At 65.7% G+C, this 112,282-nt stretch carries 107 protein-coding genes and 2 pseudogenes (2 of these 109 cut by a window edge); 36 read left to right on the top strand and 73 right to left on the bottom strand.

The window, feature by feature from the left end:
- Nucleotides 1–220, bottom strand: the start of a protein-coding gene (locus KHO22_RS06970) for a helix-turn-helix transcriptional regulator (RefSeq protein ID WP_211946381.1). Its footprint begins 410 nt before the window's first position; only the first 220 of its 630 coding nucleotides appear in the window; the start codon lies at nt 218–220; its stop codon lies off the left edge, out of view.
- Nucleotides 221–302: 82 nt separating this feature from the next.
- A complete protein-coding gene (locus tag KHO22_RS06965; protein WP_211946562.1) occupies nt 303–1,205 on the bottom strand; it encodes a LysR family transcriptional regulator in 903 nt (300 codons plus the stop codon).
- A 173-nt stretch (nt 1,206–1,378) separates the two neighbouring features.
- On the opposite strand from KHO22_RS06965, the gene KHO22_RS06960 reads away from it, so the two are divergent.
- Both KHO22_RS06960 and KHO22_RS06955 read left to right on the top strand, forming a co-directional pair.
- Nucleotides 1,379–2,341, top strand: a complete 963-nt coding sequence (locus KHO22_RS06960; protein WP_275950835.1) for an aldo/keto reductase — start codon at nt 1,379–1,381, stop codon at nt 2,339–2,341.
- A 104-nt stretch (nt 2,342–2,445) separates the two neighbouring features.
- Nucleotides 2,446–3,348: an NAD(P)-dependent oxidoreductase gene (locus KHO22_RS06955; protein WP_211946379.1), complete on the top strand. Its 903-nt coding sequence runs from the start codon at nt 2,446–2,448 to the stop codon at nt 3,346–3,348.
- A 406-nt stretch (nt 3,349–3,754) separates the two neighbouring features.
- Here the strand turns inward: KHO22_RS06955 and KHO22_RS06950 are convergent, their stop codons facing one another.
- Entirely contained in the window at nt 3,755–4,846 is a 1,092-nt protein-coding gene (locus KHO22_RS06950; protein WP_211946378.1) for an acyltransferase family protein, read from the bottom strand.
- A gap of 435 nt (nt 4,847–5,281) precedes the next feature.
- Here KHO22_RS06950 and KHO22_RS06945 point away from each other — a divergent pair, with 435 nt between their 5' ends.
- Nucleotides 5,282–6,538, top strand: a complete 1,257-nt coding sequence (locus KHO22_RS06945; protein WP_230426760.1) for a right-handed parallel beta-helix repeat-containing protein — start codon at nt 5,282–5,284, stop codon at nt 6,536–6,538.
- A 54-nt stretch (nt 6,539–6,592) separates the two neighbouring features.
- On the opposite strand, the gene rfbA is transcribed toward KHO22_RS06945, so the two are convergent.
- From rfbA to KHO22_RS06890, 11 genes and pseudogenes are all read right to left on the bottom strand, one after another.
- Entirely contained in the window at nt 6,593–7,480 is an 888-nt protein-coding gene (gene rfbA, locus KHO22_RS06940; protein ID WP_211946377.1) for a glucose-1-phosphate thymidylyltransferase RfbA, read from the bottom strand.
- On the bottom strand, nt 7,477–8,763 hold the full coding sequence (locus tag KHO22_RS06935; RefSeq protein WP_211946376.1) for an oligosaccharide flippase family protein: 1,287 nt from the start codon (nt 8,761–8,763) through the stop codon (nt 7,477–7,479). The genes rfbA and KHO22_RS06935 overlap by 4 nt, the downstream gene beginning before the upstream one ends.
- Nucleotides 8,764–8,779: 16 nt before the next feature.
- A complete protein-coding gene (locus KHO22_RS06930; protein ID WP_211946375.1) occupies nt 8,780–10,063 on the bottom strand; it encodes an oligosaccharide repeat unit polymerase in 1,284 nt (427 codons plus the stop codon).
- 13 nt (nt 10,064–10,076) lie between these two features.
- A complete protein-coding gene (locus KHO22_RS06925) occupies nt 10,077–11,351 on the bottom strand; it encodes a glycosyltransferase family 4 protein (protein WP_211946374.1) in 1,275 nt (424 codons plus the stop codon).
- Nucleotides 11,333–12,445 (bottom strand): glycosyltransferase family 4 protein, encoded by a 1,113-nt coding sequence (locus KHO22_RS06920; protein ID WP_230426759.1) that lies wholly within the window; start codon nt 12,443–12,445, stop codon nt 11,333–11,335. Before KHO22_RS06920 ends, KHO22_RS06925 begins: the two co-directional genes overlap by 19 nt.
- Before the next feature lie 12 nt (nt 12,446–12,457).
- Nucleotides 12,458–13,501 carry a glycosyltransferase family 2 protein gene (locus KHO22_RS06915; protein WP_211946372.1) on the bottom strand — a complete coding sequence of 348 codons (1,044 nt, stop codon included), beginning with the start codon at nt 13,499–13,501 and terminating at the stop codon, nt 12,458–12,460.
- 24 nt (nt 13,502–13,525) lie between these two features.
- Nucleotides 13,526–14,536, bottom strand: a complete 1,011-nt coding sequence (locus tag KHO22_RS06910) for a glycosyltransferase (protein ID WP_211946371.1) — start codon at nt 14,534–14,536, stop codon at nt 13,526–13,528.
- A gap of 40 nt (nt 14,537–14,576) precedes the next feature.
- On the bottom strand, nt 14,577–16,787 hold the full coding sequence (locus KHO22_RS06905) for a GNVR domain-containing protein (RefSeq protein ID WP_211946370.1): 2,211 nt from the start codon (nt 16,785–16,787) through the stop codon (nt 14,577–14,579).
- A 43-nt stretch (nt 16,788–16,830) separates the two neighbouring features.
- Nucleotides 16,831–18,033: a polysaccharide biosynthesis/export family protein gene (locus KHO22_RS06900; RefSeq protein ID WP_211946369.1), complete on the bottom strand. Its 1,203-nt coding sequence runs from the start codon at nt 18,031–18,033 to the stop codon at nt 16,831–16,833.
- A pseudogene (locus KHO22_RS06895) lies at nt 18,014–18,607 on the bottom strand (sugar transferase); the annotation flags it as partial. The pseudogene KHO22_RS06895 and the gene KHO22_RS06900, both read right to left, overlap by 20 nt.
- 258 nt (nt 18,608–18,865) lie before the next feature.
- Entirely contained in the window at nt 18,866–20,395 is a 1,530-nt protein-coding gene (locus KHO22_RS06890; RefSeq protein WP_420839582.1) for a mannose-1-phosphate guanylyltransferase/mannose-6-phosphate isomerase, read from the bottom strand.
- A gap of 544 nt (nt 20,396–20,939) precedes the next feature.
- Here KHO22_RS06890 and KHO22_RS06885 point away from each other — a divergent pair.
- The 9 genes and pseudogenes from KHO22_RS06885 (at nt 20,940) to KHO22_RS06845 (ending at nt 29,388) form a co-directional block, all read left to right on the top strand.
- A complete protein-coding gene (locus KHO22_RS06885; RefSeq protein WP_211946367.1) occupies nt 20,940–21,983 on the top strand; it encodes a GlxA family transcriptional regulator in 1,044 nt (347 codons plus the stop codon).
- 20 nt (nt 21,984–22,003) lie between these two features.
- Complete coding sequence (locus tag KHO22_RS06880; RefSeq protein ID WP_211946366.1) at nt 22,004–22,807, top strand: 2OG-Fe(II) oxygenase; 804 nt, start codon at nt 22,004–22,006, stop codon at nt 22,805–22,807.
- Between the two features lie 101 nt (nt 22,808–22,908).
- Nucleotides 22,909–23,964: a dTDP-glucose 4,6-dehydratase gene (rfbB, locus tag KHO22_RS06875; protein ID WP_230426776.1), complete on the top strand. Its 1,056-nt coding sequence runs from the start codon at nt 22,909–22,911 to the stop codon at nt 23,962–23,964.
- The gene (gene rfbD / locus KHO22_RS06870; RefSeq protein WP_211946365.1) at nt 23,954–24,871 is read left to right on the top strand and encodes a dTDP-4-dehydrorhamnose reductase; all 918 of its coding nucleotides are present in this window, start codon (nt 23,954–23,956) and stop codon (nt 24,869–24,871) included. Before rfbB ends, rfbD begins: the two co-directional genes overlap by 11 nt.
- A pseudogene (locus KHO22_RS06865) lies at nt 24,843–25,040 on the top strand (sugar phosphate nucleotidyltransferase); the annotation flags it as partial. The gene rfbD and the pseudogene KHO22_RS06865, both read left to right, overlap by 29 nt.
- Nucleotides 25,041–25,054: 14 nt before the next feature.
- Complete coding sequence (gene rfbC, locus KHO22_RS06860; RefSeq protein WP_211946364.1) at nt 25,055–25,606, top strand: dTDP-4-dehydrorhamnose 3,5-epimerase; 552 nt, start codon at nt 25,055–25,057, stop codon at nt 25,604–25,606.
- A gap of 82 nt (nt 25,607–25,688) precedes the next feature.
- On the top strand, nt 25,689–27,074 hold the full coding sequence (locus tag KHO22_RS06855; RefSeq protein WP_211946363.1) for a phosphomannomutase/phosphoglucomutase: 1,386 nt from the start codon (nt 25,689–25,691) through the stop codon (nt 27,072–27,074).
- Between the two features lie 103 nt (nt 27,075–27,177).
- Nucleotides 27,178–28,197, top strand: coding sequence for a UDP-glucose 4-epimerase GalE (gene galE, locus KHO22_RS06850; RefSeq protein ID WP_211946362.1), 1,020 nt, complete (start codon nt 27,178–27,180; stop codon nt 28,195–28,197).
- Nucleotides 28,198–28,467: 270 nt separating this feature from the next.
- Nucleotides 28,468–29,388, top strand: a complete 921-nt coding sequence (locus KHO22_RS06845) for a phosphatase PAP2 family protein (RefSeq protein ID WP_211946361.1) — start codon at nt 28,468–28,470, stop codon at nt 29,386–29,388.
- Here KHO22_RS06845 and KHO22_RS06840 read toward each other — a convergent pair.
- On the bottom strand, nt 29,385–29,765 hold the full coding sequence (locus tag KHO22_RS06840; RefSeq protein WP_211946360.1) for a type II toxin-antitoxin system VapC family toxin: 381 nt from the start codon (nt 29,763–29,765) through the stop codon (nt 29,385–29,387). The two genes, KHO22_RS06845 and KHO22_RS06840, sit on opposite strands and share 4 nt — an antisense overlap.
- Nucleotides 29,762–30,223 (bottom strand): FitA-like ribbon-helix-helix domain-containing protein, encoded by a 462-nt coding sequence (locus KHO22_RS32830; protein ID WP_420839581.1) that lies wholly within the window; start codon nt 30,221–30,223, stop codon nt 29,762–29,764. The genes KHO22_RS06840 and KHO22_RS32830 overlap by 4 nt, the downstream gene beginning before the upstream one ends.
- Before the next feature lie 82 nt (nt 30,224–30,305).
- Between KHO22_RS32830 and KHO22_RS06830 the strand changes: the two genes are divergently transcribed.
- From KHO22_RS06830 to KHO22_RS06815, 4 genes are all read left to right on the top strand, one after another.
- Nucleotides 30,306–32,351 carry a hypothetical protein gene (locus KHO22_RS06830; protein ID WP_211946359.1) on the top strand — a complete coding sequence of 682 codons (2,046 nt, stop codon included), beginning with the start codon at nt 30,306–30,308 and terminating at the stop codon, nt 32,349–32,351.
- A 3-nt stretch (nt 32,352–32,354) separates the two neighbouring features.
- Entirely contained in the window at nt 32,355–33,335 is a 981-nt protein-coding gene (locus KHO22_RS06825) for an ATP-binding protein (RefSeq protein ID WP_211946358.1), read from the top strand.
- Between the two features lies 1 nt (nt 33,336).
- On the top strand, nt 33,337–34,779 hold the full coding sequence (locus tag KHO22_RS06820; protein WP_211946357.1) for a hypothetical protein: 1,443 nt from the start codon (nt 33,337–33,339) through the stop codon (nt 34,777–34,779).
- A 407-nt stretch (nt 34,780–35,186) separates the two neighbouring features.
- Entirely contained in the window at nt 35,187–36,251 is a 1,065-nt protein-coding gene (locus KHO22_RS06815; RefSeq protein ID WP_211946356.1) for a VWA domain-containing protein, read from the top strand.
- Nucleotides 36,252–36,309: 58 nt separating this feature from the next.
- Here KHO22_RS06815 and KHO22_RS06810 read toward each other — a convergent pair whose 3' ends face one another.
- The 7 genes from KHO22_RS06810 to KHO22_RS06780 all read right to left on the bottom strand — a co-directional run bounded on the left by KHO22_RS06810 (nt 36,310) and on the right by KHO22_RS06780 (nt 41,957).
- On the bottom strand, nt 36,310–36,639 hold the full coding sequence (locus KHO22_RS06810; RefSeq protein WP_230426758.1) for a cupredoxin domain-containing protein: 330 nt from the start codon (nt 36,637–36,639) through the stop codon (nt 36,310–36,312).
- 12 nt (nt 36,640–36,651) lie between these two features.
- Nucleotides 36,652–37,179, bottom strand: a complete 528-nt coding sequence (locus tag KHO22_RS06805) for a DUF4142 domain-containing protein (RefSeq protein WP_211946355.1) — start codon at nt 37,177–37,179, stop codon at nt 36,652–36,654.
- 158 nt (nt 37,180–37,337) lie between these two features.
- Nucleotides 37,338–38,225, bottom strand: a complete 888-nt coding sequence (locus tag KHO22_RS06800) for an RNA polymerase sigma factor (protein ID WP_338031323.1) — start codon at nt 38,223–38,225, stop codon at nt 37,338–37,340.
- A 684-nt stretch (nt 38,226–38,909) separates the two neighbouring features.
- Complete coding sequence (locus KHO22_RS06795) at nt 38,910–39,149, bottom strand: hypothetical protein (RefSeq protein WP_211946354.1); 240 nt, start codon at nt 39,147–39,149, stop codon at nt 38,910–38,912.
- Nucleotides 39,150–39,333: 184 nt separating this feature from the next.
- Entirely contained in the window at nt 39,334–39,987 is a 654-nt protein-coding gene (locus KHO22_RS06790; RefSeq protein ID WP_211946353.1) for a DUF6988 family protein, read from the bottom strand.
- A 2-nt stretch (nt 39,988–39,989) separates the two neighbouring features.
- Nucleotides 39,990–40,364 (bottom strand): hypothetical protein, encoded by a 375-nt coding sequence (locus tag KHO22_RS06785; RefSeq protein WP_211946352.1) that lies wholly within the window; start codon nt 40,362–40,364, stop codon nt 39,990–39,992.
- A gap of 63 nt (nt 40,365–40,427) precedes the next feature.
- Complete coding sequence (locus KHO22_RS06780) at nt 40,428–41,957, bottom strand: argininosuccinate lyase (RefSeq protein ID WP_211946351.1); 1,530 nt, start codon at nt 41,955–41,957, stop codon at nt 40,428–40,430.
- A gap of 189 nt (nt 41,958–42,146) precedes the next feature.
- On the opposite strand from KHO22_RS06780, the gene KHO22_RS06775 reads away from it, so the two are divergent.
- A complete protein-coding gene (locus tag KHO22_RS06775; protein ID WP_211946350.1) occupies nt 42,147–42,623 on the top strand; it encodes a fumarate hydratase in 477 nt (158 codons plus the stop codon).
- A 206-nt stretch (nt 42,624–42,829) separates the two neighbouring features.
- Nucleotides 42,830–43,327 (top strand): hypothetical protein, encoded by a 498-nt coding sequence (locus tag KHO22_RS06770; RefSeq protein ID WP_211946349.1) that lies wholly within the window; start codon nt 42,830–42,832, stop codon nt 43,325–43,327.
- Between the two features lie 6 nt (nt 43,328–43,333).
- On the opposite strand, the gene KHO22_RS06765 is transcribed toward KHO22_RS06770, so the two are convergent.
- Together KHO22_RS06765 and KHO22_RS06760 are read right to left on the bottom strand one after the other, a co-directional pair.
- Entirely contained in the window at nt 43,334–44,674 is a 1,341-nt protein-coding gene (locus KHO22_RS06765; RefSeq protein ID WP_211946555.1) for a type II toxin-antitoxin system HipA family toxin, read from the bottom strand.
- 5 nt (nt 44,675–44,679) lie between these two features.
- Nucleotides 44,680–44,928 carry a helix-turn-helix domain-containing protein gene (locus KHO22_RS06760; RefSeq protein WP_211946348.1) on the bottom strand — a complete coding sequence of 83 codons (249 nt, stop codon included), beginning with the start codon at nt 44,926–44,928 and terminating at the stop codon, nt 44,680–44,682.
- Between the two features lie 282 nt (nt 44,929–45,210).
- Between KHO22_RS06760 and KHO22_RS06755 the strand changes: the two genes are divergently transcribed.
- A complete protein-coding gene (locus KHO22_RS06755; protein ID WP_211946347.1) occupies nt 45,211–46,224 on the top strand; it encodes a J domain-containing protein in 1,014 nt (337 codons plus the stop codon).
- Nucleotides 46,225–46,311: 87 nt separating this feature from the next.
- Nucleotides 46,312–47,460, top strand: coding sequence for a GGDEF domain-containing protein (locus KHO22_RS06750; RefSeq protein ID WP_211946346.1), 1,149 nt, complete (start codon nt 46,312–46,314; stop codon nt 47,458–47,460).
- A 105-nt stretch (nt 47,461–47,565) separates the two neighbouring features.
- Here KHO22_RS06750 and KHO22_RS06745 read toward each other — a convergent pair whose 3' ends face one another.
- From KHO22_RS06745 to KHO22_RS06735, 3 genes are all read right to left on the bottom strand, one after another.
- Nucleotides 47,566–48,621 (bottom strand): alkene reductase, encoded by a 1,056-nt coding sequence (locus KHO22_RS06745; protein ID WP_211946345.1) that lies wholly within the window; start codon nt 48,619–48,621, stop codon nt 47,566–47,568.
- 83 nt (nt 48,622–48,704) lie between these two features.
- Nucleotides 48,705–49,058: an ArsR/SmtB family transcription factor gene (locus KHO22_RS06740; protein WP_211946344.1), complete on the bottom strand. Its 354-nt coding sequence runs from the start codon at nt 49,056–49,058 to the stop codon at nt 48,705–48,707.
- Between the two features lie 154 nt (nt 49,059–49,212).
- Nucleotides 49,213–50,781 (bottom strand): fatty acid--CoA ligase, encoded by a 1,569-nt coding sequence (locus KHO22_RS06735; protein WP_211946343.1) that lies wholly within the window; start codon nt 50,779–50,781, stop codon nt 49,213–49,215.
- Between the two features lie 320 nt (nt 50,782–51,101).
- Here KHO22_RS06735 and KHO22_RS06730 point away from each other — a divergent pair, with 320 nt between their 5' ends.
- The 3 genes from KHO22_RS06730 (at nt 51,102) to KHO22_RS06720 (ending at nt 56,654) form a co-directional block, all read left to right on the top strand.
- Nucleotides 51,102–51,425: a thioredoxin family protein gene (locus KHO22_RS06730; protein ID WP_211946342.1), complete on the top strand. Its 324-nt coding sequence runs from the start codon at nt 51,102–51,104 to the stop codon at nt 51,423–51,425.
- A gap of 213 nt (nt 51,426–51,638) precedes the next feature.
- Nucleotides 51,639–52,778 (top strand): response regulator, encoded by a 1,140-nt coding sequence (locus KHO22_RS06725; RefSeq protein ID WP_211946341.1) that lies wholly within the window; start codon nt 51,639–51,641, stop codon nt 52,776–52,778.
- Between the two features lie 3 nt (nt 52,779–52,781).
- Nucleotides 52,782–56,654, top strand: coding sequence for a response regulator (locus tag KHO22_RS06720; RefSeq protein ID WP_211946340.1), 3,873 nt, complete (start codon nt 52,782–52,784; stop codon nt 56,652–56,654).
- A 40-nt stretch (nt 56,655–56,694) separates the two neighbouring features.
- Here the strand turns inward: KHO22_RS06720 and KHO22_RS06715 are convergent, their stop codons facing one another.
- From KHO22_RS06715 to KHO22_RS06705, 3 genes are all read right to left on the bottom strand, one after another.
- Nucleotides 56,695–57,072 (bottom strand): bleomycin resistance family protein, encoded by a 378-nt coding sequence (locus tag KHO22_RS06715; protein ID WP_211946339.1) that lies wholly within the window; start codon nt 57,070–57,072, stop codon nt 56,695–56,697.
- A gap of 95 nt (nt 57,073–57,167) precedes the next feature.
- On the bottom strand, nt 57,168–57,362 hold the full coding sequence (locus KHO22_RS06710) for a hypothetical protein (protein WP_211946579.1): 195 nt from the start codon (nt 57,360–57,362) through the stop codon (nt 57,168–57,170).
- A gap of 93 nt (nt 57,363–57,455) precedes the next feature.
- On the bottom strand, nt 57,456–57,800 hold the full coding sequence (locus tag KHO22_RS06705) for a hypothetical protein (protein ID WP_211946338.1): 345 nt from the start codon (nt 57,798–57,800) through the stop codon (nt 57,456–57,458).
- A gap of 350 nt (nt 57,801–58,150) precedes the next feature.
- Between KHO22_RS06705 and KHO22_RS06700 the strand changes: the two genes are divergently transcribed.
- Entirely contained in the window at nt 58,151–59,134 is a 984-nt protein-coding gene (locus tag KHO22_RS06700; protein ID WP_211946337.1) for a helix-turn-helix domain-containing protein, read from the top strand.
- A 15-nt stretch (nt 59,135–59,149) separates the two neighbouring features.
- Here KHO22_RS06700 and KHO22_RS06695 read toward each other — a convergent pair whose 3' ends face one another.
- The 12 genes from KHO22_RS06695 to KHO22_RS06640 form a co-directional block, all read right to left on the bottom strand.
- Nucleotides 59,150–60,592 carry an amidase gene (locus KHO22_RS06695; protein WP_230426775.1) on the bottom strand — a complete coding sequence of 481 codons (1,443 nt, stop codon included), beginning with the start codon at nt 60,590–60,592 and terminating at the stop codon, nt 59,150–59,152.
- A 244-nt stretch (nt 60,593–60,836) separates the two neighbouring features.
- The gene (locus KHO22_RS06690; protein WP_211946336.1) at nt 60,837–62,336 is read right to left on the bottom strand and encodes an aldehyde dehydrogenase family protein; all 1,500 of its coding nucleotides are present in this window, start codon (nt 62,334–62,336) and stop codon (nt 60,837–60,839) included.
- A 34-nt stretch (nt 62,337–62,370) separates the two neighbouring features.
- Entirely contained in the window at nt 62,371–62,790 is a 420-nt protein-coding gene (locus tag KHO22_RS06685) for a cytochrome C (RefSeq protein WP_211946335.1), read from the bottom strand.
- Nucleotide 62,791: 1 nt separating this feature from the next.
- Nucleotides 62,792–63,247: a c-type cytochrome gene (locus KHO22_RS06680; RefSeq protein WP_211946334.1), complete on the bottom strand. Its 456-nt coding sequence runs from the start codon at nt 63,245–63,247 to the stop codon at nt 62,792–62,794.
- Nucleotides 63,244–63,759 carry a methylamine dehydrogenase light chain gene (locus tag KHO22_RS06675; RefSeq protein ID WP_211946333.1) on the bottom strand — a complete coding sequence of 172 codons (516 nt, stop codon included), beginning with the start codon at nt 63,757–63,759 and terminating at the stop codon, nt 63,244–63,246. The genes KHO22_RS06680 and KHO22_RS06675 overlap by 4 nt, the downstream gene beginning before the upstream one ends.
- Before the next feature lie 19 nt (nt 63,760–63,778).
- A complete protein-coding gene (gene mauD, locus KHO22_RS06670; protein ID WP_211946332.1) occupies nt 63,779–64,366 on the bottom strand; it encodes a methylamine dehydrogenase accessory protein MauD in 588 nt (195 codons plus the stop codon).
- A 33-nt stretch (nt 64,367–64,399) separates the two neighbouring features.
- On the bottom strand, nt 64,400–64,963 hold the full coding sequence (locus tag KHO22_RS06665) for a MauE/DoxX family redox-associated membrane protein (protein ID WP_211946331.1): 564 nt from the start codon (nt 64,961–64,963) through the stop codon (nt 64,400–64,402).
- Nucleotides 64,960–66,159: an amine dehydrogenase large subunit gene (locus tag KHO22_RS06660; protein WP_211946330.1), complete on the bottom strand. Its 1,200-nt coding sequence runs from the start codon at nt 66,157–66,159 to the stop codon at nt 64,960–64,962. Before KHO22_RS06660 ends, KHO22_RS06665 begins: the two co-directional genes overlap by 4 nt.
- A gap of 164 nt (nt 66,160–66,323) precedes the next feature.
- Nucleotides 66,324–67,901: an efflux transporter outer membrane subunit gene (locus KHO22_RS06655; RefSeq protein ID WP_211946329.1), complete on the bottom strand. Its 1,578-nt coding sequence runs from the start codon at nt 67,899–67,901 to the stop codon at nt 66,324–66,326.
- A complete protein-coding gene (locus KHO22_RS06650) occupies nt 67,898–68,782 on the bottom strand; it encodes an efflux RND transporter periplasmic adaptor subunit (protein ID WP_211946328.1) in 885 nt (294 codons plus the stop codon). The genes KHO22_RS06655 and KHO22_RS06650 overlap by 4 nt, the downstream gene beginning before the upstream one ends.
- Nucleotides 68,779–68,988: a DUF1656 domain-containing protein gene (locus tag KHO22_RS06645; protein ID WP_211946327.1), complete on the bottom strand. Its 210-nt coding sequence runs from the start codon at nt 68,986–68,988 to the stop codon at nt 68,779–68,781. Before KHO22_RS06645 ends, KHO22_RS06650 begins: the two co-directional genes overlap by 4 nt.
- Entirely contained in the window at nt 68,978–70,990 is a 2,013-nt protein-coding gene (locus tag KHO22_RS06640) for an FUSC family protein (RefSeq protein WP_211946326.1), read from the bottom strand. Before KHO22_RS06640 ends, KHO22_RS06645 begins: the two co-directional genes overlap by 11 nt.
- 180 nt (nt 70,991–71,170) lie before the next feature.
- Between KHO22_RS06640 and KHO22_RS06635 the strand changes: the two genes are divergently transcribed.
- Nucleotides 71,171–72,079 (top strand): LysR family transcriptional regulator, encoded by a 909-nt coding sequence (locus KHO22_RS06635; RefSeq protein ID WP_211946325.1) that lies wholly within the window; start codon nt 71,171–71,173, stop codon nt 72,077–72,079.
- Nucleotides 72,080–72,148: 69 nt separating this feature from the next.
- Here the strand turns inward: KHO22_RS06635 and KHO22_RS06630 are convergent, their stop codons facing one another.
- Both KHO22_RS06630 and KHO22_RS06625 read right to left on the bottom strand, forming a co-directional pair.
- Nucleotides 72,149–72,790, bottom strand: a complete 642-nt coding sequence (locus tag KHO22_RS06630) for a DUF1109 domain-containing protein (RefSeq protein WP_211946324.1) — start codon at nt 72,788–72,790, stop codon at nt 72,149–72,151.
- Entirely contained in the window at nt 72,787–73,359 is a 573-nt protein-coding gene (locus tag KHO22_RS06625) for a sigma-70 family RNA polymerase sigma factor (protein WP_211946323.1), read from the bottom strand. Before KHO22_RS06625 ends, KHO22_RS06630 begins: the two co-directional genes overlap by 4 nt.
- A gap of 299 nt (nt 73,360–73,658) precedes the next feature.
- On the opposite strand from KHO22_RS06625, the gene KHO22_RS06620 reads away from it, so the two are divergent.
- The 3 genes from KHO22_RS06620 to KHO22_RS06610 all read left to right on the top strand — a co-directional run bounded on the left by KHO22_RS06620 (nt 73,659) and on the right by KHO22_RS06610 (nt 75,450).
- Nucleotides 73,659–73,949 carry a pentapeptide MXKDX repeat protein gene (locus KHO22_RS06620; RefSeq protein WP_211946322.1) on the top strand — a complete coding sequence of 97 codons (291 nt, stop codon included), beginning with the start codon at nt 73,659–73,661 and terminating at the stop codon, nt 73,947–73,949.
- Between the two features lie 77 nt (nt 73,950–74,026).
- Complete coding sequence (locus KHO22_RS06615; RefSeq protein WP_211946321.1) at nt 74,027–74,653, top strand: cytochrome b/b6 domain-containing protein; 627 nt, start codon at nt 74,027–74,029, stop codon at nt 74,651–74,653.
- A gap of 20 nt (nt 74,654–74,673) precedes the next feature.
- Nucleotides 74,674–75,450: a molybdopterin-dependent oxidoreductase gene (locus tag KHO22_RS06610; RefSeq protein ID WP_211946320.1), complete on the top strand. Its 777-nt coding sequence runs from the start codon at nt 74,674–74,676 to the stop codon at nt 75,448–75,450.
- 18 nt (nt 75,451–75,468) lie between these two features.
- Here KHO22_RS06610 and KHO22_RS06605 read toward each other — a convergent pair whose 3' ends face one another.
- The 6 genes from KHO22_RS06605 to KHO22_RS06580 form a co-directional block, all read right to left on the bottom strand.
- A complete protein-coding gene (locus KHO22_RS06605) occupies nt 75,469–75,990 on the bottom strand; it encodes a hypothetical protein (RefSeq protein ID WP_230426757.1) in 522 nt (173 codons plus the stop codon).
- 126 nt (nt 75,991–76,116) lie between these two features.
- On the bottom strand, nt 76,117–76,839 hold the full coding sequence (pgl, locus tag KHO22_RS06600) for a 6-phosphogluconolactonase (protein ID WP_338031322.1): 723 nt from the start codon (nt 76,837–76,839) through the stop codon (nt 76,117–76,119).
- A gap of 303 nt (nt 76,840–77,142) precedes the next feature.
- A complete protein-coding gene (locus tag KHO22_RS06595) occupies nt 77,143–77,484 on the bottom strand; it encodes a cupin domain-containing protein (RefSeq protein ID WP_211946318.1) in 342 nt (113 codons plus the stop codon).
- A 124-nt stretch (nt 77,485–77,608) separates the two neighbouring features.
- Nucleotides 77,609–79,090 (bottom strand): AdeC/AdeK/OprM family multidrug efflux complex outer membrane factor, encoded by a 1,482-nt coding sequence (gene adeC, locus KHO22_RS06590; RefSeq protein ID WP_211946317.1) that lies wholly within the window; start codon nt 79,088–79,090, stop codon nt 77,609–77,611.
- Nucleotides 79,087–82,239 carry an efflux RND transporter permease subunit gene (locus KHO22_RS06585; protein WP_211946316.1) on the bottom strand — a complete coding sequence of 1,051 codons (3,153 nt, stop codon included), beginning with the start codon at nt 82,237–82,239 and terminating at the stop codon, nt 79,087–79,089. Before KHO22_RS06585 ends, adeC begins: the two co-directional genes overlap by 4 nt.
- Nucleotides 82,240–82,266: 27 nt before the next feature.
- The gene (locus KHO22_RS06580) at nt 82,267–83,445 is read right to left on the bottom strand and encodes an efflux RND transporter periplasmic adaptor subunit (protein WP_211946315.1); all 1,179 of its coding nucleotides are present in this window, start codon (nt 83,443–83,445) and stop codon (nt 82,267–82,269) included.
- A gap of 442 nt (nt 83,446–83,887) precedes the next feature.
- Here KHO22_RS06580 and KHO22_RS06575 point away from each other — a divergent pair, with 442 nt between their 5' ends.
- Nucleotides 83,888–84,145: a hypothetical protein gene (locus tag KHO22_RS06575; protein ID WP_211946314.1), complete on the top strand. Its 258-nt coding sequence runs from the start codon at nt 83,888–83,890 to the stop codon at nt 84,143–84,145.
- A 291-nt stretch (nt 84,146–84,436) separates the two neighbouring features.
- Here the strand turns inward: KHO22_RS06575 and KHO22_RS06570 are convergent, their stop codons facing one another.
- Nucleotides 84,437–84,784 (bottom strand): DUF4148 domain-containing protein, encoded by a 348-nt coding sequence (locus tag KHO22_RS06570; protein WP_211946313.1) that lies wholly within the window; start codon nt 84,782–84,784, stop codon nt 84,437–84,439.
- A 350-nt stretch (nt 84,785–85,134) separates the two neighbouring features.
- On the opposite strand from KHO22_RS06570, the gene KHO22_RS06565 reads away from it, so the two are divergent.
- From KHO22_RS06565 to KHO22_RS06545, 5 genes are all read left to right on the top strand, one after another.
- Nucleotides 85,135–87,462 carry an FdhF/YdeP family oxidoreductase gene (locus KHO22_RS06565; protein ID WP_211946312.1) on the top strand — a complete coding sequence of 776 codons (2,328 nt, stop codon included), beginning with the start codon at nt 85,135–85,137 and terminating at the stop codon, nt 87,460–87,462.
- A gap of 17 nt (nt 87,463–87,479) precedes the next feature.
- Nucleotides 87,480–87,926, top strand: coding sequence for a phosphate-starvation-inducible protein PsiE (locus KHO22_RS06560; protein WP_211946311.1), 447 nt, complete (start codon nt 87,480–87,482; stop codon nt 87,924–87,926).
- A gap of 160 nt (nt 87,927–88,086) precedes the next feature.
- A complete protein-coding gene (gene fdhD / locus KHO22_RS06555; protein ID WP_211946310.1) occupies nt 88,087–88,947 on the top strand; it encodes a formate dehydrogenase accessory sulfurtransferase FdhD in 861 nt (286 codons plus the stop codon).
- Between the two features lie 172 nt (nt 88,948–89,119).
- Complete coding sequence (locus KHO22_RS06550) at nt 89,120–90,571, top strand: aminotransferase-like domain-containing protein (RefSeq protein ID WP_211946309.1); 1,452 nt, start codon at nt 89,120–89,122, stop codon at nt 90,569–90,571.
- Nucleotides 90,564–90,854: a helix-turn-helix domain-containing protein gene (locus KHO22_RS06545; protein WP_211946308.1), complete on the top strand. Its 291-nt coding sequence runs from the start codon at nt 90,564–90,566 to the stop codon at nt 90,852–90,854. The genes KHO22_RS06550 and KHO22_RS06545 overlap by 8 nt, the downstream gene beginning before the upstream one ends.
- 12 nt (nt 90,855–90,866) lie before the next feature.
- Here KHO22_RS06545 and moaA read toward each other — a convergent pair whose 3' ends face one another.
- The 14 genes from moaA to KHO22_RS06475 all read right to left on the bottom strand — a co-directional run bounded on the left by moaA (nt 90,867) and on the right by KHO22_RS06475 (nt 104,035).
- Nucleotides 90,867–91,973, bottom strand: a complete 1,107-nt coding sequence (gene moaA / locus KHO22_RS06540; RefSeq protein ID WP_211946307.1) for a GTP 3',8-cyclase MoaA — start codon at nt 91,971–91,973, stop codon at nt 90,867–90,869.
- Between the two features lie 117 nt (nt 91,974–92,090).
- Complete coding sequence (locus tag KHO22_RS06535) at nt 92,091–92,900, bottom strand: HlyD family secretion protein (RefSeq protein ID WP_211946306.1); 810 nt, start codon at nt 92,898–92,900, stop codon at nt 92,091–92,093.
- Nucleotides 92,879–93,109, bottom strand: a complete 231-nt coding sequence (locus KHO22_RS06530) for a DUF1656 domain-containing protein (protein ID WP_211946305.1) — start codon at nt 93,107–93,109, stop codon at nt 92,879–92,881. The genes KHO22_RS06535 and KHO22_RS06530 overlap by 22 nt, the downstream gene beginning before the upstream one ends.
- Complete coding sequence (locus KHO22_RS06525; protein WP_211946304.1) at nt 93,096–95,186, bottom strand: FUSC family protein; 2,091 nt, start codon at nt 95,184–95,186, stop codon at nt 93,096–93,098. The genes KHO22_RS06530 and KHO22_RS06525 overlap by 14 nt, the downstream gene beginning before the upstream one ends.
- Before the next feature lie 9 nt (nt 95,187–95,195).
- Nucleotides 95,196–95,333: a DUF2474 domain-containing protein gene (locus tag KHO22_RS06520; protein WP_211946303.1), complete on the bottom strand. Its 138-nt coding sequence runs from the start codon at nt 95,331–95,333 to the stop codon at nt 95,196–95,198.
- Nucleotides 95,333–96,340: a cytochrome d ubiquinol oxidase subunit II gene (gene cydB, locus KHO22_RS06515; RefSeq protein WP_211946302.1), complete on the bottom strand. Its 1,008-nt coding sequence runs from the start codon at nt 96,338–96,340 to the stop codon at nt 95,333–95,335. Before cydB ends, KHO22_RS06520 begins: the two co-directional genes overlap by 1 nt.
- 13 nt (nt 96,341–96,353) lie before the next feature.
- Entirely contained in the window at nt 96,354–97,802 is a 1,449-nt protein-coding gene (locus tag KHO22_RS06510; protein WP_211946301.1) for a cytochrome ubiquinol oxidase subunit I, read from the bottom strand.
- A 384-nt stretch (nt 97,803–98,186) separates the two neighbouring features.
- Nucleotides 98,187–98,447 (bottom strand): hypothetical protein, encoded by a 261-nt coding sequence (locus tag KHO22_RS06505; RefSeq protein WP_211946300.1) that lies wholly within the window; start codon nt 98,445–98,447, stop codon nt 98,187–98,189.
- Nucleotides 98,448–98,490: 43 nt separating this feature from the next.
- The gene (locus KHO22_RS06500; RefSeq protein WP_211946299.1) at nt 98,491–98,751 is read right to left on the bottom strand and encodes a hypothetical protein; all 261 of its coding nucleotides are present in this window, start codon (nt 98,749–98,751) and stop codon (nt 98,491–98,493) included.
- A gap of 48 nt (nt 98,752–98,799) precedes the next feature.
- Entirely contained in the window at nt 98,800–99,060 is a 261-nt protein-coding gene (locus tag KHO22_RS06495) for a hypothetical protein (protein ID WP_211946298.1), read from the bottom strand.
- Between the two features lie 330 nt (nt 99,061–99,390).
- Nucleotides 99,391–100,635, bottom strand: a complete 1,245-nt coding sequence (locus KHO22_RS06490) for a CaiB/BaiF CoA transferase family protein (protein WP_211946297.1) — start codon at nt 100,633–100,635, stop codon at nt 99,391–99,393.
- The gene (locus tag KHO22_RS06485) at nt 100,632–101,636 is read right to left on the bottom strand and encodes a Bug family tripartite tricarboxylate transporter substrate binding protein (RefSeq protein WP_211946296.1); all 1,005 of its coding nucleotides are present in this window, start codon (nt 101,634–101,636) and stop codon (nt 100,632–100,634) included. The genes KHO22_RS06490 and KHO22_RS06485 overlap by 4 nt, the downstream gene beginning before the upstream one ends.
- Before the next feature lie 48 nt (nt 101,637–101,684).
- Nucleotides 101,685–102,806, bottom strand: a complete 1,122-nt coding sequence (locus tag KHO22_RS06480; RefSeq protein ID WP_211946295.1) for an NAD(P)H-dependent flavin oxidoreductase — start codon at nt 102,804–102,806, stop codon at nt 101,685–101,687.
- Complete coding sequence (locus tag KHO22_RS06475; RefSeq protein WP_211946294.1) at nt 102,806–104,035, bottom strand: acyl-CoA dehydrogenase family protein; 1,230 nt, start codon at nt 104,033–104,035, stop codon at nt 102,806–102,808. The genes KHO22_RS06480 and KHO22_RS06475 overlap by 1 nt, the downstream gene beginning before the upstream one ends.
- 121 nt (nt 104,036–104,156) lie before the next feature.
- On the opposite strand from KHO22_RS06475, the gene KHO22_RS06470 reads away from it, so the two are divergent.
- A complete protein-coding gene (locus KHO22_RS06470) occupies nt 104,157–105,116 on the top strand; it encodes a LysR family transcriptional regulator (RefSeq protein ID WP_211946293.1) in 960 nt (319 codons plus the stop codon).
- A 162-nt stretch (nt 105,117–105,278) separates the two neighbouring features.
- Here KHO22_RS06470 and KHO22_RS06465 read toward each other — a convergent pair whose 3' ends face one another.
- Genes KHO22_RS06465 through KHO22_RS06455 form a run of 3 tightly spaced genes read right to left on the bottom strand, consistent with a single transcriptional unit; the run spans nt 105,279 to nt 106,160 of the window.
- The gene (locus tag KHO22_RS06465; protein WP_211946292.1) at nt 105,279–105,539 is read right to left on the bottom strand and encodes a hypothetical protein; all 261 of its coding nucleotides are present in this window, start codon (nt 105,537–105,539) and stop codon (nt 105,279–105,281) included.
- 43 nt (nt 105,540–105,582) lie between these two features.
- Nucleotides 105,583–105,843 (bottom strand): hypothetical protein, encoded by a 261-nt coding sequence (locus KHO22_RS06460; protein ID WP_211946291.1) that lies wholly within the window; start codon nt 105,841–105,843, stop codon nt 105,583–105,585.
- 56 nt (nt 105,844–105,899) lie between these two features.
- Nucleotides 105,900–106,160, bottom strand: coding sequence for a hypothetical protein (locus KHO22_RS06455; RefSeq protein ID WP_211946290.1), 261 nt, complete (start codon nt 106,158–106,160; stop codon nt 105,900–105,902).
- 313 nt (nt 106,161–106,473) lie between these two features.
- Between KHO22_RS06455 and KHO22_RS06450 the strand changes: the two genes are divergently transcribed.
- Nucleotides 106,474–106,872: a DUF1801 domain-containing protein gene (locus tag KHO22_RS06450; protein ID WP_211946289.1), complete on the top strand. Its 399-nt coding sequence runs from the start codon at nt 106,474–106,476 to the stop codon at nt 106,870–106,872.
- A gap of 35 nt (nt 106,873–106,907) precedes the next feature.
- Here the strand turns inward: KHO22_RS06450 and KHO22_RS06445 are convergent, their stop codons facing one another.
- From KHO22_RS06445 to KHO22_RS06430, 4 genes are all read right to left on the bottom strand, one after another.
- Complete coding sequence (locus KHO22_RS06445; RefSeq protein WP_211946552.1) at nt 106,908–108,851, bottom strand: PAS domain-containing hybrid sensor histidine kinase/response regulator; 1,944 nt, start codon at nt 108,849–108,851, stop codon at nt 106,908–106,910.
- 176 nt (nt 108,852–109,027) lie between these two features.
- Nucleotides 109,028–110,110 carry a porin gene (locus tag KHO22_RS06440; protein ID WP_211946288.1) on the bottom strand — a complete coding sequence of 361 codons (1,083 nt, stop codon included), beginning with the start codon at nt 110,108–110,110 and terminating at the stop codon, nt 109,028–109,030.
- Between the two features lie 125 nt (nt 110,111–110,235).
- Nucleotides 110,236–111,540 carry an MFS transporter gene (locus tag KHO22_RS06435; protein ID WP_211946287.1) on the bottom strand — a complete coding sequence of 435 codons (1,305 nt, stop codon included), beginning with the start codon at nt 111,538–111,540 and terminating at the stop codon, nt 110,236–110,238.
- A gap of 47 nt (nt 111,541–111,587) precedes the next feature.
- A protein-coding gene (locus tag KHO22_RS06430) for a M14 family metallopeptidase (protein WP_211946286.1) crosses the window boundary here: on the bottom strand, nt 111,588–112,282 show its 3' portion. Its footprint extends 403 nt past the window's final position; only the last 695 of its 1,098 coding nucleotides appear in the window; its start codon lies off the right edge, out of view; its stop codon occupies nt 111,588–111,590.

Genomic DNA, 112,282 nt, shown 5'->3' with positions numbered 1-112,282 from the left:
GGTATTGCGGATCGGCGATGCGGGCCAGGCCGAGTTCCGTGGCCGGGTCGCCAGGCTGGCGACTCGACAGGTTGTTATGGATCGCCAGGATGGCGTGCTTGGGATCCAGGAGGTCGTGAACAACGACCTCGCAGAACGGTGCCAGGGTCTCGCCGAGGCCCTGCGCCACTTGCTTGAGTTGATCGAGCAGCGCTTGCTGCTCCTTGGTTCGTTTCGTCATATGGACAGAGTATCCAGAATTGGATTATTAGTCAAGGATGGAAATCGAGCTTGTCGGGTCCCACGCATGCGCCCGCCGCCGGTCAGGTGTTGGCGGTGCGGATCATGTCGATCAGTTGCCGCAGGCCGGGAAGCGTCTGCCGCCGGCTTGGGTAGTACATCACCATCGGCGGACCGGCGACCGCCCATTTCGGCAGCACGACTTCAAGGCGGCCGGCGGCGATGTCGTCGGCCACGCGGCGTTCGAGGCAGTACGCGAGTCCGACACCGTTCAGCGCTGCATCGACCGCAGTGTCCGTTTCGTTGGCGCTGACCGGGCCGGGTACGTCGAGTTCGAGTGCGCGGCGTCCGTTGCCAAGCTCCCACCGATACAGCGAGTTGTCGCCGATGCGAATGCGGATGCACGCGTGGCGCATCAGGTCGGCTGGCTGCGCCGGCCGTCCGTTCCGCGCGAGGTATGCGGGAGCGCCCACGACTACCCATCGCAACGGCGGCGTCAGCGGCACTGCGATCATGTCGCCCGCGACCGTGTCGCCATAGCGAATGCCAGCGTCGTAACCGTCGGCAATGATGTCGATCAGCCGATCGTCGACGGTGATGTCGAGCTGGATTTCCGGATATGCGGCGATAAAGGCGGGCAGCACTGGGCCAATCAGCAGGCGTGACGCGTCGCGTGGCACGTTGATACGCAGGCGGCCGACCGGCGAGGTGCGGTAGCGATCGAGCTGGTCGATTGCCGCGCCGATAGTCTCGAAGCCCTGGTCGAGCTGTTCCGCCAGCGCGCTGCCGGCCGCTGTCGGCACCACCGAGCGGCTGGTGCGATTGAGCAGCTTCACGCCCAGCCGCGCCTCGAGATTGCGCATGGCGTGGCTCAGCGCTGACGTCGACACACCCAGTTCGACCGCCGCCTGGCGGAAGCTGCGGCGGCGGCAGATGGTGACGAACACATTGAGGTCGGCAAGCTCGGTGCGGGTGAAGGCGGGCATGGCAGACAAGGAGTGTGGCTTGTCTCAATGATTCGTTGAATTCAGCTCAACGATATATGAGCTAGATTGTACGCGCCTGCTGCGGTGGCTTTGCCCGCAGTCCGCGGCGTGGTGCAACGCGCGCAGGCAAACATCTACTGGAGTGGTGAAGTATGAATGTCGAGACGATGAGAATGGAAGGCATCCCGGTTGCCGTATCGCGCATTGCGCTGGGCACATGGGCGATAGGTGGCTGGATGTGGGGCGGAGCCGACGACAGTGCCTCCGTGGCGACGATCCAAAGCGCGCTCGACCACGGCATCAATCTGATCGACACCGCACCGGTGTATGGCTTCGGCCATTCCGAAGAAGTGGTCGGCAAGGCGCTGGCCGGCAGGCGCCACCAGGCGGTGATCGCGACCAAGGTGGCGCTCGAATGGGGCGAGGGCGGCGTGCGGCGCAACGCCACCCCGGCGCGCATCCGGCTGGAAATCGAGGATTCACTGCGCCGCTTGCGCACGGACTACATTGACCTGTACCAGGTGCACTGGCCCGACACGCTGGTGCCATTCGAAGACACCGCGGCCGAACTGGAGAAGTTGCGCATCGAAGGAAAGATCCTGGCTGTCGGCGTCAGCAACTTTTCCCCGCGGCAGATGGACGCGTTCTCCGTGGCGACACGGCTCGCCGCAGTCCAGCCCCCTTACAACCTGTTCGAGCGCGCGATCGAAGCTGACGTACTGCCATACGCGCGCGAGCAGGGACTTGCCGTGCTGGCCTATGGGGCGCTGTGCCGCGGGCTGTTGTCCGGGCGGATGCGCGCGGCTACCACGTTCGACGGCGATGACCTGCGCAATGCGGACCCGAAGTTCCGGCAGCCGCGTTTCGCGCAATACCTGGCGGCCGTGGAGGCACTTTCGGCATTTGCCCGCGAGCGCCATGGCAAATCGGTGCTGGCCTTGGCGATCCGCTGGATACTGGACCAGGGCCCGACGGTTGCGCTGTGGGGTGCGCGTCGCCCGGACCAGTTGAGCGGAATCGGCGACGCATTCGGATGGAAGCTGAGCGCGCAGGACATGGAAGACATCGACGCCTTGCTCGAACGGCATGTGACCGATCCGGTCGGGCCGGAATTTATGGCGCCCTCGCTGCGCTAGTACGGAGTTGGCAGTCACTGGCAACGCGATCGGACGACCTCGGCCGCCACTGCGTTGCCCGGGGCGCCGCCTTATCAACACAGTTGGTCATTCGGAGTTTCATCATGCAGATTGGATTTGTCGGGCTTGGCTCAATGGGCGCCGCGATCGCCATGAATCTGGTCGAGTCCGGGCACGAGGTGCAAGTGTTCAACCGCAGCCCCGGGCGTGCCGAACCCCTGGGCAAGGCAGGAGCCACGGTCGCCGCTAGCCCTGCCGAGGCTGCACATCTGGTTGACGTCGTCTTCTCGATGGTTGCCGACGATGCCGCGCTCACCGCTGTCACGCTCGGTGAGAATGGAATCCTCGCGGGGCTCAGGCCTGGTGCGCTGCACATCTCGCTCAGCACAATCGGCGTGGATACGGCTCAGGCGCTCGCAGCCCTGCACCTTGACGCCGGAGTGGGCTTTGTCTCGGCACCGGTGTTTGGCCGGCCCGACGCTGCGGCGGCGCGCAAGCTCTTCATCATGGCGGCCGGCGCGGACGAGCACCTGAAAGTTGCGGTGCCGTTGCTTGAGCAACTGGGGCAGTCCGTCGGTATCGTTGGGGCGGATCCGTCGCAGGCGAATCTCGTGAAGCTGATCGGCAATTTCATGTTGTCCGTGATCATCGAGACGCTGGGCGAGGCATGCGCGGTGGCCGGCAAGGCGGGAATCGACCCGACGCATTTCGTCGATCTCCTGACCAACGCGAACTTCAACGCGCCGCCCTACAAGATCTATGGTGCGATGATCGCGTCGCAGCAATTCCAGCCGGCGGGCTTTTCGCTGCCGCTCGGCCAGAAGGACAACCGCCTGATGCTGGCGGCCGCCGAAGCGCTCGGTGTGCCGCTGCCGCTTGCGAGCCTGTTACACGACCGCTTTCTTGCTGTGCGCTCGCAAGGCATTGGTGCCGAGCACGACTGGTCCGCCGTTGCCCTTTGCGCGCTGACCGAAGCCGGGATGCGCAAGGACGCCCGGCGTCCGTAAAAAGAGTCTCGTTGCAGGTGGTTGGGAGGGGATACGGGGGCGCTTTCCATCAGAGGTGGAAAGCGCTTCCCGATGCTGGCCGATGCCTCTGACGCGCGCCCGTCGCCTCAGGGATCCAGCACCGAGAGGTAAGCCGCAGCCTCTTCAATCTGACGCTCGCGAGCGGGAATCCGTTGCGAGGAAGAGCCAGGCGGAGCAGGAGGTTGCCGCCGCCCGGCGAGACGTGCGCCTGAAGGTGCAGGACGGATTCCTCTCAGTGAAAACGGGCGTGTCGCGCGTCGCCGCACCCGAGGAGTCGTTGACGTCGGCGTGTAGCGCGCTCGCGGCGACGACGCTTGGCCGGGACGTTGGCACTCGTATGGAACCCGACTGTAGCTTTCATGTGGCTTCCGGGCTCCGCGGCCCATCAAGACGTCTGCCCCAGCGCGCGCATAGTCGCCCCGACCAGAGGGGCCTTGAGCTTGAGCGCACGACTCTCAACCAGATGCCACGACAGCACTGCAAGCGCCAGCGTCACGACACCGGACGACAGGAGCAACCCCATGACTGGGATGCCTGGAAAGAGGGCGACGATCGACTGCTGGACCGGGAAGGCGTAGATATAGATGCCATACGAAAAGTCGCCAAGGCGGTTGTAGCGGAACAGGACAGGTGACGGTACAAACGCTGCAATAAGCACCAGGTATGGCATTGCCAACAGGTACATCAGCGCGAATACATGGTGATTCGGCACGAAGGCGCAGCCGATGACGGCGGCGAGCAGCAGCCCCGCGATGGGTGCGGACAGTTCCACGTGCGCGCTTAGGATGAACAGGCTGGCGCCCGCGAAGAACATCAGCGGCAAAGCTGTCTTCTGCATTGCGGAGCCGCCGAGGATTGCGAAGACGCAATACAGGAACGAGGCCGCCGTGACCACCAGCACCGCCGCACGGAACACGCGCTGGTGAGCGTGCCATGCCACCATCGAGATGACCCATAGCGCGGCCAGTGCGAAGTACATGCGGATCTCGTACATCATGGTCCACAACGAGCCATTCACCGTATCGGGATACGGATTGCTCGCGAATACACCGGGCAAGGGATAGACTGCGCCGGCGACCAGCGTGGTCGTCTTCAGCAAGAACTGGCGCGTTCCTGGATCGATGAGGTATGTGGAGGCCGGCCACGTCGTGAACGCCATGCCCAGACCGAATACCACCAGCGCAACCATGACAAGCAGCGCCGGATAGATCCGCAGGAAGCGCGCCCACAAGAACTCGAGCACGCTCCCGCGCGTCAGCAGGCTTTTGGTCACGAGGAAGCCGCTGGTGACGAAAAACACGTCGACGGCAATCGTTCCGGGGGTCATCCCGATCAGCCTGCGCAAGGGCTCGTCATTGACCTCGCCGGAGGCCAGGGAGTAACTGTGGGTGACAAGCACAGCGAGCGCGGCTGTGATTCGCATCAGGTTGAAATTGTTTTCGTCCTTTCTTCCCCCAGCGACGCGTGCGAGCCTCATATGCCCCCTCTTTCATCCAGCCGGCTTCGGTTGCCGGAACGACCCCGACAGCTTCCAGCAGCATAGACCGCAGTCAGGTCATAAATTGACGCTTGTCCGATAGCGCCGAGGGATTGGCGGAATAGGCAGGGCGGCCAGTGGCGCAGATGTATCGCACCGATACGGCAGCCGTTGCTGCGGACGCGACTTTCGGCAGACTTTTTCACCCCGCGCATGCGCGCGACGTCCGTCAATATCCGCCAAGCTCTGGAACTATCGGACAAGCGGCCGCTCCTGTCAGCGTTCGAAGCTATGATGCAAGCGGTAAATCGACCAGCAATGGATGGAGGCGGCAGCTATGAAACATACCGGCAACCCGTTGAAGGCAGTGATCGATGCTGAGCCAGGCAGGCCATCGTGATGCCATCCCTACGCAGAGCCTGCGTCGCAGGCACCATGCTGGCAGGTCTGGCCGCGGGTGCTGTCGCCGTATTGACCGGTAGTCCGCGAACTGCGGTCCGCGCGTTCGCCGCGGTAGGCGCGACGGCCGATGTATCGGTGCAGCCTGCACCCGGCGGCGCAGACCAGGCCGATAGCCTGCAGGCGGCGCTCGACAACCTGCAGGCGGGACAGCGCCTGGTGCTGGCGCCGGGCACCTATGTGGTGGGCCACGTGCTTGCAGTGCGCGGCGAGCAGGTTGTGGTATCGGGCTATGGCGCGACGCTGGTCGCCACGAACCCCGATGAGCAGGCCATCATGATGACTGGCGCGAACTCGACGCTGGTCGGCGTGACGCTGACGGGCATCGGCACGCAGCGGCTCGAGTCGGCCACGTCGACCAAGGTCGCGGTGGACGGACAGGGCATCCAGGTGCTCGATGTCAAGATCAACGGCGGTGCGAGTGTCGGCATCTTTGTCTCGCGCGGCAGCAGCATTGCGCTGGTCGGCAACAAGGTCCATGGCACGCTGGCCGATGGCATCCACATCACAGGCGGTTCACGCGACGTGCTCGTGCAGGACAACGCGGTCACCGCCACCGGCGACGACATGGTGGGGATCGTCAGCTACCAGCGGGACGGTGTACTCAGCCAGAACATCTACGTATCGGGAAACTATCTGGCAGGCAACGCATGGGGCAGGGGCGTTGCTATCGTTGGCGGTGCCGACGTGACGGTCGCCGGCAACCGGATTGAAGGTGTGCAGAAGGCTGCGGCGGTGCTGGTGGCGCAGGAGGATGGCTACCGTACGGCCAGCGTGGCCAATGTCCTGGTCGCGAACAATATCATCTCCGACGACCAGAACGCGACACAACCTGGGAACGACCGTCCCGCCGCAGGCCATGCGGCGATCGACATCAACACGGGCAGCGGAACAGTGGCGCAGGTACTGGTGACGGGAAACCAGGTGACGCGCGCGAGCTTCGACGGATTCCGGGCCATGAACAATGTCTGCGGCGTCCGCGTCTCAGGTAACCGCTTTGCTGCGATCGGTGGCCTCGCCCTGTCGCTGCAGTACCGAAACTGTACGGCGACGCAGTTTATCTGCGACGCCAATACACTCGATGGTGTGAGCCTCGTAGCCCCACCAGGATGTTCCAGCGGGGGCACCATCCCGGTTTCCGGCGCGGACGCGGGCCGCCTGCCGCCGGTGCGTACCTCCCTGCGCCAAGGCCTGCAGGCCTCGATGCCAGCGCGCCCGGCACGCTCGGGTTGAGGGGAGCCCACGCACAGCGCTTCGCCCCCGGCTGGCGCGATCTGCGCATGATGGTCACCTGACCCGCGGCGTTTCCGCCAACAGTCGCAGCAAGTATCTGCCATAGTGGCTTTTCACGAGCGGGGAGGCGAGCCGACTCAACTGCTCTGCATCGATCCAGCGATGACGGTACGCGATTTCTTCCGGGCATGCCACCATCAGCCCCTGGCGCTTCTGCAGCGTGGAGACCAGCAGCGCCGCCTCGATGAGCGAATCATGCGTGCCGGTGTCGAGCCAGGCATAGCCGCGGCCCATGATGTCGACCCTTAGCTTGCCGGCTGCGAGGTAGCGCGAATTGATGTCGGTAATCTCCAGTTCGCCGCGGGCAGATGGCCGGATATCTGCCGCAATGTCGCACACCTCATGGTCGTAAAAGTACAGACCGGTCACCGCATAGCTGGACCGTGGCGAAGCGGGCTTTTCCTCGATCGACAATGCGCGGAAGTCTTCGTCGAATTCGACCACGCCATACCGCTCGGGATCGTGGACGTGATAGGCAAATACCGTGGCGCCTTCCTCGCGTCGGCTCGTGCGGGTCAGTTGTCTGGCGAGATCGTGCCCATAGAAAATGTTGTCGCCGAGGATCAGCGCCGATGGATTACGGCCGACAAACTCACGCCCGATGATAAATGCCTGCGCCAGCCCATCGGGCGAAGGCTGTTCCGCGTACCGGATGTCGAGGCCCCACTGGCGGCCGTCACCGAGCATGCCGGCAAAGCGAGGGGTGTCCTGCGGGGTGGAAATGACCAGTACGTCGCGAATGCCGGCAGTCATCAACGTTGACAGCGGGTAGTAGATCATCGGCTTGTCGTAGACCGGCAGCAGTTGCTTGGAAACGCTCTGCGTGACCGGGTACAGTCGGGTGCCGGATCCACCGGCCAGAAGGATGCCTTTTCGGGTCATGCCTGGATCTCCGTCGTGGATGGTCTTTCATGTATCTTCAGGATCGACACGCTGGAAGCTGTTTCGCGGCGATAGCAGACCGCGAAGGCCGCGGCTCCGAACGCTTCAGTCAGGATGACGGAAATCACCGTCCCTTCGGCGCCCAGGTACAACACAAATGGGACCACATAAACGAGATGGAGCAACGTCACCGCCGCGTAGATGTTCTGCACCAGGCGGTGGCGCCCCAACGCGAGCAAGCCAAGGTTGCCGAACACAAAGGCAATGCTGGTAAGCGGCAGCAACACGCCCTCCAGCCGCAGCAAGAAGATCGCGGCGTGGAACGGTTCGCCCAGCCACATCCGGATGCCAAGATCCGCGAACACCTCGATCGCGATGAACATCGCCACCGAGCTGCCGAACACCGCCAGCATGGCCTTGCGCATCAGCGCCTGCGCTGCGGCAGCATCTGTGGCGTTGTACTGGCTGATACGCGGGAAGAACGCGGTACCGATGACGGTAAAGACGGTCTGGCCCGCAATGCGGATCTTGTCCGCCATGGAGAATTGCCCGACCGCGACCGGGCCGTGGAAATAATTGAGCAGGATTGCGTTGAAGTTCACGTAGAAGCTGACCAGCACAAGGGAAAGGAATACTGGATACCCCTCGCGCAAGGACGCCACGATCGCGCGCACTGGCACGGCGACCAGCGTGGCAAGACGCTGCCGGTGCACCCCCGATAGCGCTGCAGCGGCCAGGATGACAGTGCCGATGCTGATCCCCAGCGCCGCCAGCGCCGCGTCGCCGGGCCCCCGAACCCACGCGAGGACGCATGAAAGACTGACCGCCTTGGAGATGAAATTTGGCAGCACGAGCGACTTCATGCGCTCCTGCCCCTGATACAGCCAGAACGGAGTGATCGCGCTGGCGACGACGCCGACGAACGCTGCGGCCAGGATCCCCCAGTGCTCCCGCAAGCTTGGCACCATGCCCACCGCGCCCAGCATGAGCAGCGCCGACACAAGGATCAACAGCAGTTTGGCGCCCATGGTGGCTGAGTACACCTCGGCTACCGCTTGCGGATCGTCGCGTTGCAGGGACACCAGGCGGGTCGCCGTGAGATTGTGGCCATAGTCGGTCAGCAGAATCAGGTATTGCGCCAGCGCCTGACAGTAGGCCAGGACGCCAAACTCCCTGACGCCAAGCACTCGGCCCAGAAACGGTAAAAGCAGTAGCGGGAACAGGTAGTTGCCTGCCTGGATGAGGAGAAGGTATGCAGCGGTCGCGCGGATCGATGGGGGCATGGGTTTGTCGGAGACGTCATGGTTGGCGCGGTAGCGTGGCGGTGCGCCTGGCATGGTGCGGGGGCACCTTGGGCGAGATCCGGTGTCGGGCCGGCTGGCCAAAGCATTGGAAGACCAGCCACAGCAGCGCGAGCGGCACGAAGTTCCGCCCGCTGAACAGGTTCGGCACGCGCAGGATCTCCATCAGCGACACCAGCAGCACGGCATGGGCGCAACACCAGAAGCCATCGCCCGCTCTCCAGCCGGCGTAGCTGCGTGCCAGCATCCAGCCCATGAGCGCCGCCAGCAGTAGTGCGAACCATCCCCACTCGTAGAAGTGCACGAAGATGCCGGACGGATTGTTGAACTCGGGATCGCCAAAGTTATTCAGAAACCGCCCGTAGCCGTCGCCGCCACCCACTAGCGGCCGAAAGAACTCCCCGAGTACGGGGAATCTGATGAGCCAGTCGAATGTAAAGGTTGGCTCGCCAGTTCCCCAGCCCATAATCGTCAGCAGGCCAGCGCCGTTGTTCAGCGCTGTCGAGTAATACATCGCCAGCCGCTCAAGGGCGAAGTCGAAGATGTTGTCGTAGATATTGACGTAGTAGGTTTCCCAGGAACGGTTGTATTCGTTCGCGATGAAGAAGCCGATCATCGGCACGATCGCGGCGAAGGGTCCCAGCGTGAGCAACACCGAGTGCCTTGGGAGATTGCTGAAGCGGGCAGCCATCAGGGCCCAGGGAAGGAGTGCCTCTACCAGCGCGAGCCGCTCGGCGAAGATGAAGCTGCGCAACAGTGTCAGCACGCCCAGCACGACCATGTAGGCCTTGTAACGATTGAAGCCGCGCACGGGCCTGCGGAAGACATAGAAGTACAGCGGGACATATGCCACGGTGGCTTGCGTGAGCGTGCTGATGCCGGCAATGCGGCCCTTCAGCTCAAGGACGTCGTAGGTGTTTGCCCCGCCGTTCAGGAAGGAGAGGAGGATGGCAGGTTGGGCGATCACGCCACCCATCATGACCAGGTAACCGGCCAGTGCGAGCCCGAACATGGCGTCAAGGACTCGCACCGGAATTTCCGGAGGGGCGTGGCGGGCCTGCGGCACGAGGATACGTTCGGCGTATGCCGCGACGGTGAGTACACCGAGAAAGAGGGCCCCGGCCAGTGCATGGAAGCTGGTGAAGTAGACTCGCTCGATGGCCTTCTGTTCGCCAAGCAGGTCCAGTGCAATCAGCATGTATAGCGGCAGGATGAAGTACAGCAGTAGCCTGGCGGGGTCTTCCCACCAATAGCCTTCATGGTGATCGGGCGCGTTGGGCATCGTATCGGCTCCGTCAGCGCGGCAGCGATTCGAGCGTGTCGGCGATCACCGGCACCGGCAACGCTGCCACGTCGCACTGGATGTCAGCCGAATGGCCAATCCCTGCGAGCGGCGTGGTCGATGCCTGCGCCATCGCGCTGCGCACCATGGCGAGAAGCTCCCGCCGGAAACGCTCGGGTGAGAACCGGAGAGCATTGCGCCGGCATGCGGCAGGGTTGAATGGCCCGTTGTCCTCGAATCGGCACACGGCGCGCACGATGTCTTCCACGGTCTGGCGCGGAAAGAAGACGCCGGTACGGATATTACGGTCCAGGCTGTCGATGACCGTCTCGCGGGCGCCGCCCCGTCCCAGGGCGATCACCGGTGTCCCGCACGCCTGGGCTTCCAGGGCCACAATGCCGAAATCTTCTTCCGCTGCAAAGACAAAGGCACGCGCGCGTTGCATATAGTCGATCAGCACGTCCGTCGACTGATAGCCGAGCAGCTCGACGTTGGAGGGCGCCATGTCCCGGATGCGTGCGAGATCCGGACCGGCGCCGATGACAACCAGACGTTTGTCCGGCATGGCAGCAAAGGCTTCGACGATCAGCCCGACCTTCTTGTACGGCACCAGGCGCGATGCGGTGAGGAAGAAATCTTCGCGGCGATCGCCCAGGCTGAACCGTTCAATATCTACTGGCGGGTAGATCACCGAGGCATCGCAGCCGTAGACCTTGCGGATGCGACGCGCGACGTAGGCGGAGTTGGCCACGAACAGGTCGACACCGGGTGCGGTCCGGTGGTCCCAGATCCGCATGTAATGCAGGATGGCGCGGGCCAGCCAGCTCTTGAGGCCACGGGTCAGGCGGGATTCTTCCAGATATTGATGTTGCAGGTCCCATGCGTAGCGGATAGGTGAGTGCACATAGCTGACATGCAGCTGGCCGGGGCCGGTGATCACGCCCTTGGCCACGGCATGGCTGGACGAGACCACCAGGTCGTAGCCTGACAGGTCGAACTGCTCCACCGCCAGCGGCATCAAGGGCAGATAGGCGCGGAACGACTGCCGGGCGCGCGGCAGGTGCTGGATGAAGGATGTCCTGGCATGCTTGCCTTGCAGGACGGCTCGCTCTGCGTCCGGAAAAAAGTCAACCACGCTGAACAGGTCGGCATCAGGCCAGATCTTCAGAATCTGTTCGAGGACGCGTTCAGAGCCGGCGTAGGTAGTCAGCCACTCGTGTACCACCGCGACCCTGCCGAACTCGTCTGCGGTGCGCAAGGGGGGAGGATTCATCGCCGTGGGAGCCATGGAGTGATCTCGCTGATTAGCCTGGCGGCAGTGGTGCGCCAGGAATTCCGTTCCACGTGGGCATAACCTTGCGTGCGCAATCTGTCGCGCAAGGTGCTGTCACGCATGACGTGCGTCAGCAGCTCGCCAAGTTCGAGAGCGCTGGTCGGGCGGAAATAGAGCGCGGCGTTGCCGCAGGCCTCGCGTACCGAAGGCAGGTTGGACGCAAGGACCGGACAGCCAAGCGTCATGGCTTCCACGGGGGGCAAGCCATAGCCTTCATAGAGCGACGGGAACACAAAGCAGGCAGCATGGCGGAACAATGCCGTGAGGTCTTCGTCATCGACATAGCCCACGCGTTTGACGAAATCTGGCGCTACCTGCTGCACCGACTGGAACACGGGCAACGTGGCCCCCACGATGACCACTTCGTATTCCGCCGTCTTGAGCAGCTCGATGGCCTCTACGATGAGCCTGAAGTTCTTGTGGTGGCTGGTACTACTGACAGCCAGGACGTAGGGCCGGCCCGATAGCCGGAACTTTCTGCGAACGTCGGGGGCTTGCGGCAGGCGCAGCATGTGGTCACCGCTCATTGGCAGCACGCCGATCTTGCGGTCGGGAATGCGATAGGCCTGGGAGAGTTCGCGGCGTGAGAACTCCGACACAGTGAGCACGCGCCGCGCGATGCGTCCGACCCACGGCGCCATCATGCGGTACCAGGCGCGGAACGCGCGCGTATAGGCTTGCGGAATCCGTACTGGCGCGGCGTCATGCATGACTGTGACCTGGTTCGGAAACAGCAACGGCGCCGCGTTGCAGAGGTTCAGCAGCAGCGTGCCGCGGGCAGCGAGCGCCAGGCTGACCTGCTCCCAGTATTGGCCCGTGCCGCCATGGACCGTCCGGATCCGCAAGTGCGGGAACTGCTGTGGATCCACCTTGACGGATGCCGGAACCAGAATCTCGAATGACAGCCCGGCAGTGATGGGGTCGTGGTCCGCAACGAGCTGGTCGATGCCGCGCACGACTTCGTAGGCAAAGCGGTCGACGCCGGTCGCGCGCCTGCCCAGGAAGCGGCCGTTGATGGAGACGGTTGCGGGGGCGGACACGGTGGCCATTTCCGATACGGTTCAATACCCCGCACGGGCGAGGGGATTGGCGATATAGCGGACCGCCCGATTGCTGATGGATGCCACCGGCACCAGGCAAAGCGCGGTCAGGCACCATACGGCAAGCTTCTTGCGTGCGCTCCAGAAAGGATTGGCGGCAATCGTATGAAAGTAGCGGCTGGACTCATGACGGAACCAGTGCCATCGCCGAGTCAACGGCGCGCCATGGAGAAGGGTGGCAAAGTGGGCCTTCTCCGCGGAAAAATCCAGAAATTCGGCAGGCAGGACGATGCCAAGCCGTTCCCAGGCCAGCCCACGCAGGATGGCCCAGCGCCGGGCAGACTGCCTGGCTCCCGCCAGTGCATCTTCGGCATTGGCGAGCGACAGGCTGGCGCTGTCCGAACGGCCTGTTTGCGCGGTGGTATGCCGATGCACGCGATAGCGGCCGAGTGGACGATCGAGCGAGCCAACACCGCCGACCAGCGCAATGCCATAGATGGCGTAGAAGTCGGCACCGTGTATGTTGTCTGCGGTGACCGGGACAGGAAAGATGCGCCGGAGTGCATCCACGCGATAGGCGTTTCCCGACCCGGGCGGTGACGGGTACAGCCATCCGTCCCGCAGCCGCATGCCGCAGTCTGTCACGTCGCTGGATTGCGGAACCTGCACCCCGGTGAGGGTCCCGTCAGCGGTCATTACCTCCAGTCGGAACTGAATCTTGACATAGTCGCCGGCTGCGAAGGCGGCCAGCACCGCCTCGGCGGCGTCCGGCTGCAACTGGTCGTCGGCGTCAAGGAAGATCACGCAGGGCGTGCCGAGCCGACGCAGCGCGTGATTGTAGGCCGAGACCTGCCCGCCGTTTGGCTGGAACACGGCTTCTATCCTGTCGCCATAGCCCAGGATGATGTCGCGCGAACCATCGCTGGAGCCGTCGTCGATCACCATTACCCTGACCCCTGGCGCCGTCTGGCGTAGCGCGGAGTCAATGGCTCCCCCCAGGTACGGCGCGTAGTTGTAGTTGCAGATGACGATCGTCAGGAGGGCGGGGGCGGAGTGGGTCGGCATGACGGCCTCTGCGGTGGAGGTTGGCTACAGGGAATAGTCGGCGTGCAAGCCGAGGCGGCATGCCTCGCCGTCGGCGATCGCGCGTTCCAGCAGAGCGAGCCTGGCAGCAGCGCCATGACGCCTGCCGTAAATCCGCAGCAGGGCGAGGAAGACGAGGCGGTTCAAGCGGTATGTCAGGCCGGAGGTCGACCAGTAGTGCTTGTCGAACCATGCCTGGTTGCGGCTGCTGTAGTAGGCGCGGAAGTCCGACCGGCTCAACAGCAGGCACTCGAAGTGATTCTTCCAGTTTCGCTTGACGTTCCACGATCCCTCCAGGTCTTCCAGGCGGGCGCCGGTTACCAGCGCAATGCGGCCGCCGCGCGCGGTCAGGCGCCATGTGTATTCGATGTCGTCCGCATACAGCACGAGCTGCCGTTCCGGAAAGCCGAGATCGAGGTAGAGATCGCGGTGCCCGAGGAGGCCGCCATATGGCGCAAACGGCAACGGCAGGACTTCCGGCATGTCCGCCGGCTTCGGGCGGCCCCACGGCGTGCGGCGCCATAGCTTGTAGGGAATGCGGGCCACATGAAAGCCGAAGTAGCTGGAGCGCGGCGGCATCGCCAGCGCCACGGGCACACCCATCGCGATATCGGCCTGGTGATCCGGGCGGAAGCCAAGCACCGCCGCACGGTTGCGGCCAAATCCGCGCGTCAGCCGATCCAGCTGATGGCAGAGGACGTCGAGTGCGCCGGGGCACGGGGCATTGTCATCGTCCATCAGCCACAGGTAGTCTGTGTCGCGGCTGAGCGCTGCGTCGATGCCTACCGCATAGCCATTGGCCGACCCGGTGTTGGTCGGCAACCGGATCACGGTAACCCGCGCCCCCCAGTCGTCCTCGAGCCGGCTAAGGTCGGACGAGGAATTGTTGCTGACGACCACGGCGTGCGCCACGCCCTCGTGCTCGAACGCCCGCCGCAACAGTTCGGTGCAAAAGTGCAGGCGCGCGCCGTAGGTCACGGTGACCAACGTGATGCGCTTGTGATGGGTGTGTTTCATAGCTGCCTTTTTTCTGCTGATTTCCGCTCATTTCCGCTGATCATCCAGGCGTGCCAGGACGAGTCGCGTCGGCGCCGTAGGCATAGCTGTAGCGGTGCAACTGGCCGGTGAAGTCGTTAAAGATCACGCCCTGTACGGCGACGTCGGCCTGAGCCAGCCGGCGCGCGCTTTCGTCGATCTGTTCCACGGTGGTGACCCGGTGCCGCGCCACGATGAAGACAGTGCCCGCCATGCGTCCCAGCACAAGCGCATCTGCCACCGGCAGCAATGGCGGTCCGTCAAGCACCACCATGTCGTACTGGCCGGCAACGCGTTGAACAAGTGTGGCCAGTTCCGGCTGCAGCAACAGTTCGCTTGGCCCGGACATGTGCCATCCGGTGGCCAGGAAATCGAGGCCATGCGATACATCGCGGCGAAGCGCGTCCTCGTACCGGCTCGTACCTGCGATCACCTCGGCCAGTCCCGGGCCGCGGTCCACATGAAATCGCTTGTGCAGCACGCCATTGCGCAGGTCGGCGTCAATCAGCAGCACCCGTCGCTTCGAGGCGCCCGCCAGCGTGGCGAGATTGGCGGCTACGAAGGACTTGCCGACCCCGCCCGTAGGGCCGGTGATCAGCACCACACGGTTGGCCGCATCGTTCAAGGCGAAGTGCAGCGTGGTGCGGACTCCGCGCAGGCTTTCGATCGCTGCATCGGGCAACAACGTACGGTCTGCGCTGCCCGCGAGCCTGCGGGGCCAGGCAGGGCGGTAATCGGAAGTCAGTCGGCTGCGCGGTACCGTGGCATACACCGGCAGCCCCGTCCCTGCCTCGATCTCCTCGCGGTCCTGGACGGTACCCGCCACGCGGCGGCGGAGAACGGCCAGGACCACGCCTGCCAGCAAACCGGTTAGCAGGGAACCGCCCACTGCGACGCCGCGCCGAGGCATGATCGGCGTCTCGGGTGGCGTCGCGGGGTCGATCAGTCGCACATTGGCGACCTTGCCGGCGCGCACCAGGGTAAGCTGCTGGCGGGCGTTAAGGCGGTTCGTGTAGAGCTCGGTGTCCACCTGCATGTTGCGCTGCAATTGCAGGACCTTCTGCTCGATCAGGGGCAGTCTGCGCGTACGCGCCTCGATGACAGAGAGCTCTGCCATGGCCCCCTGCAACTGGCCGTCGATTGCCAGCAGGGCGGGATGCTTGTCCGTGTAACGGGTGGACAGTTCCTGGCGCTTCTGCCGCAGGTCGACGACGCGCGTTTCGGCTTCCACGGATTGCTGGAGCAGGGCGCGCGCCTCCTGGCTGGTGTCCACGGTGCCCTGTTGCGCACGAAACGCGTTGTAGCGGCTTTCCGATTCCTCCAGCTGCCGCTTGAGCTGTGGCAATTGCTCATCCAGGAAGCGAATGGATTTGTCGGCCTCTTCCGAGCGGCGTCGCACGTTCTGCTCGACGTACTCCTTGCCCACCTCATTCAGGATCTGGCTGGCGCGGACCGGGTCGACGCTGTCCAGCGCCACGCCGATGATGCTCGATTGCTTGCCACGTTCGCCGATGGCCATGGTCCGTTGCAGCCATTCGGTGGTGGCGATCTCGGAATAGCGCCTGATCGAAAAGCTCGCGCCCGGCTCGCCGTCGGCGGCGCGGACCTGCAGGTCGACCGGTCCATGCGGGGTTTCGGCATGTAGCGGCATACCGACCTTGCCGTGAAGCGTCAACAACGGCGTGTTCCACGAGCCTGGCAGGGTGAGCACATAGGCACCCTCATGGCCGAGCGTCAGCACGAAGGTCTTGCCCTGCTGGGAAACCGGCACGTCGAACATGGGCACGTCGATGCGTTCCGCACCGTACACGTAGCCGCCAAGCGGATGCGACAAGCCATCCGTGCGCGCGGCGAGCCACCATCCAATCACCGGCACATAGCGGGGACTGGCCTCGATATACAGCTTGAGCTTCTCGACCGCGCGTGATACCACCATGCGCGAGTTCAGCACCTGGATTTCCGAAGTCGTGTCCGGCTTGATCTCGGAGGTCAGCTTGGGGTCATCGGACGTGGACCGGGTCCCGATGGAACTGGGTTCGACCTGGATCAGGATGTCGGAGCGGTAGACGGGGCGCGTGAACAATGCATACGCGATTCCGGCGAGCAGGCACACGGAAGTGGCGACCGCGATCAGCCACCTCCCGGCGTACAGTGTCGTCAGATTGTTCAGGGCTCGGGCCGGTGCGCGACCGGGCAGTTCATAGACCGGGTTCGCGATGTAAGAGCTCTTCATGCCGCACTCCTGCGTGGGTATCGATCATGCATGGGCGCTGATTTCACGGGACAAGCGCCCGGCCGACGGTCGCAGTCTGGGCGGTGGGCAACAGCAGGTTGACAACGCGGCTCCAGCGAACCAGCGCCGACGCATCGACGAACACCACATCGTTGGCCTGCAGCGAAAAGCCGTCTGCCAACGCCATCGACGATGGCGTACTCGCGTCGAGGTGGTACACCACTGGCTTGTTGCCATTGTCCCCACGCACGACATACACGTGTCGCGCGTCGCCAGAGTACTGGCTGACGCCACCGGCATCGCCGAGCGCTTGGTTCAGGCTCAGCTTGCCGTTATTGAGCGTCAGGGTGGATGCCCGTGCCACTTCGCCTAGTACGAAAACCTTGCTGTCGGTGGCGGCGTAGAAACGTACCAGGTCGCCGTCGCGCAGCAAGATGTCGGATGGATTTCCGCCCTTGGCGATCAGGTCTGGCAGATTGATGCGTACGGTCTTGTCGCCGCGTGTCAGGGCCACCCAGGAACGGTCCGCTGTCGCGGTGAAGCCGCCGGCGCGATTGATCGCCTCGGGCAGGGTCATTGGCACATCATTGATGATCTGCAGGCCGGGGCTCTGCACGGCGCCGTCCAGATAGACGCGCTTGCTGCGATATGCCTGGATGCGCAGGGTGATCTGCGGATTGCGCACGTACTCGGACAGGCGCCTGGCGAGGAGCTCGCGCGCATCAGCCTCGGTGAGGCCCGCTACAGGGACCATGCCGACGAAAGCGAACTGCACCATGCCGCGAGCGTCCACGGTATAGCCGGTGACCACCGCGTTGGAGCCGGCAGTATCCACGCCGCTAGTGACCTGCAGCGCCGGCATGTTCAGTTCCGGGTGGCCCCACACCACGATGCTCAGCACGTCGCCGGGCCCCAATACATAGGCGCGCGGCTTGTCGAACAGCGCGCGAACCTCCTGCGACACACCCTGGGGCCGGGCGGCTTGCTGTGCATCGATCAGGGTGCCGGTAATCTCGACCAGGTTGTCGGGAGTGACCGACTGCACGCCTTTTATCGATGGCAGCTCGGGTACGGTCCCCACGGATGACGGCTGCGTCGTGCGTGCGGCCTCGGGCAGAGGACCGGACTGGGACTGGAACGACATCCCGGGCGCCATCGTGCAGGCGCCGAGGAGGGCCGCCAGGCCTGGCAGCAACGTCGCCGCCAGGATCCGGCCACGCAGTTGGTCAGTACGCGCCGCGGCCATTCAGTACCACCCCGATCGTCTTGAACAGGATTCCGATGTCACCCAGGAACGACCAGTTCCTGACGTAGGCAACGTCTAGCGAGACGCGCGTCCCGTAATCCGTTTCATTGCGGCCACTGACCTGCCAGGGGCCAGTAATGCCGGGAAGGACGCGGAGGTAATACGCCGCAGCGTCGCCATACCGCTCGAGTTCCTTCTCGACGACGGGGCGCGGACCGACAAGGCTCATGTCGCCGCGCACGACATTCCAGAGTTGTGGCAATTCATCGATGCTGGTGCGCCGGATGAAGCGCCCGAGCGAGGTGACCCGGACATCGTTCCTGAGCTTGAAATCCTTTTCCCATTCGGCACGCGCCGCCGGGTCGGTCGCCAGCAATTCCTTCAGCACGGCGTCTGCGTTGAGCACCATCGAACGAAACTTCAGGCACTTGAACTTCCTGCCATCCACGCCAACGCGGGTGTGCCCGAACACGCACGGTCCGCCGTCCCGCATCACCAGCATTGCCACCACGGCCAGCAGTGGCGACAGCAGCAGCAACAGCGCAAGCGCTGCAGCGACATCGAACGCCCGCTTGGCGCCCAGTCCCAGCGGTGACGGAAATCGCAGGTCCACGCCGGCCGGCAACGGCTGCGAGGGCGCTCCGAATGCCGCCATTGCGCCGGGCAAGGCAGTCTCCATGCCCGGCGCGGCAGCAGAGGCCGCGGTCAGGCGGCTGGGGACGATGCCGGATCTTGCAAAGAGTGATTTCACTGTGAACATGACGACGCTCCCTGTCAGAGGTTGGACTGCAGTCGATTTCCCTTGCCGCTGGCTGCGGCTGTCGGACGGCCGTTAGGCGCAGCGCCCGTAGGTGTCGGCGATGCGGACAATGTCGTCCTCGCCGAGATACGCGCCGGACTGCACCTCGATGATCTCGAGCGGCAGCTTTCCGGGGTTCTCGAGCCGGTGTGTCACGCCGATGGGGATGTAGGTGGATTCGTTCTCGCTGAGCAGGAACTGCTCGTCGCCGCGCGTGACCCGCGCGGTGCCGCGGACCACTGTCCAGTGCTCCGCGCGGTGGTGGTGCAGTTGCAAGGAGAGAGCGGCGCCGGGATGCACCACGATGCGCTTGACCTGGAAGCGCTCGCCATGGTCGAGCGAGTCATAGCTGCCCCATGGCCGCTGAACCTTTCGATGGGTCTCTGCCTCCGGCCCATGCTGGCGCGCGATGCGCTCGACCAGACCCTTGACCGCCTGGACCCGCGAGCGGTCCACCACCAGCACGGCATCGGCGGTTTCCACCACGATCAGATTGACCGTACCCACGCAGGCCACCAGCCGTCCCTCCGAATGGGCGTAGCATGAGGTGGCGCCCTCGAACATCACGCGGCCGCGCGCGGCATTGCCGTCGTCGTCCTTGTCGATGGCATCCCATACGGCATCCCAAGAACCGAGGTCGGACCAGCCCGCCTCCAGCGGGACCACAACGCCTTCGGGCGCGTCGGCGCGCGCCAGGTGCTCCATCACCGCATAGTCGATCGAGTCCGGTAGCACCTCGGTGAACGATGCCGCGTGCGGATGAAAGAACGCGCCGTCGCTGCGGCCGGCCGTGAAGGCGCTCACGCAGGCTGCGTGCATCGCCGGCTGAAGCCGTTGCAGCGCGGTCAGCCAGGTGCTGGCGCGCACCACGAAGATGCCGCTGTTCCACCAGTATTCGCCGGACGCGAGGTACTGCGCCGCAAGTTCGGCGGCGGGCTTCTCCACGAACGCGTCGATCCGGCGTGCCATGCCTTCGAGCGGCGCACCGAGCCGGATATAGCCGAATCCCGTGTCGGCGCGCGTAGGCGGCACCCCGAGTGTGACGATGGGCCCTCGTTCTGCAAAGCGTGCCGCGCGCAGTACGGCGAGGCGGAACGCCTTGCCATCTGCAATCACGTGGTCCGCGGGCATGGCGACGAGGATGCTGTCGTTGCCCTGCTCGCAGGCCAGCAGCGCGGCGAGCGTCAGTGCCGGCGCCGTATTGCGCCCGACTGGCTCAACGACGATACGCGCGTCCACCCCTGCCTCGGCCAGTTGCTGCGCAGCCATGAAGCGGTGTGCTTCGCCGCAGACGATGATCGGCGCGGTGTCGGCGCCGGCGTTGCCATGGAGGCCGGCCAGGCGGCGTGCAGTGGTTTGCAGCAGGGAATCGCGGCCGATGATGTCGATCAGCTGTTTGGGAAAGTGCCTGCGCGACAGGGGCCACAGCCGGGTGCCGGATCCCCCGGCAAGCACCACTGCCGAAAGCCGCATGCCCAGGTCGGTCGGCGATGCCCGGTCCTGCCCGGCGTGCGCATCGGTGGCGGTGTCATCCACTACATCCAGTGGGTCCGTTGTGCGCATGATCTGCTCCTGTCCGGCATCGGTTGCAAGCTGGGAAACGGAGAAACCGTCTTTGTTGCAGCGAAGCATAGATGCGTGGAAAAGCCTCAGAAGCCGACTGGCGGAAAACGCAGAGTGATTGGCTGATTAACCAGAAATTCGATTATAAAAAGTAATGCGTTAGCCACCTGAAGCTACGGAAGAAAATGCATAAATATATGGGACGGCAACGACGACTCTTGTAATTTGGAAATAATGCCCATAATTCTGGCGAGTCGTTACTTTCTGTAACGATTTGCACAATCCCAGTGCAGAGGCCACTCTATGGGACATTCAGTCATTATATTTGCCGAATTTAAAATCCCGGAATTAGGGAAAGTGGCTCAAATCTGATACGTCACATGATTGGCACGCCGCATTTTTGCAGAAAACCAACTAGTGCAAGCAATGATCCGCCAACATAGCGGAACTTTCAGCCAGTCAGCCTTGCACCGCGTCCAATTGTCGTTATGATGCAATGCAGCAGATTTGATTTGTGGATTTGACGCAAGGGGGTAGTGATGCCATGGAATACCTTGTCGATATGCCGCCGCCGGCCCGGTCCCTCGGTCCGCTACCGGTAGCCGGCCAACGAGAAATTCAGCGCATCGGCTTGCTGCTGTTTGAAGGCTGCTCGCTGCTGACTGCCGGCATCATCGCGGAAGCCTTTCGCGTGGCCAACGAACTCGAACTCCTGCGTCGCAGGCGACCTGTCTACCAGCTCTCCCTCTTGTCTTACCGCGGCGGCAATGTCGCGTGCTCCTCTTCCATCCGGATCTGGACGCAGAGCCTGGACGCGCTGGGTCAGCGAGGCTTCAACGCGATCTTTATTGCCTGCAGCGAGCGCGAGCCGGTCGTTGAGCGCGATGCGCGGCTCATGACCGCCATGCTCGAGGTCAGCGCAATGGTGCTGGAGCGCTCCCGCGCGGGACGGGAGCCGATCCTGCCCCGCGTCTCCCGGGCACATCCGCTGAATATCGCCGAGAGGGACAACGTTGTCGGCACCAACCATGCCGCGCCTTCCGTATTCTGGTGCCGGGGAGGCGTGGACTCCGCTCCGGACGTCATGCCCTCGGCCGTCGATATGGCGCTTGCACAGATCGAGTCGGACCTTGGCTTCGTCATGGCCCGTGAAGTTGCAAGGCAACTCGCGCCGCAACGGGACATGCCGATGGTGCGCGCGGATGCCGAGGAAGCTGGCGACGCGCCCGACATCGCATCGTCCGAAGCCAACGAAAAGATTCGCGCGTCGGCACGGTGGATCGCGGAGCATTACACGGAGGCGATCTCGGTGGCCGACGCGGCGCGTGTTGCCGCCATGAGCGAGCGCAACTACCTGCGGCGCTTCAAGTGGGCCCTGGGCGTGACGCCGTCCGAGTACTTGCTTCGCGCACGGCTGGACATGATTTGTCGGCTGCTGATGGAAACGGACCTGCCGGTCGACAAAATAGCGCGGCGCTGCGGGATGGGAAACGGAGACCGGCTCGCCAAGATTTTCCGCAAGCGCTTCTCGCTGTCTCCGACGGCGTACCGCAATCAGGGCAAGACAAAGCAGTGCGAGACAACCTAGCTACTGGAGGAGACCTGAGCATGCGCCACGACCTGCTGGATGTTGCGAAACTTGAGTGGATGTCGCGTGAGCTGTCGGAAACCTACCGTTGCGCCGACCCATTCCCCCATATCTGCATCGACGACTTTCTTGATGAAGACGTTTATCGGGAAGCCAGCGATGCGTTTCCAGGCGCCACGGAGCGCGTCTGGTTCAAGTTTCACTCGGCCACCGAGAACCTGAAGCTGCAAAGCCAGGACTTCTACGCCATCCCGCCTGCGCTGCGGGCACTGATCATGGAGTTCAATGCGCCGGGATTCACCCGCTTCCTGGAGACGCTGTCCGGCATCCAGGGGCTGGTGCCGGACCCTCACCTCCATGGCGGCGGCTTGCACCAGACGCTGCCTGGCGGCCACCTGGGCCTGCATATCGACTACAACTACCATCTCGAATGGAAGCTTGACCGGCGGCTCAATGTGCTGCTGTATCTCAATGACAAGTGGGAGGACAGTTGGGCCGGCCATCTGCAACTGTGGGACAACGAGGTCCAGCGCTGCGTGCAGAAGATCGCGCCGATCGGAAACCGGCTGGTCGTCTTCAATACCAATGAGTGCTCATGGCACGGGCATCCCGTACCCCTTGCCTGCCCACGAGGCGTCACGCGACGGTCGATCGCGCTGTACTACTACTCCAACGGCCGGCCCGAGCCGGATGCCGCCGATGAGCATTCCACCCGCTTCCAGGCGCGGCCGGGCGAGCGGTACGGCTTCACCGCACGGGACATCCTGCATGGCATTACGCCGCCTTATGCGAAGGCGTTGGCCAAGCGGATAGTTGGACGATAGCGGGGACCGCAATCACTTGCGATGGAGGCATCATGCCACGATACGGCCAAGCCGCTATCACAACGCCGCACCGCGCTGACGAGGGCAAGAGCACGTCATACGTGTTCGTCACCGGCGGTGCCGGCTTCATCGGCGCCAACTTTGTCCTGAATTGGCTGAGCCAGGATGGCACGGACGGTATCATCAATGTCGACAAGCTGACCTACGCCGGCAACCGCAACACCCTGGCCTCCCTCTGCGGTAACGCCCGCCACATCTTCTCGCAGGCTGATATCTGCGACCGCACCGCCCTGGACAAGTTGTTTGCCGCCCATCAGCCGCGCGCGGTGGTTCACTTTGCCGCCGAAAGCCACGTCGACCGCTCCATCCACGATCCGGCCGAGTTCATCCAGACCAATATCGTCGGCACCTTCAACTTGCTCGAAGCCGCTCGCACTTATTGGGGAGGTCTGGACGCCGCCGCCAAGGCTGCCTTTCGCTTCCTGCACGTCTCCACCGACGAAGTGTTCGGATCGCTGGGCCCTGGCGATCCGCAATTCTCGGAAACCACCGCCTATCGGCCGAATAGTCCGTATTCGGCCTCCAAGGCTGCGTCGGACCACTTGGTCCGGGCCTATCACCACACGTACGGGCTGCCTGTGCTGACGACCAACTGCTCGAACAATTACGGACCCTATCACTTTCCCGAAAAGCTGATCCCGCTAACGATTACCAGCGCCTTGGCAGGCAGGTCGCTGCCCATCTACGGCGATGGCCTCAATGTGCGCGACTGGCTCTACGTGGGTGACCACTGCGCCGCGATCCGCGTGGTACTGGCACGCGGCCGCGTGGGTGAGACCTATAACGTGGGCGGCTGGAACGAGAAGACTAACCTGGATGTGGTCCGCACCCTGTGCGACTTGCTGGATGAGCTCTGCCCCAAGGCTATCGGCTCCTATCGCGACCTGATCACCTTCGTCAAGGATCGCCCGGGCCACGACCGCCGCTACGCGATCGATGCCCACAAGCTTGAGCGCGAGCTGGGCTGGAAGCCCGCCGAGACTTTAGAAACCGGGCTGCGCAAGACCGTGCGGTGGTACCTGGACAATCAAGCCTGGGTGCAGAACGTGATGTCGGGCGACTACCGGAACTGGATGGCCAACCAATATGCCGCATAAAGCGATCAGCGTCCCCACGTTCCTGGTGACCGGCAGCAATGGCCAGGTCGGCTTTGAACTGCGTCGTAGCCTGGCCCCGCTGGGCCGTGTCGTGGCATTGGATCGTAGCGGCTGCGACCTGTCACGCCCGGACGAAATCCGCCGCATGGTGCGCGAGTACCGGCCCGACGTGATTGTCAACCCTGGCGCCTATACCGCGGTGGACAAGGCGGAAACCGAACCCGATCCGGCCTTCGCCATCAACGGCACGGCTGCCGGAATCCTGGCAGAAGAAGCCAAGGCGCTTGGGAGCCTGCTGGTCCACTATTCTACGGATTATGTCTTCGACGGCACCAAAGACGGGACCTATATCGAAACCGACCCGGTCAATCCACTGTCGGTGTACGGCAAGAGCAAGCTCGCCGGTGAACAGGCCATTACCGCCACCGGTGCACAGTCGTTAATCCTGCGGACCTGCTGGGCGGCAGGCGCCCATGGCGGCAATTTCGCCAAGACAATGCTTCGCCTGGGCCGTGAGCGCGAGCGCCTGCGCGTGATTGCCGACCAGTTTGGCGCACCCACCACTGCAACGCTGATTGCCGACGTGACCGCGCAGATCGTGGGACGACGCTGGCTGTCTGGCGACCGCATGTCGTTTCCCTCCGGCCTCTATCACCTGGCCGCTGCCGGTGAAACCACTTGGCACGCCTACGCAACCGAAGTGCTGCGCTATGCCGCCGCGCATGGTATCGAGTTGAAGGTCGAGCCGGGGTGTATCGAGCCGATTCCCGCCACGGCTTATCCTCTGCCGGCGCCACGCCCGGCCAATTCGCGCCTGGACACCAGCAAGCTGCGCCAGACTTTCGGTATCCACCTTCCAGACTGGCAGCAGGGCGTGCATTTCCTGCTGGACCAGATTTTTTCCTGAGCCTGCTTACCATGCGCAAAGGCACTATCCCGGCCGTTCCAGCACCCGGCTCTATCCGATTACACGATCGGTATCGAAGCAATTGCCGCCGGTCTCCGACAAGCCGGTGGTCTGTTATCTGCTGGCCGCGCTGATGCTGGCAGGGATTCGCGACATCCTGATCATCTCAATGGAGCCTGTCAAATGAGCTTGAACGTTATTCAAACTGACATTCCCGAGGTTTTGATCATCGAACCAAAGGTGTTCGGCGATGACCGCGGCTTCTTTTATGAGAGTTTCAATGGGCGCTTGTTCGAGGAGGCGACGGGTGTCAAGCGAACCTTTGTGCAAGACAACCATTCGCGCTCCACACGCAATGTATTGCGCGGGCTTCACTATCAGATCAAACATCCTCAAGGGAAGCTGGTGCGCGTGGTGGTGGGCCAGGTGTTTGACGCCGCAGTGGACCTGCGCATGAGCTCGCCGAATTTTGGCAAGTGGGTTGGTGTCATGCTATCCGCAGAGAACAAGCGCGAGCTGTGGGTGCCAGAAGGCTTCGCCCATGGCTTTGTAGTGATATCTGAATATGCGGAGTTTCTCTATAAAACTACGGACTATTGGTATCCGGAGCATGAGCGTAGCTTGCTCTGGAACGATGGGCGGGTAGGCATCGACTGGCCGATCCATGGCGAACCTGTCCTCGCCGCCAAAGATGCCGCCGCGAGGCCAATCGGACATGCTGAACTGTTTGCGTAGGGAACTCAGAAGCGGCCGATGACTTCGATTTCGGAGACGATCGGCCGGCGTGGCTTCAACCGATCTTGACGAGACATATCCCATGCAAATTAGCCCTTCCATCTTCAAAGCCTATGACATCCGCGGCATCGTCGGCAAAACCCTCACCCGCGACGTGGCCCGCCAGATCGGCCTGTCGTTCGGTTCGGCTGCTGCGGAAGCCGGCGAAAGAGCCGTCGTAGTCGGCCGCGATGGCCGCCTCTCCGGCCCTGACCTCATCGGCGGCCTGGTCGAAGGACTCAGTGCTGCCGGCATGGACGTGATCGACCTGGGCATGGTCGCCACCCCGATGGTCTACCTCGGGACCAATGTCGAGTTGAATGGTGTGAAAGCCACTTCCGGCATCATGGTCACTGGCAGCCACAACCCGCCCGACTACAATGGCTTCAAGATGGTTCTGGCCGGCAAGGCGATCTATGGCGAGCAGATTCAGGCGCTGCGCCAGCGGATCGAGGCCGGCACCTTCGCAAGCGGGGCCGGATCCTACCGGGAAGTGGATGTGCGTCAGCACTACCTCGACCGTATCTTTGGCGACGTAAAGCTGGCACGCCCCATGAAGATCGCGCTGGACGCCGGCAACGGCGTCGCGGGCGCATTCGTGGGCGACCTGTTCCGCGGCCTGGGCTGCGAGGTGACCGAGCTGTTCTGCGAGGTCGACGGCCATTTCCCCAACCATCATCCGGACCCGGCCCACGTCGATAACCTGCAGGACCTGATGAAGTGCCTGCGCGAGACGGATTGCGAGCTGGGTCTGGCCTTTGATGGCGACGGCGACCGCCTCGGCGTGGTGACCAAGGACGGCCAGGCGATCTTCCCGGATCGCCAGCTGATGCTGTTTGCCGAGGAGATCCTGTCGCGCAACCCTGGCGCGCAGGTGATCTACGACGTCAAGTGCACGGGCAAGCTGGCCCCGTGGATTCGCCAGCATGGCGGCGAGCCCCTGATGTGGAAGACCGGCCATTCGCTGGTGAAGGCCAAGCTCAAGGAGACCGGCGCACCGATCGCCGGCGAGATGAGCGGGCACGTGTTCTTCAAGGATCGCTGGTACGGGTTTGACGACGGCCTGTACACGGGCGCGCGCCTGCTGGAAATCCTGTCGCGCCACGCCGACCCGAGCGCCGTGCTGAATGCGCTGCCGAACGCCAACAACACGCCCGAGCTGCAGCTCAAGTGCGCCGAGGGCGAGCCGTTCACGCTGCTGGACAAGATCAGGGCCAACGCGAAGTTCGAGGGCGCTCGTGAAGTCATCACCATCGACGGCGTGCGTGTCGAATATGCCGATGGCTTCGGTCTGGCCCGTCCGTCCAATACCACCCCGGTGGTGGTGATGCGGTTCGAGGCCGACAACGACGCCGCGCTGGCGCGGATCCAGGCTGAATTCAAACGTGTGATCCTGGCCGAGAAGCCGGATGCGCGGCTGCCCTTCTGAGTATGTGCTTGACCCTTTGAACATGGCAGGTTCGCGCACTGCGCCGACGGCAAGGGCTGTATCGGGCTTCCTTAACCCATCTTCTTCAACCTGAAGAATCCTCATGTCTGAGTCACTGCTGCTGACTGGCGCCACCGGATATATCGCATCGCATATGTGGGTGGCGCTGCTTGACGGCGGGGCCGATGTCATCGGCCTGGATAATCTGTGCAACAGCAATCAGATAGTGGTCGAGCGAATTGCCGCAATTTCGGGAAAAACCCCGCATTTTGTCAAAGGTGATGTGCGCGACCGCGCGCTGCTCGACCGCCTGTTTGCTGAGCATCGCATCACCGGCGCCATCCATTTCGCGGCACTAAAGGCGGTAGGCCAATCCGTGAGCCAGCCGCTGGCGTACTACGCTAACAACTTGAACGGTCTGCTGACCCTATGCGCGACCATGCAGGCAGCAGGGGCGAAACAACTGGTGTTCAGTTCTTCAGCCACTGTCTATGGTAATCCGCACACAGTCCCGATTCTCGAGAACTTCCCCCTGTCCGCAACGAATCCCTACGGTCGCACCAAGCTGATGGGTGAGCAGATCCTGCGCGACCTTGAAAAATCCGATCCGGACTGGCGCATTGCCCATTTGCGCTATTTCAACCCGGTAGGTGCGCACGAGAGCGGGCTGATTGGCGAGGACCCAAGCGGCGTGCCAAATAACCTGATGCCTTATGTGGCGCAGGTGGCGGGCGGGCGCCGCGAGAAGCTGCTGGTGTTCGGCGGCGACTATCCTACGGCCGACGGTACCGGCGTGCGCGACTATATCCACGTCTCCGACCTGGCAGACGGCCACCTCGCGGCGTTGGCTTACCTGCGTGACCACCAGCAGGGGTTAACAGTCAACCTCGGCACCGGCCGCGGCTACAGCGTGTTGGAAGTGGCCAGGGCGTACGAGTGCGCCAGCGGCCGCCCCGTGCCCTATGAGATCGTGGCGCGCCGAGCCGGTGATATCGCTTCCTGCTATGCCGATCCCGCGCTTGCACACCGAATGCTGGGCTGGCGCGCACGGTACGATCTTGACCGCATGTGCCAAGATTCCTGGCGTTGGCAATCTATGAATCCGAGTGGGTTTGCCGGCTGAACTGTGTGACTTACTCCTTTCCGAGTGGGGCGCTGCGGCCCGCTCGGTTTGCTCGCTTCTCTCAGCCGGGGAAGCGGGGAGTCGACCAGATCGTCATCGGCGAGCTTGTCGAATCGAGTCGCGATACGACGAAGTTGTTTGCTTCTGCTGAAGCAGCGTTCGACCTTGTTGCGCATGGAGCAGAACATACAACTGAAGCGGCGCCGCCGTGCATCGCCAGCGATGCTGAAACGCCATGTCATGAGTTCCATTAGTGCTACGAGTCCTCGGATGTCCGCTGCTTCCTATCTCGACTTTGCTATTACCGATTGGCAGGCCATCCGGCACTTACCATGGGGCCTTATCTCGCGCTTCGGTGAGTCGGTGTTGCTGCTGCCCTGCGCACTCGGCATCTGCGGATGGCTAAGGTACAGGGCCGCGGACGCCTGCGTCGCGCGCTGGCTGCTGCCGTTTTCGGCCGCGGCCAGTTTAGTGCTTGCTTCGAAGGTAGCGTACATGGGCTGGGGCATTGGTAGCGCCAAGCTGAACTTCACGGGGATCTCCGGTCACAGCATGATGGCCGCCTCGGTGCTGCCGGTGCTGGCGTTCGTGGGCACGCCGGCGCGGTGGCCGAAGCTGTCCGTGGCGGCGGCGGTGGCTGCTATGAGCCTAGCGATACTGGTGGGCGTGTCGCGGCTGGCGCTGCACGCTCATTCAGTTTCCGAGGTGGCGGTGGGGCTGGTGCTGGGCTTCGGCGTGAGCGTGCCGTTCATGCGGCGCGGCATGCCGCGCAGTCCCGCTCCGCTCGTGGGGGCGGCGCTCGCGATTGCCGTGCTGATGGCGATGCCAGTGACAGGGATCGGGGGCGCCTCTCAGCGCTTGGTGGAAATTATCGCCACGTACCTATCGGGACGCGACAGGCCCTACCAGCGCGGGGAATGGACGTTCGCGGAGACTCCCGCATCGTGTCCCCGGCCCGCTTGCCGCCGCGAAGAGACGCCGTCGGGAGTGGAAGCAAAGGGGGGGCGCCACGGTTTGGGTTCGAATCCGCAGCGCGAGCAACCAGCAAAATCACTTTCGATGGCAACAGGACTGTTCCGACAGCGTATCCATTCGAGGAGAACTCGAAATCCCTTTCCGGGAATGCCTTCCTGCGGCGCCCCTCGAGATCAATCCCGCCAAGGATTCGCCAGTAGGGCGCCCACACCTTAGAAGTCTTTGCCGCTGCGCGTGGCCAGCGTGGCGGCATGGTGTCGGCAGATGGCTGCAATTTGTGCGTCGGCCATGCTGATCGGGCGCCCGGCGCGATCGCGCTGGGAGACGAGCGCGGCATCGTGCACGGCAGCGTCCTCGTCGAACGGCAGGACCCGGTCCGCGAATTCCTCATCGAGCATCTGCAAGGCGGCTTCCTGCAGACCGGCTATACGGCGCCCGTCCGGCAAGCGCGCGATCCCATACAGCAACTCCGCGACGGTTACGGCGGTGATGGCAATGGAGGCGGGTTCCTGTCGGTCCAGCCACGCGATCACCGACGGGTCCGCCTGGGCTCGCATCAGTTCGGATAGGACATTGGTGTCGAGGATGATCATTCCGGCAAATCCGCTGACCGCGGTGGCTCGCCGCGCGGCGGCAGTTCCAACCCTGGATCGGCCAGCGTGGCGAATCGCTGGTGCACGCGACTGCCAAGGCCGCCACGGCTTGGACGCTGGCTGAGCGGGCGTCGCAAGATCTCTCGCACTTCTTCTTCCATGGAGTGGCCGTGTTGCGCGGCCTCGATCCGGAGTCGCGCTTTCAACTCTTCGTCCACATTTCGAATCGTCAGCGTTCCGATGACATCCTCCATGCATGCATTGCATTCAATGCATGCAGATTTTGACACCAACAACCTGGAGTCGTTAGTTTGCACAATTTTGTATCCGAGACGTGGCCGTGAAATCGACGCAGCCCGGGCGTGCGAGAACAAATTTACTTCACGAAGTTCTGCACCATTTTGTTCTGCAGGCGAACATTCGAAGCAATTTTGTATCTTTGCCAACGTTTGCTCCATTCTCGTTGTGCGATTTTTCCCGAATGTGCCCTAAGGTTTATAACCATCACCTCTGGGGTGATGGCCGATTTTGGAGCGTCGCATGGAAGAGGGTATTGACGACAATTCCTGTTGCTCCCGCCGGAGGATAGACGGGCGAACCGTCGACACTTCCCACTGGGCCAGCCCGGATGAGGGAGCGCTTACTGGTGACCGACGCGCCCTGTACCTTGCGAGAAAGCAGGCGGTTTCGCTGTATCTTTTCGGTGCCTCGGGCGAAAGCATCAGGCGGCTGACGTCGCTTGGCACAAGTCAGGCCTATCGTCTCATCCGTGAGCGCTGCCTTGAGACGCATCCCGACGGGCGTCCTTATGGCTGGCGCGGGCTTGTGCCATGGTTCCGAGTCAAGCCATACCGTCGTAGCACGAAGATCCATGTCGACCAGTTCGGCCGCGGTGCTGCGGGCGCGATGCAGGCGCTGCTGGACTGCCAGCCGGCGCTTCGTCAGGCATTTGAGGCGCGTATCCTCGCCAGCGCCTCCGCCAAGCGACTAGTCGAAACTAAACAGTCGAGAAGGCGTCATTGCGCGTGGTTTCTGGACCAATTGCGTGGCTTCGGGTACGAAGCGCGAAACGAATGGCCGTTCAACACATTGAGCCTTGGCTACTCTTCGATCTGTCGGTATATCGACAAGGTGCTGTCGGCCAACCCAAGGGCGCTGGCCGCGGCGAGTGGCGGGCCGGATTTGGCTGTGAAGCTGAGGTCCGGTGACGGAACCGGACGGCCGGTGCAGAGGTTCATGCAACGCGTCGAAATGGACGCGCACAAGCTAGACGGACGTTTCTGCGTGTCGCTTCCCCTGATGGGGGGTGGTTTCAAGGAGAAGATCGTTCATCGTCTCTGGGTCGTTGTGATCCTGGAGGTCGTTTCGCGCGCGGTGCTAGGGTACTACTTCAGCGTGAGACGGGAAGTATCGAAAGATGATGTCATGCGCGCGCTGAAGCGGGCATTGGGCAGATGGTGCCTGCGCCCGGTCAGTTTTTGCGATACGCCGTATCTGCGTGAAGCCGGGCTTCTTTCCGCTCTGGGTAGCGATTTCGTCGGGCTATGCTGGGACGAGACCAGCGTAGATGGTGCGCTTGCCGAGACTTGTCAGCACGTGCGGGATGCGCTGCGCGACAGCGTCGGCTCCACGCTACTGGACCCGAAGACCTCGTTCTCGAAACGTCGAAGCAAGGATGACCGCCCGTTCATCGAGACGTTTTTCCGCAATCTGGCCGGACAAGGATTCCAGCGTCTTTCCAACACCACCGGCGCAAATTCCCAGGACCGCAAGGGAAGACAACCGGAAGAGGTCGCCCTGGCAAGTCGATTCCAATACGAATATGCGGAAGAGCTGCTCGACGTGCTCATTGCCAACTACAACGCGACACCGCACAGCGGAATTGGTAACCGCACGCCGCTCGCGTATGCGAAGTTCTTGTACCACCATTCCCGGCAGAGCTTCCGGCGAGCCGACCCCGCTGTCGTGGACATGCTATTCAGCATCCGCAAGCGCTGCATCGTGCGCGGGGGCGCTAAGAGCGGGCGTGCCCCGTTCGTTGAGTTCCATTACGGCCGTTATACCAACGACGTGCTGCACAACCGGCACGACCTTGTCGGCTCCGAGATCTGGGTGGTCTGCCACAAGGAGGATGACTGCCGGGTGGCGCTTGCCTCCACGCTGGACGGTATGTCACTGGGCGTGTTGCAGGCAGCACCGCCTTGGAACATGTCGCCGCACAGCCTGTCGCTACGTGCTGCAATTTGCCAGGCGTGCTCTCACGGAAAGTTTGCGATTCCGGCAGGCGTCGACGCCATCGATGTCTTCATGCGATACGTGGAGAGTCAGGCGCACAACCGCTTGCCGGTCCATCCGGCCTACCTCGAGGCACGGCGCATACTGGCGGCCGCGGCCAATTCATCAATCGGGCCTTCCATGCTGGATGCGGCAATGGCTCGGGCCAAGGCAGGCAGCAGTTCTTCAAAGGGTAGCAAGGGGGCCGCGTCGGAGCCGACGGCAAGACGCGCTCAGTCTCGCGCCGCGGACCCGCTGAAGCCTTCTGCAGGTCCTACGCTGCCTCCGCGTCGAATGGCGCAGTCGAGGTAAGCCATGTCCTTCTCACTACCCGAGCGCATCGATCCACGGCACTGCATCGTGACGAAGCAGTACGCGGTGTATACACCGCCCATGCACGAAATGATCGAGCAAATCGGCGAATGGATCGACCAGCAGCGCCCCGGCGGCTATATCTATGGCGCGTCACGCCTAGGCAAGTCCCGCTGTGTGCAGTGGTACGTTGCAAACGAATTGCAGGAGCGCTTCAAGGCCGTCATGCCCCTGGTGGTGTGGAATCGCCGCCCCGACAGTCACAGTAGTGAAGCGGGATTCTGGCACCAGCTCTTACTCGCCTCGCGCTTCGAATTCGCCAACCCGGCAAAGCCGCCGAATAAAGCCGAAGGCATATACCTGTGCAAGCAACGCTTCATCGCCATTGCGAACAACGCGCAACGGAACTACGTGGTGTTGCTTATCGACGAAGCGCAGGATCTGACGTTGCGGGAGTGGAAGTGGCTGGTCGGCCTGCAAAATGAGCTCGATTACGAGGGCTATTTACTCAGCGTATTTTCAGTCGGCTCACACCAGTTGAACTATCGCCACGAATATATGGCCATCACGGGCAACGCTCACGTCGCCGCGCGCTTTATGGCAGCGCATGCGCGCTTCCACGGCCTGCGCTCGCCCGAAGAGATCGGGTACGTGCTCAACGGCTACGATATCGACTCCGAGTGGCCGCCAAGCAGCGGCGTTCCGTACCTGGAGCACTTCGCGCCGGCGGATTATGCGGCAGGGCGCCGGCTCGCCGAATGCGCGGCGCAGCTGTGGAAAGCGCTGATGGAGCTTTCGCCCGAATCTGCGCGCGGGCACTTCGAATTTCCAATGCAGCATGTCGCGAAAGCCACCGAGGCAATACTCTTCCAACTGGCGCGGGGCGAAGACTGGGCCGACGTGACCTCCTATGAGAGCTGGTTGCGAGAACTCGCTAAAGCGAACTTCCCGGACCACATGAGGATCATCTCGACGGGTAGTTGACATGGCGGCCTACCCATCGGTGAACTGGTGGCCGGGAAACCTCCGTCCGTACGAGTCGAGGCTGTCGTTCGTCGCCCGCTTCTGCGCACTGAATGGCATCAACGTCCGAAAATGCGCGGAGTTTTTGAGTGTGGAGCCCGATAGCAGCACGCCGCTTCCGATCGACGAAATCAGGCGCCTGGCGTCCGTGCTGGGTGAGACCGCGCCGCTTGTCGAAGACGTTTTCTCGCCTTCCATACGGTTCATCGATGTCGGCCGTTATGGCCCGCCTCCCGATAGTCGCGAGCGACATGCCATCCGCTATTGCGAGACCTGTGTGCAGCACGGCTACCACAGCTACCTGCATCAGCTTGGGTGGCTTTCGCGGTGCCCATTTCACCTGAGCGAGCTGAAAACGACCTGGGCGCAGAAGCACACCGCCAGGCTCGTGTCGCAGCGCGTGGGCGCGTTGGAGTTCGTGATGCGGCAACGCTGCAGGACTTGGCCACACGGCATTGATGCCGGCTTTCCGGCCCGAGAGCAGGGGCGTGTTGCGTCGCTCGCCGGCTGGGTCGCACGGGCGAGCGTCGCTGCAGCGCGCATGTCGCTCGGCGAGATCTGGTCGTCGGGCAATGATGGCATGCCGGGGGCCGTCTCCCTCGACCAAGCGTTCAATCAGCTGCGCACGCTTGAGCCCCCGCCCGAGGACATCGAGCAGCTCCTTATCGAAGCCGGTGATCGGTGGACTCTGCAAAGCCATGCGTTTGCGCGGCAAGCGAAAATCCAACTCGGCCACCTCAGGTTGTGCCACCTCAGCTTTGCCGACGTACTTCACTTCTATATACGCATCAACGCCGCTTCGGCGAATCCGTCTTCGTTTGTCACGCGCCTGAATGCCATCCAGGACCGGCAGGCTCGCCATGGCACCTGTCGCTGTCGGTGGAGGCTGACCAAGGAGGGACGGCTTTCGCGCTGGGTCAGCGTGCGTCCAGAGGAGGGGCCCCGCTGGGGCCTGATCTGCCCATACGATATCGCGCTCAACGAACTTCAACTCGGCTGGGGCCGTTCGGACCTGGCGCTCTCCAATCGGCCGGCGGAGCAGGAACGGCGGCGCTTCTGCAGCGTTTCTCACGCGATGCGCGACTTGGGCCTCATCCGCTATACGCGGGATGCAGCGGTAGCGCCGGCGGGCTATCTATATGCCGATCAGGACGTCTGGACTTGCTGCGAGTGGGTTCGGGAGTCGGCGCTAACCGCAGTGCTCGATATGGCGGTCGCGTGGGAAACCGAGCTGACATTCAACGCGTTGACCACTTGGCTAGATGACATCGATCGGGGTGTCGATCCGCTTGAGCGCGACGATTCCAAGTTTTGCATCCGCCTGTGCGAAACCGACGATGGCCTCTTGCTGATCAAGTGGATGAGGGCAGAAGCGAATGTGCGTCGGGGGCAATCCCGGATCTGAACGCAACATACCGTGAGCAACGTGAAGCCCGTTGGCTTGCGACGCATTGCCGCCAGAGTTTCGGCCCCAGGGGCGCGGAACAAAATTGTGCAGAAAACGTTAACAAAATTGTGCAAACCAACGCGGGTCAGCGTGGGGAGGCGGTTCGAGCCACTATTATAGACATAAGCGCAGTAATGTCTAAAGAACTACTGCTGCAGTTAGAAATATTGCGTATTACGTAATAAAAACAACAGTCATTCTTTGAGGATCGAGTGAAGAATTCTGCCCAGCAATGAGCTAGCTGCTCTGGATGGCCCCGCGCGGCAACCCAGAATGAAACAGTGGCCTGGTCTTGCGTGTCTACGCTGAGCGGTCCGGCCGAGGTACGCTACTATCGTCTTAAACATGCGCCAAGGAGCAGGGGGATGCGGTTTCTCTGGCCACACTTGCTCTGGCTGCTGGCCTCTCTCCCGCTGCTGTCAGCCGCTTACCTGTACCTGATTTCGCGACGCAAGAAAGTCGCCCTGTTGTATGGCAGTCTTGCGCTGCCGCGCGCCGCGCTGGATCGAAAGCAACGACTGCGGCGCCATATTCCGCCGCTGCTCTTCTTCGCCGCGCTGGGCGCGGCCCTGCTGGCTTGCGCCCGTCCTGTGGCGACGATCATCCTGCCGTCCGACACCATCACCCTGGTATTGGCAATGGATGTCTCCCGCAGCATGGCGGCGACCGACGTCGCGCCCACCCGGATCAGTGCCGCCCAGCAAGCTGTCCGGGATCTCATCGTCGGGCTGCCGGCCAGTGTGCGCCTGGGCATTGTTTCCTTTGCCGCTACCGCGATCGTGGTCCTGCCCCCCAGCGACAACCGGCAGGACATGCTCGACGCGGTCGATCGCTTTCAACTGCAGCAAGGCACGGCGACAGGTAGCGGACTGATCCAGGCGCTGGCGGTGTTGTTACCCGACGATGGCATCGACCTGGAAGCTATCCTCTTCAGCGGCGAGTCGCTCGCGCCCGGCACCGGCGGCAGATCGCTGACGGAGGCCGCTGCGGCGGACGCCGTACGCAAGCGCGAACAGGAGGGGCGGTCGGCGCAGCCGGGCTCGTACCGGCACGGTGCGGTGATCCTGCTCAGTGATGGTCGCCGCACCACCGGCCCGGATCCTCTGGACGCCGCGCGCATGGCCGCCCAACGCGGCGTGCGCGTCTATACCGTGGGCTTCGGCGCGCCGCAGGACGCCAGTGCGGCAGTGTCGAGCATGGATTACACCATGCAGCCGGATGAGCCTACCTTGCGCTCCGTCGCGATGCTCACTGATGGCGAGTACTTCGAGGCTGGCTCCGCCACGGACCTGAAGCAGGTGTATCGCCAGTTGAGCGCTCGCTTCGTGCTTGAGCGAAGGGAAACCGAGATCAGTGCCTTGCTGGCGGCAGCCTCCGCCCTGCTGCTGGTGGCGGCGTGCGGGCTGTCGCTGCTGTGGTTCCGGCGGTGAACTGAGGGGCCATGGAGCCAAAGAAAAAGAACTGGCGCTACTGCTGACGGACTGATGGCTATTGCACCCGCAGCGTCCCCTTCATCGTCGGATGGAAGCTGCAGACGTAGGGAAAGTTCCCCCTCTTTGTCGCCTTGTACTTCCACGACTTGCCCGCCGCAATGCTCTTGGAGTCGAAGCCTCCGGTCCGGGCCGTCACCGTATGGGGGAAGGGGTCCTGGTTGACCCAGACGACCGTATCGCCCGCCTTGATGGTCAGTTCCTGTGGCGCGTACTGAGTGCCGTCGATCGTGACGGTGTGGGACGCCGGCCCTGCGTTGACCGTTTGCACGGGGCCGGCGAGCAGCAATCCGAATGTCAGCAGCAGGGCGATCGGTCGGGTTCGCATCGTCTGAAAGTGCTACTTCTTGGCAAGTGTGGTCTGGATATGCCTGGCATGATCCAGATGCGCGACGAAGGCCGGACGCACCTTGACCAACAGTGCCTTCAGTTCCTCGTTCTTGGCGCTCGGAATGAGCGTCTTGTCCATGGCATCGATCACCGCCTGGTGATACGTGACCTCGTTGTCGATGTAGGCGCTGTCAAATTCCGCTCCCTTGAGTCCCTTCAGTTTCTGGATGTTCTTGTCGCCGCCGGACTTGAGGCTCTGGCTGGTGGGGTTGTCCTCAGGCGTGACTTTCAGTTTCGTCACAAGGGCAGTTGCCGATTTATTGACACCGGTATGGTCGGTGACCATCTGCTTGGCAAACGCCTTGACATCCTTGCTCGATCCTTTGGATTCAGCGAGCTTTCCCGCGTCGATATCGACCTGGTTCGCCGTCACCACGATCGATGCAATCTGTGCGTCGTTGGGTGCGGCTTCCTGCGCGGTGGCTGCATGGGCCGCAAAGACGAACGTGCTGGATAAAAGAAGGCTGGTGATCTTCATGATGTTTGCTCTCCGTTCTTTAGTACCCGATAAACAGCTCGCTACGAACATCGTCGCCATTGACGCCGGCAGGATCGGACGAGAACCGCATGGAGCGGCCATGCCGGACATCGACTCGCAAGCTCTCCTGCTGGCACCTCCAGCATGGCGATTCGCCATCAATGCGGACGTACCAGCCCGCGCAGGTGAAGAGCGCCGAGCACGTGATGGACCACCGCGTCGCAGCGCGGCCCTGCAAAGCTGAAGGTTGTTTGCAGATAGGGCTTCACCTGTTCGGCGAGAGATTGGCGCAGCATCGTGCGGGACCGCAGGAAGCGCGTCTTCACAACCTCGTTGCTGACACCAAGGCAGTAGGCCGTTTCCTCGACGCTCATGTCCTCCACGGCCCGCAGGATAAATACGCACCGATAGATCGCCGGCAGGTTCTCGACCGCGGCCTGCAGGATGTCGCGTACCTGGCTGCGCTCGGCCATGACTTCGGGCGAATCGGCATCAGGGGTGCGGCAGGACATGACGTGCTCCTGTGAAGGTTCGCCGGGCAGGTCGTCTTCGTCGACTGAGGCTTCCATCTGAACCATCCGACCTTTCCGGCGCAGCGCAGTCAGGGCGACGTTGATCGCGATACGCGCCAGCCAGGTACTCAGCGCGGCCTCGCCTCGAAAGGAATGGAGTCTGGTGAAGGCGTGCAGGTAGGTTTCCTGCACCACGTCCTGGGCTTCGTCATCGTCCGCAACCACGCCACGTGCCGTCCGGAACAACAAGCGATTGTTGCGCCGCATGATGACCTCGAAAGCCGAGGCATCGCCGGCGCGTGCGCCGGCGACCAGGTCGGCATCCGTGCGGGCATCGATTGCCGATGGCATGGGCGCCGGAGCATTCCGGATGGTGTTCATGCTGCTTAAGTTGCTCCTTTCCCGTTCCTGAACATTAGACGCACGCGGGCGGCAAAAGGTGACAGAGACGGTGAACCACTGATCATGGGATTGACGCGCCGCGCGCTCGGCTCGGGTGAGCGCGTGTCTTTTTGCGTTGCTAAGCCGCGACACGCGCGCTCAGGAGGGCCGGTCAGGTGCGCGTCGCCAGGAACGATTAAAAAGGGGGGAAGCCAACAGGCGAAACGGCGCCCGAGCGAGGCCGGGCCACGGACAAAAAAGGCGGACCGACGCCGGGGAAACGTCGGTCCGGATCCGGGTAGACAAGCAAAAGTCCGCAATTACCGTAACCCAGATTTAAGCGATGGTTTGGTCTCATTTAGGTTTTGCTAAATGTAATGCCGCGTGCCCGGGAAGTTATGCTTGGATGGTCATAATGTGTTCGCCATCCAACAGATCATGGCCGGCTCCTGATAGATGCCGGCGCCAGGAGCTGCGCAGCCGGCGGTTCAGCAGGTCGGGGGAATCCGGGATAAGGCTGGAGAGGACACATAAGCCCAAACGTGGCTTTCATGTCTGCGGACGCCCAGGCGATCGCCCGGGCCAAGCGAGGTTGTCCCGTTTGGTCGGCGTCTTATATTCGGGGAGGTTCCATTCCGGTGCCAGGGCAGAAAGAGCCTGTATCGGTCCGGGAGGGGAGCGGGCGCATCGGGGAGGGAAGGACGGCCAGCGTTCAGCGCTTGGGCATGTCTGTACAGTATTTGCCCGGATTAGCCGGACGTTCGTTCACAACGTATTCCTTTTGAACGCCATGCCACAAAGAAGAGCGGCCAGCGAACCACCGCCGGCCGCATGCCATTACTTCTGTCCCGCCTTCGCGCGCGCACTCGCGATCGCCTCGTCCCGCTCCTTCGCGGCGGCTTTCTTGGCCTCGTTGTACACGCCCTTCGCGTCCTTCACCTTTCGGTCATATTCCTTGCGCGCAGCTTGCTCGTCCATACGCAACTGGACGAGATGGTCGTCTGCCGGTTTCTGAGCTGACCAGGCGGGTGATGCCATCACTGCCGCGAACAGCAGGGTTGTCGCGATTCTTTTCATGCGTTACTCCCGGTTTGAAAGCCAGATGAGGACATGGGACGGTCCGTATGCCAGACACATGTGGCGTTGTCCGCCCGCGGAATAGTATTGGTGCTGCGCCGCCAGAAAGTCAAAGAGGGACGCGCAAGCGCCATGTGCGGAAAACCCGACAATAACCCAAGGCGCTCGGGAGCAGTTGCACCCGTTACGCCGCGTCCTTCATGCCAGGCAGGCAATCCGGGAAGTCCAGGTGAAGGGCGCGGACCGGGACCATGTTTGCTTGCGCGTCCGTCGAGATCAGCGCCGTCATCTGAGCCGCATAGCAAACCAGGCCGTTTGCACAACGAACGACGTTTTCGACCAGCGCCACCGGGTAGCCCGTACCGGATCGGGACATGGGATGCATGCCCCCATGCGTGAAGCTGTTCAAGGCGCGCAATGACTGCGTCCGGTACTCATCGAGATGCTCCACGATGCCCTTGACGCGTGGATCCTCGAGCTTGATCAGTTCGTCGAACATGATCTTCAGGCCTGGCGCCCAATCTGTCGCCTTGTCTGCCGCACGGGCCGACTCCTCAGAAAGCGGCTCATGGTACTGCCGGACCCATTTCTCGTCCGCCGCCTCCAGCAGCCAAACGCCGCGAATCAGCGTCTCGAACTGCGGCCGGAACAACGCCATCGCAGCGTTTGGCATGCCGATGGTGAGCAATGCCACGGCAGCAGTGGCGTGTTCCACCGACATGAGTGCGCACTGGTACGCGGAAATCACCCGCGGGTGGTCCGCGGGCGCCGATCCGCTTATGCAGGCGACGGCCGCGGCGTGGAGTTCCGCCGAGCGCTTAATGATATCTGCGGGCATGGCTAAGTGGAGTGGCCGGGTTGTTCGTCATCCGTCGATTCCTCCAGCAAGTGCCCATACGCGTCGATTTCCTTCTGCGTTCGCGCCTGGCTTTCCGAGATCTTCTCGGGCGTCACTTCACCGTCGATGAATTCGACCGACACCCGATTCACGCGCGGATCCTTGTCGACGATCCCTTGCAAGACCTTGTCGAACAGTCTTTCACCGGCGCGCAGGCCAAGTGGCCGCGGCACCAGCACCTTGACCAGCAGGATCTCTTCGTCGCCGGTCCCTTGCGCCGCTTCAGCCAGTGCGGTTCTCAGGTAGCTCTTCAGTTTCAGGACACTCAGGTCACCGGGTATCCCTATATGCGATACCCGAATCGATTTCTTGGCCATGCCGGTTGCCGGAGCGTGTTGTCGAAGAGCGGAATATACCGCACGGCTGCGCGGCGCAGGTCCCTACTTCAGGAGCTTGCCGAAGTCCCGGTCCAGTCGGGCCAATGACGCATCGATGGTGCCGCGCGTTGCCTTGATCCAGGCATCCTGCTGCGCAAGCCGCTGGTCCGCTTCCTTCAGCATGCGAGCCATCTCGGAAGGTTGCGGTCCCCCGCTCGTGACGCGGTGGTCGACGATCGCGACCGGATCCAGTGCCGCGCGAAACTCGGTCTCGCTCATCGGGAAGTCAGTGTTGCTGCTGTAGCTATGCACGGACTCGGCATAGATGCGCCGGGCCTCGGCGTAGGGGAATGCGCTCGGCCGGATGTCATGCGCCTTCGCGTAGTCGACGAGTTCCGAGGCGAAATGGTGTCCGACGCGAAACGGCAGCTTGTACTTGCGCATGAGTTCGTCGGCCAGTTCCTGCGACGCGGTCCAGTCGCTGTCCAGTTCCTCCAGCGCCCGCTTCGGGTCGATGACGAGGGCTTGCATGATCCTGTCCCAGCCCTGCAATACCCGGATGGCGCTGTCGACCATCTCGCCGTTGACGACGGCATCCTTCGCATCGGACATGCCCGGCGGCAGGTTGTGGGCCCGCATGACCGGCCCCATCGCCAGTGTCAGCGCGGTCGAGGCGCGCTCCCGCGTGGAATTCAGCAGCCCGGGGTTTTGCTTCTGTGGCATCGCGCTCGATACATAGGTATTGCCGCCACCTTCTCGGAGGAGAATCCACGGGCGCGGCTGGGCATACTGCGTCATCACGTCCTCGACGAAGCTCCCGGCGTGCAGCGCGATGCTGGTCACGATCGACGCCGCCTCGACCGGCAGGTCCACTGCGCTGATCTGCGACGCGTCATAGGCATTGTCGACCAGCGCGGAAAATCCGAGGTAGCCCGCCATCCTCGTGCGATTCAGCGGCCAGCCGGTCCCATTCAGCACGGTCGTGCCCATCGGCGAGCGGTCGATGCGGCGATAGGCTTCTCGGATGCGCTCGGCATCGCGGTCGAGCCCCGCGGTAATACCCAGCAGGTAATGCCCGTAGCTGTTCGGCTGTGCAGCCACCCCATTGGTGTAGTTTGGCACGATGGTGCCGGCGTGCTTCCTGGCCAGTCCGACGATGGTGGTGGAGGTCTTGTTCAGCTGATCGGCCAGCGACAGCATTTTCTCGCGCAGCATCGCCGCGCGCACCGTGGCAAGCATGTCTTGGCTGGAGCGCCCGGCGTGCAGCAGCGTGACTTCCTGGCCTGCCGCCTGGATCATCAGCGGCTCGAAGGTAATCACGGTGGAAGGGCGTTTGCCGCCGGGCTTGTCGCCGTTGGCCAGCACGATTGCAATCCCTTCGGCGACTTTCGGAGCCAGAGACTTGTCCAGCAGGCCTTCGTCGGTATTGATGACCGCGGACGCCTTGTTGATCTCGCCGAGCCAGTAGAAGGCGTCATGGTGAACGCTGTCGGCGGCGAGTGCGGCATGGGGGTGGATCGAAACGGCAACGACGATGAAGCCGGACGATTTGAGGATGCGGGAGGCTTTGTGCTTCCACCGTGCAAGGGGCATGGCTGGTCCTGAGTTTCGGTCTGATTCATGGTCGCGGCACCGGCAGCGGCCTGGACCCCGCGCCCAATCGGCCGATGCCGCCATAGATCATGGATTCTATTAGATTGCCTCGCCACCCGTTAAAGCCATTACTGGATTGATCGCTCCACCGGTTATACTCCGCGCTCCACAACCAACGGGTAATAAAACATGGTCGTAGCAACCAAAGCCGCCGCTCCGAAGAACGCAGTCGCCAAAAGCAAGCCTGCCGCAAAGAAAGTCGCTGCACCGAAGCAGAAGGCCAGCGTGCTCGCACGCGAGGCACTGGCGGCAAAGAAGCGCCTGCTGAAACTGCGCGCGGACACGAAGAAGGCTATCGAAGCGGCAAAGCGTGAAGTCGCCCAGGCCGCAGAAGCCGCAAAGTCGGCGCTGCGTTTCGAGAAGCAGGCCGCCAAGGACAAGCTCGCGGCGAAGAAGGCAAAGGCCGCCGGCGCCGGCAAGGCAACGCGCAAGGCCGCCGCCACCAAGGCAGCGCCGAAGAAGGCCGCCACCAAGGCCGCGCCCGCCAAGGCTGCCGTGAAGGCCGCGCCGAAGAAGGCAGCAGCAAAGTCCGCCGCCCCGAAGCGTGCAGTGGTGAAGAAGGCCGCGCCGAAGGCAGCTGCCGTGACGCCCCAGGCTTCGGCCTGATCCTTGCCTCGGCCGGTTTGCAGTTCACCAACCGGCCGGTTGACGCCAGAGAGCGCATGGTCGGCGTCCAGGTCCCTGTGCCGCAGGACCGTGCATCGAACCCTCTGGCTCAATCTGCTTGATGCCGCATCGCCCGACTGCATGTTCCGACGTCGCAGGGCGATGCAAGACAGAAGAATCTTTCCGCGATCCGCGCGACGAGATTGATGCACGATACCGACGACACGCTTCCGGAGCACGAATCCTCCGCCATTCACGAGCCTCGACTCTGGCGCGACAAGGGCTGGACGGCTCGGGTGATCAAGAACGAGGATGGCGACGGCTGGGCGGTCGAGATGATCCGCGACGGCAGCGCCGAGCCGGCCCTGGTCGGTCCCTGGACCATGGGGCGCAACAAGGTCGATCCGAAGCCGCTCGATGCCAGCGCCCACCAGACGCTGGTCAAGACCGCGGCGGAAGTCATCCGGCGGCACGAGCAGCAACTGCACGCGCAGCTCAACAAGCAGTGCAATATCGATTCCGAATCGGGAGCGCTGACGGTCAGGCTTGTTGTCACCCCCGACGAATTCGAGCCTTACGGCACGCTCACGGCAGTCGATTCCTTCGGGGAGGTGGTCGCCACCGTCAAGGTGCCGCCTGACTTTCGCCTGACACGCGAGCGCGCCGCCCGCTGGGCAGCGGATGGCTTCGGCAGGGTGGTCTGAAAGGGCCTAAACAGGTTCCATCTCTTCCAGGCGCTTTACCGATGCCTGAAGGCCCTCGAAAATCCGGTCGGAGACCCGAGCCGGGAATCCTGCCGGGAGCCGTCCTGCTACGCTCGCAACAACCGAGGGAACTTTGGCAACCAGATCACAAAGGATTGGCTCCGCACTTTCGCCGGCATAACACTTGGCGGCCATGGCATTGAAATGGCGGCGCCGAATGTCTTTCAGGTGGTAGTGGCGGTTTTTGCCATCGACTGCCATGGCGAGCTTGGCTTTGTGGTACGAGATGTGATTGGGCCCATCGCCGATAATGGGCCAGGCAGACAAGACGTCGTAGAGCGGCGTGAGGTTGTAGCGCCCCGCCGACAGCATATGGATGCTGAAGTTCTTGGCGTGTCCGTCAGTCGCGGCCAGCATCCAGAACAGGATCTGTGCCGCCAGGAACGTTTTGAGATCCTGTTCGGGCGTCTGCGATTGCCGGAGAATTCCCGCAATGTCGACCATCCCGGGGCCGCCTTCTGCTTCGTATTTCAGATGGGGAGGCACGCCGAGGGCCTGGCAAAAGTCTTCCTGCGGCAAACGCATGATCCAGTTGCCGCTGCGATGTAGCTGCCGGTCGAATCGCTTGACGGCAAGCACCTTCTGCTTGCCGAAGGTCAGTATCTCGCAGTCGGGCACCGGGAGTCCGAACGCCTTGACGAGTTGCATGCAAAGCCATTCGTTCTCTACCGAGGTCGTCAGGTCCGCCTTGCGGTTGCCAACCAGCCCGAGCGGCAGCTTCAGAATATGCGTGGTAGGCGTTGCGCCATGCGGAAGCAGCCACTTCCCGTCGTGGTGGAGCAGGGCGGTCTTTTCCTGGGCGCCCGCAATGGAGATGCGGAAATCCTCATCCTCCTTTACTGTTCCAGGCCCCGTTGTGGTAACCGTATTCTCAAGCAGTTTTTCGATGTCGGCGTCCGAGAGCGGGGTGCCATCAATCCGGTCGACATGTTGAGGCGCCTCGTCTTCCCTGAGAAGCTGGACGGCGCCGACGCAATCGCGTCCAATTGCTTCCAGCAGGTCGAAGGCGTCGGTGGAATCGGTTCGATACCTGGTGGCGAGCCGCCTGCGGATGTTGTCGTTATCTGGCAGGAGATTGTCAAAGTAGTTTCGGACCCGGGCTCCCTTGAGGGGAGAGTCATCAACGCCGAACGGTAGTGACAGGGACAGGGGACGGCCCGCGGCAGATCCCATCCAGTCTTTGTCATACTGGAGTTCCATTGGACTGTGTGGCGGGATGCGCCAGATGCCAACCCGAAGACCATTGGCCCAGACTGACAACGCCCGGGTGTGCGATTTTCTTCCCACGTTGGTTACCACTCCGTTTCTTCGGATGCCGGGGCAGGGCCCTTTGACTGGATGATGACTTCCAGCCCGTAAAGGCTTACCAAAGCCAGCAGTTGTTCCGCCGAGATCGCTTTGGGCTCGATCTCCAGGGCGGACAGGCGGCTCTGGCTCAGCCCCAGTCTGGTGGCGGCCTGGCCTTGCGTGAGCTTCTTCGCCCGGCGGGCTGAACGCAAGATCTGGCCTAGCTGAGATGGTGTTGAAAGCACTTGCATCATATGCGATACCTGCTATTCGGGTAAAAGAAGTTTAGCTGCATTTCAAGTAAAAGTGAATTACCTGCAGTGCGAATATTCTTGATCTACCTGTATTGCAAGTAAGTGACGAGCATGTGGCACAAGGGACGCCCCGGAGTGTCCTCTTTTGGCAACTGGCAGACGTGACGGTCAATTAACTTTGGCCAGGCAAGTTTCCGGTATTTCCATGCGGGGAAAGCGAGATTCCCTTGTTACTGCGCCGGCGGTAAAATCGACGCCGACCTTTATGCGCCGGCCGCGAGAATGCATACCCATTACGATAATCTGAAGATTTCTCGTGACGCCCCGCCTGAGGTTATTCGGGCGGCATACAAGGCATTAAGTCAAAAGCACCATCCGGACCGGAACCGGGATTCTTCCGAGGCCCACCGGGTCATGACGATTATCAACTCGGCTTACGAGGTCCTGATGGACCCCGCCAAGCGCGCCCAGCATGATGCCTGGATCCTGGCGCAGGAACAGGCAAAAGCGGCAGCGTCCGTCAATGCCGCGCAGCGAGCCAGGCCGGCTTCGACAGCCGCTGGCGCATCCACGGCCCCGGCATCCAGGACGGGGTCGGCGGCGCGCCAGGCCTCTCGCGGGGCTTCGTCAGCAGGCCGGGCATCGGCGCCTTCCGGGGGGACGGCAAAGCCGCGCGGCAACCGCACGGTTTCAAAGACGCTGTTCGTGCTGGTGGTTGCGGGGGTAGCGATCTACCTGATCAATCCGACCCCGCGCACGCCAGCCGAGGCTTCCCGGCAGCCCGCGGCGTGGATGCCTTCGGCCGTGACCGTGCCGGCAACGCCTGCAGAGCCGCGCACGGTTTCCGCGACGCCGGGAAAGTTGCCTGAAGCGCAGCCTCGCTACGCACGCCAGCCCGCGGCCCCGAACGGCCAGTCCTGGCCGGCATGGTCCAGCTACGTTCCCGGTTATCCCATCCGCAAGACGGGGGGATTGTCGTCGCTGACCGTCGATAACTCGCGCAACCCGTCCGACGTCTTCCTCAAGGTGTTCTCGCTGGAAGGCGGCGGCCCGGTCCCGGTGCGCTTCGCGCTGATCAAGGCTGGCGCTTCCTTCGAGTTTTCCAATATTGCTTCAGGCAACTTTGATGTTCGCTTTATGGACCTGGATACAGGGAAAATCTCCAGGTCGGAGCCATTCGAACTGGAAGAAATCGCCGAAGGCAATGGCACGCGATACAGCCGGATGTCGCTCACCCTGAATACCGCGCGCAGCGGCAATGCACGGACCCAGGAAATCAGCGAGAACGAGTTCTAGGGCCGCGGGGTCCGTCGCCGGCGCCGTCGCCGGAGCAAACAACGCGTCTGGCACAATCACGGCCAACGCAACCAGGGGCACCGCTTTATGCCGGATTCGACAGGGGTATTCACGCTACCGCGCTGGCAGCCGATGAAATGGCTGGTGGACCCCGGAAGGCAGGTTTCTTCGGATATCCGGCATGCATTGGTGGGCAGCCTGTTCGGCACCATGTCCATCTTTATCGGCGGCGTCATCAATACGCTGCTGGTGGCGGCGCTGATCACCTGGCATCTGCCGCGCAAGCAGTTCTTTTTCTGGCTGGCGCTGGAATGCATGATCTGCGTCGCGCGCGTCGGTGTCCTGACTTCCGCAAAACGACGAGCGCTGGCCGGCTTGCCGACCCACACCGATTTGCATGTGCTGCTCAGTCTGGTCTGGGCATTCAGCGTGGGGCTGGGAACCTTCCTCAGCATTACCAGCGGCGACTGGCTGGCGGCCGCGCTGGCCTGCCTGTCGTCGGCGGCCATGATCGGCGGCATCTGCTTCCGGAATTTCGGTGCGCCAAGGATGACGGGCCTGATGATTCTGCTGGCGCTTGGGCCTTGCTGTCTCGGCGCCATCGTCGCGGGCGAGCCGCTGTTCCTGCTGACGCTCGTCCAGTTGCCCGTCTACGTAGTCAGCATGACCAGCGCGTCGTTTCGCATGAATGCCATGCTGGTGGCCACGATGGAGTCGGAACAGGAGAGCGCGCATCGTGCCCGGCACGATTCGCTGACCGGGCTGCTCAACCGGGCGAGCCTGTTGACCGAAATCCGGCGCAGCGGGGAAAGCAAGGACCAAGCGTTGCGGAGGCTGGCGCTCTTTTACCTGGATCTCGATGGCTTCAAGCAGGTCAACGACATCCACGGCCATGGTGGTGGCGACGAGCTGCTCCAGCACGTCGCGGAGCGCATGCGCGCCAACGTACCCGCCGGCGCGTGCGTGGCACGGATCGGCGGCGATGAATTCGTGATCGTGCTGAGCGATGAACAGCGAGACAGTGTCCGCTTGCTGGCCGATCAGCTCCTGCGCGACATCAGTGCGCCATACCGGCTGTCAAACGGAGCGGAGGTCACGGTTGGCGTGAGTGTCGGCATTGCCCATATCCGACCGGATGGACACACCGCCGATGCCATGCTGGGCATCGCGGACAGGGCGTTGTATATGGCAAAGGCGCGCGGCAAGGGGACCTTCCATTTCGCGGAGGCGAACTAGCGCGGATCCCCTCGGCCGGGCCCCCGAGCGGCCGGCCAGATCAGGCCCGGTGGGCGTGGCTGGCGGCCGCCCCAGGGATTGCGGCAACCGACCGTGCCGGTACCGTCAGGCAAGCGCCGGGTAATCCGTATAGCCTTCCGCGCCCGGGTGATAGAACGTCTCGGGCCGCGGCGCGTTGAGCGATGCGTCGAGCTTGAGGCGGCGCGGCAGGTCCGGGTTGGCGATGAACAGCTGCCCGAACGCGACGGCATCGGCTTCGCCGGTGGCCAGCACGCGTTCCGCGGTGTGCTTGGTCATCTTTTCGTTGGCGATATAGACGCCGCCGAACGCTGCCTTCAGTGCCGGACCGAGGCGATTGTCGCCCAGCGCCTCGCGCGAGCAGATGAACGCGATGCCGCGCTTGCCCAGTTCGCGCGCGACGTAGCCGAACGTCGCGGCCAGGTCGGAATCGCCCATCGAATGCACGTCGCCGCGCGGTGAGAGGTGCACGCCGACACGGTTGGCGCCCCACACATCGATGCAGGCGTCGGTGACTTCCAGCAACAGCCGCGCACGGTTCTCGATCGGGCCGCCGTAGGCGTCCGTGCGCTTGTTGGTGGAATCCTGCAGGAACTGGTCAAGCAGGTAGCCGTTGGCGCCATGGACCTCGACGCCGTCGAAGCCCGCCTTCTTGGCGTTCTCGGCACCGTGGCGGTAGGCCGCGACCACGCTGGCGATTTCGTCGGTTTCGAGCGCGCGCGGCGTGACGTAGGCGCGCTGCGGGCGCACCAGGCTCACATGGCCGCTTGCCGCGATGGCGCTCGGCGCCACCGGCAGTTCGCCGTCCAGGAAGATGGGGTCGGAGATCCGGCCGACGTGCCAGAGCTGCAGGAAGATGCGGCCCCCTGCGGCGTGGACGGCGTCGGTCACCTGCTTCCAGCCCGCGACCTGCTCGTCGGTCCAGATGCCCGGCGTGTCGGCATAGCCCACGCCTTGCGGCGTCACCGCGGTGGCTTCGGAAATGATCAGGCCCGCCGATGCGCGCTGTACGTAGTACTCGGTCATCAGTGCGTTCGGCACGCGCTGGCCGCCGATGGCGCGCGAACGCGTCAGCGGCGCCATGATGACGCGGTTGGGGAGGTCGAGGTCGCCGATGCGGATGGGATCAAAGAGAGTAGGCATGAGGTCTGGATTTTCGTATTGAAGGGAAAAAACGCACGGGTCAGTGCGATGGCAAGACGCGGCAAGCGCCAGGCCGGTACGAATCAGAGGTCCTGATGGATATGGTCGAGGAAAGCCTGGATCGTCTCTTCGTCACGCTTGAAGAAGATCCATTGGCCGATGCGCCGGGCACGGATCAGCCCGGCGCGCTGCAGCGTCGCGAGGTGCGCCGAGACCGTCGATTGCGACAACCCGCAGTGCGCGTCGATCAGCCCCGCACATACGCCCATGTCGAGCGGGTGCTCCTGCGCGGCGAAGTACATCTCCGGCGTTCGCAGCCAGGCGAGGATGTTCCGCCGCACGGGATTGGCCAGGGCCTTGTGGATGGCATCCACGTCGATCACGGGTTTGCCGGGGGCGACGTCCGGTGCACGTTGTTTCGGTGAGTCACGAACCATATATCGGGAAGCAGCAAAATGTATATCGCTACTATACGATATATGAGCGCGGTCTGCATGACCCCTCGTGCGGTGCGGGTTTGCTCGATGGTGCGGGTTTGTTCGATTCTCGCCCGGTCGCCCGGGCAGCCTTCAGGGAACTGCCGCGCCGCCGTCAGCCGGCGCGCAGCATGTGCTTCTGGATCTTGCCGCTCGTGGTCTTGGGCAGCGTCTCCAGGAAGTGGTAGCGACGCGGCCGTTTGTAGGCGGCCAGCCGGTCGCCCTGCAGCAGGAACGCATCGAGCTGTTCGGAGGTGACCTGCGCTTCCGGTCGCCTGACGACATAGGCGCCGACCGCCTGGCCCCAGGTCGGATCGGATTCGCCCAGCACCGCAACCTCCAGCACGGCGGGATGCTCGATCAGCGCGTCTTCCACCTCGCGCGGGTACACGTTCTCGGCGCCCGAATTGATCATGTAGTCGATACGGTCGCGGATCCAGAGGTAGCCGTCCTGGTCCAGGCTGCCCAGGTCGCCGGTGTGGTACCAGCCGTGGGCCAGCGCCCGCGCATTGGCGTCGGGCCGGTTCAGGTAGCCGCGCATCATGCACGGACCGCGCACCAGGACTTCGCCCACCTCGCCGGGTGCGCACGGCTGCGACGGGTCGGCCGGCTCGCCGTCGTCGCGCAGCCGGGCCACCACGAGGTCATGGCCCAGCGAGGGCAGGCCTGCCGAGCCCGCGTGGCTCAGTTGCTCGTGCGGGTAGAGCACGGACATGCAAGGGCCCATCTCGGTGGTGCCGTAGACCTGCACCAGGCCTGCGCCGATCTTGCGATCCCATTCGCGGATCAGGTGCGGGGCCATCGAGGCGCCGCCATATTCCACGAGCCGCAGCGAAGAGAGATCGCGCCGCTCCGCGTCGGGATGGTTCAGCAGCATGCCGACCATGGTTGGCGCCGCGAAGAAATGCGTGACGCGCTCGGCCTCGACCAGTTCCCAGGCCTCGCCGGCGTCAAAGCGCCGCTGCAGCACCTGGGTAGCGCCAAGCTGCAGCCGGGGCAGGAAGCTGGTATGCAGCTCGGCGGTATGGTTGAGCGGGGCAACCGACAGGCCCACGTCCTCGCGCGCCAGAGCCATGGCCTGATGCATCATCGCGTTGTGGAACAGCTTGCTGCGGTGCGTGTGCACGACACCCTTGGGCCGCCCCGTGGTGCCGCTGGTGTACATGAGGATGCATGGATCTTCCTCATGCACGATGACGTCCGGTGCCGTGGCGGGCTGGCCCGCGGCCAGCGTGGCCAGGTGGTGCGTGGCAAACGAGGGCGCGTCGCCTTCGTCGGCATAGATCCGCAGCGGCGTGCCGGTAGCCTGCGCCAGGGCCTTTTCCGCCACCGACGCCACTTCCTGCTCGAACACCAGCGCCCGGGCCTTGCCGTCGTTCAGGATGTAGGCCAGTTCCTGCGCGGCCAGGCGATAGTTGACCGGGTTGAACACCGCGCCGATGCGGGCGCAGGCCAGCAGCGTGAAGACGAAGGCCGGCGTGTTGTAGAGAAAGGCCGCTACGACGTCGCCCTTGCCAAGGCCGATCGAGAGCAGGGCATTGGCGTGGCGATTGACTTCGGCCTCCAGGCCGGCATAGGTCCACGCGCGCCGTGCCGCCCCGGTGCCGGTGACCAGCGCGGTCTTGCGGGGCAGGTAGCGGGCGGGCCAGGAAAGGGTGTCGCCAAGGGTAAGGCCGTCAGTCAACTCAATGCTCCAGGGGCCACGGCAATCGTGCCTGTGCGCCCGTTTTGTTCGCGTGAGCCGCGAACTATATGGTGGGCATGATGTGCGTGTGAAATAACGATTTGCTCTTTCCTTATGCATGAAGCGGCACACCTGGATGCCGGCGATGTTGGCATTGCGCATCGGCCGCGCCGTTCGGGCGGTCCCCGGGGCAAGGACGCTGGCCTGAAGACCGGCGGCATGGCAAACTCCGTCGCCGGTACGGTTGTTGCTTCGCAGCAGGCAGCAAGCCGCATACATAAAAAAGACATAACCCCCCACTTCCGGGAGGAGACGCTGCGATGCCCATGACGGATCATTACCTTTCCGACGCGCCCCCGCGAACGGAAATCGACGCCCTGCAAGGCCCCACGCTGCTCGAGTTCGGCACCGGCTGGTGCGGCCATTGCCAGCGCGCCCAGCCGGCGCTGGCAATGGCCTTTGCCAGGTATCCGGACGTGCGGCACATCAAGGTGGAAGACGGCAGCGGCCGCCCGCTGGGGCGTTCGTTCCGGGTCAGGCTGTGGCCCACGCTGGTCTTCCTGCGCGACGGCCAGGAGGTGTCGCGCCTGGTCAGGCCCGTCGATGCCGGGCCGATTCTGGAGGCCATGGCGGCCATTGCCTGAGCCCCGCCTGGCTTGCGGGGCGGCGCCAGCCGCGATGATAAGCGTGCTGGCAATCCCCGCTTCAGGAGGGAACAAGTTTTGCCCGTTCCGGCCGATCCTCCGATTGGCGATACCTGCGGTGCGGCAGTACACCCGTGGGCGCCTGGTTCCTGAATCCGGTACCGGACTGCTGCGCACGCCTGCGAGGCGGCCGGCCAACCCCAAGCATTGAACATGAGCGCCGACAGCCCAGAGCAGCGACCCACCGTCCTCGTCGTCGACGACATTCCGGAGAACATTGCCGCCATGGTGGCAATGCTGCAGGACCAGTACCGCGTGCGCGTGGCCAACCGTGGCGCCAAGGCGCTGCAGCTGGCCGCGTCTTCGGCGCCGGACCTGATCCTGCTGGACGTATCGATGCCGGAGATGGACGGCTATGAAACCTGCCGCCATCTCAAGGCCAACCCGGCCACCGCGCATGTCCCGGTCATCTTCCTGACCGCCCGCACGGACGAGCTGGACGAAGCGCGCGGATTCGAGGTGGGCGCCGTCGACTACATCATGAAGCCGGTCAGCCCGCCGGTGGCCCGCGCCCGCATCGCCAGCCAGCTCACGCTCAAGCAGGCGCACGATTTCCTGCGCGACCGGTCGGCGTATCTGGAGGCCGAGGTCCAGCGGCGCACGCGCGAAATCACCCAGATCGAAGACGCCACCATCATTGCGCTGGCCGAAACCCGCGACAACGAGACCGGCAACCACATCCGCCGGACGCAGCACTACGTGAGGGCACTGGCGCGCGCGCTGCGGCACGACCCGCGTTTCAGCGCGCAACTGGATGACCGTACCATCGACCTGCTGTTCAAGTCCGCCCCGCTGCACGATATCGGCAAGGTCGGCATTCCGGATCGCATCCTGCTCAAGCCCGGCAAGCTGACCGCGGAAGAATTCGAGACGATGAAGTCCCACACCCTGCTGGGACGCGACGCCATTGCCGATGCCGAAGCCCAGTGCGGCACGCGCGATTCCTTCCTGCGCTACGCACGCGAAATCGCCCAGTACCACCATGAAAAATGGGACGGCACGGGTTACCCGGAGGGGCTTGCCGGCGACGCCATCCCCGTGTCGGCCCGCCTGATGGCGCTCGCCGATGTCTATGACGCGCTGATTTCACGGCGCGTCTACAAGCCGGCCTTCTCGCACGAGGAAGCCGTGCGCATCATCCTGGAAGGACGCGGGCGGCATTTCGATCCCCGCATGGTCGATGCGTTCCAGGGCATTACCGACGAATTCCACGCCATTGCCCTGCGCTTTGCCGACCCTGAACACGAGCCGCAGCGCCCTTTGTCGCCCTGCCATCTGTCGCCCGCAGTCTGAACGATGTCCAAGCCCAATCCACACGCAGGCTTCTGGCTGCGCGGCTCCCTGCTGGCCTACGCCGCACTGCTGATCCTGGCGGTCTGGCTGGTGGCGTTCGCCGCCATGTCGATGGTGCGCCAGAACGAGCAGGCCAGCGTCGGGGCGCGCCTGGGCGCCACCGTCAACACCACCGCGCGCCAGCTCGAGACCTGGGCCAGCGAGCAGCGTCGCCGCGCCGTGTCCATGAGCACGCTGGATGACACGGTCCGCCTGGCGCGCCCGCTGCTGGCCGGGGGCGCCCCTCCCAGTCCCGAGCAGGTGCGCGAATTCGCCAACTGGATCACGCCGCTGTACCGCTCCAACGGCTATATCGGCTATGGGGTGATCTCGACGGACAACCGCATCGTGGTCTCGGACCTCGTCGAGCGCAACGGACAACCGTTGCAGCCCGAGGCTGCCGCCACGGCGACACGGGCACGGGAGAATGGCGCGTCCCTGTCGGCGCCCTATCCGGGTCCGGTGCTGGTGGACGGACCGGTCGGCGCGGCCGGCCGCAGCCCGTTCCAGATCGTGTGCTCGCGCCTGTGGGACCATGAGCGCGTGGTCGGCGCGCTGTGCCTGCGCATCGACCCGTATGCGGTGATGCTGCAGATCCTCAAGGCCGCGCGCTTCGGCAACTCGGGCGAGCTGTATGTGATCGACCGCGACGGCCGGCTCAATTCGCCGAGCCGTTTCGACGAGTCGCTGGTCGGCCAGGGGCTGCTCCAGCCCGGCGATGCCTCCATGTTCAACGTGCGCGTGCGCGTGCCGAATGATCTTGGCAACGGCCGCTGGCGCTTCGCCGACGACGCACCGCTCACGAACATGGCCCAGCAGGTGTTGCATTCGGAAACCCTGCAGCTGGCCTTCGGCTACCGCGACTACCGCGGCGAGCGCGTGGCCGGGGCAGGGCTCTGGATACCGGCACTGGGGTGCGGGTTGATCCTGGAGCAGGACATGGAAGAGGCGCTCAGCTCCTACCTGTCCACGCGCACCGTGGTGGCGAGCATGGCGGGCGCGATCATGCTGCTGATCGGCGTCGCGGCCTGGACGCTGCGCAAGAGCCAGCACAAGCTGGCGCAGAGCGAGGAGCGGCTGCGCGCGATGCTGGACCACTCGCCGGCCATCATCCACCTGAAGGATCGCAATCACGCGTTCCTGCAGCTCAATCCCGCAATGGAGTACCTGCTCGGCCTGGAGCGCGACCAGGTGCTTGGCAAGACCGACCGTGAACTCGCGGTCATGCCCGACGGCACCCAGGAGCGCTGGGAGATCGAAGAGCGCGTGATGGCCACGGGACAGGCCGAAGAGCACATCTACGCGATGGCTTCGCCGGAGGGCAAGCGCCAGCTGCGCATCATGCGCTTCCCGGTGCAGGACCCGACCAGCAAGGCCGTGGTGGGCGTGGGGGCGGTCGGCATCGATATCACGGACGAGGAGCGTGCCACGCGCGAACTCAGGGAGATGTCGCAGACGCTGGAGCAGAAGGTCTGGGAGCGCACCCGCGAGCTCGCCGTGGCCAACGCGGAGCTGGCCACGGCCAAGCACGAGGCCGAGTCGGCCGCCCAGGCCAAGGCCAGCTTCCTGGCCAATATGAGCCACGAGATCCGTACGCCGATGAACGCGGTGATCGGCATGGCGCACCTGGCGCTCAGCACCCGGCTCGACCCCCAGCAGCGCGACTACGTCGAGAAGATCCAGCGTTCGGGCCAGCACCTGCTCGGCATCCTGAACGACATCCTCGACCTGTCGAAGATCGAGGCCGGCAAGCTGGACATCGAGCAGATCGATTTTTCGCTGGAGCGCCTGCTGCGCATGGTGGGCGACCTCGTCAGCGAACGCGCCGCCGCCAAGCAGCTTGAACTGGTGGTCGACGTGCAGCCGGACGTGCCGGATTCGCTGCGCGGCGATCCGCTGCGCATTCGCCAGGTGCTGATCAACTTCACCACCAATGCGGTCAAGTTCACCGAGCGCGGCGAGATTGTCATCCGCGTCGCGCGCTGCGCCGGCGAACATGCCGGCACGCGGGTCCGGCTGCATTTCGAGGTGCGCGATACGGGCATCGGTATCGACGCCGATGCCATTCCGCGACTGTTCCGCAGCTTCGAACAGGCGGACAGCTCCACCACGCGGCAATATGGCGGCAGCGGACTGGGGCTGGCCATCAGCCAGCGGCTGGTGACGCTCATGGGCGGCACGATCGGCGTGCAGAGCGAGGCAGGCAAAGGCAGCACGTTCTGGTTCGAGCTGTCGCTGCTGCCGGGCACCAGGCGTGCGCCGGCCCTGCTGGTGCAACCGGAACTCGCGGGGCGCCGCCTGCTCGTGGTGGACGACCACGGCTATGCGCGCCAGGTGATTGCCTCCATGCTGCGCGGCTTCGGCTTCCGCGCGGACGAAGTCGAATCGGGCGAGAAGGCGCTGGCCGCCATCCAGCACGCGGACGCCTTGTCCGATCCCTACCATGCCGTCTTCATCGACTGGCGCATGCCCGGGCTGGACGGCATTGAAACCGTGCGCAGGCTGGCCGCGATGTCATTGCAGGGCCAGCGTCCGCGCCCGCTCATGATTACCGCCAACGGGCGCGATGAGGTCGTGCGCGAAGGCCAGCGCAATGGCTTCGAGACCACGCTGCACAAGCCGGTCAGCCCGTCGGTCCTGTTCGACGCGACCATGCGCGTGCTGGCTTCGGAGCCGGGACGCCTGGCCGACAGGGGCACGCCGAGGGCCGTGTCCGGGCCAAGCTGGACGCTGCCGCACGCGCGCGTGCTGCTGGTCGAAGACAACGAGATCAACCGCGAGGTCGCCACCCACCTGCTCCAGCAGGCGGGCATCACGCCCGATACGGCGGAGAACGGTGCGATCGCACTCGAACTGCTGGCAGGGCAGGACTACGACCTGGTGCTGATGGACATGCAGATGCCGGTCATGGACGGGTTCGAAGCCACGCGCCACATCCGCGCGAACCCCCGGCTGGCATCCATGCCAGTGGTGGCGATGACGGCCAACGCCTTGCCCGAAGACCGCAACCGCTGCCTGGCCGCGGGCATGGACGACCATATCCCCAAGCCCATCAGTCCCGCCACCTTCTTCACGACCCTGCACCGCTGGCTGACCGGCACGCCGTCAAGGACCGGCGCCGGCGCGCAGAACGCCGCGGACTGGCATGACCCGCTGGCCATGCCGGGCGCCGTGGTGGAACTGGCCGAACCGGAAGCGGAGGATCGCGCGCCGGACTGGCCCCGGGCACTCGCTGCCACGGGGCTGCTCGATGTCGACGGCGCGCTCGCCCGTGTCGGCGGGTGCATCGACACCTTCCACCAGTTGCTGGGGCGCCTGCTCACTGGCTATGCCCGCACACCGCAGCAGATCGGCGCACTGTTGCAGGGCGGCGAGCGTGCCGAGGCCGCGCGCCTTGCGCACGCACTGGCAGGCCTGGCGGGCAATCTTGGCGCCACGCATGTGGCCGGCGCCTCGGCGTCGCTGGAGTGCGCATTGATGGGGATGGCGGCGGAAGATCCGTCTGCCTTGCTCCAGACGCTGGAGCAGGCACACGCCAGCCTGTGCGAAGCACTGCGCCAGCACCTGCCGGCGGAAACCCCGGAACCGCCGGCCCCGGTTGCCACCCAGGCCACCCAGGCCACCCAGGCCACCCAGGCCACCAGCACTGCGGACGTGCTCGAGCGACTGCGCCGTCAGCTGGCCGATGGCGCCAGCGAAGCCAGCCTGACGTTTGCGGCCAACCGCCAGCGGCTGGCCGATGCCCTGGAAGCCGAGCGCTTCCGCCGCCTGTGCGAGGCGGTGGAGAACTATGACTTCGAGCGCGCGGTCGAGGCCCTGGCCGACGGCGAGAGCTAGGCGGCGCGCCTGGGGTGGGCCGGGCGGGCAGTTCAGTCCCTCAGTCCAGTACCTGCCCCACCATCATGCGGTGGCCATCGGGCGTGGCCACCGCCATTTCACGCATGCCCCACGGCTTGTCGGCGGGCGGCTGCAGGATGATGGCGCCGCGCGGCGCCAGTTCGGCGTGCAGCGCGTCGATGTCGTCCACGTGGAGGTAGGCGAAATAGCTGTGATCGCCGGTCTGCGACGGCGGCAGCGCATCCGGGCAATGCCCGAGCATGACGCGCACGCTGCCGCGGCTGAGTGCCCGCCAGTTGTCGCCATCCTGCCAGTCGGTGGCAAAGCCGAGCACGGACTGGAAATACTCGGCGCTGCGCGAGAGGTCCGGTACCGCCAGAACGTAGGCGTAGGCACGCAGGTCGGAGGCGTTGGTCATGCGGCGATCCTTGTGGGTTGGCACAAACGAGCCGCAAAGGATAGCGCAGTCAGGCAGAGGGCGGCCGCGGTGGCGCGATGCGGCCGCCGTCAGGGTCAGCCGTGGTGGGGGGCGCCGGGCGTGCGCGCCGGCGTGGCTGCGGTGGAACGCTGGTGGGTGTCGGCGCACGGATGCGCCGCACGGGCGGCCGCGCGGCCGCGCTCGATGACGGCCCAGTCGGGGCCGGCCGTGGCGGGGCAGGCCGCCGTGACAGCCGCGGCGCCGAGCAGCGCCAGCAGGATGGTCTTCATTGCGATCTCGGGAAAGAGTAGTGTGCGCAGGCGCCGTGGCAGACGAGGCCTGCGCCGGTCAGGCTTTCAGCTCAGCTTCAGCTCAGGTTCCGCTCAAGCGTTGGCGTCCGCGCGCGAGCCGCCGTGTGCCGGCGGCGCCGACACGCCGGTGTGGTCCATGCCGGCCAGGTTCAGGCCGGCGGCCGCGCTGTGGCCGCCGGTGGTGAAGGGATCGCGCTTGTCCGTGACGTGGGCGCCGTCCGTGAACGGGTCGCGCTTGCCGATGGCATTGCCGCCGTCGGTGTACGGGTCGGGATTGCCCTGGCGCATGACGTAGCCGTAGCGGTCGCCGGCGACGCCGCGGTCCTGCAGGCCCTGGGCGGCGGCCTGGCCGGCCATGGCGCTGGCGCCGAGCGTTGCGATGGTAAGGAGGAGGGCGTTGAGAGTCTTGTTGTGCATGTCTGCTGCTTCTTCTGACTGATTTCAGGCGGCATTCCCCATGGGGCTGGTGGGGGCGCGGGGCGGCGGATCTGCCGCCCTGCATGCCGTCCGGGTCGCCTTGTGAGCGGTGCCGTAGTGGTTGTTGTGCGGCACGGAAGCAAGTGTAGTCACGCCCACGTATTCCGTTGATGATTTAAACGTCGAATTTCAAGTCGTTTTTTTCATCATGTATGGATCCCTGGCCCGCGCACTCAGGGTTACCCCGCTCCGTTGCCGGGCGCGCCGTTCGCTACAGTGGAGCGTTGCACCTGCGCGGAACAAGGCGGTCCGAGCCACCGCGCGCGGGTACAGCGTTCCAGGCCGCCCCCATGAATCCAGCCCCGACGCTCGCGTCCCAGCCATCGCCCGAAGCCGCTACCGCACGCACGTTGCGCCACGTCGTGGCGGATGACGCCCATGCGGCCGCGGTCGAGCTGGATGGCTGGCAGCAGCGCTACCAGCAACTGACGCCGGGCGCCTTTCGCGCCGAGATGTCCCAGGTGACCTACGGGGACGTTCATGTTTTCCGCGAACAGACTTCGCAGAGCCTGCTGGAAGAAGGGGAAGCCGCACGCGGCTACGTTGCGCTGGCCTTGCCCGATATGCAGTGCCAGGGCGGCTGGTTTTCGGGGTACGGCATGGACGGGCAGACCCTGCTGTTTGGCCGCTCGATGGCCATGCGCACGCCGCGCCAGCTGGACCTGGCCGGCCTGACGGTACCGTTGCCGGCGCTGGAGCGCGCCGTGGCACTGGCCGGCGGCGAGCCGGCCCGGCTCGAACGCCTGCCGCCGGTGCGCCCGATCACGAAAAGCGCTGGCAGGGAATTTCGCGGTGTGCTGCTGTCCGTACTGGCTACCGCATCCCTCGATGCCGAGGTGTTCAGCAACCGTTTCATCGAAAGTGCGATGCGCGATGCCCTGCTGCTGGCCGCCGCGACCGCGCTGGTGGGCGAAGGGAATGCCGGCAATGAGCCGCTCCCGACCGTTCCGGCGCGGCGCCGGCTGGTGGCCGACGCCTACCAGATGATCCGCAGCGCCCCGGACCAGCCGTGGAGCATCCTGTCGCTGTGCGAACGCCTGGGTGTGTCGCGGCGGACGCTGCAGTACAGCTTCAATGAGGTGACCGGACTGTCGCCGCTCGACTTCGTGCGGGCGGTGCGGATGAACGGTGTCCGCCAGGCGCTTCGCGCCGGCGCGGCGGACTCGGTCGGGGCAGCCGCGGCAAACTTCGGCTTCCAGCATCTGCCGCGATTTGCCGCACAGTACCGAGCCTTCTTCGGCGAACTGCCGTCAGCGACGCTTGCGCGCCGCTGACCCGCGCCGCGCCGCTCAGGCCATGACCGCGTGCGGCAGGTGGCGGCCGACCCAGTCCCGTTCCTGCTCGTAGGCCCGCGCCAGGCGCAGCACGCTCAGGTCGTCGCGCGGGCGGCCGATCAGCTGCATGCCCATCGGCAGACCGTTCTTGCCGAAGCCGACCGGCACGCTGATCGCCGGGCAGCCTGACAGCGTCCACGGGAAGACGACCTCCATCCAGCGGTGGTAGGTGTCCATCTGGCGGCCCGCGATCTCTTTCGGCCACGGTTCGCGCACGTCGAACGGGAACACCTGGGCGGTGGGCACGGCAATGTAGTCGAAGCTGGCAAAGACGTGCTCGAGCGCCTGATACCACGCGCTGCGATCGGCACTGGCGGCGTAGATGTCCTCGGCGCTGAGTTTCAGCGCGCCTTCGATCTCCCAGATGGCTTCCGGCTTGAGCAGGGCGCGCTTGCCCGGGTCCTTGTAGAACGGCAGCATGCCGTTGCCGACCAGGAAGTGGCGGTGCACGAGCCAGGTCTTCCACAGGCGCTCCGGCGAAAACGGCGGCTTGATCTTCTCGACGCCGACGCCAAAGGCCGGAAACGCCTGCAGCGCCTGCTCGCAAAGCGGCAGGATGCCGTCTTCCATCGGCAGGTAGCCGTCCCAGTCGCCAAGCCAGGCCACGCGCTTGCCCTTGAGTTCCGTCGACAGCGCCGCCATCACGTTCTCCGGCGTCAGCGTCGCCAGCACCGGATCGGCCGCGAGCGCCTGTGGCGTGCGCGGATCGGGGCCGGCCTGCGTGGCCAGCAGCAGCGCCACGTCGGCCACGGTCCGGCCCATGGGTCCTTCATAGCCAAGTTGCTGCAGGAAGACTTCCGGCGTGGGGCCATAGGGCACCCGGCCCACCGAGGGGCGGAAGCCATAGACATTGCAGAACCCGGCCGGATTGCGCAGCGAGCCGCCGAAATCGCTGCCGTCGGCCACCGGCAGCAGCCGCATGGCCAGCGCGGCCGCGGCGCCGCCACTGCTGCCGCCCACGGTGCGCGTGCTGTCGTACGGATTGCGCGTGGCGCCGTAGACCGGGTTGAAGGTCTGCGAGCCCAGGCCGAACTCCGGCGTGTTGGTCTTGCCGAGCAGGATCGCGCCGGCCTTGCGCGCGCGCTCGACGATGATGGCGTCGGACGCCGGCACGTTGTCCTTGAAGATCGGCGAGCCGAACGTGGTGCGGATGCCGCGCGTGAGCGCCAGGTCCTTGGGCGCCTGCGGCATGCCATGCATCCATCCGGCCACCTTGCCGGCCGCCAGCGCTTCGTCGGCGGCAGCCGCTTCCTGCATCAGCACCTCGCGCCCGCGCAGCGCCACGATGGCGTTGGTCACCGGATTGACGCGGTCGATATGGGCCAGGTAGGCGCTCATGACCTGGCGGCAGGACAGGCGCCCGCCACGGATCTCGCGCGAGAGCTGCCAGGCCGGCATCAGCACGATGGGGTCGGGCACGCCGCCGCCGGTGGCCGGGCCGGACGTGCCGGGTGCGGCGCCCGCCGGTGCGGCCTGGGCAGGCCGGCTGGCCATGGCCGCCGCGGCCACCGTCGAAACGGCGGCACCGGCCAGGTGGCCCAGCCACTGGCGCCGGCCCGGTTGCGGGGAGAACGTGGCGGGAGCAGTATCGTTCATGGTCTGTCCTGTCATAGATAAGTACCGGTCGGCAGCGGCGCGGCGCTTACACCGCGATCATGACCGATTTGGTCTCGGTGTAGTGATCGAACACGGCGCGTCCCATTTCGCGGCCGAGCCCCGATTGCTTGAAGCCGCCGAAGGGCATGGCGTTGTCGAGCAGGTTGTGGCAATTGACCCAGACCGTGCCGGCCTTGATGCGCGGCACCAGCCGGTGTACGCGCGACAGGTCGTTCGACCAGACCGATGCGGCCAGCCCGAACGGCGTGCCGTTGGCGCGGCCCACCACTTCCTCGATGTCGTCGTAGGGCAGCGCGACCACCACGGGGCCGAAGATCTCTTCCTGCACGACGGACGAGGTTTCGGGCGCATGCGCCAGCACCGTAGGCTTGAAGAAGTGCCCGCGCGGCAGTTCTGCGTCGCCCCCGCAGACCAGTCGGGCACCGGCCTCCACGCCGGCCTGCACATAGCCCGCCACGCGCTGGCGCTGGCGGCGCGACACCAGCGGACCCATGCCGGTGTCAGGTTCCAGGCCCGGGCCCAGGCGCAGGCTGTTGGCGATGTCGGCCAGTGCCTGCACCGTTGCGTCGAAGCTGGCGCGCGGCAGGTACAGGCGCGACCCGGCGGTGCACACCTGGCCCTGGTTGAAGAAGATGGCCTGCGCGGCGCCTGCCGCGGCGGCTTCGGGCGACATGTCGTCAAGCATGATCACCGGCGATTTGCCGCCAAGCTCCAGCGTTACGCGCGCCAGGCGCTGCATGGCTGCGCCGCCGACCAGCTTGCCGACCTCCGTCGACCCGGTGAAGGCGATCTTGTCGACATCCGGATGACCGGCCAGCGCGGCGCCGCAGTGCGCGCCGTCGCCGGTGACGATATTGACCACGCCCGCCGGATAACCGGCTTCGATGACCAGTTCGCCCAGGCGCAGCGCCGACAGCGGCGTTTCCTCGGCCGGCTTGAGCACGACGGTGCAGCCGCAGGCCAGCGCCGGGCCGAGCTTCCACGCCGCCATCAGCAGCGGGAAGTTCCACGGAATGATGGCGCCGACCACGCCCACGGCTTCCTGCCGCGTGAACGCGACGAACTCGCGCTCGCGTACCAGCGGCACGGACACGTCCAGGCTTTCGCCATGCAGCTTGGTGGCCCAGCCGGCCATATAGCGCAGGAAGCCGGCCGCGCCGGCCACGTCGATGGCGCGTGCCATGGTCACGGGCTTGCCGTTGTCCAGCGCCTCGATCTGCGCCAGTTCCTCGGCGTTGGCCTCGACCAGATCGGCCAGGCGCAGCAGCAGGCGTTCGCGGTCGGAGGGGCGCATGGCGTGCCACGGGCCCTGTTCAAAGGCCTTGCGTGCGGCCTGCACGGCGTCGTCGACATCGGCGGCGCCTGCGGCGGGCACTTCAGCCAGCGTGGTCTCGGTGGCGGGGTCCTCCGTCGTGAAGACGGCGCCGTCGGCGGCGGCGCGCCACTGGCCGTCAATCAGCATGCGCTTCGGGCCTTGCAGGAAGGCGCGCGCGGCGGGGCAAAGCAGTTCGGTGCGGGTGTCCATGGGTCTCCTCGGGTGTCTTGGCAAGTGTCGGGTTTCAGCGGTTCGTGCCGAGGATGGCGGCACGGTGCGCGGCCACGTCGTCAAGCCGCTGGTTGCGGTCGCGCGTGACTTCTTCGGTGGTGAATGGGGCGATGTCCTGGCGGCCGGTCAGTGCGGGCAGCATCCAGTTCATCAGTTCGGCGACTTCGGCATCCTTCAGCGACGAGCCGGAGGTGCCGGGCACCTGGATCAGGAACGCGCGCCCCGCCGCCGTGGCCAGCAGTCGCGGCACGGTGGCGCGCATGTCCGGAATGCCGGCCGCGGGCTTGCCCGAGCCGTCCGGCAGGTGGCAGCCGGAACAGTGCAGCACGTAGTTGGCGTGCCCGCGCTGCAGCTGCCCTTCGGCGTGCGCGGCGCCTGCCATCAGTACGGTGGCCAGCGATGCGAGGGCCAGGCGGAGCGCGGCGTGCCACATATCAGTTCGCCGCGTCGCGCAGCTTGCGCACGGCGCCCGGCGTCTTGCGGGCGGTGCGCGCCTGTGCGAACGCATCGGTGCCCACGGTGGCCGTGGCGAGGCCGTTCTGCGTGCCGAGCCAGGCCAGCACAGCGGCTAGCGTTTCATCGGGCAACGTGCCGAAGGCCGGCATCACGCCGTTGAACGACTGCCCCTGCGATTCGATCGGGCCGGCCATGCCATGCACGAGCACATTGGCGAGATAGGTCTGGCCCGCCGGCGAGCCCAGGCGCTGGCGCAGCGCGTTGGCCAGCGGCGGCGCCACACCGGGGATGCCGGAGGCATCGTTGTTGTGGCACGCGGCGCAATTGGCGGCAAACACGTCCTTGCCCTGCGCGGCGAGGTCCGCGGCGCCTGCCGTGGCCGCCGCGCCGGCGAGCGCGAACGCGGCGCACAGTGGGTACAGTCGGGACTTCATTCCTGGACTCCGAGGATGATCGAGGTGGTGCAATGGAACATGGTGCTGGAGTTGCTCATGCACCAGTTGACGTCGTTGTGCACGCCGAGCTTGTAGCCGGGGCGCTCGCGCTCGTTGGTGTTGCACTCGCAGCGCCCGCACGTGGTTTTGCCGCAGCAGTCGTTGTAGCTGACCATGTAGTCCTTGCCGTCGGCCGGGTTGCGGCAGGTGCCGACCCACGACACGCGCGATGGCTCCGTGCCCGGCGGACACGTGGTGGAACTGCCGCCGCAGCACGAGCACAGGAAGCCGTCCACGGCGCAGTACTTCCAGTAGTCGCAGGAGGTCTCGTCCACGGCCTTGCCGGGCCTGGCGCCATGCGCCGCCGCGGCATGCGCGCTGCGGTCGAACGGCAGCACCGGCAGCGCCACCGTGCCCACCATGGCCTTGCCGAGCGTGGCCAGCATGCTGCGGCGCCCGGTGCGCTGCGCGGCCCGGCGCGTCTGGCGTTCGAAAAGGTTGTCAAACCACATCGTCGTGTCTCCTTGCCGCTCAGGCATGCGTTTCCAGGAACTGCTGGACCGACGCCACGTTCATGTCCATGGCCGTAAACAGGCTTTCGAGCTGTTCGCGGGAATTGACCAGGCCCTTGGCGCGCAGCGTTCCCTGCTGGTCGAGCAGCACCGCGTAGGGCAGCTTGCCGATCTGCAGGTGCATGCCCAGTTCGCGCGACAGCACGTAGTCGAAGTCGCCCAGCCCGGCCTGGCGCAGGAAGGCCAGGTGCTCGGGCTGCTCGCCATCGGACGCCAGCACCACGCGCAGCCAGTTGCCTTCGCTGGCGCGGATCGACTTCAGGACGGGAATCAGCTTCTTGCAGACGGGGCAGGTCGGCGACAGGAAGAACAGCAGCGTGCTGGCCGCCTGCGTGCCGCCCACGGTGACGGCGGTGCCGCGCACGTCCTGCAGTGCGAACGGCGACAGCGGCTGGCCCACGCGCGGGCCGGCGTCGATCATCAGCGCGCCCATCGGGGCCACGCGTTCATACAGGATGCCGACCTGGCGCGCGAGCGCGTAGAGCCCGAACAGCAGCGCCAGCACGGCGATCCACAGCACGATATTGGCTATGACAAGTGCAGTCATGACAGAGTCTCACGAAGATATAAGGAAAAGGAATCAGGCGCGCAGCGGACCACGGGCGCGGCCGGCATTGACCAGTAGTTGCGTGGCGCCCAGCCACATGAGCAGCAGCGCCAGCGCGACAAAGCCCGCGGCGCCGTAGTCGAGCGCCGACAGGGGGCGGCCGTTGCCGGCCCCGGCCGACGCCGCGGCGATGGCCAGCACCGCCAGCAGCGCGGCGTTGCGCCACAGCAGGCCGCCGGACAGGGGCATGCTGTCGTCCACGCCGCCGCAGCCGCAGCGGATGTCGCGCCGGCCGCGCAGCAGGTTGATGGCCACGGCGCCGGTCGCCACGCCGGCTGCCACGATTGCCGCCAATGCCGAAGCGGCCTGCAGCGGCATCAGTGCCAGCAACAGCACGGCAATGGCCTCGATGCCGATGTACGCGAGCGCCACGGCGCGCGACCAGGCCGCGGGGACAAGGCGGTAAGCGTCGACTGCGGCATGGAAGCGGTCCGGCTCGCGCAGCTTGGGCGCCACCGAAAGCAGCAGCACGAGTGCCCCCGCCGCGCTGCAGGCCGCGTTGACGACCGGGTCGCCGATCAGGTCCTGGGCTGTCATTGGTGCGCCTCCAGTTGCACCGAGTTCTCGCTCACGCTGTCCATGCGGGCCACCTGCTTCAGGTTGCGCGCGGGATCCAGCGCGACCACGCCGGCCTTGGCGGCATCGAGCGCATAGATCACCGGCTGGCTGCCCTGCGTGATGGTCACGGCCAGCGCGTTCTGCCCCGGCGCGCGCGCCACGCGCTTGTGCTGCGCAAGGTCGATGGTCCAGATCTCGGCGGCCGGGGTCTTGTGCGAGCCTTCGCGGCTGCGCGGATGCATGCCGACGTAGAGCCGCTGCGTGGCCGCGTGCAGCGTGAAGAGCTGGTAGCCGCCCGGCTTCCAGCCAGCCTTCGCATCGGCGGCGGACACGATCGGCCACGGCTTGCCGAAGGCGGGTGCCTCGCCCGACAGGTCGGCCGTGTAGACGTTGCCGTTGAAGGAGACGAAGTACAGCGTGTCGCCGATGCGCTCCGAGTGCAGGAAGACCGGGTCGGCGTCCGGATCGAACATGCGCGCGCTGCGCTTCTGGCCGGTGGGCTGGCCTTGCCCGTCGTGCGACACGGTCAGCATGCCGCCGTCGCTGCACAGCGTGCGGAAACGCTGGCTGGACGCGGCCGTGGCGAAGATGCCCCAGCAACCGGGCGTCTGCGTTTCCGCGACGAACTTGCCGGCCTGCAGGTCGACGATGCTGACCGAGGTGGCCGGCGTGGCGTTCTGCACGTACAGGAAGCGGCCATCGGCCGATACCGCAATGATGCCGCGGTAGTTCAGCGACTGCGCATGGCGCGGCGGGATGACGATCTCGCTGCGGTAGGCGAGCGTGTCGGCGTCATAGATGCTGACGACATCGGTGCGCTCGCCGCGGGTCAGGCGCGGGTAGTAGGTGGAGACGACGTAGATCGAACGCTTGTCGGGCGACAGCACGGACTGCCCGCCGAAACCCGTTGGCAGCAGGCCCAGGTACTTCATCTTGCGGCCATCCACCACGTGCAGGCGGCCGTCCACCATGTGGCGGAACGCCACGTCGGAGATATACAGCCGGTTCTCGTCGGCGGGCGGCAGCGGGGCCACCGTCAGGGTCTCGGGCGGCAGGTCTTCGGCCACCGCGGCGCCGGCGCCAAGCGTGGCGGCGAGCAAGAGGGGAATCAGGCGCCGGGACCTGCGCCCGGCTTCCCGCGGCGCACGCGCTGGCGTGCTGCTGGCGTCATTCACGACTGGCTCCTGTCTGTGCTGGAATGGAGCGAGTCTATGAAGGGCGGCCGGTCAGGCGTTAGCCGGGATCGGCAATGGGCATACCGGGGGAATTACCGAGTCGGACCGTGGCTGCGGAGCTGCGCAAACGGCTTCCATGGGCCGGAATGGCGCAGGATTCGGGTTCAGGCAGGGCTGGACGGGTGACCGGATGGCGGCGCTGCACCGCGCGGGAGCATGGCGGCGTCCGGAGGACTATCCATTCTTGGCAACGGGTGCCGGGCGTCGGGCCCGCGCTCCGCCGCTGGCGGCAGCGCCGGGGGTGCGTGCGGATCGGGGTGATCTGCCTGCTGCCATCCTCCGCCAAGCGCCAGGAACAGGTCGATCTGCCGCATGGCCACCTGACTGTCCGACGCCGCCAGTGCGGCTTCGACATCCGCCAGCGTGCGTTCGGCATCCAGCCGCGCCAGGTAGGGCGTGCGGCCTGCCTCATGACGTTGCCGTTCCTGCCGGGCGGCTTCCTCGGCCTGGTCACGTGCGAGCTTCAGCGCGTGCTGGCGCTGCAGCTCGCGCGAGTAGGCGCTGAGCGCGGTTTCAGTCTCCTGCAGTGCCCGCAGCACCACGCCGTCAAAGTGCGCCAGCGCCGCATCCGCGCCGGCTTCCATGCGCGCAATGCGCGGCCTCACGCCGTTGGTCGGGAAATTCCAGCTCAGCATCGGTCCGATGCTCCAGCGTGCCGTGGGGCCGCTGCCGAGGTCGCTCAGCAAGCCGGTCAGGCCCGCGGAGGCGCCGATCCGGATGCTCGGATAGAGGTCCGCCGTGGCCACGCCGATCTTCGCCGTGGCGGCGGCCAGCTCGCGTTCGGCCTGGCGGATGTCGGGACGGCGCTTCAGCAGCGCCGCACCGTCCCCGACTGGCAACGGCTGTGCCAGTGGCGGTTCTTCATGGCATTCGATGTCCTGCGGCGCCAGGGCTGCGGGCGGCTTGCCGAGCACCAGGGCCAGCCGGAACCGGGCTGCTTCGCGCGCGGCTTCCAGCGGGGGAAGAGCGGCCCGCAAGGTGTCAGCCTGTGCGCGGGCGCGCACGGCATCGGTGGGCTCGGCCCGGCCGGCAGCCGCGAGCCTCTGTGCGACGTCGGCCGCACGTGCCTGAAGTGCAATCTGATGGCGAGCAACTTCCAGTTCGTGGCTGGCTGCGCAGCCCTGCACGTAAGCGCGCACGGTCTGGGCCACTACGCCGATGCGGGCCAGGTCCAGGGCCGCCTCGCTGGCCTGCACGTTCGCCTGCGCCGCTTCGTCGGCCCGCGCTAGCTTGCCGAAGAAGTCGATCAGGTAGGACACGCCCGGGCCGAAGTCACCGAGGTTGAAGACCGGCGGCTTGGTGGTCTGCAAGTAGCTCTCTCCCGAGAGCTGGGCGCGTGCCACGCTTGCGCCGATGCCGCCCTGCGGCAGGTTCTCGGCCTCGACTTCATGGAACGCGGCCGTGGCCCGGCGCAGGTTGGCCGACGCCACGCGGATGTCGGTATTGGCCGCAAGCGCTTCGCGCACCAGACGGTCGAGGCGCGGGTCGTCATAGAGCTGCCACCACGCATCGGGGACCGGGCCGACCGACACGGCCGGACTCGCGCCGCCTTGCAGCGGGCCGTTGGCGTCCGGTGCGCGCATGGCCGCGTGTTCGGGCAAGTGGTAGTCAGGTCCGACCGTGGTGCATCCGAACAGCAGCGCAACCAGCGGCGCCAGCCATGCGTAGTGCAAAGCGTTCACGGCCTGTGCTCCATGGACGGTTGCTGCACGGACACCGTGGCCGTGCGTCCCGACACCAGCCGCACGTCGGCCGGTACCGCCTCCAGCGTGATGCGCACCGGCACGCGTTGCGCCAGCCGCACCCAGTTGAAGGTCGGGTTCACGTTGGGCAGCAGGTTGGACCCGGCACCGCGGTCGCGGTCCTCGATACCGGCGGCAATGCTCTGCACATGCCCGCGCAGGTGGCGCGGCTCGCCCATGATGTGCACGTCCACCGGGCTGCCGATGCGGATGCGGTGCAGCTTGGTTTCCTCGAAATAGCCTTCCACATGGAACGACGCGGCATCGATCATCGACAACACCGGCCGCCCGGTCGAGACATAGTCGCCCAGCCGCGGCAGGCGGTCATTGAGATAGCCATCGGCGGGGCTCAGCACGCTGGTGCGCTCCAGGTTCAGGCGCGCCAGGCGCACGCTGGCCTCGGCCTGGGCGAGTGCGGCTTCGGCCTGTTCGACGCGGGCGCGGCCCTGTTCGGCCACTTCGCCAGCGACCAGGCCGTCCAGCGAGCGGTTGCGCGCGGCTTCGCGCCGCGCCTGCGCCAGCGTCGCGCGCAGGGCGGCGGCGTTGGCCGTGGCCTGCTGCAGCGCGAGCGCGTAGCGGTCGCGATCGATCTCGAACAGCACCTCGCCGCGCCGCACCTGCTGGTTGTCGCGGACCAGTACGCGCGTCACCAGTCCCGACACATCGGGGGCGATCTGGACGATATCGGCGCGCACATGGCCATCGCGTGTCCACGGTGCCGCGGTGTAGTAGTCCCACAGGTGCCGCAGCACCAGGACAGCGGCTACGACGGCCACCAGCGTGGGCAGAAGCCTGAGGATCGGACGAATTCTGAGTGTCATGTCGGCAGCCTCAGACCGAGGGCGACCACGCCGCCCAGGACGATCACATAGAGGCAAAGGTTGAAGAGGGAGCGATGCCACACATGCCGGTAGAAGCCGACGCGGGCCAACAGCAGCCGCACGCAGGTCGTGAGCGCAAACGCGGCCAGCATCACCACCAGCAGGGCCGGCACGAACACGCCATACAGGTCGATCTCAGTGTTCAATGCCGGCTCCTGAATCCGTCATGCCGGGCGTGTCCGGCTGGTGCAGCGTGACGCGCAGCACCACCAGCGCGGCAATGGCGTCGTCACGGTTGCCGGGCAGCGCGCCGACCTGGGCGATCGCCGCGTCGATGCTGCCAGGCAGCGCGGCGGTGGTCGCTATGGCGTCCCCGTGGCGAAGGCGTGCACGATAATGGCGCGCAACCAGCGCCAGCACGCGCCGCACCGGACGGCGCGCGGCCGCTGGCATGGACGGCAGCGCGCGCCGCAGCGCCAGCGCGCAAAAGCCCACGTGCAGTTCGCTGAAGCCATCGGGACCCGCACGGCTCGCGCCGAGCCGCGGGACGAGCTGGCCGAGGCGGTCCAGCATGCGTGCGCCGAGCTTCGCGTCATGGTCGGCGCCGGGCCAGGCGGCAGCGCCGGCCAGGTCATGCCAGCTTGCGCGGATCAGCCGGTGCGCGGCCACGCTGGCGCCGAACGGGCGCGTCGCCAGGGCCCACAACGGCGCGAACAGCATGGCGGCGGCATTGGCCAGGCTGCCGTTGAAGGTGCCCAGGAAATTGGCGTCGTAGACGCTCTGGATATTGGCGAACGATGCGGTGTTCACCGACAGCAGCATGGCGATCAGGTTGAAGCCGGGGCGGGCGATCAGCATGCCGATGCCGAGGTAGGGCACGGCCAGCATGCCCGCCAGCGTCTCGAAGCTCTGCGCGTGCGGCACCACCAGGAACAGGTAGAACGAAGCCACCACGAGGCAGACCGCGCTCCACCGCAGGAAGGAGCGCGCCACCGGCCGCGGCTCGTCGATGGTGGCGAAGAAGCAGCAGGCAATGGACGCCACCGCGACCGCGCCTGCGCCGTCTGTCCATCCGGAGAAGATCCAGAGCAAGCCGGCGCAGAACACGGCCAGCCCGGTGGAGACGGCACCGAACAACAGCATGCCGTGGTCATGGTGATGCGCGCCTCTGCCCGGCGCGGCGTCGGCGGTCGGCATCGCGCTCAGCTTCGGCAACGGCCGGTCGGGGCGGTCGCCGATGCCGTGCTGCAGCGCTGCGCAGTCGCTGCATAGCGCGGCGAGCCGGGCAAGCTGGCTGTTTGCCGCCGTCAGCAGGCAGCCATGCCAGGCATCCGCGGCAGCATCGGCCGGGGCGGCACGGTCCGCCCGCGGCGCGGGACCCGCCATACCCGTGCGCAACCATTGCGACAGCCCGGCCAGCAACTGCGCGAGCGAGTCCGGTACGCCGGCCGGATGCATGCGCAGCGCCTGCAGCACCGCCGACAGCGCGGACAGCAGCGGCATCAGCGCGGTCATGCGGGTCCGCAGCGCGCGCGCATGGCGCAGGGAGGCGGCGCTTTCGGTGTCGTAGGAAAGCTGGGCGATCAACTGGTCCAGGGCCAGTATGTCGGCCGCGAGCCGGTGCCGGCCGGCGTCCTCGCGCGGGTTCGCGCAGAGGATGTCGTCGGCCCACGCGGCGGCGTCCCCAAGCCAGCTTGCCGCGCGGGCGCGCAGGGCCGGTGCCACCTTGGCCGGCAGGATGACGGAACCCACCAGTCCCGCGCAGACAATGCCGATCACGATCTCCTCGATGCGCGCCACCGCGACGTCGAAGATCTGCGCGGGCTGGTCCACCGCCGGCAATGCCACGATCGGCAGCGTATAGGCCGCCAGCAGGAACACATAGGCGCGCGGCGAGCGCTGCAGCGTGGACAGGTAGACCAGCGCGACGATCCACAGCGAGATGGCGGCCATCAGCACGATGGGCATATTGACCAGCAGCGGCACGGTGGCCACCGCCGCGGCCGCGCCCAGCACCGTGCCCGCCACGCGGTAGGCGGCCTTGGAGCGCGTGGCGCCGGTCAGCGGGTGCGAGACGAAGTACACCGTCGCCATGGCCCAGTAAGGGCGCGGCAGGCCGAGGGCCAGGGCGATATAGAGCGCGAGCATGGCGGCCAGGAATGCCTTCAGCGAGAACAGCCACTGTCGTGCATTTGGCCGCATAGCCATGGGTGGGAATCGCACAGTTTGTGATTGGGGGCGCATCGTGTGCCGCCTGGCACGGTCTGGTTGCCGGCTGCAGGCGCGAGCGAAGCGTGGAAGCGAAGTGTAGTCAAATGGCGGGCATTCCATTCATGATTTAAAATTCCAGACTTCATTCCAAATTTTCATGGAAGTGAAGAATCCGCCATGCCCATCGATATCCGCGCCCTGCGCTACTTTGTTGAAACCGCCCGCCTGAGGAGCTTCACGCAGGCGGCGACCTCGCTGTTCGTCACGCAGTCCACCATCAGCAAGATGGTGCGCCAGCTCGAAGACGAAGTCGGCCAACCCTTGCTGATCCGCGAAGGCAAGACGGTGCGGCTGACCGACGTGGGCCGCGTGGTGTATGACCGCGGCCAGGAGGCGCTTGGCGTCGTGCACCGGCTGACGCTCGAGGTGGCGGACCTGTCTTCGCTCGGGCGCGGCCAGCTGACGGTCGGCATTCCGCCGATGGTCAATCTGTTCTTCTCGCCGGCCGTCAGTGCTTTCCGCAAGCGCTATCCGAACCTGGAGCTGAGCCTGGCCGAGCATGGCGGCCATCTGGTCGAGCAGATGGTGGCCAGCGGCGAACTGGAGGTGGGCGCCACGGTGCTGCCTGTGGACAGCGGGCCGGAACTGGCCACGCAGCCATTCGCCAAGTATCCGATCTGGGCGGTGGGACCGCGCAAGGCACCCTGGGCACGCGGGAAGACTGTCAGCCTGGCGGCGCTGAGCGACGAGCCGCTGGTGTTGCTGACGGAAGCGTTTTCGCTGACGCACAAGTTACGGCAGGCATTCCTGGAGGCGCGTATCGAGCCTCGCGTGGTGGCGCAGAGCGGCCATTGGGATTTTCTGGCGTCCATGGCGGCAGCCGGACTTGGCACGACGTTCCTGCCCGAGCCGTTCCTGGCCAGATTGCAGGACCGCGACACCCTGGCCGTGGCTCGCCTGACGGAACCGGCCATGGACTGGGCGCTCGCGCATACCTGGCTGCCTGGCCGCTACCTGTCGCATGCCGCGCGGGCCTGGCTGGCGGTGTGTGATGAGGTGTTGGGCGGGAAGGAGGCGTCGTCCTGAGCTTCCCGCCGGCGTGTATGGAATCGTCAGTGCCGCCGTCCGGGTCACCCAGGAAGGCAGGACCGGGACTCACCACCGAAGCAGGCGTGGCGCGAGCAGTGCGCCGGCCGCGGCAGGCGCCAGCATGCCGAGCACGTACCACACGCTCCAGAATGCGACGCCCATCTCCGGGCAGTGCAGGCAGTAAGCCAGCGTGGCTACCGCGCCGGACAGCAGGCCGCCCACGGCGCCCGTCAGCCGCAACCGCGTCGGAGCCAGTCCGCGCAAGGCCCAGAACACGGCAATGAAAACCGGCACGGACAGCACGGCGATATTGAACGGGCAGACGCGCCAGGTTTGTCCCAGCACCGCCGCCGCGCGTTCGCCGGCCGGCGTCTGCGCGAGCACATAGAGCGCGCTCAGCCAGACGGCGGCAAAGGGTACGGTAACGGCCGGCCAGCAGGCACCGGTTGCCATCCCGGGACGCGCCAGCCGCGACGCCATCCACAATGCCCCCGACGCCAGCGAGAGCGGCAGCGCCACCTTGGCCCAGAACAGCGGGGTGACGGCGACCTCGGCCAGGTCGGCGCGAACATGCAGCGTGGCGGCCACCAGCAAGGTCGCCAGTGCCGCGCCCGTCGCCACCGCGATGCCAAAACGACGGCTGACCGCGTGCGGGTCGACTGGCATGACGCCGGTGGCAAGCATGGAAATCAGGTCGTCCGTTTTCATCGCGTTCCTTGAATCTTCGCCGCGAGCGCCTTCAGCCCGCGATGCACGCCCACCTTCACCGCCGATTCCGACATCCCGGTCATCTGCGCGGCCTCGCTGACAGACAATCCCTCCAGCTTGACATGCACGATCGGCAGGCGCTGACGGTCCGGCAACTGGTCAAGCAGCAGGTTCAGGTCACGCTTCGCCTGCGCCGGCTCCAGGTCGGGCGCCGCAAGTACGTCCTGCGCCGCGTCCAGCGGATCGCTCAGCGCGCCGTGTCGCGCATGCTCGCGAAAATGGTCGGCGAGCTTGTACCGGGCGATCGCATGCACCCATGCCGTGAGTGGCTGTCCCGGCAGGTAGGTATGGCGCGCGTTGTGCACGGCGAGCAGGACCTCCTGGGTCAGATCCTCGACGTCGCCCGCTTGCTGCGGGAGCCGGTTGCGGAAATAGCCGCGCAACATCGCGGCCAGTTCGGTGAGGAACCGCGCGTACGCCACCTGGTCGCCCGCCAGCCCGCCCGTAAAGAGATCGAGCAGGCGACATTCCCGCCGTTTCAGCGCATCCTGTTCGACAGTTCGCTCCATCGATCGCTTTGGTTACACCGAGCCTCATTGAATGCGCGAATTCTACGCCGTGCTGGCGGTCATGTGTGTTGCAAGGCGCTTGGGCGATGAGTTCGGTTCCGCAATCCCAGGCGCAATCCCAGGCGCCTTAGGCCGCCGGAAAAATTCTTCGATCGCTGTAACCGGAGGCGCCGCAGCGGCGAATTTCCCATCAGACGCACACATACCGTGTGAATCTGGCACCCGCCGGATATGGCGTGGCGCTGATGTTCCATCAGCCGGGACGCTCCCGGTCCAATGCATAGCAAAAAGGAGTCGAGATGAACAAGATCGCAACCGCCGTGGTTTCCGCAGCGTTCCTGATTTGCGGCACCACCGCATTCGCCCAGACCGGCGGGTCGATGGCCAAGGATTCGATGTCGAAGGACAGCATGTCGAAAGACGCGATGTCCAAGGACACCATGGGCAAGGATGCCATGGCGAAGGATGCAATGTCCAAGGACAGCATGTCGAAGGACGGCATGCACAAGGACAAGATGGGCAAGGACAAGATGGGCAAGTCGAAGTCGCAAGACAAGATGGGCAAGGAAGGCGATGCCATGAGCAAGTAACATTTGAGCATGCCGGCCTGGCACCGGCCGGCGTCATGTTCTTGCGCACGGTGCCTGGTTTCCCGAAGGAGGCCGAAATGGGACCCTCGCTTGGCGCTGCCAATTCCCGCGCCGCCCCACGCAAGATCCAGCCCGGCTGGGTGCGCATCTCGCACTGGCTCAATGCGCTGGCCGCCGTGGTGATGATGCTGTCGGGCTGGCGCATCTACAACGCTTCACCAGTCTTCGCCGGGTTTCGCTTCCCGGGCGACATCACGCTGGGCGGATGGCTCGGCGGAGCGCTGCAATGGCATTTCGCGGCCATGTGGCTGCTGTTTTTCAACGGGCTGTTCTATCTGGCGATGAACGTCGCGACGGGTCGATTTGCCCGGAAGTTCTTTCCGCTGTGGCCGCGTGCCGTGCTGGAGGATATGGTTGCCGCGCTGCGAGGGCGCCTCTCTCATGCGGACCTCAGCCACTACAACGCCGTGCAGAGGCTCGCCTACCTGCTGGTGATGATCGTGCTGCTCGTGCTGGTGCTCTCCGGCATCGTCATCTGGAAGTCCGTGCAGTTCCCGCTGCTGCGCGAAATGATGGGCGGCTACGACTTCGCGCGCGTGGTCCATTTCTGCGCCATGGCCTTGCTCGCCGCCTTTATCGTCGTACATGTGGTGATGGTGGCGCTGGTGCCGCGCAGCCTGCTGACCATGATTCGCGGACGCTGACGCAAACTGGAGTCTGAATCGTGAACCCGAAACCTTCCAGACGAATCGCCGTCGACCGCGAGTCGCTGATCATTGATGTGCGCCGGCAACTCGACGCACCGTCGCGCCGCCTGTTTGGCAAACGCATCCTCACGCTTGGCGGCCTTGCCATGCTCAGCGGCTGCAGCCTGAGCGACAACGCCTCGGTGGAAGCCTTCCTCTCGCGTGTTTCGCGCATGAACGACAAGGTACAGGCGTGGCTCTTCGACCCGAACCGGCTCGCGCCGACCTATACCAAAGCGCAAATCACGCGCCCATTTCCATTCAATGCGTTCTACGGCATCGATGAGGTCACCGTGGTAAACGGCGACGACTTCCGGCTCAAGGTCGGTGGGCTGGTGCGGGAAAAGAAGAGTTGGACGCTGGACGAACTCTACGCCCTGCCCAAGGCCGAGCAGATTACGCGGCATATCTGCGTGGAAGGCTGGAGTGCGATCGGGCGGTGGGGCGGCACGCCGTTTGCCGGCTTCTTGCAGCGGATCGGCGCCGATACTACCGCGAAGTATGTGGGGTTCCGGTGTGCCGACGACTATTACGAGAGCATCGACATGGCGACGGCGCTGCATCCGCAGACCTTGCTGACGTTTACGTATGACGGCGAGCGCCTGCCGCCCAAGTATGGCTTCCCGATGAAGCTTCGGATGCCGACCAAGCTCGGCTACAAGAATCCCAAGCACATCATGGAACTGTTCGTCACCAACACCTACCCCGGCGGCTATTGGGAGGATCAGGGCTACAACTGGTTCGGCGGATCCTGAAAAGGCGCCATGAGGCCTTCAGGCGCCGGTCCCTTCCGCACAGCGGCCAGGCGGAACATGCAGTATCACCAGCGGCTCCGGTCCTGCCATATAGCGGTAGTCCAGCGTCACGCCAAGCTTGCCGAGCACCGGTACATCGGGGTTCCGGCAGATCCCGCGTTCCAGGATGGGCCTGGCGGAGACCATGAAGCTCTTGGTGTCCTCGCGCCGCGGATCCACCCCCGTCACCTGGAGGTGAAACTCGACGACCTTGCCGGCTCGCACGGCACAGCCGGCCAGGCGCGTCGATTCGTCGAGCACTAGCGGAGCCGCCCGTGCCAGCTCTGCGCAGGCCATGCCGAGTTGCCGCTCGGCATCGCGCGTGGTCAGCCGGGTCACGCCCGACATGCCGCTTGGTTTGCCGCGTACTGTGCCCAGCAGCAGGCTGGCCAGGCCGGACAGCGGCGGCGCGGCAATGGCGGGTGGGGATGCGGCGCCGATAGAGAGGGCCAGCAGGCATATTGCCAACGGCTTGACGACAGGGAGACCAGGGCAAGGCATGGAGGCGCAACGCATTCGAAAGCATCCCGGAACAGGCGATGCCACTGTAGCGCGCGCCGTAGCCGATTGTTGTCAGGCTCTGTCCTACGCCACAACAGCCGTCGGCCGGCACGGCGTGTCCCCCGGCTATTGCGTCCAGTAGACATCCACCGGCGTGCTGTCCTGATGAAGCAGGTAGCTGACCGGGAGCATCGGCGTGGGCTCCATGGTGGCGGCATCGAAGACCTGCTTCTTCCACGGACCGCTGAAGCTCAGCAAGACGCGGCGCGCGCCCAGCAGCGCGCTCAGGTTCAGGCTGACGCGGCGGTGCGGGGCCGCGCGCGGGTTCAGCGCAAGGTATCCCGCCGGCTCGGTCAGCGACAGGCCCACAGGCAGTTCAGGGGCATCGGCGAACAGCGACGCGGTATGCCCGTCGTCGCCCATGGCCAGGACGACGACGTCGGGCTGGCGGTAATTGCGGTTCAACTCGGAAACCACCGCCGACGTATCGATTTCGTCGATCTCCATGCAGAACGACGGCACGGGCGGCTGAAACGAGGCGCGCGCCGCCGCTTCCCGCAGCAGCGTGTCGCATACCAGGCGCGCATTGCTGTCGCTGTGGCCAAGGGGCACCATGCGCTCGTCGACCAGCATTACGCTGATGCGATCCCATGGCAGGGCCCGTTGCTGCAGCGCCTTGAACAGCGGCAACGGCAAGCGGTCGCCCGCGATGGCCAGGCAAGCGTTTTCCTTGCTGGCCAGCGTGCGCTCCAGCTCGCACGCCACGGCACGCGCCATGGCATCGGCATGGGCGCAGGCGTCGTTCAGTTCGATCTGGCGCATGGCTTCCTCCCTATGGGTGGCGGGCATGGCGGGGCGCAGTGCCCTGTCATGCCCGCTCGCGGCCGGACAGCTCGGTCATGCGGCTGCACCGGCACACAATCGGGTCGCGCCTTGGCTCCGGATTGGCTTCCCGCCGGGCTCAACGCTTGTTGGTGGATTCGATTCTATGTGCCAAACGGTGCGCCGCACAATGAGGCGTTCGCTGACATGGCGAGGAAGGCGCCCGGCGCGATTGGACTGCGCGTAAACATGCTTAAAAAAGCACAAATACGCGCACTGAGGGCGAAAGCTGTGGACGGCAAGCGGGCTGCTGCAGCGCGAGAAAGCGGCTCAGGAAGCGCCGCGGTCGACCAGCACAACCGTCACCAGCAAGGACGAGTTGGTGATCGCCGTGACATCGTGCACGGCCGCCGCGCCCAGGTAGAGCAAGTCGCCCTGATGCAGCCGGCGCTGGCTGCCGTCGATGCCGATGTCCGCTTCGCCTTCCAGGCACTGGATGGTCGATGGTCCGGCGACCGAATGCGCGCCGACATGCTTGCCCGCCGGCAGCACCATGCGCATCACTTCCAGCCGGTGTTCCTTGAACAGCGCGGCGCTGGGCGTCTGCGCGAGCTGCTTGCCGAGGGGCAGCACGCTGGCGACTTCACCGGAAGACAGATGGGGCAGGGACATGGCGGGACTCCTCGTTGCGGTGTGGCGGTTGCGAAACGCCTCTGGTCATTGTAGGAGCCCGGGCGGCCCCGCCGGAGTTGCGCAGCGATGGCCAGCCCACGTTGAGCGGAGCGGCCGGTGCCATTCAGGACGATGGCCCCGGCGTCGCCTGGCCCGCCGCGTCCGCCCCGCTGCGTGTCTGGTCATGCCAGCCGCCGCCGAGGGCCTTGTACAGATTGACCTCGCTGGTCAGCTGCTCCTGCCGTGCGACGATCAGCAACTGCTGCGCGTTGTAGAGCGAGCGCTGCGCGTCCAGCACCGCCAGGTAGCTGTCCACGCCGGTGCGGTAGCGGCGGTCGGCGAGGTTGTAGGCGTCCTGCGCCGCTTCGACGAAGCGTACCTGGGCCTCGAGCTGGCTTGTGTACGTGCCGCGCGCGGCCAGCCCGTCGGCGACCTCGCGGAAGGCCGTCTGCACCGTGCGTTCATACTGCGCGACGTTGATGTCCTTCTGGATGGTGGCGGCATCCAGACTCGCCTTGAGGCTGCCAGCGGTGAACAGCGGCAGACTGATCTGCGGCTGGAACAGCCAGGTGCCCGAGCCGCCCGCGAACAAGCCCGACAGCTGATTGCTCGCGGTGCCGGCCGAGGCCGTCAGCGCGATGCGCGGGAAGAAGGCGGCGCGCGCCGCGCCGATATCGGCATTGGCCGACTTGAGCCGATGCTCGGCCGCGAGCACGTCGGGCCGGTTCTGGAGCAGGTCGGACGGCAGCCCCGCCGGTACATCGGCCGTGAGCTTCTGGTCCAGGCCGACTGGCGGCGGCAGGTCCGCCGGCATGCCGGTGCCCAGCAGCAATACCAGCGCATTCTCGTCCTGCGCCACCAGCCGGGTGTAGCGCGCCAGGCTCGCGCGCGCGTTTTCTACTGCGGTCTGGGACTGCCGCAGGTCCAGGCGCGAGGCAATGCCTTCCTCGTAGCTGCGCCGCGTCAGGCCATAGCTGCGCTCGTAGTTGGCCAGCGTGTCGCGCGTGAGCGTGAGCAGCGCCTCGTCGGCACGCCATGTCAGGTAGGCGTTGGCGACGCTGGCCACCAGCGCGATCTGCGCGCTGCGGCGGGTCTCGTCGCTGGCAAAGTACTGTTCGAGCGCCGCTTCGCTCAGGCTGCGGATGCGGCCGAACAGGTCGATTTCCCATGCGGTGGTGCCCAGCGAGATCCCGTACTGGCTGGCGATTAGGCGCCGGCCAGTGGTGGACAGGTCCGCGGGAATACGCTGGCGCGTTTCCGCCGCGGCTACGCCGATGGCGGGAAAGAGGTCGGCGCGTTCGATCCGGTATTGCGCGCGGAACGCTTCCACGTTCAGCGCGGCCACGCGCAGGTCGCGGTTGTTTTCCAGCGCGACCTCGATCAGGCGGCGCAGCCGCGCATCGGCGAAGAAATCTCGCCAGCCGAGGTCGACCGCGTACGTCTGCTGCGCCTGCGCGCTCGCGTCGGCAGCCGGATATGCCGCCGGATAGGCGGCACCTTGCGGGTACGCCTGCGCGACCGGCAGGGCCGGTTGTTCGTAGGACGGTATCAGGCTGCAGCCGGCCAGCAGGGCGACGGCGGCAGCGCAGGTCAGGGTCTTCTTCATTGCAGTGCGCCTTTTTCCGCGGGGGCGTCAGGCTGAGTCGGCTTGCGTTTGCGTTCGAACAGCGCGTTGACAGCGACAAAGAACAACGGCACCCAGAAGATCGCGAGTACCGTGGCGGTGATCATGCCGCCGATCACGCCGGTGCCGATGGCGTGCTGGCTGCCCGCGCCGGCCCCGGTCGAGACCGCCAGCGGGAACACGCCCAGCATGAATGCCAGCGAAGTCATCACGATCGGACGCAGGCGCATGCGGCAGGCTTCGATGGCGGCGTCGACCAGGCTCTTGCCGTGCTCGTGCTGGCTCTTGGCGAATTCCACGATCAGGATGGCGTTCTTGGACGACAGGCCGATGGTGGTCAGCAGGCCCACCTGGAAGAACACGTCGTTGGACAGGCCGCGGCCAATGGTGGCGAGCAGCGCGCCGATCACGCCGAGCGGCACCACCAGCATCACCGAGAACGGGATCGTCCAGCTTTCATACAATGCCGCCAGGCACAGGAACACCACCAGCAGCGACAGGGCATACAGCGCCGGCGCCTGCGAGCCCGACAGCCGTTCCTCATAGGACAGGCCGGTCCAGGCGTAGCCCACCCCCGGGGGCATCTGCGTCATGATCTCCTCGATCGCCTTCATGGCCTCGCCCGAACTGCGGCCGGCCGCCGGTTCGCCCAGTATTTCCACTGCCGCCACGCCGTTGTAACGCTGCAGTTTTGGCGACCCGTAGCCCCACTTGCCCTCGGCAAACGCGGAGAACGGCACCATCTCGCCCTTGTCGTTGCGCACGAACCATTTGTCGACATCGTCGGGGTTCATGCGCGAATCCGGACGCCCTTGCACGTAGACGCGCTTGACCCGGCCACGGTCGATGAAGTCGTTGACATAGCTCGAGCCCCAGGCAATCGTCACCGTGCTGTTGACGTCGGCCAGCGAGACGCCAAGCGCGCGCGCCTTTTCATCGTCGATCACGAGCTGGTACTGCGGCTGGTCGTTCAGGCCATTGGGGCGCACGCGCTGCAGCACCGGGTTCTTCGACGCCAGCGCCAGGAACTTGTCGCGCGCGTTCATCAGGGCCTGGTGGCCAAGTCCGGCCTGGTCCTGGAGGTAGAGGTCAAAGCCGGTGGCATTGCCCAGCTCCTGCACGGCCGGCGGCGCGAACGCGAACGACATCGAGTCGCGGAAGCTCGCGAACTTGCGCTGGGCCCTGGCGGCCAGGTCGAAGACGCTGGTGTTGTCGCCGCTGCGCTCCTCCCACGGCTTGAGCAGGATGAAGGCAAGACCCGAGTTCTGGCCGCGGCCGGCGAAGTTGAAGCCGTTGACGGTGAAGAGCGAGTCGACCACGCCGCCTTCGTCCTTCAGCAGGTAGTCGCGCATCTGGTCGAGCACCTTCTGCGTGCGTTCGGCGGTGGCGCCGGCAGGCGTCTGGACCTGCGCGTAGAGCACGCCCTGGTCTTCTTCCGGCAGGAAGGACGTGGGGATGCGCGTGAACAGGAAACCCATCGCCACGAGGATCGCCACGTAGATCAGCACGAACGGCAGGCGGCGCTTCAGGATCGACGACACCCCGCGCTCATACCCTTGCGTGGTCGCGATGAACTTACGGTTGAACCAGCCGAAGAAGCCGCCCTTGTTCTCGCCATGGTCGCCCTTTTCTATGGGCTGCAGCATGGTGGCGCACAGCGCCGGCGTCAGGATCAGCGCGACCAGCACCGACAGCACCATGGACGACACGATGGTGATTGAGAACTGCCGGTAGATCACGCCGGTGGAGCCGCCGAAGAACGCCATCGGCAGGAACACCGCCGACAGCACCAGGGCGATGCCCACCAGCGCGCCCTGGATCTGGCCCATGGAACGCCGCGCCGCCTCCTTGGGCGGCAGGCCTTCCTCGGCCATCACGCGCTCGACGTTTTCCACGACCACGATCGCGTCATCCACGAGCAGGCCGATCGCCAGCACCATGCCGAACATGGTCAGCGTATTGATGGTGTACCCGAACGCGGCCAGCACGCCGAACGTGCCCAGCAGCACCACCGGCACGGCGATCGTCGGGATCAGCGTGGCGCGGAAATTCTGCAGGAACAGGTACATCACCAGGAACACCAGCACGATGGCTTCCATCAGCGTCTTCACCACCTCGTGGATCGAGCCCGAGATCACCGGCGAGGTGTCGTACGGGTAGACCACCTTCATGCCGGCGGGGAAGAACGGCTCGAGCCCGTCGAGCGTCTTGCGGATGGCGCGCACCGTCTCCAGCGCATTGGCGCCGGCGGCCAGGCGCACGGCGATGCCCGACGCCGCCTGGCCGTTGTACTGCGCGTTGATGTTGTAGTCCTGCCCGCCCAGGCCGACTTCGGCCACGTCCTTCAGGCGCACCTGCGAACCGTCCGCGTTGACTTTGAGCAGGATGTTGCCGAACTGTTCGCTGGTCTGCAGGCGGGTCTTGCCGATCACGCTGGCGTTGAGCTGCTGGCCCTTGACCGCCGGCAGCCCGCCGAGCTGGCCCGAGGCGACCTGGACGTTCTGTGCCTTGATGGCGTTGCTCACGTCCAGCGGCGTGAGCTGGTAGCTGTTGAGCCTGGCCGGGTCGATCCAGACCCGCATCGCGTACTGCGAGCCGAACACCTGGAAGTCACCCACGCCATACGTGCGCGACAGCGGGTCCTGGATGCTCGAGACGATGTAGTTCGACAAGTCCTCGCGCGTGACCTTGGGGTCGGTGGAGATCAGGCCGACGATCAGCAGGAAGTTGCGCACCGACTTCGTCACGCGGATGCCTTGCTGCTGCACTTCCTGCGGCAGGAGCGGCTGCGCGAGCGCGAGCTTGTTCTGCACCTGCACCTGGGCGATATCCGGGTTGGTGCCCTGCTCGAAGGTCACGGTGATGGTCATGCTGCCGTCGGAGGTGCTTTCCGACGAGATGTAGCGCAGCCGGTCCAGGCCGTTGAGCTGTTGCTCGATCACCTGGACCACCGTGTCCTGCACGGTCTCGGCCGAGGCGCCCGGGTAGTTGACCGTGATGGCGATGGTCGGCGGCGCAATGGCCGGGTACTGGCTGATCGGCAGCGAACGGATCGACAGCACACCGGCCAGCATGATGACCAGCGCGATCACCCACGCGAAGATGGGACGGTCGATAAAGAAATTGGACATGAATGCTCCCTCGCCCTAGCGATGCCCTCAGGGCTTGGCCGCGACCGCGGAGGATGCGCCGGACGCTCCGGACGCTCCGGACGCGGCCGCCGCCGGGTTGCCCGCGCCGCTGTCCGCCTGGGCCACGCGGACCTTCGCGCCGGGCTTGACGAACTGCAGGCCCTCGACGATGACGCGGTCGCCGGCCTTGAGGCCGTCCGCCACCAGCCATTGGTCGCCGACCACCCGGTCGGTGCGGATCTGGCGCAATTCCACCTCATCCTTCGCGTTGACGACCAGCGCCGTGGCCTGGCCCTTCAGGTCGCGCGTCACGCCCTGCTGCGGGACGAGCAGGCCATCGGCCTTCACGCCTTCGCGCAGGCGGGCGTGGACGAACATGCCGGGCAAGAGTTCATGGCGCGGATTGGGGAACACGGCGCGCAGCGTGACCGAGCCGGTGCCCTGGTCCACCGCGACCTCCGAGAACTCCAGCCGGCCCGCTTCCGGGTACTTGGTGCCGTCTTCCAGCACCAGGCTGACCTGGGCCGCGTTGGCGCCGGCGCTCTGCAAGGCGCCGTTGGCCAGCTCGCGGCGCAGCCGCAGCAGGGATGCGGAGGGCTGGGTCACGTCGACGTAGATCGGGTCGATCTGCTGCACCACCGACAGCGCCCCGGCCTGGCCGTTGGTGACCAGCGCGCCTTCGGTCACGCTGGAGCGGCCGATGCGCCCGGAAATCGGCGACAGCACCCTGGTATAGCGCAGGTTGATCTCGGCGCGGTCCACCGCCGCCTGCGCCTGCAGCCAGGCGGCCTTGGCCTCGTCATACTGTTGCTTGCTGACCGCTTCGTCGCCCACCAGACGGCCGTACCGGTCGGCCAGCAGACGCGCGGACTCCAGCGTGGCCCGGGCGCTCTTGTAGGTGGCGTCGTAGGTGGAAGGATCGATCTGGTAGAGCTGCTGGCCCTGGGTCACGTCGCTGCCTTCCTTGAACAGCCGGCGCAGGATGATGCCATCCACCTGTGGCCGGACTTCGGCGATGCGGAAGGCCGAGGTACGGCCCGGAAGCTCGGTATCCAGCGTGACGGGCTCGGTCTTGAGCGTGACCACGCTGACCTGGGGCGGTGGCGGGGCAGCAGCTTCTTTCTTGCCGCCGCATCCGGCGAGCGTTGACAGGGCGATAACCAGCGTAACCGGAACCCAGGCGCGGCAGCCGCGTGATCGTTGCATTGCGATTTCCTGCGAAAAAATCATGCGAGTCATAGTATCGGCGGCCAATCCCGCTTGATCGGTGCCGGAGCGGGGCAGGACATAAAGCAAGCGCCATGCCCAAGACCGCTCCCGGAGTCTGTCGCGGCAGGCCCGGCGAATGGGGCAAGCCCTGCCGTGCCCGGCATAGCCGAGAAGTCTATCCCGACTCGGCAAAACGTTCCGGCCGATTATCGGCTTTCCATATTTCAGATTCTTTCAGGGCGATTTTCCGGGGATATCCGCTGCCGGGAAAGGGGCAGGGGGTGGGCGCCCGGGGCCCGGCGACCGTTGGCGTGGGCAACTGCGGCTGCGGCTGTGGCTGTGGCTGTGGCTGTGGCTGTGGCAAGATCGTGCACCCTGGCGCGCCCGCGCGAACAGCCACACACGACAAACGCACACGACAAAGACAAGGAGCACGACCATGGACTCCCCATCGAGCCCGGTTGCCGACGATCCGCGCCTGGGCGCCTGTGCATACCTGATCCATATGCTCCTGCAGCGGGCGGAACAGTGTCAGCCCGGCCTGCTGGACAGCCTGCTCGGGGGCGTGAGTGCCGACCGCGACGCCGTGCGGGCGCAAGGCGCCGCGCCAGCGGGTGTCGATGCCATATTCGCGGAAACGCTGCGCATGCTTGAGCTGGCCAGCGCCCAGCTCAAGGCTGCGGGAAAGTCCGGCTGACGTCCGGCCAGCGGACAGTTGCTCATTCGGCACTTTTTCTGGTGCCATCTACCCGTCTACAAGACTGCCTGTCGGTTCCAGGCCACTCAGGCCACGGATCGGGGCCGTCGGATCACCCGTCCGGGGGTATTGGCATGCATCCGGAACTGGGACAATCCGACACATTGAGAGACTCGACTCAAGTCCTCAAGCCCTTGTGCCCGCGCTTGCGCGGGCTTTTTCTTTTCGGGGAGCGCCGCGCCGGCGGCATTCGCGGCCGGCGATCCGGTGCTGCTATCTGGCTTGCACGGATCAGGCACCGTCGAAGTAGGCGCTGCGCGGCTGGTCAACGTTCGGTGCTGCCTTCGCGGCCTGCATGCTGGCTGCGGGCGCGGAAGGGGTGGCCGTCGTGGTGGCCTGGGTACCGGTGTCCTGGTGCCGGGCCGTGTCGAGCGTAGCCTGGACGCGCGCTTCGGCGGCCTGCAGGTCAGCCGGGTAGTTGTAGTTGCTGCGGCCGGGGTAATAGCCCGCCTGCTCCAGACGCACCAGGTCGGCGCGGACTTCGGCGCGGGTAACCGGTGCCTGCACGTTTTGGGCAAAGGACAGGACCGGTGCGGACAGCACGCATACGGCAAGCATGGACTTGAGCAGGGTGTTCATGGTGTTTTCTCCGGAAGGGATGGGGTCCGCGGAATTGCGTGGCCCCGGCACTTGTGGCGCAATGCCGGGCAAGTGCTGTCCATTCTGGGCAACGACCGGTGACCACGGCCTGACCGATGTATTACAGGCTCGTCATCGTTTCGCAGGCGCCTGCCTGTGCCTTTTGCCGCGCGTCAGCGCTTCCCGGATGAAGCGCTCGTGGCCTCGCGGAACTGTGCTCCCGGACTGTGCTCCTGTCTGTATGCACCGGGGAGGGGTCGTCGAACCTAATCTGGCGTCACAGGATCTGGCCGAATCGATTGGTAGGTGTTCCGGCCACCCCCAGCCCCCCGTCACACAGGACGCACGCCATGAGCTCTCCGACGCCCGAGAAGGGCCACATCGCCCCCTACACCCACTCCGCCGCCGGATGGGGTGCACTGAAGTACGTTGCCATCAATCTGGTCAAGGAGAAAGTTGCCGGCGGCAAGTACAAGATGCTGTTCAAGCAGAACCAGGCCGACGGCTTCGACTGCCCGGGTTGCGCATGGCCGGACCGCCAGCACGCGTCGACGTTCGAATTCTGCGAGAACGGCGTCAAGGCGGTCGCGGCGGAGGCGACCAGCATGCGCGTTACGCCCGAGTTCTTCGCGCAGCATACGGTCACGTCGCTGCTGGCGCAGACGGACTACGAACTGGAGCAGCACGGCCGCCTGACGCACCCGATGGTGTACGACGCGCAGACCGACAAGTACCGCGCCATCGCCTGGGATGAAGCGTTCGCCTTGATCGCCCGCCACCTGCGCGCACTGCCGGATCCGAACCAGGCGGCCTTCTATACCTCGGGCCGCGCCAGCAACGAGGCCGCGTTCCTGTACCAGCTGTTCGTGCGCGCCTATGGCACCAACAACTTCCCAGACTGTTCGAACATGTGCCACGAGGCCACCAGCCGCGGCCTGCCGAAGACGATCGGTGTCGGCAAGGCCACGGTGACGCTGGACGACTTCGAGCATGCCGACACCATCCTGTCGTTCGGCCACAATGCGGCCACCAACCACCCGCGCATGCTGGGCGAGCTGCGCGAGTGCGTGCGGCGCGGTGCCACCATCGTCTCGATCAACCCGCTGCGCGAACGCGGACTGGAGCGCTTCACCAGCCCGCAGCACCCCGTGGAGATGCTGACCGGTTCGAGCACGAAGATCGCCTCGATGTTCGTGCAGCCGAAGCTCGGCGGCGACTTCGCGCTGATCAAGGGCGTGGCCAGGCGGCTGGTCGAACTGGATGACGAGGCGGTCAAGCACGGCGAGGCGCGCCTGATCGACGTGGACTTCGTGCGCGAGCACACGGTCGGCTTCGACGCCTTCGTCGCGGACCTGCGCGCGGAAAGCTGGGCGGACATCGTGGCGGAGTCGGGCGTATCGCTGCCGGACATCGATGCGCTGACGCGTGTCTATGCGCGCGGCCAGCGCGTGATCGCCTGCTGGGGCATGGGCCTCACGCAACACAAGCATTCGGTGCCGACGGTACAGATCCTGTCGAACCTGATGATGATGCGCGGGAATATCGGGCGCCCCGGCGCCGGGCTGCTGCCGGTGCGCGGACATTCGAACGTGCAGGGCGACCGCACGGTCGGCATCGACGAGAAGCCGGACGACGCGTTCCTGGACCGCCTGAAGGCCGCCTTCGGCTTCGAACCGCCGCGCCGGCACGGGTATGACGTGGTGGAGACCATCGAGGCCATGCTGGAGGGCAAGGTCAAGGTCTTTGTCGGCCTGGGCGGCAATTTCTCCACGGCTACGCCGGATACGCCGCGTACGCACGAAGGCCTGCGCCAGTGCGCGCTGACCGTGAACATCGCCACGAAGCTGAATCGCAGCCACCTGGTGCATGGCAGGGAATCGCTGATCCTGCCGACGCTGGGCCGCACCGAGATCGACGAGCAGGACGGCGTGGCGCAGGGCGTGACGGTCGAGGACTCGGTCTGCATGGTGCATATCTCGTTCGGCATGAACAAGCCGGCCTCTGCGGACCTGTTGTCCGAGACTGCCATCGTCGCGCGCATGGCGGCCGCGACGCTCGGCTCGGAGAAGATCGACTGGCTGTGGTACGCGCAGGACTATGCGCGCATCCGCGACGCGATCGAGCAGGTCATCGACGGCTTCGAGAACTACAACGAGCGCGTGGCCGTGCCGGGCGGCTTCCACCTGACGCCGGGCGCGTGCAACCGCGTCTGGGAGACCCCGTCCGGCAAGGCGCAGTTCCTGGTCCATGCGATCGACAAGGACACCCCCATCCACCGCGCACGCGAGCAGTACGGCGACAAGCTGATGGTGCTGATGACCACGCGTTCCCACGACCAGTACAACACCACGATCTATGGTCTCGACGACCGTTACCGTGGCGTGTTCGGCCTGCGCCGCGTGGTCTTCATCAGCGCGGCCGACCTGGCGCGGCTGGGCTTCAAGGCCGGGCAGCGGGTCGACATCACCAGCGTGTGGGGCGACGGCGTGCAACGCCAGGTCGAGGACTTCGAACTGGTCGAGTACGACATTCCGCAAGGGTGCCTCGGCGCGTACTACCCTGAAACCAATCCGCTGGTGCCGCTGGAGAGCATCGGCGACGGCTGCGGCACGCCCACGTCGAAGTCGGTGCCCGTGCTGCTGACGCTGGCTGGCCACCAGGCTGCGGCGGCAGCCTGACGACGATCCGTACTGCCATGAGTACCAACCGGATCCCGGGCGCGCGGCCCCGGCCAGGCGTCGTGCGTACCCGCCTGGAGTCGTTCCTTGGCGTGGTGGAACTGGCGGGCCTGGTCGTGATCGGCCTGGCCACCACGTTCGCCATGGCCGAGGAGGGCTGGAAGGTCGCGGGCATGGGCAAGGTCTCGATTACCGACCTGCTGCTGATGTTCCTGTACCTGGAGGTGCTGGCCATGGTCGGGCGCTACCTGAAGCTGGGCCAGTTGCCGGTGCGCTTCCCGCTGTATATCGCCATGGTGTCGCTGGCGCGCGACCTGATCCTGCGGTTCAACGAGTCCACCGAGTTCCACCTGCTGGCCTTGTGCGGCGGCGTGGTCATGCTGGCCTGCGGCGTGCTGATCCTGCGCTACGGGCAATACCGTTTCCCGAGCCCCGACGACGGCGAGAACGGCGCCGTCGAATGAGGCGCCGCGCCGACGCGCATCTGTAGGTGGCGCAAAGCGGCGCAACTGTACGCCTTGCCTGCCGTTGCCGCTGCCTACCATTGCTGCAACCGCTTCCCACAATGTTCCGGCAGCGCCGGCCCGCAGCCGGCGCGCGCCACCCGATCTTCGCGAGGTTCCCATGGATTGCACCGAACTGGTTGAACACCACGGCTATGCCGCACGCAGCATCATCCGGCACAAGGACGGCGCGCCGAAATCCGCCGTCGACAACGTGGCCGAAGAGCTTCCCGTGGCGCTCGTGTACAACGGCATCTCGCACGCCGTGATGATGGCGACGCCGCTTGACCTCGAGGCGTTCGCGGTGGGCTTTTCGCTGACCGAGGGCATTGTCAGCCGCAATGAGCAGATCCATGACCTCGAGGTGCAGGTGCACGCGCACAGCGCCGAGATCCGGCTCCAGATCAGCGAACAGGCATTCGCGTCCATGAAGGCACGCCGGCGTGCGCTGGCAGGCCGCACGGGCTGCGGCGTCTGCGGCATCGAGAGCCTCGAACTGCTCGATCTCGAACCCGCACCCATGCGTTCGCCGGCAACGCGGCTGCAGCCGACGCGCGAGATGATCGCGCGCGCGGCGGCGGCGCTGCCGTCGCACCAGCGGCTGATGCGCGAGACCGGCGGCGTCCACGCCGCGGCCTGGTGCGATGCGCGCGGCGAGATCCTGCATGTCTTCGAGGATGTCGGCCGGCATAACGGCCTGGACAAGCTGATCGGTCACCTGGCAATGCGGCGCGTCGCGATGGACGACGGCTTCGTCTTCCTGTCGAGCCGCGCCAGCTATGAGCTGGTGCGCAAGGCCGCGCGCATGAATATCCAGATGCTGGCGACGATCTCCGCGCCGACCTCGCTGGCCATCCGCATTGCCGAGCAGGCCGGCCTGCGCCTGCTCAGCTTCTGCCGCAAGGATGGCTACGTCGACTACACGGGCGCTGCCCGCGCTTGCGCAGCGGATGGCGTCATGGCGGGAGTCGCAACATGCTGAGCCCTGACGAGGCACAGTCGATCTCCCGGCGCCAGGATACTGGTCCGCTCCCTCATGTGTCGCTGCCGTACTATGATCTCCATCGCTGGCCTAGTTGATGCGCGCAGGGGGAGACCGGGCGAAAGGCCGCCCGGGAACGCGGATCCGGAATGGCCGGCAAGGGGAGGTCGGCGTGAAACTCTATGAAAAACTGGCTGCAGATATCGAAGCGCTGGTGAAACAGGGCGTGCTGCTGCCCGGCGAGCGGATTCCGTCCGTGCGCCAGGCCAGCCAGCACCACCGCATGAGCATCACCACGGTGATCCGGGCCTATGTGCTGCTGGAAAGCCGCGGCGTCATCGAAAGCCGGCCGCAATCCGGCTACTTCGTGCGCGCGCGGGCGGGCGAGCCGGCCGCTGAACTGCAGCCCTCCCGCCCCAGCGCCAAGCCTTCCGCGGTGGACGTCAGCGCACTGGTACTGTCCACGCTGCGCTCGATCCGCTCGGACGACGCCGTGCCGCTGGGCTCGCCTTACCCCGAAGCCTCGCTGTTTCCGTGGCAGCGCATCAACCAGTACGCGAACAATATCGCGCGCCGCTATGCCAAGTGGACCATGCTCGACGACCTGCCGCCCGGCAGCCCGGAGCTGATCCGGCAGATCTCGCGGCGCTACCTGGAGAACGGCTACGCGGTCAACCCGAACGAGCTGATCGTCACCATCGGCGCGACCGAGGCCATCAACCTCTGCCTGCAGGCGGTGGCGAAGCCTGGCGACACGATCGCGGTGGAGTCCCCGACCTACTACGCCATGCTCCACGCGATCGAGCGGCTGGGCATGCGCGCGATCGAGGTGGCGACCGACCCGGTCGAGGGCATCGACATCGGCGCGCTGGCGCGGCTGATCGACGAGAAGGGCGTCGCCGCCTGCATGGTGATGCCCAATTTCCAGAATCCACTCGGCTTCCAGATGCCGGACGAAAAGAAGCGCGCGCTGGTGGCGATGCTGACCGGCAAGGACATTCCCGTCATCGAGAACGATGTCTGTGGCGAGCTCTACTATGGCGAAGCCCATCCCAGCTCGCTCAAGGCCTTCGACACGGCCGGCATCGTGCTGCACTGCTCGTCCTTTTCCAAGACGCTGACCAATGCCTACCGCATCGGCTGGGCGCTTCCGGGCCGCTACCGCGGCGCGGTGGAGCGGCTCAAGTTCCTGAACACGCTGACCACGCCGGCCATCCCGCAACTGGCGATCGCCGAGTTCCTCAAGAACGATGGCTATGATTTCCACCTGCGGCGCGTGCGCAAGGCCTACGCGCAGCAGGCCAGTATTATGGCCGCCACCGTGCGCAGGTTCTTCCCGGAAGGCACGACCACGTCGCGGCCCGCCGGGGGCTATGTGCTGTGGGTGCAGCTTCCGGAAGGCATCGATGCCATGGAGATGTACCACGCGGCGCTGGAACATCGGATCACCGTCGCGCCGGGGCATATGTTCGCGCCCGCGGCGACGTACCGCCATTGCATTCGCCTCAACTACAGCGCGGAATGGTCGACGGGCATCGAGACCGCCGTGCAGACGCTTGGCAAGATCGCGCAGCATCTGCTGGCGCAGGGTCGGGCGCACCCGGACAGTAAAAACCATGGCTGACGAAAAGGCGCAGAGCGAACCGACTGGCGAGATTGATCCGGCCATCGTGGACGTGCTGCTGGTACTGGGGCAGGCCGGGATCGAGGCGGCCGGCGGCCCGTGGTCGCTTGCCAGGATCGCCAAGCGCGCGCAGTTGCCGATGAGCGTGCTGCGCCGCGTGCTGACGCAACTTGAGTCGGCGGGTCTCGCCGAGGTCAGCATCGAAGAGAATGGCCGTGGCCATGCCAGCCTGACGCCGGAAGGCGCGGCGCTTGCCGCGCAGTGGTTCTCGGACCCGGCCTGAGCCAGGCCAGGATCAGCCGCCAACCAGGGACATGCGCACCGTCGGGTATTGCCGCTTGCCGCTGGCACGCCTGTCCTCGCGCAATTCCTCGCGCAATTCCGAATAGCGGTCGCCGCGTGCCTGCCAGGCTTCGCGGACCACATCGGCGACGGCGTCGGCCGGATGGTTCGTGGCCAGATGGGCACGCAGATCCACCGAGTCCGTGGCAAACAGGCACAGGAAGAGCCGGCCGTCGACCGACACGCGTGCACGGGTGCAGTCGCCGCAGAACGGGTGCGAAACGCTGGAGATGAAGCCCAGCCTGAGGCTGCCATCCGCGATCAGGTAGTTGCTCGAGGTCTCGCTGGCGCGCCGGACCACGGGAACCAGTGCATGCGCGCGTTCGACCATCGCGCGGATCTCGCCGGATGGCACCACGCGGGACTGTGACCACGCACTCGGGCCTTCCACATCCATGTACTCGATGAAACGCAGCGTCACGCCGCTGCCGCGGAAGTGCTCGATCAGCGGCAGCACCTGCGCGTCGTTGGTGCCGCGCTCCACCACGCAGTTGACCTTGACGGGCGCCAGGCCGGCGGCGCGGGCCGCCTCGATGCCCTCCAGCACGCGGCCGACCGGGAAATCGACGTCATTCATGGCGCGGAAGGTGCGGTCGTCCAGGCTGTCCAGGCTGACCGTCACGCGGCCGAGACCCGCATCGCGCAGCGAGCGCGCCTTGCGCGCCAGCAGGCTGCCGTTGGTGGTCATGGCGACTTCCACCTGCCGGCCTTGCGGCGTGCGCAGGGAGGCTATGCCTTCCACCAGTGACTCGATTCCCTTGCGCAGCAGCGGCTCGCCGCCCGTCAGGCGCACCTTTTCCACGCCAAGGCTGACGAAGCCGCGGGCGATCTCAAGCAGTTCCTGGTCCGACAGTCGTTGTGCCGGTGTCAGGAACGGATAGTCCCGCCCGAAGCGCTCCCTGGGCATGCAGTAAGTACAGCGGAAGTTGCATCGATCGATCACCGACAGGCGCAGGTCCTTGAGCGGACGGCCGAGCTGATCACGGCAGGCGGCCGGTGCGAGGTCCGGCGCCGGGCCACGGCTGACGGCGGGCAAAGGGTGTACTGGCGCTGCTTGCATGGGGTTCTCCCGGGGGCGATGGCGATCCATGGAGCCATGGTAGGGACGGGAGGCCGCGGGCAGGGGGCACACATCGCATGCGCCGGCAGCAGAACAGTTCGGCGGGCGGGTGCGGCCTCATTCGCGCGGCATCCGGATGCGGATCGTGGCGGTCTGACCGGCGACGAGATGCGTGCCTGCCGGCACCTCGTCCAGTGCAATGCGGACCGGAATGCGTTGCGCAAGGCGCACCCAGTTGAACGTCGGATTGACTGTGGGGAGCAGGTTCGGTCCGCTGCCGCGATCCTGGTCGTCGATGCCCGGTGCGATGCTCAGGACGTGGCCGTGCAATGCCGTGCCCTGGCCCATGATGCGCACGTCGGCCGCCGCGCCGACGCGGATCGCGGGCAGCTTGGTTTCCTCGAAATAGCCCTCCACGTACTGCGACCCGCTGGCCACCACCGACAGCGCGGGCCGGCCGCGGTTCACGAAATCGCCCGCGCGGGGCAGGCGGTCCGCGACGTGGCCGTCCACCGGGCTGGCCACGCGGCAGCGGGCCAGATCGAGGCTGGCCGCCTCCACTGCCGCGTCGGCCTGGTCGGCGCGCGCCTGCGCGGCGGCAATTTCCACCTTGCCTGTGCGCGCCAATGCCGCGTGTGCGGACGCGGCAACGGCCTGCGCCTGTTTCAGCGCCACGCGGAAGCGCGCTTCGTCGACCACGAACAGCACCTGTCCCCGCTGCACGCGGGCGTTGTCGGCGACGAGCACCTCGGCGACGGGTCCCGAGACGTCGGACGCCACCTGTACCACGTCGGCGCGGACACGGCCGTCGCGCGTCCACGGCGCGCCGGTGTAGTACTGCCAGAGGTGCCACGCCGTCAGTGCCGCCGCGGCCACGGCGATCAGCGTCACGGCGACGGGGACGATCAGTGAAAACTTGCGATGCATGATGGAACCTCCCAGACGAACGCGACCATCGCGCCCAGCACGAGGATGTACAGCGAGAAATTGAACAGCGACCGGTGCCACACGAAGCGGTAGAGGCCAAGGCGGTCGAGCACCGCGCGCACGCCGGCGGTGACCGCGAACGCGGCCAGCATCCAGACCAGTGTGGCGGGCACGAATACGCCGTAGACATTGAATTCAGTGGCGTGCATGGGGCGCTCCATCGGCAGGGGTCAGGGGCGGATACAGTGCCAGGCGCAGGGTGACGAGCGCTGCCAGCGCGGCGCGCGGGTAGCTGGCCGATGGTCCGGCGAGCGCGGTCCAGGCCGCGTCGATCCTGGCGGCCAGCGCGGGCGGCGGCGCAACGTCGTGGCCGGTACGCAGGCATTGGCGGTAGTAGCGCGCAACGCCGGCCAGCGCCCGCTCCACGGTGCGGCGGCGCGCGGCAGGCACGTCCGCGCAGGCGCGCCGCAGCACGAGCGCGGCGGATTCGGCCAGGAAGGCCGCGACGCCGCCACCGGTGCGATGCCGCCCGGCCACCGGCGGCCACTGCCGCAGCAGGCGGTCGAGCAGGCGGCCGCGCAGCCGCGCGCTGTTGACCGGCGCGCGCGGGTGGGCCACCAGCGCGATGTCGCTCCAGTTGGCACGGGCCAGCCGGTAAGCCACAAGCTGGCGGCCGAATGGCTGCATCAGCGCGGCCCACAGTGCGGCGAAGCACAGCGCCGCGAGGCTGGCCAGGCTGCTGTTGAAGATGTCGGCAAAGCGCGCGGCGCTGAACTGCGGCATGCCGGCGAACGACGCCGACGTGACCGCAAGCAGCACGCCGAACAGCGCGTAGCGCGATTGCGTCGTCAGCGCCCCGATGATGAGGTAGGGCCAGAACAGCAGCAGCGCCAGCGAACCGAAGTCATGGGCCAGCACCAGCACCACGAACTGGTAGTACGAGGCCAGCAGCGCACAGGCCACGCTCCACACCACCACGCGCCCGGCCATCAGCCGCGGCTGGTCGGCGGTGGCGATGAAGCAGCTCGCCAGCGCGGCCAGCCCGACCGGGCCGGCGCCGTCCACCCAGCCTGACGCCATCCACAGCAGGCCGGCGACAAAGGTCGCCGTGCCCGCGGTCGCGGCGCGGAACAGAAGCTGCGCGTGGTCGTGGTGCCGGTCCCGTCCCGCGGGCTCCACGCGATACCGGAGCACGGCAGGTTCGGTGCCGCCCTGCTGCAGGCCGGCCTGCAGGAGCCGGCAGTCCTGCCACAGGTCGTCCAGTTCATCGAGATACTCGCTGGCGGCCGCGACCAGCCGCGCATGCCAGTCCGCCGTGGCGGGCGGCGTCGAACCGGCGGGGCGGCAGGCGCTCAGCGGGCGGCTGGCGCCGGGCGTAGCGCCGATCCAGGCCACAGTAGCCCCCAGACGCTGCGCCACCGCATCGGGAAGCCCTTCCGGTGACTGGCGCAGCGCCGCGACGGCGTCGGCCAGTGCCAGCACGCGCGGCAATAGCGCCGCCATCCGCTGGTGCAGCGCGCGTGCGTGCCGCAGCGCCGGGGCGCCATCGGTTTCATAGGCGAGTTGTGCAAGCTGGCTTTCCATCGCGACGATGTCGGCGGCCAGCACGCTGAAGCTGTCATGGCGGCGCACCGGGCTCACGCCGGCGCCGAGCATGTCCTGGATCCAGCGCGAAGCGTGCGCAAGCCACGTGGACGCCCGCGCCGCCAGCGCGGGCCGCGTCCGGACGGGAAACACCACCGCGCTGACCACGCTGGCGCAGACGATGCCGATCACGATTTCCTCGATACGGGCCAGCGCGACCGCAAAGACCGTACCGGGCACGGTGACCGTCGGCAGCGCCACGATCGGCAGTGTGTACGCGGCCAGCAGGCAGATGTAGTTGCGTGGCGCCGGCTCCAGCAGCGACAGGTAGAGCAGGGTACCGGTCCAGCAGGCAATGGCCGCCATCAGCACCACGGGCACGCCGACCAGCAAGGGCACCAGCGCCACGGCGCACAAGGCGCCGAGCAGCGTGCCGGCGACGCGGTAGGTGCCCTTGGCGTAGGTGGCGCCGGCCAGCGGGCTGGATACCAGGTACACGGTGGCCAGGGCCCAGTAGGGCCGTGGCAGGCCCAGCGCCAGTGCCGCATACAGCGCGAGCATGGCTGCGCCGAACACCTTGAGCGAGTGAATCCACGGCGACAGGTCCGGCCGCGCGGCCCAGGCCGCGGCCAGGGCGCCAGCCGCGCCACCCGTACGGCTGGCGGGCGGCCTGGTGCTGGTGGAAGTGCCGGGTGCTGGCATGCCTTGCGCTCAGCTCGAAAGGCCGGCTGCGCGCATCAGCAGCCGCATCAGGCAGGCAAAGACGAAGACCGTGCCGACGCCCGCTGCCCAGAGCGCCAGCAGCCAGCCAAGGCGGCCTGCCAGCGGCGATTTCATGAGCCTGGACATCAGTGGTACCCCTCGCCGCGACGGACCTTGCCGCGGAACACGTAGTAGGACCATGAGGTGTACGCCAGGATGACCGGCACGATGAACAGGGTGCCGACCAGCGCAAAGCCCTGGCTCTGCGGCGGCGACGATGCGGCCCAGATCGAGATCGACGGCGGGATGATGTTGGGCCAGACGCTGATCGCCAGGCCGGTGTAGCCCATGAAGACCATCAGCAGCGCGTACAGGAACGGGGCGACGTTCGGACGCTGGTGCAGCGAATGCCGGATGCCGGCGGCCGCGCCCAGCACCAGCAGCGGCACGGGCAGGAAGAAGAACACATTGGGCAGCGCAAACCAGCGCGCGGCGATCCCGGGGTGGGTCAGCGGCGTCCAGACGCTCACCGCGGCGATCACCGCCACCATCACGCCGGTCAGCACCTTGGTCACGCGCAGCATGGTCCATTGCAGCCGGCCCTCCGTCTTCATGATGAGCCAGGTGACACCGAGGAAGGCGTAGGTGATGACCACCCCCACGCCGGTGAAGATCGGGAACGGTGCCAGCCAGTCGAGCGCGCCGCCGGCATAGGTCGTGCCCTGCATGGCAATGCCATCAATATAGGCGCCAAGCGTCACACCCTGGAAGAACGCCGCGACCACCGAGCCCCAGGTGAACGCGGTATCCCAGTACGGGCGGCTGCGGTCGCTGGCCTTGAAGCGGAACTCGAACGCCACGCCGCGGAAGATCAGGCCCAGCAGCATCAGCATCAGCGGCAGGTAGAACGCGCTGAGCAGCACCGAATAGGCCAGCGGAAAGGCGCCGAGCAGCGCCGCGCCGCCAAGCACGAGCCAGGTCTCGTTGCCATCCCAGACCGGCGCGACCGTGTTCATCATCACGTCGCGGTCATGGCGGTCGCCGACGAACGGAAACAGGATGCCGATGCCCAGGTCGAAGCCGTCCATGATGACGTACATCATCACGCCGAAGAAGATCAGGCAGGCCCAGATTGCAGGAAGGTTGATACCCATATTGATCACCTGTTCAGGAATTGCGCTGGCCGTGCGGGGCCATGGCGGTGCGTGCGGAAGCCGCGCCGACGGCGGCCGGAACGGCGCCGACGGTGCCCGGCCCATAGGGCTGCGCATGGCCGTGCGCGTGGATGTCGGCCACGGGGCCGGCGCTTGCCAGCTTGAGCATGTAGCGGATGCCCACGCCGAAGACGATGAAATAGACCACCACGAACAGTGCCAGCGAGAACGCTACCGGGCCGGCGGTGTGCGCCGACACCGCATCCGTGGTGCGCAGCAGGCCATAGACCACCCAGGGCTGGCGGCCGATCTCGGTGGTCATCCAGCCGGCCAGCAGCGCGACCAGGCCTGCGGGGCCCATCAGCACGGCAAAGCGGAGGAAGGCGCGCGACCGGTACACCACGCCGTTGCGGCGCAGCACCCAGCCGAGCAGGCCGAACAGGATCATCAGCACGCCCAGGCCGACCATGGTGCGGAACGTAAAGAACAGCACCGTGGCGTTAGGGCGGTCAGCCTTGGGGAAGTCCTTCAGGCCGTGGATCTGTCCGTTGAGCGTGTGCGTGAGGATCAGGCTGCCCAGGCGCGGGATCTCGATAGCGTAGCGCGTTTCTTCGCGCTCCATGTCGGGAATGCCGAAGACGATCAGCGGGAAGCCGCCCTTGTCGTCCTTCGCCGCGGTGTTCCAGTGGCCTTCCAGCGCCGCGATCTTGGCGGGCTGGTACTCGAGCGTGTTCAGGCCGTGGGCGTCGCCGACCACCGCCTGCAGCGGGGCGGTGATCAGGACCATCCACAGCGCCAGCGACAGCATCTTCTTCGCGGCAGGCACGGCGCGGCCGTGCAGCAGTTGCCAGGCCGACGATGCTGCGACGAACAGCGCGGTCGACAGCAGCGCGGCAATCACCATATGCGCGAGGCGGTACGGGAACGACGGGTTGAAGATCACGGCCAGCCAGTCGGTCGGCACGACCTTGCCGGCGACGATGGCGTAGCCCGCGGGCGTGTGCATCCAGCTGTTGGAGGCCAGGATCCACGTCGACGAGATCATGGTGCCGAGCGCCACCATCACCGTCGAGAAGAAATGCAGCCCCGGCCCGACTCGGCTCCAGCCGAACAGCATCACGCCGAGGAAGCCCGCTTCCAGGAAGAACGCGGTCAGCACCTCGTACGTCAGCAACGGGCCGGTCACGCCGCCCGCGAACTGCGAGAAGAACGACCAGTTGGTGCCGAACTCGTAGGCCATGACGAGGCCGGACACGACACCCATGCCGAAGTTCAGGGCGAAGATCCTGACCCAGAACTGATAGAGGGTGCGGTAGACCGTGTCCTTCGTCAGCAGCCAGCGCGCTTCCAGGAAGCCGAGGAAGCAGGCAAGGCCGATGGTGATGGCGGGAAAGAGGATGTGAAAGGAAACCGTGAATCCGAACTGGATTCTGGCGAGTTCCAGTGCTGTAAGTCCATGCATCGATGTGCTCTCCGTGGGGTTGCCGCCGGCATGCTGGCGGGGCGCGCGACATTACGGAGAAGGGTAGGGAATACAGCCTGCGCGGGAGAGATACAGTTTTCGCGGAAGCGCTCAAGCTCAGTTCGGGCAAGGCTTGTCTTTGCCAGGGTGGAAGCAACCTCCTGGCATTGGCTGCGCGTGGACGAGGGTTGCGTGCTCGGGGGCACATCACATGCCGAGCCGGTACAGATCGCGCATCCGCGAAGGATCACAGTCCGGGACCGGCGCCCGCCAACGAGAAGGACCGCCCGAGGGCGGTCCTGGAATCCTGCCGGACGCATGGCGCCGGCGTCGCAGGAGGCGGAGCGCCAGCGGGCGCTGGCGTCGCCGCTCCTGCCGTGCCGCTCAGTGCTGCAGGGCCTGCACGATGCCACCGACGTTGTTGATGGTGTTCGTCATGCTCTTCAGGTCGACATCGGTGCGGGTCGAAGCATCGACCTGCGTGACCGGCGCGAAGATCGTGTTGGGGCTGGCGAACGAGACGCCGCTGCCACCGGTGATGGCGTTGACGCCGGAGTTCACGAAGATGCTGCCGCCGCGCACGGCACCCATCTTGGCGTGGTCGAGGTCTTGTTCGAGCGGGAGGTTCTGGATGGTCAAGGACATGATGGTCTCCTGGGTAGGCTGGATTGCGCTGGTTGGGGGTAGATCAGTGCTGCAGGGCCGCGACCATGCCGCCCAGGTTGTTGATGGTGTTCGTCACGCTCTTGATGTCGACATCGGTGCGGGTCGAAGCGTCGACCTGCGTGACCGGGGCGAAGATCGTGTTGGGGCTGGCGAACGAGACGCCGCTGCCACCGGTGATGGCGTTGACGCCGGAGTTCACGAAGATGCTGCCGCCGCGTACGGCGCCCATCTTGGCGTGGTCGAGGTCTTGTTCGAGCGGCAGGTTCTGGATGGTCAAGGACATGATGGTCTCCTGGGTAGGCGGAATGAACGGATGTACTGGATGGGGGGATCAGTGCTGCAGGGCCTGCACGATGCCGCCGACGTTGTTGAGCACGTTGCTGATGCTCTTGATGTCGACGGTGGTGCGGGTCGAGGCATCGACCTGGGTGACCGGGGCGACGATGATGTTGGGGCTGGCGAAGGACACGCCGGAGCCGCCCATGATCGCGTTGATGCCGTTGTTCAGGAACAGGCTGCCGCCGCGCACGGCGCTCATCCTGGCTTGGTCGAGGTCTTGTTCGAGGGGCAGGTTCTGGATGGTGAGGGACATGATGGAACTCCTTGGGTGTGCTGGTCTGGCTTGGGTTAGAGAGCATTCAGTGTTGCGCTCGCAGTCATATACGCATGGGGTGTGCCAGCTCTCGTTCCAGCCCCTCAAGGAATCTTCAGGTCATTGAAAACAAAGAGAAAAAATTCAGTTTGGCGCTGATGGCCAGGGGACGCTCGCTGCGGAGCGTGTCGGATGGCAGCAGACACGTTTGCGGTGGAGTGTCTGGAGGCGGCAGACAGGCGGGGCCACGCCGCGTTCGGACGCCTGCAAGGCAGGCGTCCGGCGCGAACCGAATCGGACTTCGCGGCAACGCGTTGCGCGGAACGCGCGTCAGAGGACGCCCGCGCCGCGCAGCCTTTCGATGTCGTGGGGCGTCAGGCCCACTGCGGCGTAGATTTCCTCGTTGTGCTCGCCGACCGCGGGCCCTGTCCTCGGTGGCAGCGGCGCATAGCCCGAGAAACGTGGCACCTGGCAGGGCGCGGGAACGGAGCCGAGGTCCGGGTCGGGCAGGCGGACGATCGCCTGCCGGGCGCGAAAGTGCGGATCCTCAAGGATGTCCGCGATGGAGAAGATCTTGCTGAACGGTATCTCGCGCGCGTTCAGTGCCGCGGCAACCGCCTGGTAGTCATGGGCGGCGAACCAGCCGCCGATAATGAGATCAAGCGGCTCAAGGTGCCGGACCCGCTCGGGGTTCGTGGCGAAACGCGGATCGTCCGCAAGCTCCGGATGGCCGATCGCCGCGCACAGGCGCGCGAAGATCGGGTTCGATGAGGCGACCATCGACACCCAATGGCCGTCCGCCGTCGCGTACATATTGGAGGGCGCCGTATAGGTCGCACGGTTGCCTGCGCGCTGCCGGACCTGGCCAAGCTGCTCGTATTCCACGGCGAGCGGCTCCAGCAGCCGGAACAGCGCTTCGGTGGCGGACAGGTCGATCTCGCGGCCCGGAGCGTCCGGACGCAGGCGGCGTTCGGCGGCAGCGGTGGCGATGGCGAAGGCGCCGAACAGCCCGGCCATGACATCGCCGGCCGGGTAGTTCATGTGCAGCGGCGGGCCGCCGGCGTCGCCGGTCAGGTTGGTGAAGCCGCTCATGGCCTCGAACACGCGTGCGAAGCCGGCGCGCGCGGCGTAGGGCCCGGTCTGCCCGAAGCCGGTGAGGCGCAGGAGGATCAGCCGCGGGTTGGCCGCCCGGAGCGTGTCGATATCCAGGCCCCAGCGGTCGAGCGTGCCCGTGCGGAAATTCTCGACCAGCACGTCGAATCCGGGGAGCAGCCTCAGGAACAGTTCGCGGCCTTCCGGCTGCCGCACGTCCAGCGAGATACCGCGCTTGCCGCGGTTCGCGACTTTCCAGTAGAGCGGCAGGCCGTCCTTGACCGGGGCCAGGCCGCGCAAGGGGTCGCTGCCGTCCGGCAGTTCCAGCTTGACGACATCGGCGCCCATGTCGGCGCACAGTGTGCAGGCAAACGGTGCGGCGAGCACGGTCGCCATGTCGAGGATGCGCAGGCCGGCAAGCGGGCCTTGCGCATGCGCGTCGTCCGTGGCGTGATGCGGCGGCGTCCGGGAATGATGGTTCATGCATCCACCTTGATGTCGCGTGCCTTGATCAGCGCGGACAGGCGCGTCGATTCGGACTGGATTAGGCTGTCGAACTGCCTGGCGTCGAGCGCGAGGATTTCAGCATCGAGCGCGGCAAGCTTGTTGCGCACATCCGTTGTCGCAAGGGCCGCCTGCAAGGCGGTGCTGAGGTAGTCGACAATGGCCGGCGCGGTGCGCGCATGGACCGCCACGCCATACCAGGACTGCACCAGCGCTTCCGGATAGCCCGCCTCGGCGATGGTGGGAATGTCGGGCAGCGAGCGCGTGCGTCTGGTGGCGTTCACGGCCAGCGGGCGCACGCGCTTCGACTGGATCAGCGGCAGCGCAAGGTTCTGCGACAGCAGCGCGAACTGCAGTTGCCCGCGCCCCAGGTCCAGCACCGAAGGGGGCTGGCCCTTGTAGCCGATATTGGTCACGCGCACGCCGGTGGATTCAAAGAACAGTTCCTGCGCGAGATGGAGCGAACTGCCCGTGCCGGGCACCGGGACATTGACCGCGCCCGGGCGTGCCTTGGCCCACACCGTGAATTCCTTCAGCGTCTTCGCGGGGACATCGTTGTGCACGACGAACACCGACGGCACCGCAGCCACCGCGCCGACCGCGCGGAAGTTCTGGACGCGGATGCCGGACTCCGGGTACAGCGTCTGGGCCACGGCGAGCACCGGCGACACGCCGAGCAGCGTATAGCCGTCGGCGGGCGCCCGGCCGGCGAACTCGATCGCGATGCGGCCGTCCGCGCCGGGCCGGTTTTCGACGACCACGCGCTGCGGCAGGTCCAGCGACAGGCGGTCGAGCACGGCGCGCAAGGTCACGTCGACCACGCCGCCGGCCGGATAGGGCACCACGGCGTGCAGCGGACGGTCGGGAAAGCCTCCGGGCCCTGCAGTGGCGGCCGCGCGTGCCAATGCCGGCAGCCAGCCGGGGAGGGTCGTCATCAGCGCTGCCTGAAAGGCAGTCCTGGCGAAGGTGCGGCGATTCATGGGGTTTCCTCCTGTTCGTAGTCCGGTCTGGTGCTGCGGGCCATGTGCTCAGGCCGGCAGATAGGGGCGAAGCTGGTCGAGCGACTGGCGCGTTTCCCGTAACAGCCGGTCCATGATCTGTGCCACCGGTTCGATTTCACGGACCCAGGCCACGCTTTGTCCTGCCGCCTCGTACATCAGCGGGGCAACCTCGTGCTCCTCGACGGCGGCCAGCAGCCGGCCGGTCAGAGCTTGCTGATAAGGCATGTCGAGCGGCGCCGGTGCACCGGGGGCTTCCCACGCGTCAGAGAATGCGCTGCGTACCACGCGGCACGGCTTGCCGCTGTGCGCGCGCGTGATGACGGTGTCCTCGCTCGTCGCTGCCAGGAGCTTGTCGGTGAGCGCGGCCGGAAGCCGGTGCTCGGCGCTGCCGAGCCAGACCGTACCGAGCCACGCGCCCTGTGCCCCCATGGCGAGCGCAGCCGCAATCTGGCTGCCCGCGCCAATACCGCCTGCCGCGAGCACCGGACGGCCTTCGGCCGCGGCGATAATCTGCGGCACCAGCGTGAACGTGCCGATTGCGCCGGTATGGCCGCCAGCGTCATAGCCTTGCGCAACCAGCACATCCACGCCGGCTTCGATCGCCTTGCGCGCATGCTTGACCGCCCCGACCAGCGCAATGGTGGCCTTGCCGGCTTGGCGCACGCGCGCAATGGTGGCTGCCGGTGTGCCGACGCCTGCCGCGAACACATCCATGCGGCTCTCCGCCACGGCCGTGATCTGCTCCTCGAACAAGGCTTGCGAGCGCACGTATTGCGAAAAGAAGTTGCCGTGCGTGGCCGGGGGCACCTCGAACCGATCGAACAAGCCGTCGACAAAGCGGCGATGTCCGTCCGGGATGGCTGCCGCCAGGTCGTCGGGCGTGGAGACCCCGGGCAATGCCGTCGGCAGCAGCAGGTCGACGCCTACCGGTGCGTCGGGGCAGAGGTCGCGCAGTGCGGAAAGCTTGCGCGCAAGTTCGTTGGGGCCGTCGCGCGCGGCGGCATAGACGCCGAGACCGCCGGCGTTCGAAATCGCGGCCGCCACCTCGATGCTGTGCGCCAGCCCGAAGATCGGGTATCGGATGCCCAGGCGCGCGCACAGCGCATTGCTCAGCGAGTCGGGCCCGGCGCCGTAATCGGTCGATGCCATCATTGTGCTCCGAACAGGTCCGGCTCGAAGTCGAGGCACGGATGCCGGGACATGGCCGATGCCGTCTTCATGATGTAGCGGCCGATCAGGTTCTTGTGGACTTCGCTGGTGCCTTCGCCAATCTGGTTCATCTTGGCGTCGCGCAGGAAGCGCTCGATCGGATACGCGTCCAGGTAGCCGTTGCCGCCAAACAGCTGTGCGCAATCGACCACCACGCGCATGCACAGGTCCGTGCTGTGCATCTTCGCGATCGAGGCGTGGATCGAAGTCTCGGCGTCCTTGCGGTCATAGCGCTGCGCGGCGCTGTAGACCAGGCAGCGCGCGGCCTCGATGCGGGCGGCCATGTCGGCCAGCATCCATTGAATGCCCTGGTGCTCGCCGACCGCCTTGCCGGACACCTGGCGGTGCCCCGCGTACTGCGCCGCGAGCTGCAGCGCGCCGGTCATGCGCCCGAGCGCAATCGCCGCGTGGCCGACACGCGCGCGGACCAGCGTGTCCTGGGCCAGCGCCATGCCCTGGCCTTCTTCGCCAAGCCGGTGCGAGGCCGGCACCGGGACGCCGTCAAGCCGCACCTCGGCAATGGGCACGCCATGCCAGCCAAGCTTGGGGATGATCGGCGACACGGACAATCCTTCGGCATCGCGCGGCACGAGGAAGGCCGTGAGTCCCCGGCTGCCGCCGGGGCCGTCGGCGAGTGATGCCACCACCACGAACAATTCGGCCACCGTGGCGCGCGTAATGAACTTCTTCACGCCCGTGAGCCGGTAGCCGCCCGTGTCGCGCGTTGCCGTCGTGCCCAGCCGCGCCAGGTCCGAACCGGCGCCGGGTTCGGTCAGCGCAAAGGCGGACTGCGTTTCGCCGCGGGCCAGCGGTGGGACGATCCGGGCGCAGAGTTCCGGGGAACCGCCGGCAATGATGGGGCGCGACGACAGGTCGGTGCCCGTGACGATCGACGCGGCGGTGCTGCACACACGCGCAATCTCCTCGATGATCCTGACGCGCAGCAGCATGGATGCCTCGGAGCCGCCGAGTTCGCGCGGGAAGGCGGTGGCGATGACGCCGCTGTCGGCGAGCGTGCGGAACGTCTCCCAGGCAAAGGCATCATCGCGGCTCACGGCGTTGGCCTTCGGGCCGATGGTGTCCTGCACCAGTTGCTGCACACGCGACAGCATGTCGGCGTCCGCCGCATCCAGCGGAGCCAGCGGGTGGTTTTGAGCAGTCAGCGGCATGTGGGCTTGTCTCCTTGGTGTTGTGGGTGTGCTTGCCTCTTACGATAAAGAGCCGATATCCTGCGATCAATGACGGATCGAGAAAGCAGATATCTCTTGATTGGATAGCGGGAGCCGACGGATGCAAGGGGAAGCAGAACAGGAACTCACGCTCAAGGCGCTGGCGACGTTCATCGCGGTGGCGCATGCGCGCAGCGTCTCGGGCGCCGCCGCGCAGCTTGGGCTCGCGCAGTCGGCCATCAGCCGGCAGATCAGCCTGCTGGAGAAGACGTTCGGCGGCGCGCTGTTCTATCGCACGGGTCGCGGCGTGCGGCCGACGGCGCTGGCGGAGCAGGTGCTCGGCGATGCGGAGCCGCTGCTTGCCGGGGCCCGGCAACTGGTGGAGTCCGCGCGCGCGCAGGCGGGCAACGTGACCGGCGTGCTGACGGTCGGGCTGGTGCCGGCGGTGGCGCCGCTGATGTCGAGTCGCCTCTTCGCGGCCGTGCAGGCGCGCATGCCGGCGGTGCGCCTGCGGATCGTGGAAGGCTACAGCGGCGAGATCGAGGCCCGCCTGACGCAGGGCGGCATCGACCTGGCCGTGGTGAACCGCTATCGCGCGGAGGGCCGGAACAGCTACCGCCGCCTGCTGGAGACGCCGCTGATGCTGGTTGGGCAGCGCAATGCGATGCGCGCGCACTGGCGCGCAATGGGTGCGGTGCCGGCTTCCGTTCAGCTACGCCAGATCGGCGGGCTGCCGCTGGTACTGCCGGTGCCGCCGAATGCCATCCGCAGCCTGCTCGACGAAATCGCCAGCGCGCAGGACGTTGGCCTCGACGTCTGCATGGAGGCCACTTCGTCGGTCGTGATCAAGCGCATGGTCACGGACCACGCCGCCTTTACCGTGTTGCCGTACCACGCGATCAGCGCCGAACTGGAAAGCGGCGTTTTTGACGCGGTGCCAATGGCGGACCGCGCCTTGCGGCAGACCGTGGTGCTGGCCACGAGCAGCCAGCGCCCGTTCACCGCCGCGGCCCGCCGGGTCGCGCAGATGATTCCGGGTATTGCGGACGCACTGATCCGGGAGGGGCAGTGGCGGCGATGAGGCGGATGTAGCCCCGTTCAGGCCGGGCTATCGCGAAGGCTTCGGGCCGGTTGACCGGTCGCGCAGAAGAAAGACCGCCCGAAGGCGGTCTTTGAAATGAGCCGGCCATGGCCGGCCCACGGGAAAGCCGTGGAACCGGGGGCTGCGCACCCGGTTCCGGCATCAGTGCTGCAGGGCCTGCACGATGCCACCGACGTTGTTGATGGTGTTCGTCATGGTCTTCAGGTCGACATCGGTGCGGGTCGAGGCGTCGACCTGCGTGACCGGCGCGAAGATCGTGTTGGGGCTGGCGAACGAGACGCCTGAGCCATTGGCGATGGCATTGACGGCGGAGTTCACGAAGACGCTGCCGCCGCGTACGGCGCCCATCTTGGCGTGGTCGAGGTCTTGTTCGAGCGGCAGGTTCTGGATGGTCAAGGACATGATGGTCTCCTGGGTAGGCTGGATTGCGCTGGTTGGGGGTAGATCAGTGCTGCAGGGCCGCGACCATGCCGCCCACGTTGTTGATGGTGTTCGTCACGCTCTTGATGTCGACATCGGTGCGGGTCGAAGCGTCGACCTGCGTGACCGGCGCGAAGATCGTGTTGGGGCTGGCGAAGGAAACGCCGCTGCCACCGGTGATGGCGTTGACGCCGGAGTTCACGAAGATGCTGCCGCCGCGCACGGCGCCCATCCTGGCGTGGTCGAGGTCTTGTTCGAGCGGCAGGTTCTGGATGGTCAAGGACATGATGGTCTCCTGGGTAAACGGATGGAACGGGTTGGGCTGGATCGGTTGAATCGGGTTTAGTGCTGCGCGGCCTGCACGATGCCGCCGACGTTGTTGAGCACGTTGCTGATGCTCGTGAGATCGACGTTGGTGCGGGTCGAGGCATCGACCTGGGTGACTGGGGCGACGATGATGTTGGGGCTGGCGAAGGAAACGCCGGAGCCGCCCATGATCGCGTTGATGCCGTTGTTCAGGAACAGGCTGCCGCCACGCACGGCGCTCATCCTGGCTTGGTCGAGGTCTTGTTCGAGGGGCAGGTTCTGGATGGTGAGGGACATGATGGAACTCCTTGGGTGTGCTGGTCTGGCTTGGGTTAGAGAGCATTCAGTGTTGCGCTCGCAGTCATATACGCATGGGGTGTGCCAGCTCTCGTTCCAGCCCATCAATAAATCGTCAAGCCATTGAAAATAAAGAAGAAATCACAGAATTGCCTCGGCAACTCGCGGGTCGCGCATGCCATGACGTGTCTGACGTCGACGAACACATTCCGGGCCGCCTGTCTGGCGGGCGCAGACACAGGGCTCACGGCGCAGCCGCCGGGCTGGCATCAGGAAGGCTAGAATGTCCGCTCTTGGCTTCAGGAGCGCGAGCATGAAGAACACCGAGGTGCAGGACGGCAGGTCTCCTTCTCAACTGATCGACGAGAGAATCCGTGAGCTTGGCGACTGGCGCGGCGAAATGCTCGGCCGCATCCGCAAGCTCATCCGGGCCGCCGATCCGGAAGTGGTCGAGGAGTGGAAGTGGCGGGGCGTTCCGGTGTGGTCGCACGGCGGCATCCTCTGCACCGGAGAGACCTACAAGAACGTCGTGAAGATGACCTTTGCGAAGGGGGCGTCCCTGCCGGACCCGGCACAGCTCTTCAACTCGAGCCTGGAGGGGAATACCCGGCGTGCCATCGATATCCACGAGGGCGAGGCGATCGACGAGAAGGCGCTGACGGCACTGATCCAGGCTGCCGTGGCGTTGAACCAGTCCAAGCCGCGGCGCTGACTGCCCAAGTCCGAAGCAAGGCTGAAAGAGATACGCTACGGCGAAGCCTGATGCCTGACCGGTCTGAGGATTTCGGCGAGCGCGTCGATATCGACCGGCTTGACGATGTGTCCGTCAAAGCCGGCCCGCGCCGTTTCCTCCTTGATGCCAGGCTCGCCAAAGCCGGTGAGGGCATAGAAGCGGGTGTGGTGCAGGTGCGCGTAGTCGCGCAGCTCGCGCACCAGTTCAAAGCCGTCCATGTCGGGCATGGCCAGGTCGATGAGCGCGACGTCGGGCGTGAAGTCCTCCACGCTGCGCAGTGCCGTGACGCCGTCGTAGGCAACCTTGACGGCGTGGCCAGCCATCTGGAGCAGCAGGCCCATGCTGTCGGCGGCATCGCGATTGTCGTCGACGATCAGGAGGTTGAGTCCTTCACGGGAACTGGCCAGCAGCGGCGGTGTCGATGCGCGCAAGTCGGTGACGATCGGTAGCCTGACGCTGAACGTGCTGCCCCGGCCGATGCCCTGGCTCGCCGCAGTGATGGATCCCTCGTGCAGCTCGATGATCGACCGGCACAGCGACAGGCCGATGCCGAGCCCGCCGGTGCTCGCCTGGCCCGGTTGCGCGCCCTGCACGAAGAGGTTGAACACGTCGGACAGCGATTCCGGCGCGATGCCGCAGCCCTGGTCGGCAATGGAAATCTGCCCGATGCGGCCACTGAGTTGGCAGCGCAGCGTGATCGTCGTCCCTTCCGGCGAGAACTTGGACGCGTTGATCAGCAGGTTCTGCAGGACTTGCGCCAGGCGCGTGAGATCGCCGAAGACATGGAAGTCGACGTTGTCCAGTTGCGTGTCGAGGCGCTGCGCCCTGGCTTCCAGCGCGGGCATGCTTCCCTCGATGGCGGCCGCGATCACCTCGCGGATGGAGAGGACCGAACGGCGCAGTTCCAGCTTGCCCGCCGCGATCCGGCCGACGTCCAGCAGATCGTCCACGAGGCGGGTGAGATGCCTGAGCTGGCGGGCCACGATACCGAGATTTGCCCTGACCAGCGACACGTCCTCGGGCGCCCGTTCCATGATGGACGTGGCACTGTATATGGGGGCGAGGGGGTTCCTCAGCTCATGGGCCAGGGTGGCAAGGAATTCCTTCATGCGCCGCGCCGAAGCCTCGACCTCTTCGAGCCGCTTGCGCTCGCTCATGTCGCGGGTCACCTTGGCGAAACCGCGCAACTGCCGATGCTCGTCATAGATCGCAGTGAGCGTGACATTGGCCCAGAACAGCGAGCCGTCCTTGCGCACGCGCCATCCTTCGTCCTCCACGCTGCCATGCTCGCGGGCTTGCTGGATCAGCCTTTCCGGCTTGCCGGCCGCAACATCCTCGGGCGGGTAGAAAACGGAAAAGTGCCGGCCCACGATTTCGCTGCTCCGGTAGCCCTTGATCTGCGCCGCGCCGGCATTCCAGCTGACGACGCGGCCGTGCGGATCGAGCATGAAGATCGCGTAGTCCTTGACGTTCAGCACCAGCAGCCGGAACGTCTCGTCGCTTTCCCGCAGTTTCGCCGCGTCCTGCATCAGCTCGGTATTGTCACGCGTGATCTTGGCAAAGCCGATCACTTCACCGGCTTCGTCATGCAATGCGGTGATCACGACGTTTGCCCAGAAGCGGGTACCGTCCTTGCGGACACGCCAGCCCTGGTCCTCGATGCGGCCATGCCGCCTGGCCAGTTCCAGCTCCTTCTGCGGCCAGCCGCGGGCAATCGCGTCCTCCGGGTAAAAGCGCGAGAAATGTGAGCCAATGATCTCCGACGCCTCGTACCCCTTGATGCGTTGCGCGCCCCGGTTCCAGCTCGTGATCGTGCCATCCGTGTCGAGCAGGAAGATCGCGTAGTCGGAAATCGACTCGACGAGCGTGCGGAAGATATCGTGCCGTTCAGGCGCGGGAGGCGCGGGAGGCGCGGGAGTAGGGCGCGAGGGGCGGGAGGGGCGTCCGGATGCCGACATGGGGGCGAGGGGAAGGGCTGTCGCCATAGTGGCCTGAAGCGGGCCGGTCTGCTATCGGTTGCAATCCTACACTGCCGCAGTGGCGCGTGCACGCCGAGACACCGGTACGCTGGCCGCTGCTTCTCTTTGCCGGCGACAGCCCCATGCCAGCGGCGGCGGTGGCAAGGGGCCGGCGCTCAGAAGAGGTGTCGAATCCCGACGCGCGAGAGAAACTGCTTGTCGGACGAGGACGTTCCCGCCAGGGCAATGGAAGCCACTGTTCCCGAGGCGCCGCTCGCGCGCTGCGCGTGCAGGTCGAGATACACGTCGGTCCGCTTCGAGAAACGGTAGTCGATCCCGCCGGACAGCGTGACCCAGCGCGAGCTGTCGAGCCGGTCGAGCGAGACCTTGCCGGACAGCAGCAGATTGCCACTGAGCTGGTACTCGCCGCCCATGTGAAGGACCTGGTCCCTGGCGTGGCGGCCGGCAAGTTCCAGGTCCGTATTGGTATAGAGCGCGGAGAGCTTCAAAGACTGCCACTGGTAGGACGCGCCCGTGGCGACGATCCGCTGCTTGTCCGCGAACAGCGTGCTGGCCGGCGTCAGCGGGCGGCCGAACATGGCGGGGGCACCCGTCAGGCCTGCGAAGACCGGTGCGCCATTGATATCGGTGTACGCGACGCCGGCCGAGAATGCTCCCGAGCTGTACTGAACCAGCCCGCTGATGGCGCGGCCCTTGTTGGTCGACGAATTCGCGGAGTCCTTGCCGAAGCTGTAGATGCCGCCGAACCGCAGGCCACCGAACTCCCTGCTGAGGAACTGGATGGCATCGTTCAGGCGCTGACCGGAGACGCGGTCCAGGTCCGCGTTCTCGACACTGTGGATGCCGCACTGAAGGCACGGCAGGTAGCGCAGCATCTGATAGGCGAAGTCATACTGGCGCCCCAGCGAGATGTCGCCGATGTCCCGGTCGCCGAAGCCGACGAAGGCCTGCTTGCCGAACATCAGCCCGCCTTGTCCGAGCGCACCCGTATCGACCGAAAAGCCGTTTTCCAGCCGGAAGAAGGCCTGCTTGCCGCCGCCAAGATCTTCCGATCCCGTAAAGCCGAGGGCATTCGCCTTGTTGATGCCGTCCTGGGTGGCCACCAGGGAATGGCCGCGCACATTGCTGGTGTAGGTGATGCCCTCGTCGACGCTCCCGTAGATGCTGACGCCTTGCTCGGCGTTCGCGGCGCTGCCGAGGCAGGCCAGTGCCAGGCCGGTGATGGTGAAACGGTTCACGGATTTTCCCTTTGTCTCTGTGTGTCGTCGTTGCGGGCAAGACGTTTCCCCGCGGCCTCGGCGGAGGCCGTGTTTTTCTGGATCGAGGTGGGTGGCGCGGCTGGATCAGACGATGCCGCGCGGCATCAGATCTCTACGTCGCGGGTCTCGGGCAGCATCCACATCGCCACCAGGCTGACGAGGCTGGTGACGGCGAGGTACCAGGCGGGCGACATCGGATTGCCGGTCCAGGCCAGCAACCCGGTCACCGCAAACTGTGTCGTGCCGCCGAAGAGCGTCGTACCGACGGCGTAGACGAGGGAGATGCCGGTGCTGCGGAACGACGCAGGCAGCAGTTCCGGAATGACGACCATTGCCGCGGCCGCGCTCATGGCAGTCAGCGCGGCAATCACCGCCGTCACGGCCAGGAAGCTGAACGCGCTGGGCGCCGAGATCAGCCACGAGAACATCGGCACGATCAGCAGCATCAGCAGCACCCGCGGCAGCACCAGCACGATCTTGCGGCCACGGCGGTCGCACAGCCAGCCGCCCAGCAGCGCAAAGGCAAAGGTGATCGCGCCGCCTGCCAGCGCGCTCGTCTGCGCCAGCGTCGGGGGCAGGTGCAGGGTCTGGATGGCGTAGGTGGTCATGTAGTTGCCGATCTGCGACGACACCGCGCCGGCCAGCGTCATGAGCACGCCAAGGATCAGGTAGCTGCGGTAGCGGCGTACCACGCCGCCAAGGATCTCGCCCGTGCTCTGGCTGGTGCCCGCCTCAAAGGTCTCGGGCAGGCTGCGCCGGATCTTCACGGCCACCGGCACCAGCACGATGCTGACCAGGAACGGCACGCGCCACCCCCACGCCGCAAGCTGCTCGGCCGTCAGTACCAGCGACACGGCGACGCCAAGCAGTCCGCCGACGGCGACCGCGATACCCTGGCTGGCCAGTTGCCAGCTCGCATAGAGTGCGCGTTGGTTCGGCGGCGCGGCTTCGACCAGCAATGCGGTGGCGGGGCCGACTTCCCCGCCCAGCGCCAGGCCCTGCAGTAGCCGGCATGCCACGACGATCAGCGGTGCCGCGATGCCGATCGAGGCATAGCTGGGGGTCGCGGCCATGCCCAGCGTGCCGACCGTGATGAGCGCGACGGTCAGGATCATGGCCGGCTTGCGTCCGGCACGGTCCGCCAGCGCGCCGATCAAGATGGCGCCGAGCGGCCGGGTGAAGAAGCCGACGCCGAAGGTGGCCGCCGAAAGCAGCAGGCTGCCGAACTCGCCGCCCACCGGAAAGAAGGCGCGGCCGATATAGACGGCGAAGTAGGCGTAGATGACGAAGTCGTAGAACTCCAGCGCATTGCCGGCGACGGCGGCGGCCACGGCGGCGCGGCCGATGACCGGACGCGCGGCGGCCGGCGCGGGCGGGTGTCCGGTGTCGATCAGGGTGGAAGCGGGCATGTTGTCTCCGTAATGCATAGTTGTCGTAGTTCTGCGCGGCGGCGCAATCAGGCCGGCCCGGCGGCGCTCTCGGCGAGCCCGTGCACGGTCTGCAGGAACACCTCGCATCCCTGTTCCCAGATGTCGCGCTGCCAGTCGTCGGCCTGCGGGTAGAAGGCGTCTTTCAGCGACTGGCGGATGGATGCGGCTTGCCTGGCGTCTGAACTGCCGTGGCGATGCAGCCAGTGTTCGGCGCGCATGGCGCCGATGACCTGCTGCGCGGGATAGGTGCCGAACTCAAGGCAGACATTGGTCTGGACCGACTGCGAGCATTGCTCATGCAGGGCGTACTGGATCGGCCCGGTCATCGGGATGCTGGTGGAGCTGCCGGTATCGACCGACGTCACCTGCTCGCCCCACCAGCGGCGCGCGCGCTCGAGCGCGCCGGCGGTGTCCACGCACGCGAAGATGCGCTCGCCCACGCCGTACGGGCCAAGGCCCGTGTGGATGTCGATGGAGCCGATCTGCCGGCACTGCGCGGCATAGCGGCGCAGGATGCGGCGGAAGGTGACATTGCTCCATGCCGGCTCCCGTCCGCCGTAGTGCATGCCGTCGGCGAACGCATACTGGCCCAACGACACGGCGCGCTGGAAGCCGCGCGGTCCAACCTGCTGCCGGTAGCCGTCGAGCACGGCCTCGTTGGCGTCGGCGGGCGGCCACAAGGCCGGCAGCAGCAGGTCATGGATTTCCGCGTAAGGGGCAT

The organism is Cupriavidus yeoncheonensis, assembly GCF_905397275.1.
In the GTDB taxonomy this organism is placed as follows: domain Bacteria; phylum Pseudomonadota; class Gammaproteobacteria; order Burkholderiales; family Burkholderiaceae; genus Cupriavidus; species Cupriavidus yeoncheonensis.
Note: the sequence above shows the minus strand (reverse complement) of the source record. Positions and strands in the feature narration are given on the sequence as shown.

Excerpts from the sequence above, each read along its gene's own strand:
- KHO22_RS06740 (WP_211946344.1), bottom strand. The coding sequence starts at position 49,058 with ATGGTTCGTGACTCACCGAAACAACGTGCACCGGACGTCGCCCCCGGC.
- KHO22_RS06965 (WP_211946562.1), bottom strand. The coding sequence starts at position 1,205 with ATGCCCGCCTTCACCCGCACCGAGCTTGCCGACCTCAATGTGTTCGTC.
- KHO22_RS06695 (WP_230426775.1), bottom strand. The coding sequence starts at position 60,592 with ATGCCGGCCTGGCAGCTCTCGCGCGAGATCCGTGGCGGGCGCCTGTCC.
- KHO22_RS06890 (WP_420839582.1), bottom strand. The coding sequence starts at position 20,395 with ATGCGCACAACGGACCCACTGGATGTAGTGGATGACACCGCCACCGAT.
- KHO22_RS06490 (WP_211946297.1), bottom strand. The coding sequence starts at position 100,635 with ATGAACCATCATTCCCGGACGCCGCCGCATCACGCCACGGACGACGCG.
- KHO22_RS06630 (WP_211946324.1), bottom strand. The coding sequence starts at position 72,790 with ATGAAAACGGACGACCTGATTTCCATGCTTGCCACCGGCGTCATGCCA.
- KHO22_RS06915 (WP_211946372.1), bottom strand. The coding sequence starts at position 13,501 with ATGCCGACCCACTCCGCCCCCGCCCTCCTGACGATCGTCATCTGCAAC.
- KHO22_RS06530 (WP_211946305.1), bottom strand. The coding sequence starts at position 93,109 with ATGCACGCCACTGAATTCAATGTCTACGGCGTATTCGTGCCCGCCACA.
- KHO22_RS06910 (WP_211946371.1), bottom strand. The coding sequence starts at position 14,536 with ATGAAACACACCCATCACAAGCGCATCACGTTGGTCACCGTGACCTAC.
- KHO22_RS06810 (WP_230426758.1), bottom strand. The coding sequence starts at position 36,639 with ATGCGAACCCGACCGATCGCCCTGCTGCTGACATTCGGATTGCTGCTC.
- KHO22_RS06820 (WP_211946357.1), top strand. The coding sequence starts at position 33,337 with ATGGCGGCCTACCCATCGGTGAACTGGTGGCCGGGAAACCTCCGTCCG.
- KHO22_RS06560 (WP_211946311.1), top strand. The coding sequence starts at position 87,480 with ATGAGTACCAACCGGATCCCGGGCGCGCGGCCCCGGCCAGGCGTCGTG.
- KHO22_RS06455 (WP_211946290.1), bottom strand. The coding sequence starts at position 106,160 with ATGTCCCTCACCATCCAGAACCTGCCCCTCGAACAAGACCTCGACCAA.
- KHO22_RS06780 (WP_211946351.1), bottom strand. The coding sequence starts at position 41,957 with ATGCCCCTTGCACGGTGGAAGCACAAAGCCTCCCGCATCCTCAAATCG.
- KHO22_RS06905 (WP_211946370.1), bottom strand. The coding sequence starts at position 16,787 with ATGAAGAGCTCTTACATCGCGAACCCGGTCTATGAACTGCCCGGTCGC.
- KHO22_RS32830 (WP_420839581.1), bottom strand. The coding sequence starts at position 30,223 with ATGGAGCAAACGTTGGCAAAGATACAAAATTGCTTCGAATGTTCGCCT.
- KHO22_RS06510 (WP_211946301.1), bottom strand. The coding sequence starts at position 97,802 with ATGCATGGACTTACAGCACTGGAACTCGCCAGAATCCAGTTCGGATTC.
- KHO22_RS06955 (WP_211946379.1), top strand. The coding sequence starts at position 2,446 with ATGCAGATTGGATTTGTCGGGCTTGGCTCAATGGGCGCCGCGATCGCC.
- rfbA (WP_211946377.1), bottom strand. The coding sequence starts at position 7,480 with ATGACCCGAAAAGGCATCCTTCTGGCCGGTGGATCCGGCACCCGACTG.
- KHO22_RS06750 (WP_211946346.1), top strand. The coding sequence starts at position 46,312 with ATGCCGGATTCGACAGGGGTATTCACGCTACCGCGCTGGCAGCCGATG.
- mauD (WP_211946332.1), bottom strand. The coding sequence starts at position 64,366 with ATGACTGCACTTGTCATAGCCAATATCGTGCTGTGGATCGCCGTGCTG.
- KHO22_RS06570 (WP_211946313.1), bottom strand. The coding sequence starts at position 84,784 with ATGAACACCCTGCTCAAGTCCATGCTTGCCGTATGCGTGCTGTCCGCA.
- KHO22_RS06470 (WP_211946293.1), top strand. The coding sequence starts at position 104,157 with ATGCAAGGGGAAGCAGAACAGGAACTCACGCTCAAGGCGCTGGCGACG.
- pgl (WP_338031322.1), bottom strand. The coding sequence starts at position 76,839 with ATGCCCGCCACCCATAGGGAGGAAGCCATGCGCCAGATCGAACTGAAC.
- KHO22_RS06625 (WP_211946323.1), bottom strand. The coding sequence starts at position 73,359 with ATGGAGCGAACTGTCGAACAGGATGCGCTGAAACGGCGGGAATGTCGC.
- KHO22_RS06775 (WP_211946350.1), top strand. The coding sequence starts at position 42,147 with ATGGTCGTAGCAACCAAAGCCGCCGCTCCGAAGAACGCAGTCGCCAAA.
- KHO22_RS06635 (WP_211946325.1), top strand. The coding sequence starts at position 71,171 with ATGCCCATCGATATCCGCGCCCTGCGCTACTTTGTTGAAACCGCCCGC.
- KHO22_RS06505 (WP_211946300.1), bottom strand. The coding sequence starts at position 98,447 with ATGTCCTTGACCATCCAGAACCTCCCGCTCGAACAAGACCTCGACCAC.
- rfbD (WP_211946365.1), top strand. The coding sequence starts at position 23,954 with ATGCCGCATAAAGCGATCAGCGTCCCCACGTTCCTGGTGACCGGCAGC.
- KHO22_RS06460 (WP_211946291.1), bottom strand. The coding sequence starts at position 105,843 with ATGTCCTTGACCATCCAGAACCTGCCGCTCGAACAAGACCTCGACCAC.
- KHO22_RS06745 (WP_211946345.1), bottom strand. The coding sequence starts at position 48,621 with ATGCCTACTCTCTTTGATCCCATCCGCATCGGCGACCTCGACCTCCCC.
- moaA (WP_211946307.1), bottom strand. The coding sequence starts at position 91,973 with ATGCAAGCAGCGCCAGTACACCCTTTGCCCGCCGTCAGCCGTGGCCCG.
- KHO22_RS06690 (WP_211946336.1), bottom strand. The coding sequence starts at position 62,336 with ATGGACACCCGCACCGAACTGCTTTGCCCCGCCGCGCGCGCCTTCCTG.
- KHO22_RS06925 (WP_211946374.1), bottom strand. The coding sequence starts at position 11,351 with ATGGCTCCCACGGCGATGAATCCTCCCCCCTTGCGCACCGCAGACGAG.
- KHO22_RS06840 (WP_211946360.1), bottom strand. The coding sequence starts at position 29,765 with ATGATCATCCTCGACACCAATGTCCTATCCGAACTGATGCGAGCCCAG.
- KHO22_RS06770 (WP_211946349.1), top strand. The coding sequence starts at position 42,830 with ATGCACGATACCGACGACACGCTTCCGGAGCACGAATCCTCCGCCATT.
- KHO22_RS06620 (WP_211946322.1), top strand. The coding sequence starts at position 73,659 with ATGAACAAGATCGCAACCGCCGTGGTTTCCGCAGCGTTCCTGATTTGC.
- KHO22_RS06445 (WP_211946552.1), bottom strand. The coding sequence starts at position 108,851 with ATGTCGGCATCCGGACGCCCCTCCCGCCCCTCGCGCCCTACTCCCGCG.
- KHO22_RS06920 (WP_230426759.1), bottom strand. The coding sequence starts at position 12,445 with ATGGCCACCGTGTCCGCCCCCGCAACCGTCTCCATCAACGGCCGCTTC.
- KHO22_RS06880 (WP_211946366.1), top strand. The coding sequence starts at position 22,004 with ATGCGCCACGACCTGCTGGATGTTGCGAAACTTGAGTGGATGTCGCGT.
- KHO22_RS06565 (WP_211946312.1), top strand. The coding sequence starts at position 85,135 with ATGAGCTCTCCGACGCCCGAGAAGGGCCACATCGCCCCCTACACCCAC.
- KHO22_RS06595 (WP_211946318.1), bottom strand. The coding sequence starts at position 77,484 with ATGTCCCTGCCCCATCTGTCTTCCGGTGAAGTCGCCAGCGTGCTGCCC.
- KHO22_RS06935 (WP_211946376.1), bottom strand. The coding sequence starts at position 8,763 with ATGCCCCCATCGATCCGCGCGACCGCTGCATACCTTCTCCTCATCCAG.
- KHO22_RS06720 (WP_211946340.1), top strand. The coding sequence starts at position 52,782 with ATGTCCAAGCCCAATCCACACGCAGGCTTCTGGCTGCGCGGCTCCCTG.
- KHO22_RS06795 (WP_211946354.1), bottom strand. The coding sequence starts at position 39,149 with ATGAAAAGAATCGCGACAACCCTGCTGTTCGCGGCAGTGATGGCATCA.
- KHO22_RS06845 (WP_211946361.1), top strand. The coding sequence starts at position 28,468 with ATGTCCGCTGCTTCCTATCTCGACTTTGCTATTACCGATTGGCAGGCC.
- cydB (WP_211946302.1), bottom strand. The coding sequence starts at position 96,340 with ATGGGTATCAACCTTCCTGCAATCTGGGCCTGCCTGATCTTCTTCGGC.
- KHO22_RS06675 (WP_211946333.1), bottom strand. The coding sequence starts at position 63,759 with ATGTGGTTTGACAACCTTTTCGAACGCCAGACGCGCCGGGCCGCGCAG.
- KHO22_RS06700 (WP_211946337.1), top strand. The coding sequence starts at position 58,151 with ATGAATCCAGCCCCGACGCTCGCGTCCCAGCCATCGCCCGAAGCCGCT.
- KHO22_RS06900 (WP_211946369.1), bottom strand. The coding sequence starts at position 18,033 with ATGGCCGCGGCGCGTACTGACCAACTGCGTGGCCGGATCCTGGCGGCG.
- KHO22_RS06705 (WP_211946338.1), bottom strand. The coding sequence starts at position 57,800 with ATGCACAACAAGACTCTCAACGCCCTCCTCCTTACCATCGCAACGCTC.
- KHO22_RS06855 (WP_211946363.1), top strand. The coding sequence starts at position 25,689 with ATGCAAATTAGCCCTTCCATCTTCAAAGCCTATGACATCCGCGGCATC.
- KHO22_RS06685 (WP_211946335.1), bottom strand. The coding sequence starts at position 62,790 with ATGTGGCACGCCGCGCTCCGCCTGGCCCTCGCATCGCTGGCCACCGTA.
- KHO22_RS06665 (WP_211946331.1), bottom strand. The coding sequence starts at position 64,963 with ATGACAGCCCAGGACCTGATCGGCGACCCGGTCGTCAACGCGGCCTGC.
- fdhD (WP_211946310.1), top strand. The coding sequence starts at position 88,087 with ATGGATTGCACCGAACTGGTTGAACACCACGGCTATGCCGCACGCAGC.
- KHO22_RS06575 (WP_211946314.1), top strand. The coding sequence starts at position 83,888 with ATGGACTCCCCATCGAGCCCGGTTGCCGACGATCCGCGCCTGGGCGCC.
- KHO22_RS06825 (WP_211946358.1), top strand. The coding sequence starts at position 32,355 with ATGTCCTTCTCACTACCCGAGCGCATCGATCCACGGCACTGCATCGTG.
- KHO22_RS06525 (WP_211946304.1), bottom strand. The coding sequence starts at position 95,186 with ATGCCAGCACCCGGCACTTCCACCAGCACCAGGCCGCCCGCCAGCCGT.
- KHO22_RS06480 (WP_211946295.1), bottom strand. The coding sequence starts at position 102,806 with ATGGCATCGACCGATTACGGCGCCGGGCCCGACTCGCTGAGCAATGCG.
- KHO22_RS06930 (WP_211946375.1), bottom strand. The coding sequence starts at position 10,063 with ATGCCCAACGCGCCCGATCACCATGAAGGCTATTGGTGGGAAGACCCC.
- KHO22_RS06605 (WP_230426757.1), bottom strand. The coding sequence starts at position 75,990 with ATGCCTTGCCCTGGTCTCCCTGTCGTCAAGCCGTTGGCAATATGCCTG.
- KHO22_RS06495 (WP_211946298.1), bottom strand. The coding sequence starts at position 99,060 with ATGTCCCTCACCATCCAGAACCTGCCCCTCGAACAAGACCTCGACCAA.
- KHO22_RS06580 (WP_211946315.1), bottom strand. The coding sequence starts at position 83,445 with ATGCAACGATCACGCGGCTGCCGCGCCTGGGTTCCGGTTACGCTGGTT.
- KHO22_RS06535 (WP_211946306.1), bottom strand. The coding sequence starts at position 92,900 with ATGCATCGCAAGTTTTCACTGATCGTCCCCGTCGCCGTGACGCTGATC.
- KHO22_RS06485 (WP_211946296.1), bottom strand. The coding sequence starts at position 101,636 with ATGAATCGCCGCACCTTCGCCAGGACTGCCTTTCAGGCAGCGCTGATG.
- KHO22_RS06760 (WP_211946348.1), bottom strand. The coding sequence starts at position 44,928 with ATGATGCAAGTGCTTTCAACACCATCTCAGCTAGGCCAGATCTTGCGT.
- KHO22_RS06465 (WP_211946292.1), bottom strand. The coding sequence starts at position 105,539 with ATGTCCTTGACCATCCAGAACCTGCCGCTCGAACAAGACCTCGACCAC.
- KHO22_RS06545 (WP_211946308.1), top strand. The coding sequence starts at position 90,564 with ATGGCTGACGAAAAGGCGCAGAGCGAACCGACTGGCGAGATTGATCCG.
- KHO22_RS06710 (WP_211946579.1), bottom strand. The coding sequence starts at position 57,362 with ATGAAGACCATCCTGCTGGCGCTGCTCGGCGCCGCGGCTGTCACGGCG.
- KHO22_RS06640 (WP_211946326.1), bottom strand. The coding sequence starts at position 70,990 with ATGGCTATGCGGCCAAATGCACGACAGTGGCTGTTCTCGCTGAAGGCA.
- KHO22_RS06715 (WP_211946339.1), bottom strand. The coding sequence starts at position 57,072 with ATGACCAACGCCTCCGACCTGCGTGCCTACGCCTACGTTCTGGCGGTA.
- adeC (WP_211946317.1), bottom strand. The coding sequence starts at position 79,090 with ATGAAGAAGACCCTGACCTGCGCTGCCGCCGTCGCCCTGCTGGCCGGC.
- KHO22_RS06790 (WP_211946353.1), bottom strand. The coding sequence starts at position 39,987 with ATGCCCGCAGATATCATTAAGCGCTCGGCGGAACTCCACGCCGCGGCC.
- KHO22_RS06725 (WP_211946341.1), top strand. The coding sequence starts at position 51,639 with ATGAGCGCCGACAGCCCAGAGCAGCGACCCACCGTCCTCGTCGTCGAC.
- KHO22_RS06785 (WP_211946352.1), bottom strand. The coding sequence starts at position 40,364 with ATGGCCAAGAAATCGATTCGGGTATCGCATATAGGGATACCCGGTGAC.
- KHO22_RS06885 (WP_211946367.1), top strand. The coding sequence starts at position 20,940 with ATGGAATACCTTGTCGATATGCCGCCGCCGGCCCGGTCCCTCGGTCCG.
- KHO22_RS06475 (WP_211946294.1), bottom strand. The coding sequence starts at position 104,035 with ATGCCGCTGACTGCTCAAAACCACCCGCTGGCTCCGCTGGATGCGGCG.
- KHO22_RS06755 (WP_211946347.1), top strand. The coding sequence starts at position 45,211 with ATGCATACCCATTACGATAATCTGAAGATTTCTCGTGACGCCCCGCCT.
- KHO22_RS06830 (WP_211946359.1), top strand. The coding sequence starts at position 30,306 with ATGGAAGAGGGTATTGACGACAATTCCTGTTGCTCCCGCCGGAGGATA.
- galE (WP_211946362.1), top strand. The coding sequence starts at position 27,178 with ATGTCTGAGTCACTGCTGCTGACTGGCGCCACCGGATATATCGCATCG.
- KHO22_RS06950 (WP_211946378.1), bottom strand. The coding sequence starts at position 4,846 with ATGAGGCTCGCACGCGTCGCTGGGGGAAGAAAGGACGAAAACAATTTC.
- KHO22_RS06615 (WP_211946321.1), top strand. The coding sequence starts at position 74,027 with ATGGGACCCTCGCTTGGCGCTGCCAATTCCCGCGCCGCCCCACGCAAG.
- KHO22_RS06960 (WP_275950835.1), top strand. The coding sequence starts at position 1,379 with ATGGAAGGCATCCCGGTTGCCGTATCGCGCATTGCGCTGGGCACATGG.
- KHO22_RS06680 (WP_211946334.1), bottom strand. The coding sequence starts at position 63,247 with ATGAAGTCCCGACTGTACCCACTGTGCGCCGCGTTCGCGCTCGCCGGC.
- KHO22_RS06450 (WP_211946289.1), top strand. The coding sequence starts at position 106,474 with ATGAAGAACACCGAGGTGCAGGACGGCAGGTCTCCTTCTCAACTGATC.
- KHO22_RS06435 (WP_211946287.1), bottom strand. The coding sequence starts at position 111,540 with ATGCCCGCTTCCACCCTGATCGACACCGGACACCCGCCCGCGCCGGCC.
- KHO22_RS06585 (WP_211946316.1), bottom strand. The coding sequence starts at position 82,239 with ATGTCCAATTTCTTTATCGACCGTCCCATCTTCGCGTGGGTGATCGCG.
- KHO22_RS06805 (WP_211946355.1), bottom strand. The coding sequence starts at position 37,179 with ATGAAGATCACCAGCCTTCTTTTATCCAGCACGTTCGTCTTTGCGGCC.
- KHO22_RS06815 (WP_211946356.1), top strand. The coding sequence starts at position 35,187 with ATGCGGTTTCTCTGGCCACACTTGCTCTGGCTGCTGGCCTCTCTCCCG.
- KHO22_RS06500 (WP_211946299.1), bottom strand. The coding sequence starts at position 98,751 with ATGTCCTTGACCATCCAGAACCTGCCGCTCGAACAAGACCTCGACCAC.
- KHO22_RS06520 (WP_211946303.1), bottom strand. The coding sequence starts at position 95,333 with ATGTCCAGGCTCATGAAATCGCCGCTGGCAGGCCGCCTTGGCTGGCTG.
- KHO22_RS06650 (WP_211946328.1), bottom strand. The coding sequence starts at position 68,782 with ATGACACTCAGAATTCGTCCGATCCTCAGGCTTCTGCCCACGCTGGTG.
- KHO22_RS06945 (WP_230426760.1), top strand. The coding sequence starts at position 5,282 with ATGCTGGCAGGTCTGGCCGCGGGTGCTGTCGCCGTATTGACCGGTAGT.
- KHO22_RS06730 (WP_211946342.1), top strand. The coding sequence starts at position 51,102 with ATGCCCATGACGGATCATTACCTTTCCGACGCGCCCCCGCGAACGGAA.
- rfbC (WP_211946364.1), top strand. The coding sequence starts at position 25,055 with ATGAGCTTGAACGTTATTCAAACTGACATTCCCGAGGTTTTGATCATC.